The following is a 111,953-nucleotide window of genomic DNA, read 5'->3' as shown; positions in this document are numbered from 1 at the left end:
CAGCAGGCGGTGCTGCGCGGCGGGGGTGATGAACAGTACGGAGGCCAGCGCGGCGCTCAGCAGCGAGATGAAGAACAGCCAGCGCCCCTCGTCCTCAAGCTTGTGGAAACCGGCGGCGAACGGAAGCGTCAGCAGGAAGGCGAACAGGACCTGCACTCCGGTCACGGCGACCCTGAGGCCCTGAAGCAGCTCGCCCAGCTCCCGGTCCACCCGCTCCTTGCGCGTCTCGTCGGTCTCCGGTTCCTCGACGTGGTCTTGTCCGGGGTCGTTCATTCAGGACTCCTTGAGCGTGGAACCCCTATACGGACGATTCCCAGCCGGCCGCCGACCTCCTCGGCGGACGGCCGACGGCGAAGCGGTTCGTAGGGGTAAGGCTTAAGAGGGCGCTTTACCCTGGACCAGGTTTGCTATGCCTATCTGGGGATTCATGGGGTACCCGGGGGATATGGGAAGTCACGGCCACGAGGTGACCGACGCCATCCTGGAAACGCTGAAGCGAGCCAGCAGCGGTCTCAAGGACGCGGGCGTCAGGTTCGCGCTGGCGGGGGGATGCGCCGCCTACGCGCGTGGCGCCGCTCCCTCGTTGCACGACGTGGATTTCGTCCTGCCCCAGCAGGATGTGCCCGCCGCTCTGGAGGCCCTGGGAGGCCTGGGGTTCGAGACGGCCAAGCCCCCGGAGGACTGGCTGGTCAAGGCCTATGACGAGGGCAGGCTGGTGGACCTGATCTTCAGCGTCTGCGACCACCCTGTCACCTCCCGGCTGCTGGAGCGCGCGGAGCCGATGAAGGCCTCCGCCGTGATCGTGCCCGTCCTTGAGGCGACCGACCTGGTCATCACCTGGCTGCTTCCGCTGTCGGAGCACGGCTGTGACTACGGTTCGCTGCTGCCCCAGGTCAGGGCGTTGCGCGAGCAGGTCGACTGGGGACGTGTGGCGGCCGTCACGGGGAACTCGCCGTACGCGCTCACCTTCCTGACCCTCCTGGAACGGCTCGGCGTACTGGAGGGTCCCGTCAGCCCGGCGGGAGACCCCTCCTGGCCCTGACCTTCGGGGTTCCTGGAGACCGGGTTCTGAGGACGGCTCTTTCTGAGGACGGCTCCCGAGGCGTTCTCAGAAGGCCGGGATCGGTCACCGCCCCCGGAACGCGGCGAGGGCCCCGCCTCGAAGCGGGGCCCTCGCCGTGCGTGACGTCGCGGAAGGGGTCAGTAGACGCCCGTCCCGCCGTAGGGGAAGCGGCCGTAGTACTCACCGACCGTGTCGCGGTAGACCGGCTCCTTGAAGTTCGCCTCGTCGAACTCGGGAGCGTTCTTGATCTCTTCCTTGGTGCGCGAGACGTGGACCCGGCGCTCCTGAGGGTCGATCCGGGTCACCGTACCGGCGGGAAGCAGGACCTTCTTTCCGAAGATCCACGGTCCGGTGTCGACGACGATGTAGCTCTCACCGACCTCGTAGGTCGCCTCGTCGACCGAGCCGATCTTCCCGTCGGTGGCCTCCACGTGATAGCCCGCGATGTCGAGACTCTGGTTGACGTCGTAGGCGTCAGCGCGATAGCTCCACAGTTCAGGCTGCATGTTTCTCTCCTTTGGTGTGGTTCGTCGGCCTCCTCCCGCTACCCCGGCTGAGATCTCCAAACGGTCACGACCCCCACGCATTCCACGATCAAGGCCATGGCCTGGGGCTGAGCGACGAAAAATTATGAAATGGCTGTCATCTCATGGCATGGGATGACAGTTGGGTTGTGTCGCTCCGTGTCCCAAGCACGGTCTCTCGTCCGGTAGTCTTGTCGAAGCCAAGCGCCGCTAGCTCAGTTGGTTAGAGCAGCTGACTCTTAATCAGCGGGTCCGGGGTTCGAGTCCCTGGCGGCGCACAGCGGAGGAAACCCCAGGTCGGCACGCCCGGCCTGGGGTTTTCTCGTCCGGTGACCACCGAGGGGGGACCGCCCGTGGAGCTCCGGCCCGTCGTCGAGGCCGATCTGGACGCCTTCGACCTGGCCTTCCAGAGCGAGGAGGGGGCGACGCCGTACCAGTGGTTCGGGTTCACCCCGACGGTCGCACTGCGGGAGGCCCTGCGCACCCGAGGGCTCCTGGCCGGGGCGGACAACATGCTCGCCGTCACCGTGAACGGCGAGCTGGCCGGGCGGGTCGAGTGGCTGGAGCGCCGCTGGGGGCGCCGCGACACCTCGCTGTGCTGGGAGATCGCCATCGGCCTGCTGCCGTCCTGGCGGGGGCGCGGCATCGGAACCCTGGCCCAGCGGGAGCTCGTCCGCTACCTGTTCACCCACACCAGGGTCGAGCGCGTCCAGGCGACGACCGACCCGGAGAACCTGGCCGAGATCCGCTGCCTGGAGAAGATCGGCTTCCAGCAGGAGGGCCGCGTACGGCGAGCCCAGTGGCGAGGCGGCCGCTGGCACGACCAACTCCTCTTCTCCCTCCTCCGCGACGAACTCCACACGGAGCCTCGTGACGAGGCCGACCGGACGATCGGCGGCTGAGCGAAGTCGTCCTCAGACCGGCAGGCTTCGCCAGGGTGGGGTGGGCAGGCTGGGCTCGTACTCGGCGTCCCACAGGTGCGCGAGCACCAGCATCCCGACCTGCAGGTCACCCGCGTCCAGCATCGGCAGATGCTTGCGCATGATCTGCTGGACCGGCCGGTGACGAACCTGTTCCTCCAGGGAGGAGTGGAACTGCTCGGCGTCCCCCTGGGAGCGGTGGGCGACGATCGGCAGGACGTCGGTCAGGTGCCCCGCCCGGTACAGCGCGATCTGGATCTCCCAGTCCTCGGACGCGGGGAAGCGCCGGTCGTATCCGCCGACCCCCTGTAACACCTCCTTGCGGTACATGCCCGTCGCCCTGCCGTGCGTGTGCATGAACAGGCTCAGCTCAGGGATGAACCCGGCGGGGGCGTAGGTGCTGTGGAGCAGGCCGGTGTACTGGGTGTAACCGACGACGTAGGCCAGGTCGGGATTGCCGTCGAGAGCTCTGCGCGCCGCGTCGAGGAAACCGGGCCTGATCGTGTCGTCGGCGTCGAGCGGCACCACGTAGTCGCCGCGGCCGTGCCGGATCCCGGCGTTGCGGGCGGCGCTGAGTCCCTGACCCTCCTGGCTGACCTTGACCACGCCGTTCAGCCCGTCGAACAACCTGCTCGTCGCCAGGTCCGCAGAACCGTCGTTCACCACCACGATCTCGGCCTCCGGCAGGTCGCGGCGGACCGAGGCGACGGCCTCGTGAACCCGCTGTTCGTGGTCGAACAGCGGGATGACCACGGAGACACGTCCCCGGGGAGCGTCCCCGGTTCGCAGGACGGTCCCGGCGTACCGGCGTACGTATCCGGCGGCCCAGCGGGCGAAGACCTCCGAGGGCGTCCCCGCGACGGTCCCGGTGAGCGGCTCCAGGTCGACCGTCTCGATCGTGGCGTCCTGGAACAGCCCCAGGAGCCTGCGGGCCCGCACGACCGTCAGGGCCAGCGCGGCGCAGCCGACGAAGGTCAGCGTGACGGGCTGCGACTGCCAGTCGTGGGCGAGCAGGGTCTCGAAGACGCGGTCGGCGTCGGCCTGCTCCCGGCACAGGTAACGGTGGCCGGGGTTGGGGTCGACGAGCTCGGCGATCCGCACCCCGGGGTCGATCCCGACGGTGTCCGGAATCAGCCACGGGTCGAGCAGCAGGCGGAGCCGTCTGCCCGCCGCCGCCCGCCGGTTGGCCAGCCGTACGGCCCTGCGCACGCCGGACAGCCCGGCGGCGCCGGTCGAGCACACGATGACCTGGAGAGGTTCACCGCCGGGCATGACGCCTCCCCGGTGCGCTCCCCGCAGGACGCGACCGGTCGTTCCCCGGCCCCGTGTCGCCGATGGACACGGCCGCCCCCCGGCGACCACCTCCGCCCGGAAAACGCTCAGGAAACTCCAAGGAACGTCCCCGAACCTCCGGGGAGCGACTCGTCCCGCGAGAAACCTGTTTTCCCGGCGGCCCCGGCCTTCTTCCAGTGCCTTTGTCGTCTCGGCTGAACCGAGTTTCCCCCACACCGGCCTCCCACGCCTGGTCGTCTAAGGGAATGAAGCCCCGAAGCACAGTCGAACGCAGTCTTGCAGCACGCTCGCCAAAGCGGAAGTGTTCGGTGTCAGGCCTTTCATCTTCGGCGCTCCAGGCATCCGGCGGGCGGGGCCGGGCGCCCCTCGCGGATCTCGCCATTCGGCGTATTCACCGAGCGGCAACGCTGTGAACTGGGAATTCTCCGGGCATCCAAAGCCGCTTCCCGGAGCGGAAGCGGACAGGGCACGTCCTGTCACCGAGAGAAAGCAGGAATGGTGGAAAGTTCTCACCGGTGCCGTACGGTGCTTCCCGTATGAATTTCGCCCGGCCTTTTCCCGCCTTTCTCCGCCTGGGCGGGGGAACTTCCCGACAACCGCCGACGCCGTACGGCCGGGTCTGGACCGGTGTTCAAACGAAGCGGCCGCAGGGCATTTCGGAGGACCGTGACCGGACGCGGTCGCGGGCATTCTCGCGACGCGTCGTCACCGCTTTGCGCGGAGAAAGCCCAGGGGAGACCGCGCTCCGGCCGGAGATCCCCTGGTTCCCACCCGTCACCTGCGGCCCACGAGTAGTCTGTCCGTGACCATTCGCGTACTCTCCGTGTCCATTGTGCGGCGGTGCGCCAACCCGTCGCAGGAAACGGCCAAGCAGGCCGTCGGGCCCAGCCGAGGGAGGCTGCGCGTGAGAATCGAAGGCTCCGCGGTGCTCACCACCACGCCGGGAGAGGCGCTGAGCGACGAGGCGATCGACCACGTCCTGCACGCCCTGACCGAGGCGGCCTGTCAGGTCGAGGCCGACTACGTGGCGGCCGTGCGGCTCAGGCAGGAGCTGTACGAGAGCGACGAGCGCGGTTCGCGGCTGCGCGCCACCCAGACGTGGCCCCCGGCGGGTCTCAGGATCGACCCGCTTGAGTCACTGGGCGCCCGGCGGACGCTCCTCGCCGAGGAGACGGCGGAGAAACTGGAGGACGCGGTGACCGTCTTCGCCGCGTGGTACGCCGACGTGGCCGCCTGCGCCGTGGTCGCCCAGCTGGTGGGGACGGGCCTGACCCCCGTCCGCGTCGCGGCGGCCGACCCCTACACCCACATGGACGAACGGCAGCTGGCGCTGCTGCCCGCCATCTCCGAGACGGACCGCGAGCTCGCCGAACTGGCCGTGTGGATGGACGAGGGCCTGACCGACGTACGGCCGGGCGACCGCGGTCCGGCACCGGTCGGCGGTCGTGACTTCGCCGCGGAGCTGGGCATGGTCGTCCGGCGAACCCCCGACGGCAGGCCCGTGCTCGTCCAGGACGGGTGGACGGAGGCACGACGGCGGCGTCTGTGGGGCCGGATGTGGCTCGACCACCAGATGCCCCTCCTGCCGCCCACCGGCGAGCTCGTCCACGCTCTGGACAGGGCCGGAGCCGCCCCCGGCACGGTCGAGGAGATCAGGCAGGCCTCCCAGGCCGTGGACGCGGCCCTCGGCGCCAGGATGCGCGCCCACGAACTGAACGCGCGGATGGAATCCGTCCCCCTGGGGGAGGGGCTGGCCGACAGCGTCGCCGAACTCGACGCCGAGGCGGTGCTGCTGTGGAGACAGGCCGACGAGCTTCCCCACCTGCTCATCGCCTACGCCCGGGTCCTGACCGGCAACCTCCCCCGGCTACGCCTGCTCAGGCGAGCCTAGGGCTCGAAGCCCGGATCAGCGCCTCACCGGCCTTTCGCCGCCCAAGCCGCGTTCCGGCTTCATAAGAGACGCCTGCGTCGCCTCCCGGGTTCTGGGAGAGGATCAGCGAGGTCCGGCCGCCCGATGTGCTGGACGAAGAACCGTTCGACATATGCTCAGGGCTTTCCTGACAGGGGGGAACCGGAGGCCGCGGCGGACCGAACCGTTCGCGATCCACCCTGCCGGTCTCTCGCCAGGGGACGGGGAGCGGCGGGGCCGCTTGGGCTCCCCGGTTCTGTCGGTGCGGTGGAATATGGTCCATGGCATGTGCCGGAGCATCAAAACCCTTCGGGAGCCCTACGCCAGTGACGTGACCGACGAGGACGTGCGGGCAGCCGCGCTCCAGTACGTCCGCAAGGTCTCCGGGTTCCGATCCCCGTCCGCCCGTAACGCCGAGGCCTTCGACAGGGCGGTCGAGGCCGTCGCCGCCGCGACGCAGGCCCTTCTCGAAGACCTGCAACTGGGGCGTCTTCCTCGGACCTGACTCCGTCGTGCGTCAGGTGATCTCGTGGTTCAGCGTCTCCAGGTGTTCCACGTCCGTGCGGAGGTCGTCCTTCCTCGCGGAGGCACGCCCGGAGAGCACGATCACCGCGTCGTCGGCTTCGAAGACGACCTTCCTGCTCTTCGGCGGGTTCAGGACGACGCCGCCGTCGCCGCGAGCCGTACGGTCTCCTCGGTAGCCGATCGCGATCTCGCCGTACGCACGGGCGGCGGCGACCACGGTGGCGTAGTCGACCGGGACCGACAGCCGCACGTAGTCACCCGCGGGCCTGAGAGAGACCTCCTGGCCCCCGGCGGCGAACAGGTCGGTGAACACGTCGTGGCGCCGGGGATGCTCGGCGATCTGGATCATCAGCAGGCCGGTCACCCGGGTGGGAACGATCAGGTCGTCGACCTCGGTGACCTCGGCCAGACGCCGGTCGCACTCCCTGGCCATCTCCGTCACCAGGCTGTGCCGCCAGCCGTTGCTCCTGGTCATCTCCCTGACGTGCAGAAGGGTCAGGAGCGTGCGCGAGTCGGCGACGTGTGCGCCGAGCCGGTCGTCGGCCAGGATCAGGACGTGGTCGTAGGTCCCGACGCCCAGCGCCTCAAGGGTGCCGTAACGAGTGATGTCGCCACTCTCGTGGGCGAGGGTCACGTTGGCCAGGGATCCCGCGAGGGCGTCCATCCGCGAGGCCATCCGGGAGTCGTGCGCGACGACCCTCACCTGTGACCCCGGCGGCATGCGGCGGTCGAACTCGGTCACGATCGCGGCGCCGCGGCCGTTCCAGCCGAGGATCAGGACGCGGTGCGCCGTGGGGGTGTGCTCCCCGGAGGCGATGATCTCGTGGCTGTCGGGTTCGGCCGAGGTGCGGAACTGCTTGGCGCCGCCGTCGCCCATGATCAGGACAAGCCGGTCGTTCGCGTCGATCCGGGTCTCCCCGGAGGGGTTGAGCATGATCCGGCCCCGGCGCTCCAGGCCGATGAGGGAGCCGTTCTCCAGGGCGGGCAGGGCGTCCCCGAAGTTCTCTCCGACGAGGTCGCAGGGCTGCCGGAAGCAGATTTCGCTTCCTCCCGACCCGAGCAGGTCGCCGTAGACCACCGACAGGCCGGGGTTCAGGCAGCTCTGGACCACGACGCGGGCGGAGATCTCGTCGACGTCGACGATCAGGGCGCCGCTCCCGCCCGCCAGCCGGGCGGCGACCAGGTTGTCCGGGTCACGGACGCCGGCGACCAGCTGCACCCTCGGCCGGACCCCGGCGGCGTCGAGCGCGAGCAGGCTCTTGATGGTCCTGGCGTCGGAGTCGGTGTCCTCGGAACCGAGCACGATGACCGCCCGTGCCCGCTCCGGGCTGACGATGGCCACGTCCGCCGGATCCGTCGGGTTGCCCGTACGGCACACGACACGCAGGTTGCGCAGCGCGGCCCTGCCCCCGATGGCCTCCTCCATGGCGGTCCGGTCCATGTCGGCGAGGATCGCCACACAGGTCGTCCCGCCTCTGCCCTCGCCTGCGGCGGCCAGCTCGGACAGGATCAGGAAGACCTGCTCCGACCAGCCGAGCACCACGGTGTGGCCGCGCTCGACCACCGGCGAGCGGCCCTTGCGGAGTCCGGCCAGCCTGCGGTCGAGCCCCGTCTTGACGAGGCCGACGAGCGCGCTGAAGATCACGATTCCGGTCAAAGCGACCACCGGGGTGCCTCGGGGGAGTGGTGGCGGCCCCTCCTCGGGTGTCGCCGTCACCGGGGACAGTGTGCGTGTCAACCCCGACCAGAGCGCGAGGGGCAGGTCGGTGGCGTCCGGGACCAGGACGACGAGGGCCGTCGCCCCGGCGACCGAGACGGCGAGCGCCACGAGGACGAGCAGGCCGAGCACGGCCCAGCCTCCCCGGATGACGAGGTTGTCGAAGCGGTAGCGCAGACGCCTCACGACGAACCCTCCGTTGTCTGACGTTAAGTTACTTGGCAGACACCGAAAGTGATTATGGCCTGTCGTCGGTGGAGGGGGAAGGCGGGGAAGAGCCTGGGGCTCCCGCCGGACCGCCGGTGCTTCGGGGCCGGCGGTCCGGCGGGAGGGCGATCAGCTGACGTTGGCGCAGATCACGTAGACGCTGATGCCGACGTCGCTGTAGCCGTCCTGACGGCCGATGCCGTACCAGCCGGCGCCGTCCTCGGTCGGGAAGGAGCCGACGAGGATCGCGCGGTTGCCCTGGGCCTCCGCGCCGCCGCCGATGGCGTGCTTGCCCGCCGGGCACCTGACCGCGCGCCGGGTGAAGTTGGGCACGTTGGCGTTGGGCAGCTTGACGATCTGGTAGCCGGTGAAGTCGGCGGCCGTGGAGGAGGCCGTGACGGGCGTGGTGCCCGCCGTGGCCGGGAGGGCGGTCGCCGCCGTCAGGCCCGCGCAGCCGACGAGGGCGGCGAGGGCGACGGTCGTGAGCGTGTTGAGTCGCATGCTTTCTCCTGTGACGGATGGTGCTACTGCGGTCACGAGAAGTAAACAATCCGCTACGTATGGTGTCCAGCCTGGGTTTTGTGGCCTGGGGGCCACATGTGTCGCCTTCCTGGGCTCCATGTCGTGCCACGTCATACCACGTCGTCTCTGGGCGTTACGTACATGTCTCCCATGGGCCGCCCGGCTGTGCGAGGGTGGGGGTATACCGTGTGATCGGGCCGGGCCGCGTCACCGGTGCCGGGAGGGGCAGGGGTGGGTGTGAGCAGGCAGCTGGTCGTCCGTGTCACCCACCACGAGGAGGCGCGCTGCGCCGTGCTCACCGTCGAGGGCGACATCGACCGGACGTCGAGCCCGCTGCTGCGAGAGGCCATCAGGGGGCTGGTCCAGGAGAGTCGTCCCAGGATCGTCCTCGACGCGGGAGGCATCACCTTCTGTGACTCGAACGGCCTGCGCACCCTTCTCGGCGGGATGGCCATGACCTGCGAGGCGGGCGGGTGGATGCGCCTGGCGGGTGTGCACGGCCCCTTCGAGCGGCTGCTGCGGATGACCGACCTCTACGGCTTCTTCGCCGTCGACTCCGACGTGGTCGGCGCGCTGCGGCAGGCATCCGAGGGGAGCGCCCCGAACCCGGAGTGAGGGGTTGACGGGGCCGGTGCGGGCCGTACTATGACGTAGGGTAATCGTCGATTGACGCACCGTTTCCGGATGTGGGCGCCTCCGGTCGTCCATGGCGTTTCGCCGGTCTCCGGGATGAGAGGCCGCTCCGCTCGCGGGTCGTCGAGAGCCCGAAGAACGCTCAACCAGGTGTCTCCCCGGCTCTGCCATGCCGCCTCACGCTGACCCATGTCACGGCCGCGGTCATGCCTGGCCGTACGTCCCCCTCGGCCGATGGAGAGCGGTATGCGTCGGTTGCGAAAGGTCATCACGTCGATCCTCTGCGTCCTCGGCGTGCTCACAGGTGACCTCACCGTCCCCGCGGCGGGAGCGGGAACGGCTGTCCCCGACCGCTGGGGGTTCGCCTTCGTCAACACGCCGAACGGCGTCCCCACCCTCGCCCGCCAGGCGGGAAGCTGGCCGCCCGGCCCGGTCGTCTCGATCCTCACCCCGGCCGGAGGCCCGACGTACGTCAGGTTCCCCCGGCTGGCGACCACGGGCGGCGTCGCGCACGTCACGGCCGTCTCCCCCCGCCCCGAGTGGTGCCAGATCCTGTGGTGGGGCCCCTCGGGCGCCGACCTGCTCGTGGCCGTACGGTGCCACCGGTACGGCGGCGCCCCGGTGACCGTCCCGTTCACCGTCCTGTTCGAGGAGAGCGTCCCGCAGGTGGAGGTCGTGGAAGGGAAGGCTTTCGGCTACGTCCACCACGACGGCGTGGCGGTCGTCTCACGCGCCAACTCCGCAGCGGGTGAGAACACCGTCACCGCCGGGCCTGCGGGCACCTGGGACGTCCTCATGCCCGGCCTCGGCACGGCGCGGAGGACGGGCGGCCTGCAGGTGACCGCGGTCGATCCCGAGCGGCCCGCGCGCTGCAAGGTCGCCGCCTGGACGTCCACGGTGGCAGGGCAGAGCGTCCGGGTGCGCTGTCACGACGCGGCCGACACCCCCGTCGGCACCGGCTGGACGCTCACCTACCAGCGTGAGCGGGCCATCACCGGGGCGGCGCTCCCGTCGGAGAACTTCGCCTACACCTTCGACAACCTCCCGGACGACGCCGGGCCGTACTCCCCGCGGCCCGGCGGGATCAGCCACAACTCCCGCGGGGCCGTCAACACCGTGCGCTCCGCGGGAGCGGGGCTGCGTCTGGTGACGTTCCCGCAGGTCGGCGGGCTCCTCGACCACGTGCAGGTCACCGCGTACGGACCCGGCCCCGAATACTGCAACCTGCCGGCACCGTGGAACACCGGCGCGCTCGCGGTGACCGTCCGGGGCGTGGCCTGCTACAACGGTCTCGTCAGGACGGCCCAGGCCTTCATGGTCACCTACGCCTCCGCCGGGTAGGGACCGGTCCCCGGCGCCCCTCACATGTTGATCATGTGTCCGGCCAGGCCGTGGATCGCCTCCTTGACCGCCTCGCCGAGTGTGGGGTGGGCGTGCACGTTGCGGGCGACCTCGGTGACGGTCAGGTCCCACTTCTGGGCCAGTGTCAGCTCGGGAAGCAGCTCGGTGACCTCGGGGCCGATCAGGTGGGCGCCGATCAGCTCGCCGTGCTCACCGTCGCTGATGATCTTCACGAAGCCGACCGCGTCCCCGAGGCCGTGGGCCTTGCCGTTGGCGCTGAAGGGGAACTTGGCCACCTGGACGTCGTAGCCGAGGTCGCGGGCCTGGGCCTCGGTGTAGCCGAAGCTGGCGATCTGCGGCTGACAGTACGTCGCCCTGGGGATCATGACGTAGTCGAGCTCCATGGTCTCGGCGTCCGCGATGGTCTCGGCCGCGATGATCCCCATGGACTCGGCCGCGTGCGCGAGCATCAGCTTGGCGGTCACGTCGCCGATGGCGAAGATGTGCGGCACGTTCGTACGGCAGCGCCCGTCCACGGCGATGGCGCCCCTGTCGGTCAGGGCGACCCCGGTGCGTTCGAGGCCGTAGCCCTCGACGCGGGCCTTGAAGCCGATGGCCTGCAGCACCTTGTCGGCTTCGAGGACCTCCTGCCGCCCGTCGCGCGAGACGGTCACCCGCACCTTGTCGCCGGACTCGTCGATGGACTCCACCCGCGTCGAGGTCAGTACCTCGATGCCGAGCCGCCGGTAGTGACGTGCCAGCTCGGCGGAGACCTCCTCGTCCTCAAGCGGGACGAGCCGGTCGAGGAACTCGACGATCGTCACCTTGACGCCGTAGTTGTGCAGGACGTAGGCGAACTCGACGCCGATGGCGCCCGCCCCGGCGATGACCACGCTGCCGGGGAGTTCCTCGCTGAGGATCTGCTCCTCGTAGGTGACGACCCGGTCGGTGACCGACGTCCCCGGCAGCAGCCTCGTGGTGGCGCCCGCCGCGATGATGCAGTGGTCGAACGTCACCGTCTGCTCGCCGCCGTCGGCCCCGGTCACCCGCAGCGTGTTCGCGTCGGTGAACTCGCCCCGGCCCTCGTACTCGGTGATGCCGTTCTTCTTCATCAGGTAGTGCACGCCCTTGACGTGCCGGTCGGCGACCCTGCGGCTGCGCCTGAACGCCTCGCCGTAGTCGAAGGTGACCGTGCCCTCGACCCGGATGCCGAAGGTCTTGGCCTCGTGGTTGAACAGGTGGGCGAGTTCCGCGTTGCGCAGCAGCGCCTTCGACGGGATGCACCCCACGTTGAGGCACACCCCGCCCCAGTAACGTTCTTCGACGATCGCCGTGCTCAGGCCCAGCTGGGCGGCGCGGATCGCCGCCACGTACCCTCCGGGGCCCGCGCCGAGGACCACGACGTCATAGTGAGTGCTCATGGATCGGACACTATTGAACGGCGGGCCGCTCCGCTCACAGGGGGTGGCGTTCCCGTGAGGTGAGGGGGGCCGGTCGCCACCCCCGCCGGATTCCGCGCGCGGGTTCGCTTTTCAGGCGGTTCGCGATCTCGTCGTGTACCGGCCGGTAGGCCGCGGCGGCGGTCAGGGCGGCGGACTGGAAACGCCCTCGCGCCTCCCGCAACTCGGCGGCGATCCTGCGGCGCCCACCGGGCAGCAGCTGTACGGGGCGCAGCCTGGCCCGTTCGTGCTCGGCGCGCAGCGCGGCGCCCGCCTCGCGCAGGGTCGTCACGTACTCGACCGCGGCCTGCCGCCACCGCCGGACCTCCTCGCCGGTGCACGGCACCAGGTGGCCGGTGCCGCGGTGGTGCAACGTGTAGAGGGAGGACATGCCGGGCGGCATGGGGGCGCCCTCAAGACCGCAGCGGCTCACGCCGACCCGGCCCCCGACGGGGGCGGGCGGCTGCGCCTCGGCCCTGTTCTTCAGGCCGACGTCGTAGAAGTAGGGGTAGACGGCGTTGTCGCGACGGCAACGGCGCAGGCGGCGGGTACGGGCGTTCCTGGTGCGGATGTCCGAGACCAGTTCGGACAGCGACGTGCCCTCGACGAGGATCACCATGCTCACGAGAGCGACGAACAGACCGAGCACGAGCAGAATGGTCTGGAGCATCGGAGCTTCCCTCCGGCGTTCGCGAGGATCGCGAACGCTTCGATGACTGGCTTTCCGGACAGTCACTTAAGCGTCAGATTCACGTGCTCGCACTATGGTCAGGCGATTACTCAAGCACGCCTCGTGCTTTCCCCGGCCATTATGCTTTTCCGGATTGTAGTCCCCGCCTCCCTTCATCACACAAGGACACCCTTGTTCGGATGTCGTGACATATCGCGCGGCCACGGATGGGCCTGGACGGGAGCCGCCGGGCGCGGGCCGGTTCACCCGGCCACGTACGCCTACACCCCGGTCTCGCCTTTCGTCCGGTCACGCGCCTACGCCCCGGCCCGCCTTTCGCCCGGCCACGCTTTCGTCCCGGCCAGGCCGGGGACATTCCCCGCCGCGAATCACCGGGTCTTTCACCGGGATGGGCGTCCCGGAATACGGGTGGTTCCTCAGGCGGGCCCGTGACAACCGCTTCGGCGCCGTTTTCCCGTACCGGATGAGGCGGCGACGTCCTCGGCCGCTTAAGGCAAGGGCGCTTTCCGGATAACCGGCGGGGCTTCTTCACGGCGGGCCCTCCACAAAGGGAAACACGTGGGGTTCGCCACTCGCGGGCCGACGCCTTTCCCGGCGCGGCTCACCCCTGTGCCCGCAGGTCGCCGGGGCGGGGTTCTGGTATGACGACGGGGTCGGTGGGGAGACCACGGACACGACCGAAAGCCGCGAACCGCCCACGGGAGCACGTCATGACCGGAGCATCCACCGTCCTCTCCGCCGAGTCCCTGGGACGGGACGTCGGGGCGGTCGCGCTGGTGGACCACCACGTGCACGGAGCCCTGGCCACGGACCTGTCCAGGCGGGGGTTCGAGGAGCTGATCACCGAGTCCGACCGGCCGACGCCGTCCTGGATGACCCAGTTCGACTCCCAGCTCGGCTTCGCCGTCCTGCGGCACTGCGCGCCCGTCCTCGATCTCGAAGCGCACACTGACCCGGAGACCTACCTCGCCCGCCGTACCGAACTGGGCGTCGAGGAGGTCAACCGGCGGCTGCTGACCGCGAGCGGGGTGGGCCACTTCCTGGTGGAGACCGGCTACCGGGGAGAGGAACTCCTCGGCCCGGCCGGGATGACCGAGGCCACCGGACGCCCCGCCGAAGAGATCGTCCGCCTGGAGACGGTCGCCGAACACGTCGTGACCGAGGGGACCGACGCGGCCGGCTTCTCCGCCCGCTTCGAGGCGGCCCTGTGGGAGCGCAGCCGTACGGCACGCGGGGTGAAGACGGTCGTCGCCTACCGGCACGGTCTCGACGTGGACCCGGAGCCGCCGACCCTCGGCGAGGTGACGGCCGCGGCGGGCAGGTGGCTGCGGGAGGCCGAGCGGACGGGAAGAGTCCGTGTCGACGACCCGGTGCTGCTGCGCCACCTGATCTGGAAGGGGGTCGAGCGCGGCCTGCCGCTGCAGTTCCACACCGGCTACGGCGACCCCGACCTGGACCTGCGCCGCTGCGACCCGCTGCTGCTGCGCGGCCTCATCGAACGGGCGCAACCGAGCGGCGTCCCGCTGATGCTGCTGCACTGCTACCCGTTCCACCGCAACGCGGGCTTCCTCGCCCAGGTCTACCCGAACGTCTACTTCGACGTGGGGCTCGCCGTGAACCACACCGGGGCGCGCAGCGCGACCGTCGTCGCGGAGAGCCTGGAACTCGCCCCCTTCGCCAAGATCCTCTTCTCCTCCGACGCCTGGGGACCCGCCGAACTGCACCACCTGGGCGCCCTGCTGTGGCGGCGTGCGATGACCCGCGTCCTGTCCGGCTTCGTCGCCGACGGGGAGTGGAGCAGGACGCAGGCCGTACGGGTGGCCACGATGATCGGCGCGGAGAACGCCCGCCGCGTCTACCGGCTGGAGGGGGAGCCGGGGGTCACGGTTCCGCGGTGACCAGCACCGGGCCGCCCCGCGGGTCCACGGCGGACAGCATGTCCGTAGGGACGCGGAACACCCGGCCCGGGGCCACCGGCCACCACATCCGCCTGCGCGCCACGACCCGGTCGCCCTGCCACAGCACCACGTGCGGGAGGCGGATGTGGCGATCACCCCACAGCAACAGCCGGCGCCGGGCGGGCACCGGGTCACCGGGACGCAGGATCTCCGGCGCAACCCACCGGAAGGGCTCCCCGGCCAGCAGCCGTACCCCCTCGCCGACCGGCCACGACCCGCCGTCCAGCCAGGTCGTGACGGGACGCGCCACATGGGCGCCGTCGATCGCCGCGACGTCGGCGGTGTCCACCGGGTGGAGCAGGTTGCCCACGGCGAACACACCCGGCCGGTCCGTGCGCAGCGCGCTGTCGACCAGCGGCCCCCGGGTGCCGGGGTCGATGGCGATCCCGGCGGCGCGTGCCAGCTCGTGGTCGGGAATCCAGTCACCGGTGAGGACGAGCGTGTCGCACTCGACGACCCGCCTGCGTCCCGTGTCGAGGTTCTCGATCTCGACCGCGCGCAGGTCAGGCCTGCCGATGATCCGGCTCACCCGGGTGCGGGTGGCGACCTCCGTCCCGAACAGCACCTTTCCCGGGCCGCTGAACACGGCGTAGGAGTCCGGCCTCGGATACTCGGTGGTCATCAGCACCGTACGGCAGCCCGCCTCCCGCAGCGTCAGCGCCGCCGACCAGCTGACCAGCTCCGCGCCCACGACGACGGCCCGCTCACCGACCCTGCCGTGCCGGAGATGGACGAGGTTCTGCAGGTGCCCGGTCGTGTAGACGCCACGGGGCCGGTCGCCGGGGATGAGCCGGGCCGGACGGGGACGTTCCCGGGCGCCGGTGGCCAGGATCACCGCCCCGGCCTCGACGCGGAGACGACCCTCGGGGCTGGTCACCTCGATCGCGCGCTCCCCGGACCACCCGGTCACGGTGGCGTTCGTCCGGATCGTCGCCCCGGCCTCCTCCGCCTGCCGGACGAGCTTGCGGGCGTAGGCGGGGCCGCCCATGAAACGCCCCATGTCCCTGACGCCGTAGCCGGGGTGGTCGCTGTGGCGGGGGATGCCGCCGGCCGTACTCTCGCGGTCGAGGACCAGGACCTCACCGCCGACCCGGGGGGCGAGCACCCGCGCGGCGCTCAGCCCGGACGGCCCCGCGCCGACGACGACCACGTCCGGGGTGAGGGTGGTGACGGTGTCGCTCATCGGTCGGCCTCCAGCAGGTTTCCGATCTCGGCGCCGCAGAAGAACCCCTGGCAGCGCCCGTTCATCGCCCTCGTACGGCGCCGCAACCCCTCAAGCCCGGCGGGCGGGATCGGTGAGGTGAGGGCGTCACGGATCTCCCCCTCGGTCACCCGCTCGCAGAAACAGACCACCTTGCCGTAGGCGGGGTCGGCGGCGATCCGCTCGGCGTCCTGGTAGGGACGCAGGAAGGCCTCCCCGAGGTTGGGCATGCGGGGAGGTTCGGGCAGATCGGTCCTCGGCACGAGCGGCAGCCCGGCCTTGCCCGCCAGTTCGGTGACGTACCGGGCGATGGCCATGCCTGCGGTGAGCCCGGTCGAGCGGATACCGCCGACGAGGACGTAACGGTGCTCCGCGTCGGCCTCGATCAGATAGTCCTGGCGGTCGCTCGCCGCGCGCAGTCCCGCGTAGGTCGCGGTGACCTCCTCCCGCAGCAGCTCGGGCATGATCTTGCGCCCCTTCTCCAGCAGGAACTCAAGGCCCCGCTCCGAGGTCCCGGTGTCGGTCCGGTCGAGGAGGTCCTCGGCGGTCGGCCCGAGCAGGACGTTCCCGTAGACGGTCGGGCTGACCAGCACGCCCTTGCCGCGTGAGGACGGCACCGGCAGGATGATCCGGTCGGCCAGCGGGCGGGCGAGCTTGTCGTAGACCAGCAGCTCACCGCGGCGCGGCGTGACGGTGAAACGGTCGTAGCCGAACAGCCGGTCCACGACGTCGGCGCCGAGCCCGGCCGCGTTGACGACCCAGCGGGCGGTGACGTCCCCGCCCGAGGTGCGCAGCGTCGTCGACTCCCAGTGCTCCTCGACGGTCAGGACCCGGTGGTTCAGCAGCAGCGTCACCCCCCGCAGGACCGCCTCGGTGGCCAGCGCCAGATTGGTCGTCCAGGTGCAGATGATGGACTCGTCGGGCACGGTCAGCCCGCCGAGGGCCCCCTCACCCAGGTGCGGCGCCAGCCGGTAGACCTCCTCCGCGTCGACGATCTCCGTCTTGTCGTAGCCGTTGAGCCCGGCCTTCTCCTTCAGGCCCGGCAGCGCGTCGAGCTCCTCGGCGGTCCAGGCGACCAGCAGGGCCCCGGTGTGCTCGACCGGGATGCCCGTACGGGCCGCGTAGCCGTACAGGAGGTGATAGCCCTCGCGCACCAGACGGGATTCGAGGGTGCCGGGTTTGGCGTCGAAACCGGTGTGCAGGATCGCGGTGTTCGCCTTACTGGTGCCGTCGCCGACGTCGTCACGCGCTTCGAGCAGCGCCACACTCAGCTCGTGCCCCGCCAGCTCCCTGGCGATGGCGGAGCCGACGATGCCTGCTCCGATCACCGCCACGTCGAACGTGCCCACCCCCGTGGTGCTCACCGTTCCCCCTCCTGCTCCTGTCTCGTTGTGGTCGTCCGTACGGCCTCGTGCCAGCGGGCGCGGAACTCGGCCGCCCGCTCCGCCGACCAGTGCGGCTCGTACATCGTGGCCGGTTTCCACCCGCCGACCGCCTCCCGCAGCGGCAGGGCGGGGTCGAGCGCCGCGCGGGCCAGCGCGGCGGCGCCCAGCGGGGTCGCGTGCTCCGACGGGTAGACCTCGATCGTGACCTGCGCCAGGTCGGCGACCGCCTGCATGAGCACCCGGCTGCGGGTGAGCCCGCCGTCCACCCTGAGGGCGCTCAACGGCCGCCCGAGATCGGCGGCGACGAGGTCGCCCAGCTCGGCGACCTGCGCCGCGACGCCCTGCAGTACGGCCAGCACCAGGTGCCCCCGGCCGGTGGAGAGCGTCATCCCGGTGAAGGAGGCCCTGGCGTCCGGCCGCCACCACGGGGCGGCGAGCCCAGCCAGCGCGGGGACGCACAGCACGCCCTCGCTGTCGTCGGCCGCCACGACGTCGAGGTCGGCCGCCGAGCCGATCATGCCCAGGTCCTGCAGCCACCGTACGGCCGAGGCCGCCGTGTAGACCTGCCCGTCGAAGCAGTAGGACGTCTCCCCCCTGACCCGCCAGGCGACGGAGGCGGCCAGGCCCGCCGTCGAACGCGTGGCCGAGGTGCCGGTGTTGGCCAGCAGGAACGCCCCGGTGCCGAAGGTGCACTTCGCCTCGCCCGCGGTGAGGCAGTTCTCGGCGAGCAACGCCGCCTGCTGGTCGACGACCAGCCCGCACACCGGCAGGTCCCCGCCGAACGCGGAGGTCGAGCCGACCACCTCGTCGTTGGCGGCGACCCGGGGCAGCCGCTCCCCGCCGAGCCCGAACAGTTCGAGCAGCCCGTCGTCCCAGTCCGCGTCGTCGAGCCGGGTGACCAGCGACCGGCTCGCGGTCGAGACGTCGGTGACGAACTCCCCGGTCAGCCGGTGCACCAGCCACGAGTCCGAGGTGGTGACCACACCCTCCCCGGTCACGTTCTCCCGCAGCCAGGCCATCTTGGGCGCGGAGAAGTACGGGTCCAGGACCAGCCCGGTGGCCTGCGCGATCCGGTCGGCGTGTTCGCGCAGCCGTACGCAGATCTCCTCGGAACGGCGGTCCTGCCACACGATCGCGGTGGACAGCGGCTCGCCCGTCGTGGGGTCCCAGGCCAGTACGGTCTCACCCTGGTTGGCCAGCGCCACGGCGTCGACGGGGACACCGGCCTGCGCGACGGCCCGCCGCCCGGCCTCAAGGACCGAGTCGAGCAGTTCCCTCGGGTCCTGCTCGACCCCGCCACCCGGCAGGTAGACGGGGCGCACCGGGTGCTCGGCCAGGCCGAGCACCCTCCCCTCACCGTCGGTCACGACCGCCTTGGTCCCCGAGGTGCCCTGGTCTATCGCCAGTACGGTCGTCATCGCCGGTTCACGTCCCCCCGATCCTGGGAGACGTCGTGCCCGGCGGCGGCGTCGGCGTCCAGCTCGGCGTCGATGGAGCGCATCTCCGGCATGGCCAGGCCACGCGCCCCGCCCCTGGTGGCGAGCAGGTAGACCAGGTAGGCGGCGCCGATCACCAGCATGATCAGCACATAGGTCCACGGGTCGGCGAACGAGGCGTCGCGGAACAGCAGCAGCTCGAACACCAGCCAGACCACCGCGACCGTGACCACCGGGATCTCCCAGCGGCCCAGGTCGAAGCCCCTGCTGGGCGGCAGCGAACGGCGCTTGACCACGTACAGGGCGACGGTCGAGGCGTAGATGATCGCGGGCAGCAGCGTCGCCGCGGCGAACAGCCCGAACAGCGCGTCCGTCCTGGTCGAGAAGATCGCCAGGATCAGCTGGCCGATGACGCACATGAGCACGGTCGCGTTCAGCGGCGTGCCGAACCTCGGCGAGATCTTCTGCCAGGCCTGCCAGCCGGGGAAGCGCTCGTCACGGGACATCGCCCAGACCAGGCGCACCCCGCTCATGAGGATCACCATGCCACAGGCGAAGATCGCGATGACCACCAGCACCAGCAGGGCCGTACCCACGACCGGGCCGAGGGTCCGGGTGATCACGTCCGCGATCGGCGTGTCCGACTTCGCCAGCTCGACCGGGTCCCCGGCGAGCAGGGTGACGGCGATGAGGAACAGGAAGCCCAGCACACCGGAGGCGAGGACCGCCTGCCACATGGCGCGGGGCACGACGCGGGCCGGGTCCTTGGTCTCCTCGGCCAGGTTGGCCGCCGACTCGAAGCCGACGATCGTGAACGCGCCGAGCAGGAAGCCCAGCATCCACGGGCCCGCCGAGGTGAGCGTGCCGAAGGACAGGTAGCCCTCGGCGGGGACGGCGCCGGTGCTGAAGAGGTTCGCGAAGTTGGCCTCCTTGGCGACGAACCCCACCCCGAGCAGCAGCAGGACCAGGGCGATCATGCCGGCCAGCTCGGCGGAGACGGCGAAGTTGTTGACCCGTTCGGTCCACTTCGTGGACAACCCGACCAGGAACGCCTGGGCGAGGATGACCACCCCGGTGATCACCCACGCGTTCAGCGCCGTCCCCTGGTAGTTCAGCAGCGCCGGAAGCACGGTCGAGGCGATGGTGTAGTCGACCGCGACCACCACGATCGCCAGGAACGTGAACGAGATCCAGCCGATGATCCAGCCCAGGACGGGATTGGCCAGGCGGGAGGTCCACTGGTAGGAGTAGCCGGTCACCGGGATGCGCGCGGCCAGGGAACCGAAGATGAACGCGACCGCGAGCTGACCGACGATCACGATCGGCCAGGTCCAGATGCCCGCGGGCCCCGAACTGTTCAGCACGGAGCCGTAGGTGGTGAAGATTCCCGTGGCGATCGAGACGAAGGCGAAGGCGACCGCGAACGACGCGAAACGCCCGGTTCCTCGCTTCATCGCCTGCTTGTAGCCGAACTCCTCGACGCTCGCCGTGGCCTGATCCGGGGACTCGTGTGGTGAATACTGGGGCATGGGTCCCAACTCCTGTGTTTCCTGTCAGATGGTGCATCGGCTGGGGATCCGAGCCGGGTGGCGTTGCCGCGCCTCCCGGCTCCTCGAACTCTCCGGCTCCTTGGTTTTTTGAGGCTTCGGGCCCTTTGGGGCCCGGCCTTCGTTCTTGGGCCCGGCTTTCTGGGCCTGGCCTTTTCGGTCTTGAGCTCCTTCGGCATGGGACCCGTTTTGTGGATCTCTATGCCTACTGTGGTCGCCCATACTTCGTTATGGGCTCCTTCTCCGCCTCGCGGCGCGTCCACCTGGGCGATCCGTGCTACGGCGAAGGCCCGCAAAGCAGGCCCAGGGCTCTCCGGGACTCGGACTTTCCTGGGTCTCAGGCTTTCCGGGTCTCAGGTTTTTCTGGGTCTTTCAGGTTTTTCTGGGTCTCAGGTCGCGGGACCTGACGTCTGGGCCGTTTTGGCGTCTTGCCGTACGGCCTCAGGCCTTCTTGGTTCGCGGTCTCGCGGTTCTCGGGGCTCTCGGGGCTCTCGAAGGTCCCGCGGGTCTTGTGGCTCTCACGGCAGGACGACCACCCCGCCTCCGCGGGTGACGGCGTCTCGAATGCTCGGTGGTGGCTCGGTCTCCGTGACAAGTCCGGCGAACTCCTCGATCCCCGCGACACGATGCCGGGCGATCCTGCCGAACTTGCTCGAATCGGCCAGCACGAAGGAGCGGGCGGCGTTGCCGTGGATCGTCCGGCGCACGGCGATCTCGTCCAGGTAGTAGTCGGTCAGCCCGGCGACGGCGTCCACGCCTCCCGAGCCGAGGAAGGCGACATCCGGGTTCAGGTCGGCGAAGAAGGCCTGCGCCAGGGAGTTCGACAGTGCGAGGTCACCACTCCTGAGCTTGCCCCCGGAGACGAGGACCTCGACGCCGGGGCGCTCGGAGAGCTCGGCGGCGACCAGGAGGGAACATGTGGCCACGGTCCCGGTGAAGTCGAGCGGCAGGGCACGGGCCACGTCCACGGCGGTGGTCCCCACGTCGATCACGATCGTCTGGCCCGGCCGTACGAGCGCCGCCGCGGCCCGGCCGATGTGCCGCTTTGCCTCGGCGGCGGTCCCGGTCCGCTCGGTGAAGGGCGCCTCCTCCCCGGAGGAGCGCCCCGAGGCGACCGTCGCCCCGCCGTGCACCCGCGCCAGCCTGCCCTGACGTTCCAGCAGGACGAGGTCGCGTCGGATCGTCTCCACGGAGACCTTCAGCTCACGCGCCAGCTCCTCGGTGCTGACGACCCGGGAGGCCCGCAACGCCTCTCCGATCCGCGAGTGCCGCTCAGCGGGCAGCATGGCTGCCCGTTTCTGTGGATTTCTGTGCCTCCATGACGGGAAGTATGGTTCGCTGTGGTTTAAAGGTCAATGCAGAAGATTGAGACAAAAGAACTTTTTGTCCAAATCTTCACCAATGTGGGGTGGTTCGTAGGCTGTGGGGTGTGTGTGACCGGTGATGCCGCTGGCTTGCTGACACCTCGATGGGGCTCGGGGCCTGCCTGTGACCTTTCGGGACACGGCGCTGTCGAGGTGCCTGAGGGCGGTCAGATGCTCGGGGCCTTCCTGTGGCCTCTCGGGGCCGCGGACACCCCCGGCCCGCCGGGGTTCAGGGCTCGGGCCTTCCTGTGGGCCTTCATCGGGCTTCCCGGGGCCCGCGTGCCCGCCGGGCTTGAGTCTTCGCTGTGGGTTTTCGCGGACCTTTGGGTCCTAGTCACCTGAGTCCCGGGGCCTTCGCGGGCCTGGGCTACGGGCCTCCCATGAGGCTCCTGCCGTGTGGCCCTCTGTGGGGCTTATGCGGGGATTTGTGGGGGTTTTGATGGTTTGCCTCCAGGGTTGTGGTCAGGCGGGCTGCTTCGGCCACACGACGATGTCGACCGGAACCCCTTCCTCCCCCTCCGGCCCCGAGACCCGCACGAAGGCCACGTTGTCGACGTTCGTCCACATGCAGAAGGCCGTCCCCGGAGTCGTGTGCCCGAAGACGTGTCCAGCGGGCAGGTCTGCTCCCAGAGCCTCCTCGCACTGAGCCCGGGAGGGCGCCTTGGGCGCGGACCACACAACGGAGACAAGAGACGGACCGGCCATGATCCCGCGGCCGGGCCGCTTCTCGTACCGCAGGTCCTCCCGGCTGGGGTCCGGAGGAACGTGATCCAGGTCAAGCCCGCTTTCGGTCAGCATCCGGGTGCCCTGGTACTGCGCTGTCCGGTCTTTCGGGATGGCGGACGGCGTCACCGGTTTCCCGGTCACGGCAGGACCCTCGGTGGAGGAGACCTGTGTCGAGGGGGTGGTCGCCTCCGAAGGGGTGGCCTCTCTTGAGAGGACGGCCCCTCCTGGGGAGGTGGCCTCTCCTGAGGGGGCGGCGGGCCCTCCGCTCCCGCCGGACTGTGGCCCGAGCAGGACCGCCGAGACCCCGATGACGGCGGCGACGACCGCCCCGCCCGCGCCGATCAACGCCGTCGTGATGGCCGTCCTGCGGCCTGTGTCCCCACCGTCTGAAGTCGTCTGGGTCTTGGATTCGTCGCCGTCCGCCACGGTCGGATGTCCTTTCCAAACCTGAGCCGTCTGTCGTCCACGGCCGGCGGACCTCCACCGGTGCCGCAGGACCGACCGGATCAAGGAACAGGGATCGAGGCGACTCTAATGTGACAAAAGGCAGACGTCATTAAGGATTCCAGGCTGTAACCAAACCTGTCTGTGATAGCTGGTTTTATTGCGTTTTATGCGGACTTTTCGTCTTTCTGGCTATTTGGCGTGCTGGGGGTGATCAACTTTTCCGGCGGACGTCACCTTGACGCCTTCACGGGACAGCCGGACGATGTGCTCCATCGGGTCGCGCGGCGCGAATTGATGAGTATTCACCGGTGAGGCCGCTCTCGGCGCGGGTCTGGTGCGCCTTCTCACGCTCGCCGTACCGATGCCAGGATGGCTTCGAATGCGACGGGGAAAGCGGTCGTCGCGTCGGCGTGCGAAGGCCGTGATGCTCCTTCACCTTGTTGTCGTCACGCCGGTCGGACGGGCGGCGGCCGGTTTGCCGGTCTTGTGCGTCAGTATTGGGCGGCGGAAGGTGAGACCTTCTCTGGAACGGCGCGGAGCTCGTCCTCAAGTGTGTCGAGGAGTGCCCTGGCGGCCTGGCGGAGCCGTGTGCGGCGGGCGGTGAGATCCTCGGCGAACGTCCGGGCCTTCGGCCCCGTCCACACCGGCTGACCGGTGAACTGCCCATGGGCGGGGTCGAGTGCGGCCTCCAGAATGGCGATCCGTGCCCTGACCTCAACCAATGTCTGTTCCAACACCTGACGCCGCGGGTTGGGCACCAGATCTGTCATGTATCCCTCTTCGGATGCCGATACACCGGACGGATCTATTGGACATTATTGGATCTACAACACATCGGCCAGCCCCGGAGGAATTTCATGGGACGTTCTGTACGGCTCGGCGTCGCGGTCTGCGCGGTGACGTTGCTGACGGTGGCCGGATGCGGCGACAGCGGCCCTACAGCGGCCGAGGCGGGCGAGACGCTGAAGGCGCATATCACTGAGCTGATGAAGGAAAGCCATGTTTTGGATGTCCGAATCACCGATCCGGGCGGACGTGACGTCCCGTGTGGGGAGGGTAGAGCCAAACGAACCTTTGCGGCCACAGCCAGAGACGCCGCACCTCAGCGCGGACCGGACACCCTTAATGACTTTCTGCTGGGTGCGCTCTCCCGAGTGGCCAACTATCGGATCGCCGAGGATCCCGGGAGAGGTCCTATCCGGCTTGCCAACGATAAATACAAGACAGTGATCATCCTGGAGTCTCCGTCAAACGGGAAGTATGGGGTCAGGGGTGAGACGGAGTGCCTCCCAGCCTCGTAAGCAGGGGCTATGGGAAACTGTACTAACTGTCGAAGGCAAGCCCACGCTCTCTGCCCCGCTTGTTACGGCTCTCGAACGCGTTCGCCATCTTGTCGGACAGGCTCCCAATCGATAGCGCGTCATCTCCACCCATGCCGTTGACGGTGACCCACTTCTCGAAGGCCTCAAGTCCTTTGTTTCCCTGCTTGACCAGCTCGGAGAACGGTTTGAGGTTGCCGTTCGCGTCGGCGACGGCCACGCCGGGCGGACAGGCGGCTTGAAACTCGGTGGGTGTCACCTCCGGCTTGAAACCGTTGACCATGAGGATCTGGGCGTAGGTGTGCTGGCGGCCGAGTGTCGCGAGGTCGTCTTCCTTGTCGGCCCGATCCATCCGCGTCTCGTCGTCCCCGCCGAAGGCTCCCTCGGCGGACAGGCCGGTGCTCAGCGCCAGCCAGGCCAGGCTCACGGGCATGGTCGTCGCCGTGAGTGTGCTCGTCACCCCGATGCCCGTATCACGGAGGAACACCAGCAGGTCGTCTCGCTGTTTGTCGATCTTGTCCAGGTTGCCCTGTACCTTCTCGACGGCTGCCAACTCGAAACCGCGGACGTTACCCAGGGCGGTGAACACCCGGTCCACGTGCTCGACGTCCCCGGTCCGCCGCGTCTTCGCCGAGGCGTCGGCGATCACCTTCTCGGAGAACCGTCCCATCCCCTCGTCGAACGGAGCGAGGTTCTCGGTCGAGTCGGCGAAGGTTTTCAGGAAACGGTAGGTGTCCTTCGGGCTCAGGGTGAACGTCGACGTCGTGCCGAACGTCGAGGTCGAGGGCTTCAGCGTGCTGTCCTCGGTCATGTTCGCGTCACCGATGTTCGCGCCCTCGGTGATCTCCGTGGCGTACGCGCCGGCGATCTCGGCCAGGTGCTTACGGACCCCCTCGCCGAGTTTGAGGTCGTCGAAGGTCGTCATCACGGTGAAGGCGAGCGCCGCTGACTCCTCGCTGTGCTTACCGTCCTCCTCGTCGTAGACCCCGGCGGCCGCGGCGAGCATCCGGCCGAAGGCGTCGGAGTCGGCCGCCGAAGAGACGTACTTGCCTCCGGCGTGGTCGTTGAGGTTCTTCAGGAGCGTCTTCAGCTTCGACTGGTCCTTGGCGTACGGCCCGACCAGCGCTGTGATCGTCTGACGTGCGGCGGCAGGGTTGTTTCCCAGAGCGTAGAGAAGCCCGGGGTTCGCCTTGCCGGTCGCCGACAGGCCGTGGGCCAGTACCGTGCCGGACAGCCATTCGGCGGGAAACCTGCCCGAGCTCAGCAGGAGGCTCGCTCCGAATCGGTCCTCGCCTGACTGGCCTGGATTCCGTACCGCGTCCTTGATCTTCGCGAACCCGGGGACCTGTGAGCCTCCTGAGACGGCGGTACCGAAGGCTTGGCTCACCGTACGGAGTACCTCGTCGTCGGAACGGGGTGGGCCAAGGGTCGCCTGGAAGTGGGGAGTGTCGATGTTCTTGCGCAGCAGGACCGGGAGTCCCAGAGTCCCCTTCACGCCGAGGGCGGCGAAGAAGGCGGCGGTGTAATCGGAGTCGTTCTTGTGGGCCTCCAGCTGTTTGATGATCTTCTCGTACTCCTCGGACGAGGTGCGCCCGAACCAGGGGACGTCGACCGGTTCGACGGCCAGTAGCTGTTTGGCCAGGTCCGTTCCCTGTTTACGGGCCTCCGCGGGGGAGAGGAGCTTCCCCTCGTCATAGGAGGCGAGCCGGGAACCCGGCAGCCATGACAGCTTGTCGGCGGCCTGGATCGTCTCCAGGCGCTTACGCAGCCCTGGCAGCTCGCCGTCGATCCAGCCCTCGATCTCCTTGATCGGCCGCAGTCCCACCGCCGACACCTCGGCCCTCGCCAGCAACTGCCGGATCCGCTCGGACTGCTCGCCGATCACGTCGCGGCCACGTTCCAACGCGCCGATGAAGCCCCGCATCAGCTCGGGGTCGATCCCGCTGAAGTCCGGTGACAGAGGCCCCGATCCCGACGTCATCGGCTCCACCGCATCCTTTCGTCCTATATGTAGTTATTTCACTCTAGCCATGTAGTAGGGATATCAAGTGCTGAATATGGGATCTGTGCGACATTGGGGTAATTGTCGATTTAGTAGGTGCTCCTATCGGGATTCACCATCCCAAACGCGGTATGGCGGGCACTCTCGGGAGAGGTAGACCCGCCCTGCGGCACCATGAGACGGCTCTCGACTCCGCTACTCGCCCAGCCGGGCGAGCCCTTCCTCAAGTCTCCGCAGTTGAGAACGTGTGGCGACGATCCGCTTTCGGAATTCCTCCACACGGCCTGCGATAGAGGGCGGTGTCCTCGCCGAAGCGGGTGAAAACCTCGACACCGGTCCGATGGTGGCCGAGCTCATCAAGGTGACAAAACATGATCAGATCAGGGCAGACGGAGGTAACGTCAGGCACGTCGAGGTCTTCCAGACAGACGGTTTGAGAGTTTTTCACCGAAAACCCCGACCCCTGTCCGGCCGCCGCGCGCACCGTCCACGTACCCAACTGCGAAGAACCACTTCAGGAGCCGACGATGGATGACGACATTCAGCTGATCAGTGACGGTGATGGCCTTGCGGTCATCGGAAGTCCGACGGCTGTCGAACGCTTCCTCGTCTCCGAAGGACTGCCGTCGAAGGACCTCGGACTGCCAAGGCTCGGCTCCACCTTCGGCGCCGTGGCCGGGGCCGCGCAGCTGGGTTCCGAGGTCGCGGCCAACTCGGGCCGTTGGGTGAAGTTGACCAAGGAGTCCGCGCGAGCTCTCAAGAAGTACGAGCTGATGAAAGGTTCGACCGCGGATGCCAGTCGTGCTGTCTTGACGGAGAAGGGCAAGATCAAGGGAATCCTCCAACTGACGAGGACACCCGGATCACTCCTGACCAACCCGGCGATTCTGGCCGGTGCCGCGGGGCTCATGGCGCAGCTCGCGATGCAGCAGACCATGGACGAGATCACCGACTATCTCGCCGCGATCGATGAGAAGGTCGACGATGTGCTCCGTGCCCAGAAGGACGCGGTGGTGGCGGACATGATCGGAGCAGGTCTCGTCATCGAGGAGGCCATGACCGTCCGGGAGCAGGTGGGCCGGGTCTCCGAGGTCACGTGGTCGAAGGTCCAGGCCACGCCGATGACGATCGCGCGAACCCAGGCCTACGCGCTGCGTCAACTCGACGCGCTCGCCGAGAAACTGGAGAGCAAGACCAAGATCGTTGATCTCGCCAAGGCGTCCAAGGACGCGGAGTCCACCGTTCGGGAGTGGCTCGCCGTTCTGGCTCGTTGCTTCCAACTGCACGACGCGATCGCCGTGCTCGAACTCGACCGTGTGCTGGACGCGTCTCCGGATGAGCTGGACCGGCATCGCCTCGCACTGCGGGTCGCCCGGCGGAACCGGATGGAACTCATCTCCCGGAGCACCGAGCGTCTGATGGCCCGCGTCGTCGCCGCTGCCGGTGCGGCCAACACGAAGGTGCTGCTGCACCCGGCCGCGTCCCCGGCCGTGGTGCATGCGGGCAACCATGTCGCGATCGCCGTCGTCGACTTTCACGAGCGGCTCGGGATCGAGCACGGTCGGCAGTCGTTGGACGCGAGACGATGGGGGGACGCGGCCGCGGAGGCGAGGGACAAGATGCTCGAAACGGGAGCAGAGGGGGTCGATGCCGCCAGGCGCCTCGGCAACGAGACCCTCGACCGAGCCAGATCGGTGACGGGCAGGCTCTCCAGCGGGATCGCCGGGCGAGTGCTCCGTCGGCGCGGGGACGACGAGGAGCCTGAGAGGCCGGTATGAACGCGCCGGTCGTTACGGGAGGCCGACGCGTTCGGCCCCACCTGCGCCCTTGATCGCGATGAGTGGATCACTGATGGAGCGGGCGGGGGGGGAAGCGGTCAGGAACATGAGGCACGGCCGGCCCGCCGTCAGCGGCCGGGCAGAGGGGCGAAAGCCCGCCCCTGACCTGCTGTTCGAGGTCAGGGGTGGCGCATCGGGGTCGGGCCTGGGTGTTGTCCTTCGAGGTGCAGCGCAACACCTTCCGCCTGCGGCGTTTCGACGTGCGTCAGGCCTGGGCGTTGTCCTTCAGGGTGCCCCAGCCGTGCCAGCGGTCTATCTCTATCAAGGCGCTCACCCGGCCGCGGTCCCGGCGGGGGTACTTCTCTCCGGTGTAGTGCTCGGAGACCCGGTCGATGTCGGTCAGGTCCTTGTCGTCGCGGATCTCGGTGACGCGGCCGATGACGCTGATGTGGGTGTACCAGTCGCCCTCGTCGAGCACGGTGAGGGTGACGCGGGGGTCGTTGCGGAGATGGTCGAGACGTTTGCGGCCCTCGTCCATGTTGACCAGGATCCGGCCGTCGTCCCAGAGGTACCAGGTGGCCGTGGAGACCGGCTGACCGTCGGGCTGGAGCGTGGCGATGACGGCGGGGTTCGCCTTCCTGAGTACGGCGACGGCCTCTTCGGGAAGTGGCGGCTTCGACATGAGCTCTCCAGTCCTTGATCATCCGGTGTGTGCGTCCACGGTGCCACATCCCCCGTGGGGGCGGCTTCGCGGCCCTATGCGAAGGACGTTTTCTCGGAGATGGGGAAGTGTTGGTGACCCAGGACCGCCAGGAGGCGGAGCTTCTCGTGGGCCTCGGTGTGCGGGGGAGCGGTGAGCACGAGCAGAGCCTGGGACTGGTCCTCGGTGAACAGGACCTGACAGTCCAGCTCGATCGGGCCGAGTTCGGGGTGGATCAAGGTCTTGTGATCCTCGAAACGCCTGGCGACCTCGTGCCGGTCCCACAGTTCGGCGAACTCGGCGCTCGTCTTCCGCAGCGCCCGGACCAGCTCGCCCGCCCTGGAGCGGGGGCCCATCGATCCGTAGGCGGCCCGCAGGTTCGCGACCTGGGTACGGCTGTGCCTGTCGTGGTCCTCCTCGGGGTAGCGCGACCGCGCCGAGGGGTCGGTGAACCAGCGGTAGGTCTCGCTGCGGGCCAGGCCCGTGTGGTGGGACCTGTCGCCGAGCAGGGCGTCGGCCATCCGGTTCTGCACCAGCGGTTCGGCCAGGTTGGACATGATGAGCGCCGGGGTGTCGTCGAGACGGTCGAGCACCCGCAGCAGGGCCGGAGCCACGTGCGCCGCGACCGAGACCGGCGCCGGAGGGTTGTGCCCCGCCATCTGGAACAGGTAGTCACGTTCGTCGGCCGTCAGCCGCAGCGCGCGGGCGAGCGAGGCGAGCATCTGCTCACTCGGCTGCGGGCCGCGCCGCTGTTCGAGTCGCGTGTAGTAGTCGGCCGACATCGCGGCGAGGGCCGCCACCTCCTCACGCCGTAGCCCCGGGGCCCGGCGGCGCGCGCCGGTCGGCAGGCCCACGTCCTGCGGCTGGAGCGCCTCACGACGGCGGCGCAGGAAGTCGGCGAGTGCGCTGCGATCCATGGGTTCAGTATCCGCTCCACACTCCCGTGCCGAGGGCCGTGAACCAGGGATCGCCGATCCCCCGATGGGGGGTTCCCTGCACACGAGGGAGGCCCCGGAGCAGGCTGGACGTATGAACATCTCAGGGAACACCGTCTTCATCCCCGGCTCGACGAGCGGCATCGGCCTGGCTCTCGCCCTCGAACTGGAGGCCAGGGGGAACAAGGTCATCGTCGGTGGCAGGCGCGTGGACGTGCTCGAACGGATCGCCGCCGAGCATCCGGGCGTCGACACCGTACGGATCGACACGGCAGACCCCGCGAGCATCGAGTCCGCCGCCAAGGAGGTGCTGGCCAGGCACCCGGATCTCAACGTCCTGATCACCATGGCCGGGATCATGCGCGTCGAGGACTGGCACCGGCCCGAGACGTTCCTCGCCTCGGCGGAGGAGATCATCACCACCAACGTGCTCGGCCCGATCCGTCTCATCGCCGCCTTCGTCGAGCACCTGAGGGAGCAGCCGGACGCCACCATCGTCACCGTCTCCTCGGGCCTGGCGTTCGCGCCGCTTCGGGCCACACCCAGCTACAACGCCTCGAAGGCCGCGATCCACATGCTCAGCGAGTCGATCAGGCTGCAGTTGGCCGACACGAACGTGAAGGTCGTGGAGCTCGAACCCCCGGCCGTCCGTACGGCCCTGCTGCCCGGCCAGGAGGACAGCGACTTCGCGATGCCGCTCGACGAGTTCGTGACGGAGGTCGTCACCCTGTTCAGGGACCAGCCGGACGCCAGGGAGATCCAGGTCGAGCGGGTGAAGTTCCTGCGCTACGGCGAGGCGCGCGGCGACTACGACCAGGTCGTCGAGACGCTCAACGCCTCCGACCCACAAGGCAGGTAGCCAACAGCCGAACGTGTCAGGCCCGTACGGCGAGCGGCCGAGCGCGCGTAGGGCCCGTACGGCAGGTGGTGAACAGCCGGACGCGCATCAGATCCGTACGGCGAGCGGTCGAACGCGCGTAGGGCCCGTACGGTGGACGGGCCGCCTCAGGCGTCGCCGACCCGTTCCAGAGGGTCGAGGAGAATCCAGAAGCCGTCCTGACCGGCTTCCGCCAGGACCGTCCGCCGGCCGGTGTCCGTCTCGTGAGAGCGGAACTCCAGAGGGATCGGCGTGTCCTCGGACTCGATCCACAGGCGCGCCCGGCCCAGCATGCGCCAGCGGAACTCCAGGGTCTCCGCGCCGAAGGCCACCGAACGGGTGTGGAGCACGCCCGTGCCGTCCGGGGCGAACACCACCTCCTCGCCGACCAGCACGGCCGCCGTACCGCAGGCCGTACGCCAGCGACCGATCGGCCCTCGCTCCAGGACGTCGTCCACGTCAGGGGCTCCCTTTCTCACGCGTCGCATGATCCCAGAGGTCGTCACGGTCGAGACGCGAGGGGATCAGCGGTCGGCATGAGGCTGTTCCTCACCCTCGAACACCTCGATCAGCTTTTCGTGGAACCTCTCGTGTTCCCTGTTCTCCCTCGACCAGGACGGGCTGGTCACCACTGACGTTTTGGCGTCCCCGAGGGAGAGGGAGAGCACTTTGGAGACGAGGTATATGGACTCCACCATCGAGCGGCCGTCTCTCTTGAGGGCGGCGATCAGATCGGCCGGTCCTCTTTCTCCGGCGCCTTGTTCGATCAGACTCACCGACAGCAGCTCAAGCTCGTCCCGGTCCATCTAGGAGCCGGACACCGGGGAGCAGCTGTAGGTCATGAGGTAGATCTCCATGGAGATCGATCCGGGAGGGGCGGCGAGGTCGTGGAAGTTGCGGGTCACGGCGGCGCCGAAGATGCGCGGGTAGGTCTCGCGGATGGCCGTGTTGACCCGGGTGGCCAGCCGGACGCCGTTGTCCGCGCCGCCGTCGGCGCCGAAGGTCAGCACCATGCCGGCGTGCCGTCCGGCCAGCTGGTCGCGGTGCCGCAGCAACTCCTGCCTGACCTGTACGGCGAGCGCCTCGTCACGCATGCCCGGGGAGAGCTGGAAGGAGATCGTGATCGGCTTCGCCTGGACGTCCCCGAGGCGGCTGACACAGGGGGACGGAGTGGGTTTGCGGGGGGAGCGAGGCTTGGCGGTGGGCACGGTGGCGTCCGGTGAGGGCCGGTCGGGCGTGGGGGTGGGGGTCGGCAGGGCCCGGACGGTGTCCCGCAGGGGACGGGTGGTGCCCGTGGCCGTGGGACTCGCCCCCTCGGAAGGCCGAGGCGCCGTGGAGGACGGAGCCTCCGTGGAGGGCTGTGATTCCGTGGTGGGCTGGGGCTCCGTGGTGCCCTGAGGCTTCTCGTCGTCCTGAGAACCGGTGCCGGTGTCCTGGGGTCCGGCGGTCTCGGGCTTCCCCGCGCTCTGGGAGGCGGCCGAAGCCTGAGTGCCCGCCGACGCCTGAGTCCCTGCCGTGGGGCGGGTCTCCGCGGCGGCCTGGGACGGAGCGGCGGGGGACTGGGCGCCCAGCATGATGATCGTGACGCCGAGCAGCAGGTCGGCGAAGAGCCAGCCCGCCAGCAACGTCGAGGTCGAGGTCCTGCGGCGGGGGGTCACCGGACCCGCCGGACGTCCTGGTCGCCCTCGGCACCGCTCACCCGGGAGCCCTCGGCACCGCCCGTGCGGGAGCCGTCGGTACCGCCGACACGAGAGCCGTCGCGGTAGTCGTCATCCGAACGAGCGTCCGAACGAGCGCCCGCGCGGGCGGCCAGGCGTTCGACGCGGGACAGACGGGTCTCGGTGGTGGCCGACCAGCCTTCGAGGGCCTCCCTGATCTCGGCGCCGGTGCCGCCGAAGGTGCGGCGGAACTCCTCGGTCGTGCCGAGGAGGGTGTCGTTGACCCGCTCCCCGAGGAGGTCGACGGCCTTCTCCGTCGAGGAGCCGACCGCGTCGATCGACAGGGCGGCGCGGTCGACCGCGTAGCCGATGCTCTTGGTGGCGTCGACCAGCTTGTCGATCCGGCTGTCCAGGCCCGAGACGGTTCCCTGCACCGAACGCATGGAGCGGACGAGCTCGTCGTTGAACGAGCGCCGCATGTCGAGGGTGGTCTGCGAGATGGTCGTCGAGAGCTGGTTGCCCGCCTTGGCCACGGCCTGGCCGGTCTTGGTGCCCGCGCTGTCGATCATGGCCGAAGCCCGCGCGACGACCGTGGTGAGGTCGTCGCAGGTGCTGTTGACGGCCGCCAGCTGCCTGCCGAGGAGTTCGACGCCGTCGCGCACGTCGAGCGCGCTCGCGGTCAGCGCGTCGGTGGTCTTCCTGGTGGCCTCCAGGGTCAGGGTGAGCGCCTCGACCAGTTCGGTGTGCACCTTGCGTGCCATCGTGCCGACGGAGCCGATGTCGGCCGCCGTCCTGCTCAGTTCGGTGCCGAAGCGGGCGGGGGAGGACAGCCGTACGGCGCCGAGCAGGAGGCTCGCCCGGGTCAGCGCGGCGCGCAGCCGTACGCGCAGGGCGGCCAGGTCGCGTTCCGCGTTCTCCTCCTTCCTGTTCTTCGTGACGTTCTCCAGGACCGTCCAGAGGATGAGGCAGAAGATCGCCGCGAGGGTGCACAGCGCGATGTTGTCGAACTTGAAGAACTCGGGCAGCCTGCCGTCGAAGCCCTGCTGCCACATCTCAAGGAAGGGGCGGCGGGCCGCCTCCGGGCCTCCCTCGTCGAGGACGTCGCCGTAGGCGCCCGTGGCCATCATCAGTCCGAGCCAGGTGATGAAGATCGGCACGAAGACCAGGGCGGGGCCGACCGCGGCGCCCAGCCCGAACCGCCGTCCGCGCTCCTGCCCGGCGTCGGTGAGGATGGTGTCTTCGGGGGAGAAGGCGGCGAACAGGTCGATCTCACACCAGCGTTCCGCCTCGCCGGGGTCGACGACCGCCTCGGCGAGGTCGTACAGCTGGTCCTGGCGGGCCGCCAGGTGGGGGTGATCGGCAAGCTCGCGAAGCTCGGCGGCAAGCTCCTGGTCCGTCACGGACACTCGACGTCCCCTCCTCGATGACGCTGGGCGCCGCCCGCCGGTCCGATGGACCCGGTGCACGCCGCCGAAAAGCGTGATCATTTCGGCATACGGCGGATCTGTCAAAGGAAGAAAGGCGTGATCGTTACGGTGACACGGAGAATCGCCGTAATGACGGGTTGTGTCCTTCGTGCCGGATGTTCAGACGTCATCCGGTCGCGCGCGGGGCGCCCTGAGACGCCGTACGGCGGAGGCCACGGCGGCCAGCAGCGCGAGGAACAGCAGCCCGCCCCGTACGGCACGGGCGTCCGGGCGACGCCGGGGAAGCCGGGGGAACCGGGAAGGCCGTCTGGGAGGCTCGGGGCGGCGGGCGGCCGGGGCGGGGACCGTACGGTAGACCTCGTCGAGGATGCGGTTGAAACGTCGTTCCCTGCGGGTGCCCGCGCTCACCAGGCGGCGTCTCCTGGCGTCGGTCCAGAACCGCCACCCCATGGGGCCGGCCAGCACGACCGCCGCGACCGACCGTAGGTGCGCCTCGGTGATGGCGCGCAGTTCCCACATCATCAGCCAGTGGTTGACGATCATGTTGACGTACATGTGGGCGCGCTGCTCGTCCGCGTCCTGGGAGGTGAAGAACGTCCCCCAGCAGGCCCGGTAGAGCGGGTCGTCCATGGCCATCCGCATGAGGTCGGTGTGCAGGGCGCGCAGTGTCTGCTCGCGGCCCGCCTTGGCCTCGCGGGCCTGCAGGATCAGCGAGGCCGTCACCCCCATGAGGGCGAAGACGGCCAGGACGGCCGAGGCCGCCCCGTAGGTCTGGCCGATGTCGCTCAGCCTGCTCCAGTCGGCGCCCTGGTCGTTGAGCAGGGTGAGGAAGAAAGGAGATATCACCACGAAACCGGGTACCGCCAGAACCAGAAGGAAGAGCAGTGCGACGAGAAGGAAGCGGCGCCCGCCTCCGGCGAGTCGGTTGAACAGGGGGCCGCCGCGCACTACCCGAGCTTTCTGCCCGTGGTCGGTAACAGGGGAGGAAGCGCCTGACGCTCCCGGTCGAGGAAGGGCAGCAGGTCCTCGCCGCGCGCGTAGAGGTCCTCAAGTTCGCACGTGCAGGCCTCGATCAGACCGGGGTCGGCGATCTTACGGGCGCCGCTGAGCGTACCGCCCTCGTCGTAGACGACCTCGTACATGACCGAGGATCCCAGGATGACCAGCTCGGGCAGGTCGCGGCCCTCGCCCAGCTCCCCGGCGTCCAGGACGCGGATGAGTTCTCCCGCCTGTGCCCTCAGCCGGATGAAGTACAGCTCCCAGCGCAGATAGGGCGTGTACGGCCGCCGCACGACACGCAGGCGGCGCATCGGGAACCCGGGCGCGTCGAGGACGGGACCCTGGATCTCGTCACGGGTCTCGTCGATGATGCGCAGCGCCTCGTCCCAGTCTCCCCGGTCCAGGGCCTGCCAGCTGGGGTTGCGTGGCTCCCGGAACGACTGGCGGTATTCGAGCTTCCAGAAAACCCCTTCGATCTCCTGAAAATATGGCCAGAAATCCGAAATATAATCTTCTGCGCTCAGTGTCTCCGCTTTATATGTGCTTATATCATCAATCATCTGGTATATCCCGTTTTGCGGAGATGAGCTGGTTCCGGGGAATCACCACGAGGCGCTCGTCACGCGAGAGGCTCACCCCTTCGGGGAGCCGGTTCAGGTAGGCCTCGGTGAGGTCGCGGCCGATCACGGCGATGTCCCCGTTGGAGAGTTCCCAGATGTCCGGGCAGTCCGGGCTCGCGGTCGTGTTGCCGAGTTCCAGCGGTGAACTGCCGAGGCGCCTGCGTAGGTCGGCGCGCGGATCGGCCTCCCAAGGACGAGACATGATGCCCTCGATTCGTCGATCTCCCCAACGTCCCCCGAGTTTCACATGATCCATTCGGGCTCGCAATGGACCTCGCCGATGGCTTTTCCTGACGGCCCGGCAGAAATCCCGCCGGATGGGTAAGATGGATGGCTTTTTTCGGGTGACCCTCTCAGTCGAGGGGATACCGCTCCGCCCAGGAGTCGTTCATCGGGGGCTCCCCGGCCGTCCAGGCCGCGAAGTCGTCGGCGATTTCGGTGATGGTCCCGCGGCCTTCGAGGTCGGCGAGCCAGTCGGCGGGCAGGGCCCGCTGCCCGTGCAGGGCGCCCAGGAGGTTTCCGCAGACGGCGCCGGTCGAGTCGCTGTCGCCGGAGTGGTTGACCGCGAGCAGCAGCGCCTGCCGCAGTTCGCCCGGCCAGGGGTGGGCCAGTGCGCAGTAGACCGCGATGGCCAGCGCCTCCTCGGCGACCCAGGCCCCGCCGAGCGACTCGACCCGTTCCGGGCTCGGGTCACCCTGGGCGGCGAGGCGGACGGCGGCGCGCAGGGCCAGGCTCGTCTCCTCGTGGGAGGGGTAGTCCGTCAGCAGTTCGGCGGCCCCCCATACGGCCTGGGCCAGCGGCTCACCGGCCAGCACGAGATGGATCATGGCGGCGAAGGCGCCCGCCGCGAGATAGCCGGTCGGATGGCCGTGGGTGATCTGCGCGCACCGGGCCGCGAGTTCGAAGGCGTGCCGGGCGTCCGGCGCGCCGTACCCGAAGGGGGCCGAGCGCATGACCGTGCCGCAGCCCTTCGAGCCGGGGTTGACCGGCCCCGGCTCGCCGAAGGGCGCCGGGGTCGCGGGGCCGTACGCGAGGCCGGACAGGCACGCGTTGCCCGGGGCCCGCCGCGCGTAGAGCCAGCCCTGCTCCCGCAGCCGGCCCGTTCCGTGTGGCCGGTCCCGCTGGGGCGCCGGGTACCGCTGGGTGTCCAGCCAGCGCAGGTAGGCGTGCCGTACGGCGGGGACGTCTCCGCCGCGGATCAGGCCCTCGACGGTGAACAGCGTCATCTGCGTGTCGTCGGTGACCAGGCCGATCCTGCCGCGGTGGTCGGGGACCAGGCCGGTCACCCCCGCGAAGCCGTACCGGCCCCGGATGTCGGTGATCGAGTCGAACTCGACGGGCGCGCCGAGCGCGTCACCCAGGGCACCGCCGAGCAGGCTGCCCCGCACGCGGCTGCGGTGGTCGGCGAGGTCGTCGGTGGAACGTCGCACGGTCATGATCCTCCTGCTCCCATGGGCCCGTAACTCTACGGGCTCTCCGCTGACCTCGGCCGATGCCTCCGGCCCGGCGGGAGCGTGGCTTCCCATGATGTGGCCTCCGCGCCTTGATGATCGAGATCCTGGCATCAGGAGGCTGGAAGTCATGACATTTCCGATCCCATGATGTGGGATACGGGTTGACGTGGATTAAACCTACCTGAAATATAGGAAATGTGTCGCGAGTACCCCTGACCCTCCGGCGGGTCGTCGATCTCATGCGCCTGGACAGCAGCCTCTGTCCGTGACGCGCTCCGTCCTCCACGTTGAGCCTGTCGACCTCTCCTCCTCCCGTCTCCGTGCGCCCGCGCCCGTATGTCCGAGGGCCGCCGTTCCCGTGCGCCGGACACGTGTGTCTCCCATATCCCGACCTTTCTCGTCTTCTCGACCTTCCAAAGGGGCCAGTCATCATGCGGACATCTCCTCCACGGACGCGCGCCGCGCTCGTGCTCGCGGCGCTGTCACTCACCGCCCTCACCGCCGCCTGCGGGGGAACCGGCTCGGGAGGTACGGCGGTCGCGGCCGCCGGGAACCCGGCGGGCAAGGACGGCGGAGCCGTACTCAGGATCAAGGACCCGGGCAACGCGGGACCGCTGGCGGTGGCCAAGAAGGAGGGAATCCTGGAGAGGCGGCTGGCCGAGGTCGGGGCGAAGGTGGAGTGGGGCGGCTCCTACGCCTCCTTCACGGCCACCGTGGACGCCGTCCGCTCCGGCTCGATCAACGTGCTCGAAGGGGCGATCTCCCCGGTCCTCGGCTACCTCGTCAGCAGCAAGGACATCAAGATCTTCGCCTTCACCGACCCGGAGACCGACGCCGCCGCGCCGCAGACCGACGGCCTCGTCGTCAGGCCGGACAGCCCCATCAGGACCGTCAAGGACCTGGTCGGCAAGCAGGTCGCCGTCAACAAGGGCGGACGCGGGGAGTATCTCCTGCTGCTCGCCCTCTAGGAGGCCGGGATCCCCGCCGACCAGGTCAAACGGGTCTACCTCAACCCCGACCAGGGCGCCTCCGCCTTCGCCACCGGCAAGGTCGACGCCTGGTGGGCGATCGTGCGGGCCTACCCCGAGGCGGTCGCCAAGGGGGCGCGGGTCGTCGTGCACGGCCGTGACCTGCCGGACAAGGACCTGAACATGCAGGCCGCCAGGACCGAACTGCTCACCGAGCACCCCGAGGTCGTCCGGGTCTACCTCAAGGTCCTGCAGGAGCTCACCGAGGAGGCCAGGCGCGACCCGGGCAAATTCCAGAACGTCTTCCTCACCCAGGGACCGACCGCCCTGTCCGGCGCCCGCCTTGAGGAGGAGAACGCCAAGTCCCGGTACGCCAACGTGCCGCGCTTCGCCACCCCCGCCGACGCCTCCTACGTGGCCGACGTGGCCTCGGTCTTCCAGAGGTACGGCGTGCTGCCGGGCGCGATCGACCCCAAAGCCGTGATCTTCGACCTCAAGCCCGCGTCATGACGCTGGAGAAGATCCCCACGGCCACACGGCTGTCCCCGCTCGAACCGCCCCGCTACCTGGGCTCCCGCAGGCGCGCCCCCGGGCTGTCCGTCCCGCTGCGCCTGCTGGTCCCGCTGGTGCTGCTGGCCGCCTGGTGGTACGGCACGGCCGGTGGCCTCATCTCCCCGGAGATCCTCGCCGGACCGGGAGCCGTCGTCGGGGCGCTCGGCGAGCTGGCCGCCACCGGGCAGCTCGGCGACTACCTGCTCGCCTCCGCACGGCGGGCCGGGCTCGGCGTGCTGGCCGGTGGGGGCGTCGGCCTCCTGCTCGGCGTGGTCGCCGGACTGTCCGTCCTGGGGGAGGAACTGGTCGATCCGACCATGCAGATGAAGCGGGCCGTGCCGTTCCTGGCCCTGGTCCCGCTGTTCATCTCCTGGTTCGGCGTCGAGGAGACGTTCAAGGTGGTCCTGATCGCGGTCGCCGCGGCCGGCCCCATGTACGCATACACCTATCTCGGCGTCCGCGGCGTGGACCGGAAGGTCGTCGAGGCCGCCAGGGGCTTCGGGCTCACCGGGGCGGGGCTCGCCTTCGGCGTGATCATCCCGACCGCCCTGCCCAGCGTCCTGATGGCCCTGCGCGTGTGCCTCTCGGTCTCGCTCACCGGCCTGATCGCGGCCGAGCAGATCGGCGCGACCGAGGGGATCGGCTACCTCGTCACGCTCGCCCAGCAGTACTACCGCACCGACTACATGGTCCTGTGCGTCGTGATCTACGCCGTGCTGGGCCTGCTGATCGACCTGGTCATCCGGGCCGTCGAACGGGTCGCCATGCCCTGGCGCGGGCAGGTGACGGCCCGATGAGCACCACCGCCGTGGACATCAGGGGGCTGCGCAAGGCCTTCGGCGCCAAGACCGTCCTGGACGGGATCGACCTGGAGATCGGGCGGGGGGAGTTCTTCGTCCTGCTCGGGCCGAGCGGCACGGGAAAGACCACGCTGCTGCGCATCCTGGCCGGTCTCGAACTCCCCGACTCGGGAACCGTCCTGGCGCCGCGGCGCCGTACGACCGTCTACCAGGAGCCGCGCCTGGTCCAGGCCCGCAGGGTGCTCGCCAACGTCGTCCTCGGGCTGCCCAGGTCGGCGCGCGAGGCCGGGCTCGCCGCGCTTGAGGAGGTCGGCCTCGCCGGGTACGGCGGGGCGTGGCCCGCGACCCTGTCCGGCGGGGAGGCGCAGCGGGTCGCCCTGGCCAGGGCCCTGGTCCGCGACCCGGAGCTGCTGCTGCTCGACGAGCCGTTCGCCGCGCTCGACGCGCTGACCCGCCTGCAGATGCAGGAGCTGGTCGCCGAGCTGTGCGAACGGCACCGGCCCGCCGTTGTGCTCGTCACCCACGACGTCGACGAGGCCGTACGGCTGGCGGACCGGGTCGTGGTGCTGCGGGACGGCGCCTTCGCGGTCGAGCAGCCGATCGACCTGCCCCATCCGCGTGACCGCAACGACCCGGCGTTCATCGCCCACCGGCGGCTGTTCCTGTCCCATCTCGGCGTCGCCGCCGCCGCGCACTGACCACCCGAAGAACAGTACGGAGGACTCGCATGTCCGCGATCGACAAGATCTGGTTCACCCGTTGCCCGGTTCCCACCGCGAGCGGGCTGGCCTACAACCTGGGCTGGCTCGACGAGGAGTTCGGCGAGGTCGGCGTCCTGCAGGACGCGGGCCCCGAGCTGTCGGAACACCACTTCGACCACCGGCTCCTCGGACTGTTCCGGGAGGGCGGGAACGTTCCCGCGCTGGCCGCCCGCTCGGAGGGGGCCCCGACCCGCCTGATCGGGCTGACCTGGATCGAGGAGTGGCAGTCGATCCTGGTCCGCCCCGACTCGGGGATCACCGACGCGGCCGGGCTGCGCGGTGCCCGCGTCGCGCTGCCGAGGTGGGCCGAGACGCGCGCCAGGAGTTTCCCCAGGGCGATGGCGCTGCACGGGTTCAAGGGGGCGCTGTCCCAGGCCGGGCTCGGCTTCGACGACGTGACGTTCGTCGAGGTCGGCCAGCCGAGGTCCGACGTCGGGCGGGGTGCCGCGGAACGGGCCTGGTCCTGGCCGGGCATCGAGGAACTGGCCGCGGGCGAGGTCGACGCGATCTACGTCAAGGGCGCCCGCTCCGCCGACCAGGCCAGGGAGATCGGCGCCGTCGTCGCCGTCGACCTGGACGCCGCGGAGGACCGCCGTACCCGCGTCAACAACGGCACCCCCAGGCCCATCACCGTGCACGAGGACCTGCTCGCCGAGCACCCGGACCTGGTCGTCGCCTTCCTGGCCCAGACGCTGCGGGCCGCGGACTGGGCGGCGGACAACCTGGAGGCCGTACGCGGCATCCTGGCCGCGGAGACCCGCTCGGAGGCGGACGGCGTCGCCACCGCCTACCGGGGCGACTTCCACCGTGACCTCCACCCGGACCTGTCGCCGGAGCGGCTCACGCTGCTGGGGCGGCAGAAGGACTTCCTGCTGCTGCACGGCTTCCTCGCCGCCGACGTCGACCTCGACGCCTGGACGGCCCACGAGCCGCTGGCCGCGGCGCGGGAACTGCTCGCCGGGCGGCGCTCCGACGGCCTTTGGACGGACGCGCCCGGCGAGGTGACGGCCCGGTTCGGCGGCGCGTTCATCGGGGAACGGCTGGCGGTCCGATGACCACGTTCCTGATCACACTGCCGACCCGCGACAACGGCGGGCGCGGGGCCAGGGCCGACCTGCCGGGCTTCGTCACCGACCCCAGGGCGCCCTTCGGCCCGTTCGACCACCTGCTGCAGGCGGGCAGGGCCGCGGAGCTGGCGGCCTTCGACGGCGCGCTGCTGCCCTTCGACCCCCAAGGCGAGGAGTCGCTGGTCGCCGCGGGGAGCCTGCTCAGGCAGAGCCGCTGGCTGCGGGTCGCCGCCGGGTTCCACCCCGGCGTCGCGACCCCCGTCTACGCCGCCAAGGTCTCGGCCTCGCTGCAGCGCTTCTCCGGCGACCGGCTCGACTGGCGGGTCGTCGTCGACCTCGACCCCGAGGTCGCCAGGGCGCAGGGCGACTTCCTCGAAGGGGCGGACCGCTACGCGCGGGCCGAGGAGTTCCTCACCGTCGCCAAGGGGGTCTGGACGCAGGAGGGCTACGGCTACGAGGGACGCTTCTACCAGGTGCTCGCCGGAGGCTTCCTGTCGCCGCTCGCCGGCAGGGCCTTCCCCAGGGTCCACCTGTCGGGGACCTCTCCGCAGGCCCTCGAACTGTCCGCGCGCCACGCCGACGTGCACGTCTTCGACCCCGGCGACGACTTCGAGGCCTCCGGCCTCCAGGGCGTCACCTACGGCCTGCGCCTCCCGGTGCTGGCCCGCGACGACGACGCCGAGGCCTGGCGGGCGGCACGCCGCCTGTGGCTGCGCGGCGGCGGCACCGAGGACACCCTGCCCGAACCCGACCCGCAGACCCGGCTGTGGAACGGCTTCCCCGGCCCCGGCCTCGTCGGCTCCTACGAGAGCGTGGCGGCCGGGATCAGGGACTACGCGGACCGGGGGATCGGCGCCTTCGTCCTTGAGGCGACGCCGTACGTCGAGGAGACCTATCGGCTCGGGGAGCGGCTGCTGCCGCTGCTGGTCAAGGAGAACAGCCATGTCCGTTGACATCTACTGGCGGGTCGGCACGCACGGCGACCAGCCCTCGCTGCGCAGGAGGGTCGCCAGCCGGGGGGAGTGGGCCCCGGTCGTGCCGGGCAGCCTGGCCCCGGGAGTGCGGGACGGGCGGCGTGACGGCTACAGCTACGTCGAGCACATGGGGGACGTCGCCAGGGCCTCCGAGGTCTCCGGCTTCGTCGGCGGGCTGCTGCCCTCCTTCCCCAACACCGACGACCCGTGGGCGACGGCGGCGACGCTGGCCAGGGAGACGACGACCTACCGGTTCATGATCGCCTTCCAGCCGGGCTTCCTCCACCCGGTGCAGGCCGCGCGCATGTCGGCGAGCCTCCAGCGCGCGACGGGCGGGCGGGTCGTCTACAACGTCATCTCCGGTGGCGGCGGCCCCGACCAGCTCTGGTGGGGTGACAAGGTCGCCCACGACGACCGCTACGCGCGGACCTCGGAGTTCCTCGACGTGCTCAGGGGCGTCTGGGACGGCGGGCCGTACGACTTCGAGGGGCGTTTCTACCGGGTCAGGGGCGCCGGGCTGCCCGAGGAGCTGACCGGGCAGCCGTTCCCCGAGATCTACTTCTCCGGGTCGTCGAAGGCGGCCATCGACGCCGCCGGGCGGCACGCGGACTACTACCTGTCGTGGCTGGAGCCCTTCCACGCGTTGCGCGAGAAGTTCGACCAGGTCAGGGCCAACAGCGACCGCACACCCAAGTTCGCCGTCCGCATCGACGTGCTCGCCCGCGAGACCGAGGAGGAGGCCTGGGAGGAGATCCGCAGAGGCTGGGACAACATCGACCCGTCGGTGCTCCGCGGCGCGACCGGCGACTCCATCGGCTGGCAGCGCAGCCAGTCGTTCGTCACCGGCGCGGTCAACGGCCACCGCGACCTTGAGGTCACCCCCAACGTGTGGGGCGGTTTCCACCTGCTGCGGGGCGGGCCCGCCTTCGGGCTCGTCGGCAGCTACGAGCAGGTCGCGGAACGGCTCGACGAACTGATCAACCTTGGCGCCGGCGCGTTCATCCTCGCCGGCGTGCCCCATCTGGAGGAGGCCTACCGCGTCGGCGAGAACGTTCTGCCGCTGCTGCGTGGCCGTGACCTCCGCGTCGCATCACCCCTACTGGAAGGAACACCCTCATGAGCGTCCGCGTCGGCTACTTCCCGCACAACAACTCGCTGTGGGTCCTGCGTCACCGGGGCATCCTGGAGCGCGCGATCCCCGACGTCGAGTGGGTCGACCTGCGCGACCTCCCGGCCGGTGACAGGACGGACCCGACCAAGGGTCTGCCCTCGGTCCACGGCGACCACCTCTTCGACGGCGGCTACGACTTCATCGGCACCGGTTCGACGCCGCCGGTCACCGCCCAGGGCAAGGGCCACGACGTGGTCTACGTGGCCGTCTCCGGCTCCCGCCACGAGAACGGCAGGCTGGTGGTGAAGGAGGACTCCCCGATCAGCTCCCTTGCGGACCTGAAGGGTAAGAGGGTCGCGCTCGGGCACGGCTCCTGGCAGACGACGTTGCTGCTGTTCGCCCTCGACAAGGCCGGGCTGACCTGGAAGGACATCGTCCCCGTCGACGCCGGGGTGGACGCGGGCGAGTTGTTCCTCAACGGGGAGGTCGACGCCTGGGTCGGCTCCTACCCCTCGCTCAGCAAGGTCGAGGCGCAGGCGCCGGTCCGTGAGCTGGTCGCCACCGACGGGCTGTTCAGCCACCGTTCGCTCTGGTTCACCCGGCGTGACTTCGCCGACAAGCACCCCGAGCAGCTCGCCGCGATCGTCGCCGCCCTGCAGGAGTCCGACGCCTGGATCACCGAGAACCATCGTGAGGCGGCCGGGCTGTTCGCCGCCGACGACGGCGGTGACCTCGACCACTGGGAGAACGCCCTGCGCAAGCGTCCCTTCGGGCTGCACCCGGTGACCGAGGAGTTCGTCGCCGAGCAGCAGCGCGCCGCCGACCTCTTCCACGCCAACGGCCTCATCGACCGGAAGATCACCGTCGCGGACGCCGTCGACCCGGAGATCGCCAAGCTGCTCCGGTGACAGCTGGGGAAAGGCCCCTCCGAGAACTCGGAGGGGCTTTCCCTGAATGGTTCTGTCAGGATTTTTCCGTCTTCCCGAGTGTCGTCGCTTTGAGCACCCGAACAGGGGTATGGCGTACCGCCACCGGGTCTCCGCGGCCCGACCGGCGCCCGGTCCTCACCCGAGGAACCGCCACCGCAGCTCAAGGAGAGAACGATGGAGAAGTCCAACCCGGTCAAGGGTGTCATTGACAAGATCGCTGACAAACTGTCAGACAATTCTGCGGAGGTTCCCGGCCGCCCGGGAAGCGAGCCGCCGTCGGTCGACGAGCCGACCGAGCCCAGGGGGCCGCTCAGGCCCAAGCCCGACCAGCGCGGCCCCGACCCGTACAGCCCCACCGGACAGGAAGAGGACGTGACGCCCGAGGAGCGGGCACAGGGCGGTGACCGCCTCACCACGGCCCAGGGGCTGCGCCTGGCCGACACCGACCACTCGCTCAAGGCCGGTCCCCGAGGGCCGGTGCTGCTGCAGGACCACCACCTGCGCGAGAAGGTCATGCACTTCGACCACGAGCGCATCCCCGAGCGCGTCGTGCACGCCCGCGGCGCCGCCGCGCACGGCGTCTTCCGGTCGTACGGCACCGCGGCCTCGGTGACCAGGGCAGCCTTCCTCGCCAAGGACGTCGAGACGCCGGTCTTCGTGCGGTTCTCCACGGTTCTCGGATCGCGGGGCTCGGCCGACACGGTGCGCGACACCCGGGGCTTCGCCACGAAGTTCTACACCGACGAGGGCGTCTTCGACCTGGTCGGCAACAACATCCCGGTGTTCTTCATCCAGGACGCGATCAAGTTCCCCGACGTCATCCACGCGGCCAAGCCGCATCCGGACCGGGAGATCCCCCAGGCGCAGAGCGCGCACGACACGTTCTGGGACTTCGTCTCCCTGCACACCGAGGCCACCCACCACACGCTGTGGAACATGTCCGACCGTGGCATCCCCCGCTCCTACCGGACCATGGAGGGTTTCGGCGTCCACACCTTCCGGCTGGTCGACGCGGAGGGGGCGACGACGCTGGTGAAGTTCCACTGGAAGCCCAAGGCCGGAGTGCACTCCCTGGTGTGGGAGGAGGCGCAGCTGATCGGTGGCGCCGACCCGGACTTCCACCGGCGTGACCTCGCCGACGCGATCGAGGCCGGTGCCCACCCGCAGTGGGAGCTGGGCATCCAGGTCTTCCCCGACACCCCGGAGCAGACGTTCGAGGGCATCGACCTGCTGGACCCGACGAAGATCGTCCCTGAGGAACTGGCGCCGGTCCAGCCGATCGGCCTGCTCACCCTCAACGCCAACCCGGTGAACTACTTCGCCGAGACCGAACAGGTCGCCTTCCACGTCGGTCACCTGGTGCCCGGCATCGACGTCACCGACGACCCGCTGCTCGCCGGGCGGCTGTTCTCCTACCTGGACACGCAGATCACCCGGCTGGGCGGTCCCAACTTCGGGCAGATCCCGATCAACCGCACGCACGCCCCCGTCAACGACATGCTGCGCGACGGCTTCCACCAGGACGCCGTGCACGCGGGCGTGGCGCCGTACAAGCCGAACTCGCTGGACGGCGGCTGCCCCTTCTTCGCGGGGGCGCACGAGGGGGGATACGTGGAGACGCCCGTTCGGGTGGCCGCGGCACGGAAGGTGCGTGAGGCTCCGGCGTCGTTCGCCGACCACTTCAGCCAGCCTCGCCTGTTCTGGCTGAGCCTGAGCCCGGTCGAACGCGAGCACGTCATCGCCGCCTACACCTTCGAACTCGGCAAGGTCTACGAGCAGGCGATCAAGGAGCGCAACCTGCGTGTTCTCGCCGAGATCGACCCCTACCTGTGCGAGCAGGTGGCGCAGGGCCTCGGCCTGCCCGTTCCGAAACCGGTCAACTCCCTGCCGGCCGTCGATCCGAGCCCGGCCCTGTCCCAGGTGGGCAGGACCTGGCCGACCACCGGCCGGATCATCGGCATCGTCGCCGACGGCCACGGCGACCTGGCGACGGTCGAGGCCGTCCGCCAGGCGGTTCTGGACGGCGGCATGGTGCCGCTGGTCATCGCCCCGGCCGGTGGCGTGCTCGGCGCGGACGGCGACGGCCCCGTAACGGTGCAGCGCACGTTCGTCACCGCCAGGTCCGTCGAGTTCGACGCCCTGCTGCTGGCCGGAACCCCGGCGCGGGGCAAGGACGCGGACGGCGCCAGGGACGCCAAGGCCGGGAACGGCACCGCGGGGGCGCCCACCGACCCGCGGGTGCTGCTCATGCTCGGTGAGGCGTTCCGGCACGCCAAGCCGATCGGCGGCTGGGCGGACGCCGTACAGGCGCTCACCGCCGCCGGGATCGATCCGGCGGCGCCCGGCGTGGTCGTCGGGGACGGCGGCGAGGCGGTGCTGGCGGAGGTCGTCCGCCTGCTGGGCGGGCACCGGGTCTGGGAACGCTTCCCCGTCCCGGTCGAACCCGTCTGATCCGCGAAACCACCGCTGTTTTCCCAGGTCAAAGAGGGGGCAGCCTCTAGGCGAGGGAACGGGGGTCCCATGGCGCAGATGTTCGATCCGTCCGCGTACGGCCGTGCCGTCGCCGACGTCTACGACGGCGTCTACGGGACGACCATTCCCGACACCGAGTCCGCGGTGAACCGGCTGGCGGAACTCGCCGACGGGGGGCCGGTCCTGGAGTTCGGCGTCGGCACGGGACGGCTGGCGCTGCCGCTCGCGGCGCGAGGACTGGTCGTCGCGGGCGTGGACGGCTCGGCGGAGATGGTGCGGCGGTTACGTGCCAAGCCCGGCGGCGACCGTGTCCCGGTGACGCTGGGAGACTTCGCCACGACCCGGGTCGAGGGCGAGTTCGGCCTGGTCGTCCTGGCGATCAACACGATCTTCGCGTTGCCCTCGCAGGAGGCGCAGGTCGCCTGCTTCCGCAACGCGGCCGCCCACCTGCGCCCGGGGGGCCGGTTCGTGGTCGAGGCGTGGGTCCCCGATCCCGGGGCGTTCAGGGACGGCACGGCGTTGCGTCTGCTGTCGTTGAGCGAGGAGAGGGTGCTGGTCGAGGCGGCGCGGCTGTCGGCCGCCGACCAGATGATGTACACGACGAAGGTCAACCTGACCTCCGACGGACTGAGGTTGCTGCCCGCCAACCACCGCTACGCCTGGCCCGCAGAGCTCGACCTGATGGGGCTGCTCGCCGGCCTGGAACGTGAGCACCGCTGGGCCGGCTGGGACGGCTCTCCCTACACCGACGACAGCCGCTCGCACGTCTCGGTCTACCGCTCGTCCCCGGGGAGGCCGTGATGCGTCTGCCCGCGCCGCGGGGCCCCGTCACCACGGTGCTCCTCGAACGGCTCACCCGCCCGCCCCACCCGTTCGATCCGCCGTCCCTCGATGTGGAGGACGACGAGGACCTGCAGCTCGCGCTCTTCACCTGTTACGAGCTGCACTACCAGGGGTTCGAGGAGGTCGACGACGCCTGGGAGTGGGAGCCGTCGCTGCTGGCGGTCAGGCGGACGCTGGAACGGCGCTTCGAGGAGTGGCTCGCGCGGGCCGTACCGCCCCCCACGGCAGGGGAGCCGGAACGGGTCTGCCGTGCCCTGACCGATCTGGTCGCCGAGGCGGAGGGGCCGCCGCTCGCGGCGTTCCTGGAGAGGAAGGCCGGTCCGGACCAGTTCAGGGAGTTCGTCGTCCACCGCTCGATCTACCACCTGAAGGAGGCCGACCCGCACACCTGGGCGTTGCCCCGGCTGTGCGGCCGCGCCAAGGCGGCCCTGGCGGAGATCCAGGCCGACGAGTACGGCGGAGGCCGCCGGGAGCGGATGCACTCGGAGCTGTTCCGGGCCACGATGCGCGGGCTGGACCTGGACGACTCCTACGGCGCCTACCTCGACCGGGTGCCGGCGATCACGCTGGCGACCGTCAACCTCATGTCGCTGTTCGGCCTGCACCGCGCGCGCCGGGGAGCCCTGCTCGGGCACCTGGCGGTCTTCGAGATGACCTCCTCGCTGCCCAACCTCAGGTACGGCCGGGGCCTGCGGAGACTGGGCGGCGACGCGACGGCCTGCCGCTTCTACGACGAGCACGTGCTGGCCGACGCCGTACACGAGCAGATCGCCGCGCACGACATGTGCGGCGGGCTGGCCGCCACCGAACCCGCCCTGACCGGCGACATACTGTACGGCGCCGCCTGCGCCCTGACCCTCGACCGCCTCTTCGCCGAGCACGTCCTGGACCGCTGGACCCGGGGGACCACGTCGCTGCGCGAGGCGAGCCTGGCGGTGGGGAGCCCGTGACGGACCTGGACTACGTGCTGCCGCTGCGCTGGGAGGACGACTCGGGCCTGACGGAGCTGACCGGCTACCTGCGGTGGCTGGGGCGCAGGGTCCGCGTCATCGTCGTCGACGGCTCCCCGCCCGCGCTCTTCGACCGGCACGCCGCCCGCTGGAACGGCCTCGTCCTGCACGTGCGGCCCGACGCCGACCTCCGCTTCGCCAACGGCAAGGTCAACGGGGTGATCACCGGGATGCGCCTGGCCCGCGCCGAGCACGTGGTCATCGCCGACGACGACGTCCGTTACGGCGCGGCCGAACTGGCCAGGATGGACACCCTGCTGGAGACGGCCGACCTGGTCAGGCCGCAGAACCACTTCGACCCGCTGCCCTGGCACGCCCGCTGGGACACCGCCCGCATGCTGCTCAACCGTGGCTTCGGCGCCGACTACCCGGGCACCTTCGGGGTGCGCCGGTCGGCCTTCCTGAAGATGGGCGGCTACGACGGGGACGTGCTGTTCGAGAATCTGGAGCTCATCCGCACGGTCCGCGCCAACGGCGGGCGCGAACACCGCGCGCACGACCTCTACGTCCGCCGTCTGCCGCCCTCCGCCGGGAGGTTCTGGTCCCAGCGCCTACGGCAGGCCTACGACGACCTGGCGCAACCGCCCCGGATGCTGTTCTTCCTGGCCGTGCTGCCGGTGTCGGCCGTCGCCCTGCTGCGACGCAGGTACGGGGCGGTGCTGACAGGAGCCGCCGTCTGCGTGGGGGTGGCGGAGATCGGCCGCCGCCGGGCGGGTGGCCGGCGGGTCTTCCCCTTCACCGCCTCGTTGTTCGCCCCGGTGTGGGTGCTGGAGCGGGCCGTCTGCAGCTGGCCCGCTCTGGTGGCCCGGTTCCTCTGCGGCGGGATCCCCTACGCGGGGCACCGGATGCTGACCGCCGCGCATCCGGTTCGCGGGCTCGGGGAACGCGCTCAGAGGTCGGGTTCGCTCGTGGCCCGGAACCCGGTGGACTTGTGCGAGCCGTCGCAGAACGGCTTGGCCGAGGAACGCCCGCAGCGGCACAGCGCCACCGTCGCCCGGCCGGGGTCGATGACCTCTCCATCCTGAGTCGTCAGCGTGAACGTCCCCCGGAGCAGCAGCGGCCCGTCCTCACATGGAGTGATTATGGCGGGATAGTCCGTTTTGTGACTCATGGTGGGTTTGTGCCCGGCGAGGCGGGTGGAAAACGCCGCCCTCCGGCGGTGGAAGCGGGTGAGAAGGGGAAGGGGTGTGGCGTGAAGGTGGTCGTCCTCGCTGACACGCACGCGCCCCGGCGCTGGAAGTCCTGCCCGCCACGGGTGGCGGAGCACTTGCGCGGCGCGGACCTGATCCTGCACGCGGGAGACGTCTGTGTCCCCGGGGTCCTGGACGAGCTGGCCGCCTACGCCCCGGTCCACGTGGTCAAGGGCAACAACGACGGGCCGGACGTACGGGCGCCGGAGACGCTCGAACTCGACCTCGGCGGACTGCGGGTCGCGATGATCCACGACAGCGGCGCGGCCAAGGGGCGGATCGCCCGGATGCGCCGCCGGTTTCCCACCGCCGACCTCGTCGTCTTCGGTCACTCCCATATCCCGTTCGACGAGAGCGAGGGCGGCTTCCGCGTCTTCAACCCCGGCTCGCCCACCGACCGGCGGCGCCAGCCCCACGGCACCGTGGGCCTCCTGCGGATCGAGGACGGCCGTCTCGTCGAGGCCGAGATCGCCCCCGTCACCTGAGAGCCACGGTCCCCGGGGGCCGCGGCACCCGGCCTGCGGGGTCATGGGCCGTGATCGCGGAGTCAGTCCGGGTGGTGCTGATGTTGCAGGTAGGCGGCCGTCTCCGGGTTGGCGGGGAAGTAGGCCTCGATGGCCAGCTCGGCGACCGTGATGTCGAGCGGCGTGCCGAAGGTGGCCATCGTGCTGAAGAAGGCGAGTTCGCGGTAGCCCCTGCGGATCCTGAGCGGGATCACGATGTGACCGGGGCCCGGCCGGTCGATCTCGGGCACCGGCTGGTCGCAGGGGTAGTCGTCCAGCTCCCGCCAGAGGGCGCCGAGCTCCGGGTCGGCGGTGAGGCTGATCTGACGGCGTAACCGGTGCAGCAGGTGGGCCCGCCACTCGCCCAGGTTGATGATCCGCTGGGACATCCCCTTGGGATGCAGGCTCAGTCGCAGCACGTTGACCGGCGGGACGAGCAGCTCCGGGGCCACGCCGCGCAGCAGCAGCCCGGTCGCGGAGTTGCGGTCGACCACGTTCCAGCGCTGGTCGACGACCACCGCGGGGTACGGCTCGTGCCCGCTCAGCACCTGGCCGAGGGCCTCGCGCACCGAGGCCATCTCCGGAGAGCTGAGCGGTGTCTCCGAGTAGACCGGCGCGAACCCCCCGGACAGCAGCAGGTGGTTGCGCTCGCGCAGCGGCAGGTCGAGCTCCTCGGCCAGGCGCAGGATCATCTCCCGGCTCGGTTTCGAGCGGCCGGTCTCCACGAAGCTCAGGTGCCTGGTGGAGATCTCGGCCTGGAGGGCGAGGTCCATCTGGCTCATCCGCCGTCGTTCCCGCCACTGGCGCAGCAGTTCACCGACTGGGCGGGACACGCTGGTGGTGGTCACAATTAACACGATATCGGGGGCATGTTGGCAAAACCATTACCCACTGCCCCCGGGGGAGAAGCGTGTCAGCGGCGGCGGACCTTGGTGACCAGACGGTTGAGGATGCGCTCCCACTCGGTGCCGAAGGGGTTCTCCTGGACGAGGTAGGTCCAGGTGGCGGTCGGCCGTTTGATGCCCGCCTCCTCGTGGTCGAGACCGTCGGCGGTGATCGTGGCCGCCTCGAACGTCTCGATCGAACGCGACTCGACCTCGGCGAGCATCCGCTCGTAGGCGGGCTTGGCCTCCTTGTTGAACTCGTCGATCGGGCTGAGGCGGCCGAGCGCGCGCAGGTGGATGCCCTCGCGCAGCTCGGCGAGGTAGGCCAGGTGGTCGGCCCACGAACGGTCGAGGTGGAAGAGGACGATCTGCCTGGCGGCCTCCTTCAGCACCTCCTCCCCGACCGTCTCCTCAAGGGAGGACCATCGCTCGGCGGCGGCGGAGGCCAGCGCCTGGGCCGCGGAGTCGCCGTGCAGGACCTTGCCGCGGAGTTCGAGCACCTGGCCCCGGTGCTGTTCGAGCAACCGGGTGTAGCGCCAGGTGTTGCGGTGGATCTCCATGTCCACCCCCTCGGCGACCCGCTGGGCGTGGCCGACGAGACTGTGGTCGGGCACGCCCCTGGCGTACTCGTCGGCCACGTAGTGGGTGATCAGTTCGTCCTCGCCGCTGACGAAGAAGACCGAGCCGCCGGGGTCGCCCTGCCGCCCGGCCCGGCCGCGGAGCTGGTCGTCCAGGCGGCTGCTGGTCTGCCGCCCGGAACCGATGACGTACAGCCCGCCGAGCTCCTCGACGCCCTCACCGAGGCGGATGTCGGTGCCGCGCCCGGCCATCTGGGTGGAGACCGTGATGGAGCCGCGCTCACCGGCCTTCGCGATGATCGAGGCCTCCTCGGCGTCGTTCTTCGCGTTGAGGACCACGCACTCCAGGCCACGGCCGCTCAGGGTCAGCGAGAGGCGCTCGGACTCGGCGACGTCCAGGGTGCCGATCAGGATCGGCCGCCCGGTCGCGTGCACCTCGACGATCTCCTCGACCAGGGCGCGGTCCTTGTCCATCCGGTACTCGAAGAGCCGGTCGGGGGCGTCGGTCCGCACGCAGGGCCGGTTGGGGGGAACCACGGCGACCTTGAGGTCGTAGAACTCACGGAGCTGGTCGCCGACCGCGACCGCGGTCCCGGTCATGCCGCACCGCTGCGGGTAGCGGGTGATCAGGCCCTGCACGGTGATCGAGTCGAGGATCTCGCCGGTCGCCGAGGGCGGCAGCGCCTCCTTGGCCTCGACCGCCGCCTGCAGGCCGTCCGGCCAGCGCTGCAGCAGCGCGACCCGGCCCCGGGACGGGTTGATCAGGTGCACCTTGCCGTCGCGGATGATGTAGTCGACGTCCTTGGCCAGCAGGGCGTGCGCGTGCAGGGCGAGGTTGACCTCGGTCAGCGTGGCCGGGGTGTCGTAGAGGTCGATCCCGAGCGCCTGCTCGACGGTGTCGATGCCCTTGCTCGTCAGGTGCACGTTGCGCGCCTGGTCGTCGAGCTCGTAGTGGTAACCCCTGACGAGCTGGCGGACCAGCGCCGCCATCTCCGGGACCACGTTGCCCGGGTCGGTGGCCCCGGCGAGAACCAGCGGCACCCTGGCCTCGTCGACCAGCACCGAGTCGGCCTCGTCGACCAGCGCGACCTCGGGTTCGGGCATGATCAGGTCGGCCGCGTCGACGCGGGTACGGTCGCGCAGCACGTCGAAGCCGATCTCACTGACCGGGCCGTAGGTCACGTCCTTGGCGTAGGCGTCCCTGCGCTCCTCGTGCGTCGAGGTCTGGCCGATCCAGCCGACCGAGACGCCCAGCGTCTCGTACAGCGGGCCCATCCATTCGGCGTCGCGCTGGGCCAGGTAGTCGTTGACCGAGATCACGTGGACGCGCTTGCCCTGCAGGGCGTATCCGGCGGCGGCCATCGCCCCCGACAGGGTCTTGCCCTCGCCGGTGGCCATCTCGGCGACGTTGCCGGAGAGCATGGCGAGCATGCCGACCAGCTGCACGTCGTACGGCCGCAGCCCCAGGGTCCGCCGTGCGGCCTCCCGGACGATGGCGCAGAACTCGGTCAGGTCGTCGAGCGAGGGCTCGGGCAGCTCGTCGAGTTCGCGAACCCGATCCTCCCTTTTTCCCGCCGCGGCGACGATCCGCTCGAAGGGGGCCAGGTCGATCGACCCGGGACGTTCGAGGAGCCGTCTGATGCGCTGAGTTATCGAGGCCACGTCTCCTCCAACGCCCGTCCCCGGGTTCACGTTCCAACGAGGTTCACAACGAGCCTCACCGTACCGACCGAACGGATCATCGTGTAGCCCGAGGGCGGAACGGCGCGTTCGGGAAAGGATTTCGCAATCCTGACATGAGCTGACAGGTATGGGCGTGACGATGGGCTGCATGACAACGATCGCTCAGCTCATCGCCGTGAACATCGACTGCGCGGAGCCCAGGAAGCTCGCGGAGTTCTACGCGGCGGTCTTCGGTTGCGAGGTCCAGTACGCCGAGGACGACTACGCCGCCGTCGGCGACGGCACGATGACCATCTACTTCCAGCGCAACCCCGACCGCACGCCCGCCGTCTGGCCGGGTCCGGACAAGCAGTTCCATCTGGACGTACGGGTCCCCGACGTGGAACAGGCCGTCAAGGACTACCTGGAGCTCGGGGCGACCAGGCCGGACTTCCAGCCGGGAGGGCACTGGGTCGTCCTGGCAGACCCGGAGGGCCACCTGTTCTGCGTCTGCCCGCCCCAGCAGTAGGTCCGGTGGGCGGTCCGCTCCGGAGCCTTCGCGGAGGAGGGGCCCGGGGCGGGCGCCGTACCGGAGGGGCGGGGACAAGGCGGTGCAGGACCGAAAAAATCCGCAGAAAAGCTGACTAGGGCGGATTTTTGTGGCCAAAATCGCTCTTGGCGCACGAGAGAGGCCCCTTACCCGCCCTTGGCGCGCTTTAAGCTTGCGGGATGACCCAAGAATCGCTTCTTTACTCATGTCTGGTCGCTTCCGGTGGGTGGCGATGACCTGGGTCGGTATGTCGATCGCTTTGATCGGCGCGCTCGGCTACGCCCTCGGAGCGGCGCTCCAGCAGTTCGAGGCGGTCTCGGAAGGGGCCTCGCTCAAGCTGATGAGACGGCCCCGCTGGTGGCTCGGCGGAGTGATCGGTTTCACCGGCGCCTGCCTGCACGCGGTCGCGCTGAGCCTCGCGCCGCTGGTCGTGGTGCAGCCGATCAGCGTGGCGACGCTGGTCTTCGCGGTGCCGCTGGCGGCGGTGCTGCACGGCAGGCGCCCGCGCAGGCAGGAGATCCTCGGGTCGATCGCGGTCGCCGTCGGACTGCTCGGCCTGATGCTGCTGGTCCCCGCGCACGCCGGGACGCCCCACATGACCAACGGCCAGGCGTTCGGCTTCCTCGCCTGCGTCGGGCTGATCGTGCTGGTCACCCACCTGACCGCGCGCAAGGCCAACGGATCGCTCAAGGCGCTGTTGCTCTCGGTCGGGGCGGGGGCGGTCACCGCCAGCGTCTCCACCTTCGTGCGGGTGGTCGGCGGCGGTCTCGAAGGTGATCTGAGCAGGTTGCTGACCTGGTTCACCGTGGCGATCCCGGTGCTGCTCGTCTGCGCCGTGGTGCTGCTGCAGAAGTCCTACGAGGTGGGTTACTTCGGCATCGCCTACGCCGCGGTCCAGGTCGTCGACCCGATCACCTCGATCCTCGCCGGGGCCATCCTGCTGAAGGAGCCCATGCCGACCGGAGCGGCCAACGTGATCCCCGCCCTGCTGGCCGCCGCGGTGCTCATCTGGGGGACCGTCACCCTGGGACGGCTCTCCCCCGACCACGGCGGCAGCCGTACGGCCGTGCGCGAACCCGCGACGGTCTCCTCCTAGCCTTGGTCGTGCGGGGGCCGCCACCCGAGGACGTCGTCCATCGCGGCGGTCATCCGCCCGGAGGCGAACCGCCAGGTGAGCGCCGTCGCGGTGTCGCGCAGCCGTACGGCCAGCGGCCCGCGCAGCCGGGTTGCCCGGCAGATCGAGGCGGACCTGGCGGTGATGCGCGCGGTCCGCGCCAGCCTCGCCGAGGTGTAGGCGGACAGATCCCCGCCCGTGCTCACGACGTGGGCCAGCACGACGGCGTCCTCGATCGCCTGGCAGGCCCCCTGGCCGAGGTTGGGGGTCATCGGGTGGGCGGCGTCGCCGATCAGCGCGATCCTGCCCCGGTGCATCGCGGGCAGCGGGGCCGTCAGGTGGTACACGTCGTTCCTGAGCACGTCCCCGGGCTCGGCGGCGGCGAGCAGTTCGGGGATCGGGGAGTGCCAGCGGCCGAACAGGCGCAGCAGCTCGGCGCGCTGGTCGCCGTCGCCGGTGCCGGCGGGGACCGTGTCGGTCGCGTAGCAGTAGGTCAGTCCGCCCGCCAGCGGCATCACCCCGAAGACCCTGCCCGCGCCCCAGGTCTCCGAGGCCTGGACGGCCCCGCCGCCCGGCACCAGCACCCGCCAGCTGGTGACCCCGGCGTAGCGCGGTGCCGGGTGGCCGGGGAACAGCGTGGCCCTGACGGGGGAGGAGACGCCGTCCGCGGCGACCACCAGGTCCGCGCGCAGGGTCTCCGCCTCGGTGCGCACCTCCCCGCCGGGATCGGCCGCCAGGACCGTGGTGCCCAGCCGTAGGGTGCCGGGGGCGAGGGCGGCGTGCAGCGCGCCGACGAGATCAGCGCGGCGCAGCAGCACCACGGAGTCGCCGTAGCGCGCCGAGGCCTCCTCCTCGGTCGTGCGCGCCAGCCAGCTTCCGTCGGGGCGCCGCAGGCCCAGCTCACCCCTGACCGCCGACAGGCCGCGGACCGTGTCGCCGACGCCGATCGTGTCCAGCGCGCGCAGGGCGTTCGCCGCGACCGCGAGCCCGGAACCGACCGGTTCGAGGGCGGGCGCGCGCTCGCACACCGTCACGTCCCAGCCCCGCCCCTGGAGCGCCGCCGCCGCCGTCAGGCCGCCGATCCCCGCTCCGATCACCACAGCGCGCGCCACGTCGCACTCCTTCACTACAGGTGTAGTAACTACAGGCGTAGTGAAGGTTACTCCTCTTCCCGGGGTAACTACAACCGTAGTATTGGACGGTGAAGTCCCAACGCGCCGAGTTGATCGCGGAGACCGCCATCGCCCTGCTGGCCGAACGTGGGATGCGCGGCCTGACCCACCGGGCGGTCGACGAGGAGGCGGGGTTGCCGCCGGGGTCGACCTCCAACCTCGCCCGTACCCGCCTCGCGCTGCTCGAACTGACCCTGGAACGGCTCACCGAGCTGGAGGCCGCCACCTTCGCCGCCCTCCTCGACGCCGCCGGTCCCGGCTCGCCCGAGACGCTCGTCGAGCTGGCCGCCAGGACGCTGTGGGAGCAGCTCACCGCGGGCCGCCACCGGACGATCGCCCGATACGAACTCGCCCTGGAGGCCACCCGGCGTCCCGAACTGCGTGAGGTCTACGACCGGGCGGGCAGCCGTTTCCGCGACCCGGCCGTCGCGGTCCTCGCCGCCGCCGGGTCCCCCGACCCGGTACGGCACGGCCGCCAGGTCGTCGCGTTCGGGGAGGGCCTGATGTTCGACACCGTCGCCGGAGCGGGAAGCGAGCCGACCCTCGACGACCTCCGCCTCGGCCTCGCCGAACTGCTACGGGGAATGCTGCCCGGCGAGGGCGGCGGTGAAGTACCTGCACCAGGACTCGAACCTGGGGCCCGTCAAAGGGGCGCGTTATGAGTGCGGCGCTCTCACCGACTGAGCCATGCAGGCGTGTGTGCCGTACAAGGAGGGTAGCGAGGGCACAGGCGGGGATTCACCCGGTTTTCCCGGCGTACCGGGATGTGGGATTCCTCCCCCGCCGGGACGATCGGCCCGTGCGTACGCGCGGTGAGATGCGGCTCCACGTCAACGCTGTGGAAGGCGTGATCGGCCCGTGTGTACGCGCGCGGTGACGCGTCGCGGCCGGGCCGCGTCGAGTGACCGGCCGTGCGGTCTTCGGGTCACCTCACCGCGAAGGAGCACAACCTGCTGCGGTGCGCGGGCCACTCGTCGTCCAGGATGCTGAAGTAGGCGGTGTCACGCCAGGAGCCGTCGGGCCTGCGGCGGTGGCGGCGCAGAACCCCCTCCTGGACGCCGCCGAGCCTGCGGATCGCCGCCTGCGAACGGAGATTGAGGATGTCGGTCTTGAGCTGGACGCGGTTCAGGCCGAGCTCTCCGAAGGCGTGGTCGAGCAGCAGGACCTTGCAGGCGGTGTTCACCTCGGAGCGCCACACGGCCCTGCCGTACCAGGTCCAGCCGATCTCGATGCTCTCGTCGAAGCCCTGGGTGTCGATGTAGGAGGTCCAGCCGACCGCGCGGCCGGTCGCCTTGAGGATCACCGCGAACGGCACGTGGCGCCGGTCGTGGACGAGCTGCGTCACGATCGCGGCCAGTTCCATCTCGGTGCGCGGGGTGATGGCCGGGAGCCAGCGCCACACCTCGTCGTCGCCCCCTCCGGCGAGGAACAGGTCGGGGACGTGGGCCTCGCTCAGCGGTTCGAGCCGTACGGCTTCACCTTCGAGGGTCACGGGGGACGGCATGGTCGCGGTCATGAGACGACCTTATGGCCGGTCGTGACCTGCGGGAAGGTCCACTTCCTGCGTGTCCTGGGCGACGGGTGGACCGGGCCTGCGGGGTGCCAGGCCGTACAGGAGGGTGTCGATGATCAGGGTGGCGAGGGCGTCGGGGTCGTCGGGGGCCTGAGCCCGCATGCCGGCGGGGGAGTGGTGCACCGCCTCGCTGATCAGCGCGAGGTAGACCTGCCGGGCCCAGAGCGGGTCGGTGCCGGGGCGCAGCAGCCCGGCTTCGAGCGCGCGCGCGAACACCGCGTCGCACTTGGCCATCACCTCGTTGTGGATGCGGGCGGCCTCCTCGCCGGGCGGGGGTAGGGTGCCGAGGGCGAAGCGCCAGCCGGACTTGATCTGGACCACGTTGGCGGTCGCCTGGTGCATGGCGACCAGCGGCGGCGCGGTGTACGGCCTGGCCGCGTCGACGGCGTCGCTGATCTCCTGCCAGGCGGAGGTCGCCATGGTCTCGACGAGGGCCTCGCGGCTGGAGAAGCGCCGGTGGACGGTGGTCCTGGCGACTCCGGCGGCCTCGGCGATCTGTTCCATGGTGGCGCCGGGGTTCTCGCTGAGCAGTCGCTCGGCCGCCTCCAGGATCGTCCTGATGCTGCGTTCCGCGTCAGCCCGTAGCCGTCGACCTGTCGTTGCCATGCTCAGAGGCTACAGCACCGCACCATTTCGAAAGTTAACTGCAACATAGATGTTGCGGATAACTCCATAGCTGCTACTTTGATGGCCCAGGAAACCAAGTTGAGGGAGTTTCGCGATGAACAGCACCGCTCTCGTGACCGGCGCCTCCTCGGGGATCGGCGCCGAGTTCGCCCGTCAGCTCGCCGCGCGCGGACACGACCTCGTGCTCGTCGCCCGTTCGGTGGAGAAGCTGGAGAGCCTGGCCGGGGAACTGCGCGGGGCGCACGGCGTGCGGGCCGAGGTCGTCGTCCAGGACCTCGCCGCACCCGACGCCGCCTCACGGGTGGCCGAGGAGGTCGCCGCCAGGGGGATGACCGTCGACCTGCTGGTCAACAACGCGGGCTTCGGCACCGCGGGCCGCTTCGAGGAGATCCCGGCAGAGCGCGAGCACGAGGAACTCATGGTCAACGTCGTGTCCCTGGTCGGCCTGACCCACGCGTTCGTTCCCGGCATGGTCGCCCGCGGTGGCGGTGCCGTCGTCAACGTGGGATCGACCGCGGGCTTCCATGTCGCGCCCTACTTCGCGACCTACGGCGCGTCCAAGTCGTTCGTGCTCAACTTCAGCCTGGCGCTGTGGAGTGAGTACAGGGGCCGGGGGGTCAAGGTGCTCGCCGTCACCCCGGGGCCGGTGGAGACCGCGTTCTTCGACGTGATCGGCACCAGGGCCGCGGCGATCGGAGCGCGCATGATGACGCCGGACCGGGTGGTTCGCGGCGCGCTGCGCGCGCTCGACCGAGACCGGGGCTACGTCGTGCCGGGGGTGGGCAACCTCTTCATGGCCCACATCGTGCCCGACCGTCCGCGCAGGCTCTCCGCCCTGATCGGACGGCTGGTCACCAGGAAGGTCGTGGAGACCTCCTCACCCGTCGCCGCGAAGACGGCGTGACCCCGGTGGGGCCCGAAGGCTATCCGGCTTGTGTTAGTTCCATCACCTTTGGACGGTCCGGGGTGCCCCCAACCCTCCGCCGGGTATTTGATGACCAAGGATCTTCAACGCCGCAGATCCACGTGTCTTCCTGACCGTTCGACTCTCGGGAGTTCGCTGTGCCCGGCGGATCGATCTACGTGACGAGCGACGACCCGGTCCACGGGTTGTCCCCCCAGGTCATGTACGAGCAGTTCTGGCGCAAGGAGGCGGACCAGCGCTGGAAAATGCGCGGGCTCAAGGCCGCCGGAGGGCTGGCCGTGGGGCTGGTCATCGCCTACCGGTTCGCCATCCCCTCGCCCGCTTTCTTCGGGCTCGTGTGCGGACTGCTGGTCGGCGCGGGCGACCTGTTCTGGGCCTGGCGCTCCTACGAGGCGACCGCGGTCTGGCGGGGCAGGCGCCGGGGCGAGACCATCACGGGAAGGCGGCTGCGCCGCAGCCTCCGCAGGCGCGGCTACCGTGTCCTGGACGGCCGGGCCGTACCCGGAGAGGCCTCGATCGACCACCTGGTCATCGGGCCCGGCGGCGTCTGGGTGGTCGACAACGAGGCCTGGTCCCCGGACACCGAGATCGCCAAGTACGGCGAGCGGCTGTTCCTCGGCGAGAAGTACGGCACGTCGGTCGCCAAGGCGCTCGTCAAGGCCGCCGACTCCCTGGCCGAGGTGCTCTCCCGCGAGACGAACATCCCCGTGACGATCGAGCCGCTGCTGGCCGTACACGGCGGCGAACTCAGGCGGACGGTCAGCGCCGAGGGGCTCACCCTGCTCAAGCCGCGCCTGGTCGCCCGCTGGATCCTGGCCGGGCCACGCATGGATCTCGACGCGGAGCAGGTCGAGGTGCTCGCCAGGACCGCGGCCCGCGTCCTGCGCAGGATGAACTGACGCCTCACCCCGTCAGCCGTGAGAGCGCGGACGGCACTTCCCGGCTTGTCACGCGGGATGAACTGACTCCCGCCGGATTACGGGCCTGTGGCCGAAGTGCGCTATCCTTCAAGGGCTTCAAGCGCCGCTAGCTCAGTTGGTTAGAGCAGCTGACTCTTAATCAGCGGGTCCGGGGTTCGAGTCCCTGGCGGCGCACAGCGAGGTCACCGGCACGTTCACGATTCCGATCGTGGGCGTGCCGGTGTCGTTTTACAGGGTGGTTAGTCCCCCACATCGGCTCCATGCGAATGGCCGCTCATCGCTGATCCCGTTCATGTCTCAGCCCCCTGTTCGGGGCGCGCGTCAGCCCTATGGCCGCTCTCGTCTGCACATGGACTCCTGTTCGGCATCCCCGAGGTCGGCTGAGATCCTCTGCTCGCCGACGGCTCGCTTGACCTTCCGGCGAGGGGAGCCCCTAGCCTCGCAGCGCATTGCTTGACATCGATGACTTCGTCATACAGGAGGGGCATGTCTGCCAGACGAGGTGAAGCCTGGAGCCACGTCCTGATCAACGCTGAGCGGGCGCTGGCCGTCTCGTCGCTTGGCGAACTGGTAGCCCTGCTCCCCGATGAGCACGCCGTGACCGAGGTTCTCAACGAACACCTGGCCCAAGGGTCCGCGGTCCTGGTCCCGGAAAAGGGCTGCTGGCGGCTACGCTACGAGTCCTCCAGCGTGTCGGCGCAAGCCGCTTTCACCTTGGCGAAGCTGGTGATCCTGGACGACGGGTTCGCAAGAGTCAAACAATGTGCCCGATGTCGGCGGCCGTTCGTCGATCAGACCTCGGCCAGGACCGGCAAGAGGTGCGCCGAACACCTACGCTCACCCGGTGAGAACAGGAGGTACCCGTGACCCGCTGCCCCGAATGCGGAGCACCCACTCGGCCTCACTCGTGTCAGGAACTCTTCGAGATCGTGCTCGCACTCGACCACTCTCGGCTCCCACCCTGGGGTTCTCTGCACGGTGTCACGGTGTCCTGTTTCCTGCTCCAACATCCCAGCCGCCTGCTCGGGGCCGCTCCAACCCGTCCCTGGACGATCCTGCACACCTACCTCGACGGAGGGCTCACCGCCGTCACCCGGCTCACCGAACACACCCGCCGCGCCAACAGCCACCGCGACACCCGACCCTCTGAAGCCGTCTTCGGTGCACCGGTCACCCTCATCCCGCCGCCCACAGCCTTCAGCGTCACCATCCACGACGTTGCCCAGGACGGCACGTTCCCCGCCGAAGGCTTTCCAGAACGCCTCACCGCCTGGGCAAAGGACTGCATCACCGGCTGGAGCTCTCTCAGCACCTGATGACGCGGCGGCCCTGCACCAACGATGAAGGCCGAGACCCCTCCGATCTTCCTTAGGACTTGCTTTGCGGATCCTCGCCGTGGTGAAGATCCATAAAACAGGCCCTGGCCGCCTTTCGGTTATCTGCGGCGGATGGTTCGTACCGGTTGGCCGGGGCGCCAGAGGCGGATGACGAGTTCGTCGCCTTCGACCGAGGTGAGGACGGCCTCGTGGAGGTCGAGGCGGAAGGCGTGGAAGTCGCCGGGGGGCTCGTCGCCCGTGGTGTAGGCGAGCTTCTCGCCGGGATCGGTGATCTCGACCGCGACCCCGGCGACCTTGGCGTCACCGTCGTCGTGCGGGTGGGCGTGGATCGCGCACCGGCCGTCGCGCCGCAGGTCGAGGGCCTTGACCGCGCCGAGCATCGAGCCGAACGACAGGTCGGGCCCCTGGAAGTCGACCTCGCTGCCGCTCACCCTGGGGGAGCCGTCCCTGCGCAGGGTCGCGAGCACGTGGCTCTTGCTCGCCTCGAACCGGGCCCTCACCACCGAGGCCAGCTCACCGGCCTCACGCTCGAACTGTTGCCATGTCGCCATCCCCGCAGTGTGGCAGCCGCCCCCGACAAAAAGCCCCGACGAAAAGCTCCGGCGGCACAGCCCCGGTGAAGTGGTCCTGACGAACAGGGGGTCCCGTTGAGACGGTCTCGACGGGACAGCCCGCACAGGACGGTCAGAGGATCGTGGGGCGCAGTCGTACCCAGGCGAGCAGGAGCCAGCGTCGCCACTCGGGCAGCAGGACGCGGGTGAGGATCGCCTCCCTGACCGTACGGCGGCCGGGTCCCGCGGCGGCCCAGGAACGGACCACGTCCGTCAGGAGCTGGCGGGAGGCCGGGCTGGGGTGGGCGGCGTCGGTGAGAGCCGAGACCAGAGCGGTACGCAGATCCTCGCGGGCGGCCGCGGTGTCCAGCCAGACACGCAGGGCCTCACCGAAGTGGGGGAACTCCCGGGTGGCGGCGAAGGCGGCCCGCCAGGCGAGGGTGCAGGACATCGGGTCGACGGGACCGGACATCTCCAGCACCGACGAGTGCTCCTCGAAGTCCAGGGAGACGGTCAGGGTCAGGAAGAGATCGGTGCCGAAGGTCGTCCGCTGCCGGACGGAGGGGATGTCGTTCCTGGTGAGGGACAGCGCCAGGATGAGGACGTGGACCGGGTAGCCAGCGGCCAGTTCCCTGGCCCATCCCAGCAGGCGGGAGCGGAGCTGGGGGGTGCCGTTCGTGACCAGGTGGTCGACGGTCTCCAGGACCTGACGGAGTTCGGGGCCGCCGAAGGAGGGGAGCAGGTCGAGCAGGAGACGCATGGCGACGTCGAGCCTGCCGATCATGTCCGCGCCGGTGCCCTGGGCCGTGCTCGCGGCCCACTTCAGCGCCGTGGAGAAGACCGCCGCCGGGTCGAGGTCGGCCAGGGCGCGGGCCACGTCGAGGACCTCAAGCCTGACCCGCTCGTCACCGTGGGTCGCCAGGTGCTTGAGCCGGGTCATGGCGATCGACAGGTGGGTCTGGCCGAGGACCTCGCAGACCTGCACGACGGTGAGCTTCAGGCTCTGGGGGGCCTGGCGTTCCCGCGACCACTCGTAGAGCTTGGTCCGCACCCGGCCGCCGACGAGGGGATGCAGGCAGGTCTGGGTGAGCGCGATGTAGGCCAGGTCGGCGGCCGATCCGGTGGCCCAGGCCCGCGCCATCTGGGTGATCTTCTCGTACTTGTTGTATCTGGCCGCGAGGTCGGCGAACGTCCTGACGAGCCGGTGGCCGAGCGTTCTTTCCAGCGCGAGGACGGTGTCGGTCGGCAGTTTGGCAAGCCAGGAGAGCAGTTCCATCCTGGCCAGGGGATACTCGGCGAAGACGTGGGGCAGGAGCGACTCGGCGTAGCCGTACCGGCGGAAGACGATCTGGTCCTCGTCGCGTTCGGCGTCGAGCAGTTCGCTCAGGCCGGTGGTCGGGGTCCAGGCGAGGCCGCCCCCCGCCAGGGTGATCTCCAGGTGCCTGGCCAGGGACGACGCGGCGCCGTACACCTGGGTCTCGTCGGCGGGGGTGATCGTCGCCGCGGCGATCATCAGGGTCTGGTCCAGCAGGCCGGGGTGGGAGCCGAACCACTTGCGCAGCTCCTCGGCCCAGCCGAGGTAGGCGCGCTCGACCTCGTGCTCGTCGCCGCCCCTGCGGCTCACCTCGTAGACGATCCTGGCCAGGCGGGCGGCGTCGCCGGGGGAGGCGCCCCACAGCAGCCGTGTCCCTCCGGGCCAGTCCTGCCAGGGGGAGTCGAACAGACCCCGGCGGGCGAGGTGGCTGCGGTAGACGGTGTTGGCGGGCGGTGGTTCGACGGTGACCGAGGTCAGGAACTCGGTGAGGTGCCGCTGTTCGGCCGCCGTGCCGACGACGACGGCGAACGCGTTCGACGCGCGCACCGCGGCCAGGAAGGATCGCAGCCGCGAGGGCTCCTCGTCGCGGGCGCGGATCAGGTATCCGCAGGGCGTGGACGCCGCGGCGGCCTCCTCGACGTCGTCCTCCCCGGTGGAGAAGAACCGGATGCGCAGGGCCGGGTGCAGTCGCCGCAGCGCCGCGATGGCCGTGGTGACCACGCCCGCCCCCTCCGGGCCCGCCAGCGCGATGACGTGGTCCGCCGCGAGGATCTCGACGATCCGGCCGTGGTTGAAGGCGGGGATGTAGGCCCTGACCCGTTCGGCGATCTCGTCCTCGGACAGCACCATCGCGGGACGGCCCCGCACGATGGTGAGCTGGTTGAGGATGAGGTCCCGCGCGACGGTGTTCCCGAAGACGTTCTGGGAGCCGTCCCCGGTGATCGTGACGTCCTCGATCGTGGTCATGCTCAGCCCATCCTGAAGTCGCCGTTCACCGTGTTGCCGAAGGCGTTTCTTGATCCCCGCCCGTTGATCGTCACCCCGCTGATCGAGGTTCCGTCGCTCCGGGCGGGAGCGCCTGTCCCGGGGAGCGGCGCGGCGACGGCGGACGGTACGGGAACGCGCAGATAGGCGGTCTCGGAGAACTGTTTGTCGTCCATCCGGACCCGGACCTCCGTGAACTGGCTCTCCCGCAACGCCGTACGGCCTCCGGCGACGTAGTCGCGGAAGACCTGGTCCGACAGCAGGAACGCGGCGAAGGTGACGTCGGGGTCGCTCCCCCCGATGGCGTCCCGGAGGGGTTCGCTGTCGCAGAGACGGCAGACGGTGACGGTGGCGGCCGAGACGCCGGGGGCCTCCTCCCGTTCGTCGTCCACGAGGCCCGCGTGCAGGGCGGCGCGCAGCCGTAACCTCAGCCCTCTGGCCCGCAGCTCCGGCGCGGCGGCGGCCAGGGCCTCCTGGAGCCGGGCGGGGAAGGGATCGACGAGCGTGGGGATCGCCTCACCGGGCAGGACGGCGAGGACTCCGTCCCCGGTGCTCTCCTTGAACCGGGCGGACTCCCAGGTCTCGGCCAGGCCGCAGGCCGTACAGGCGGCGGAGAGGGCGCGGCGGATCTCCATGTGGAGGTGGGGCAGGTCGACGTCCCGGTGTCTGCTGAACTTCTCGGCGTCGACGGTGAGCAGCGCGCCGTACTTCTCCATGGCGAACCTCCTGTGGGGCCTCGGCTCTGCCAACGATGCAGGGGAACCGCCAGGTGTGTTGTCGTAAATCAGACATCCTCCTGTCCTGAAGCGGACAGGGCACCCGGCTTGGTTCGTACGGGGCAGGCCGGTCGCCGGTACGGCTTGGCCTCTCTACCTGGGGGTATATCCAGAAAAAGGGGAGTTTGGGGCAAATGGGGTGCGCCGGGCCCGGGATGCGTGACCCATGATCCTCACCGGCGGTTGGCGAGGTGCACGTCCTTGAGCACACGACCGATCAGTGACCACGCCATGCTGTCCGACTGCCGTTCGGCGGCCCTCGTCACCTCGGACGGCTCGATCGACTGGCTGTGCCTGCCCCGGTTCGACAGCCCGGCTCTCTTCGCCAGGCTCCTCGACGAGGACGCGGGACACTGGTCCGTACGGCCCGCCTGCCCCGTCGGGGTCGAGCGGGGATACCTGGAACACAGCCTGGTGCTTGAGACCACCTTCCGCGGCCGGGACGGGACCGTGGTCCTGCGCGACGCGCTCGCCCTCGGCCAGGGGGAACGCGGGCACGCGCTGGGCACCGGGTCGCCGGGCCTGCTGCTGCGCGAGGCGACGTGCGTCGAGGGACGGATGACGCTTGAGGTGGAGTACGCGCCCCGCCCCGAGTTCGGGCTCGTCCAGCCGTTGATGGAGTCCGTGCCCGGCGGCCTGGTCGCGCGGGGCGGCGCGAACGTCCTGACGCTGTCGGTCCCGGTGCCGCTGCGGGTGAGCGGATCGACCGCGCACGGCACCGTGACGCTTGAGGCGGGCGAGCGCCTGGGCATGGCGCTGCAGGCCAGTTCGGGCTGGGCGCCGGACCCGCCGCGCAGGAGCCAGGAGCGGATCCACCGCCGTATCACGGACACCGTCGCCGGATGGCGCTCCTGGTCGGACACGCACCTGGGCTACCGGGGGCCGTGGGAGCGGGAGGTGGACCGGAGCGGGCGGGTGCTGCGCGCCCTGACCTTCGCCCCGACCGGCGCCATCGTCGCCGCGGCGACCACCTCCCTGCCGGAGAGCATCGGCGGGGAGCGTAACTGGGACTACCGCTACACCTGGGTCCGTGACACCAGCTTCACCCTCCAGGCGCTGGCGACCGCGACGTGCGACGTCGAGGAGGCGGAGTTCTTCACCTTCCTCGCCCGCGCCTCGGCCACCCAGCTTGACCAGGGCGCCGACCTGCAGATCATGTACGGCGTCGGCGGCGAACGCGACCTGAGCGAACGGTCGCTGCCCCACCTGACCGGCTGGCGCGGCAGCGCCCCGGTGCGGGTCGGCAACGACGCCTGGCGGCAGCGCCAGATCGACGTCTACGGCGAACTGCTCGACGCGGCCGGTCTGCTCCACCGGAACGCGCACCGGCCCGACCCGCTGACCCGCGCCTTCCTCGTCGGCGTCGCGGAGACGGCGGCCCGCCGCTGGCAGGAGCCCGACCAGGGACTGTGGGAGGTGCGCGGCCCCGAGCGGCACTACCTGCACTCCAAGCTGATGTGCTGGGTCGCCATGGACAGGGCCGTGTCCCTGGCCCCGCTCCTGGGGGCGGACGGACGCGTCGCCGCCTGGAAGGAGACCGGGGAGCGCATCCGTGAGGCGATCCTGACGCACGGCTGGAACCCGGAGGTGGGCGCCTTCACCCAGGCCTTCGGTTCACGGGACCTGGACGCCGCCGCGCTCATGCTGCCCATGGTCGGCTTCCTGCCCGGTGACGACCCCAGGGTGTGCGCGACCGTCGACGCCGTCGCCACACGGCTGACCGACGGGCACGGCCTGGTGCGCCGCTACCAGGCGGCCGACGGGCTGCCCGGGGACGAGGGCACATTCCTGCTGTGCACGTTCTGGCTGGCCCACGCCCAGGCCATGGCGGGCAGGAGCGGCCCGGCCAGGCGGACGTTCGAGACCGCTGCGTCGTACGCCAACGACGTCGGTCTGCTCGCCGAGGAGGTCGACTCGGTGACCGGGGAGCCCATCGGCAACTTCCCCCAGGCCTTCAGCCACATCGGCCTGATCAACGCCGCGGAGGCCGTACGACGCGCGGAGGGATGACCCGGGGCGGCATGTCCGTCGCGCGGGAACGGCGCCGGGGCGACACGCCGTCGTCATCTGGGGGCTCCGCCCCGTGCCGGGCCCGGGCGCCGGTGAAGGCACCCGGGAGGGCGTCCGGACAGATGTCCGGGAAGAGCCCGGAAGGCATCCGGAGGGGCGGCCCAGTGGTCACGCGGGACGGCACCCGGTAGGCGCCGGGAAGGGCCTGGGAAGCCCCTCCTGGACAGGACAGGTGTCAGAAGGCGGTGATGTTCGACGGGGCGCGTTCGGCGCGGCTGAGGGCGCGCAGGACGGCGGTCGGGCCGTGCCGTCGCGCGGCCACCTTGGACAGCAGGACGATCACCCTGTCCACGACGCTCTCCGGCAGCGGCGGCGTCGGGACGCCCACGCTGACCGCCAGGTCGTCGGAGTGGACGACCAGTTCGACCGTCCTGGTGACCAGGGCGTCGTCGAACGTCAGCGACCACGGCCCCCACCACGGGAAGCGCACCGGCCGCTCCGGTGCGGAGGGCAGCCGTACGGCCAGCTCCTCGACGACCGAGTCGACGTGTTCCGCCAGCGCCCGCGGGCCCTCGGCCGCGATCTGCTCACCGCCCAGGCGGATGGTGACGTTGACCTCGTCGTCGAGGCCGGCGTCCACCCACAGGGAGCGGCCGTAGTGATCGACGAGGGAGACGACCGGCTCCTCGGGCACGGGGTCCTCAAGGAGCCGGGGGACGAGCAGGATCTGGTTGACCATGTGCCCGGCCAGGGCACCGACGCCGAACTCCGGCAGCGCGCTCGGCTCCTCCCACGCCGCGGTGACCGCGGGGTCACGCAGCAGGGCGGCGGCGGAACGCGCCGCGGACAGGAAGTCGTCTCTGATGCCGCTCATTCACGTCCTCCAGATCGGATCTTGTTCGCGTGCCAAGCGTCCCACGGAACCGTCGGCGGGTCAGGGGGCGGGCGCCTCGGACGGTCAGCGGCTGACGGCGTCCGAGGGGGAGAGCAGGGAGAGGTCGCGGCGGCGGGGGAGGCTCTCCCAGTCGCCCTCCGAGGTGACCGCGAACGCCCCGGCCGCGCAGGCGGTGGCCAGGCGCCGTTCCGGGTCGGCCTCCTCCATGGTCTCGGCGAGCCAGGCCGCGGCGAAGGCGTCGCCCGCCCCGACCGGGTCGAGCTCGGTCACCCGGTACGGCTCGGCGTGCCGCAGCACCCCGTCGGACAGTTCGACGGCGCCGAGCGCGCCGCGTTTGACGAGCACGTGGCGGGGGCCGAGGGCGGACAGGGACTTGGCCAGGCGGACCGGGTCGTCGCCCTCGGCGAGGAGGCCGCCCTCGGCCTCGGTGGCGAACAGGACGTCGGTGGAGGCCACGACGTCCCGCAGGGCGGCCGAGGCCTCGGCGGGGCTCCACAGGGCGCGGCGGTAGTTGACGTCGAGAGAGACCGTCACCCCGGCGGCGCGGGCCTCGGCGACCGCGGCGCGCACGGTCTCGGCGGCGGAGGCGGAGATCGCGAGGGTGATGCCGGTGACGTGCAGCACCCGGGCGGAGCGCAACGTCGGCAGGTCGAGGTCGCCAGGGCGGAGCCGGGACCCGGCGCTGCCCGAGCGGTAGTAGCGCACGTCGACCAGTTCGGCGGTCCGCCTGCTCTTGACCATCAGGCCCGTCGGCGCCTCGGGGTCGACGATCATTCCCCGGACGTCCACCCCCTCGCCGGCCAGTGTCGAGCGCAGCAGCTCTCCGAACTCGTCGGCTCCCACCCGGCCGAACCAGGCCGCGCGGCGGCCCATGCGACTGACGCCGATCGCCAGGTTCGACTCGGCGCCACCCACACCGAGGCCGAAGTCGCGGGCGTGCCGGAGCAGCCCGGTACGGCGTGCGGTGAACAGCGCCATGCTCTCCCCGAGCGTCACCAGGTCGATCATCAAAGGTTGGTCCTTTTGGTCTCGTCGGACATGCGGGTGGAGGCGGTCCCCTGCCTCCACGGGCCCGGCGTCCCCCCCCGACGCCGGACCCCGTCTGTGAACGGTCAGCGGGTCGAGCCCAGCTTCCTGGAGATGCGCAGCGCCGTCTCCGCGACCAACGGTCCCAGATCGCGAACCCGGACGGCGGTGATCCGTGAGGTGAGCCCGGAGATGGAGATGGCCGAGGTCACGCTGTCGGCGTGGTTGAAGATCGGCGCCGCGACGCAGCGCACCTCGGGCTCGTTCTCGCGGTCGTCGACGGCGTAGCCCCGCTGCCGGATGCGGCCGAGTTCGGTGCGCAGGCGGTCGGCGTCCACGATGGTGTGGCGGGTCATCCGCGGCATCCCGGCGGCCACGACCCGTTCGACGTCCTCGTCCTGCTGCCAGGCGAGGATGGCCTTGCCGACGGCGGTGCGGTAGACGGGCGCCCTGCTGCCGATCCGCGAGGCCATCCGCACGGTGGCCTCGTTCTCGACCTTGTCGATGTAGACCACCTCGGGAGGGTCGTAGACCACGAGGTGGACGGTCTCCTTGACCTCGGTCATCAGCCGGTGCGACTCCTCGGCGGCGACGGTCCGCAGGTCGAGCGTGGACAGGTAGGCCTGGCCCAGGTGGAGCGAGCCGTGCCCGAGCCGGTAGGCCCCGGTCTTGCGGTCCCGGTCGAGCAGCCTGGTCTCGATGAGCGGGAGGGTCAGCCGGAGCACGGTGCTCTTGGACAGGCCGGTGGCCTCGGCGAGCCGGGTGAGTGAGAGTCCCTGGCCCGCCCCCGCGTGGTCACGGACGTGTTCCAGTACCGCCAGGGCTCGCCGCAGCGAGGCTGACTGGTTGCGTTCCGGCGCAGGTTCGTTCATCACGCCCTCACGTGTGGTCATCAGGCTGAGTCGGGCACGAACCACAAACTATGGGAATTGGAAGTCTTCTTTCCAGTTTGCGACACAAGGTTCTGCAGTGCAGAACAAAGGACATTCCCCCCTTCCGGTGACAGGCGCCCCCTTCTTAGGGTCTGCCGCCAACGGGAGGAGAGACCTGTGAAGATCCTGAACTGGGCCGCCGCGGGTGTGGCCCTGCTGGCCCTGGCCGCGTGCGCGCCGTCGACCGCCCCGGCCGCGAGCGGGGGTGACGAGAAGTCCGGGACCCTGAGGGTGTGGCTGTTCGACGAGCCCAACCGCGCCCCCAAGGAGAAGGTCGTCGGTGAGGCGATCAAGGAGTTCACCGCCGCCAACGCGGGCGTGAAGGTCGAGGTCGCCTACATCCCGACGACCCCCGCCAGACACGAGAAGTTCAAGGGCGCATTCAACGACCCGGCGAGTGCGCCCGACGTCGCCGAGTACGGCAACACCGACCTGGCCGAGTACGCCGCCGCCGGCGGCTTCTCCGACCTGGGCCCCGACCTGTCGGCCTGGTCCGAGGGCAAGGACGTCGGCGCCGACCTGCTGAAGTCCGCGACCGTGGACGGCAAGGTCTACGGCCTGCCGTGGTACATCGGCATCCGCGCCCTCTACTACCGCACCGACGTCTTCGAGGAGCTGGGCCTCAAGCCCCCGGCCACCCTGGGCGAGCTGACCGAGACCGCCCGCGAGATCCGCAAGAAGAAGCCGGACCTGTACGGCATCGCCGTCGGCGGCGAGTACACCTTCGGCGCCATGCCGTTCGTCTGGGACGCCGGCGGCGACATCGAGAACCTCGCAGGCCCCGAGTCCCGCGCGGGCGTCAAGGCCTACACCGACCTGCTCAGCGACGACGTCTGCCCGCCGCAGGCCTGCGCGAGCCTGACCGGAGGCAAGACCGTCGAGCTGTTCGCCAGCGGCAAGGCGGCCATGGGCATCCTCGGCAACTTCAACCGCGCCGCGGTCGACGCGGGCGCCGCGGCGGGCAAGTACGCCGTGATCCCGCTGCCCGGCTCGAAGGCGGGCACCCCCGCCCCGGCCTTCTCCGGCGGCAACAACCTCGGCGTCATGAAGAACAGCCGGCACCGCACGCTGGCGGTGAAGTTCCTGCAGCTGCTCGGCGGCAAGACCTACCAGACCAAGATGTACGAGGCCATGGGCAACCTGCCCACCCTGACCTCGGCGCGTGACGAACTGGCGGCCAAGGACTCCTTCCTCAAGCCGTTCCTCGACACCGTCGCCGCGGGCACCCGTTTCGTGCCGATCGACCCGGCCTGGGTGAAGATCGACAACCAGAAGGTCATCCCGACCATGCTCCAGAAGATCGCCACCAAGCAGGCCACCGTCGAGCAGGCGACCGACGAGGCCGCGGCGGCGGTGAAGACCGCCTTCGGCCGGTCATGACCTCGGCGACCACCGCGACCGTGGCACCGGGGGCGTCCAAGACGCCGAAGGTACCCGCGGGCCCGGGACTCCGGGCCCGCGGGGGTGGCCGCCTGCGGCCGTGGCTCTACCTGCTGCCGTCCGCCGCGGTGCTGGTGCCGCTGTTCGGCTACCCGCTCTACATGCTCGGCCTGCTGTCGGTCTTCGACTACCGGCAGGCCCAGGTCAGCGGTGGGCAGCCGACCCGGTTCGTGGGGCTGGGCAACTACGCCCTCCTGGCCGCCGACGGCCGTTTCTGGTCGGTGCTCGGGCAGACGCTGGTGTTCGCCGCGGCGCTGGTGGTCTCGACGCTCGCGGTCGGCGCGGCGCTGGCCGTGGTGCTCACCAGGGCGGGCAGGGTGCCCCGTCTGCTGCTCTCGCTGGCCGCGATGGCCGCGTGGGCGGCGCCCGCGATGACCGGCTCGACCGTCTGGATGTTCCTGTTCGACGCCGACCTGGGGCTGGTCAACCAGGTCCTCGGCATCGAGGGCTTCAACTGGTTCTACGACCGGTGGGTCACCTTCGGCGTCGTCGGCGTCACCGTGGTCTGGCACTCCTTCCCCTTCGTCATGGTGACCCTCTACGCGGGCATCCAGGCCATTCCCGGCTCGGTGCTCGAAGCGGCCTCACTCGACGGAGCCTCGGTCTGGCAGTCCTTCTGGCGGATCATCGTGCCGATGCTGCGGCCGCTGATCACGATCGTCGTCATCCAGTCGATCATCTGGGACTTCAAGATCTTCACGCAGATCTACGTGATGACCAACGGGGGCGGCATCGCGGGCCAGAACTCGGTGCTCAACGTCTACGCCTACCAGACGGCCTTCGGCTCCTCCGAGTACGGCCTCGGCTCGGCGATCGGCGTGGTCATGACGCTGATCCTGCTGGTGGTCACCCTGTTCTACATCCGCGCCATCCACCGCAACGGGGAGAAGCTGTGAGCAGGTCCCGCCTGGTCGCCAACGTCGTGGCGGTGGTCGCGGCGTTCGTCACCTTCTTCCCGATCTACTGGATGGTCCTGTCCGCGGTGAAGCCGGCGGGGGAGATCCAGTCGCTCCAGGTGCGTCCGTGGACCCTGGCGCCGACCCTGGAGAACTTCCAGCGGGTGCTCGGCGGGGAGAACTTCGGCCGCTACTTCCTCAACAGTCTCGTCGTCGCCATGTCCGTCGTCGTGCTCTCCGGCGTGGTGGCCTTCCTGGCCGCCGTCGCGGTGACCCGGTTCCGCTTCAGGTTCCGCACCACGGTGCTGATCATGTTCCTGATCGCGCAGATGGTGCCCGTCGAGGCGTTGACCATCCCGCTGTTCTTCCTGATCCGCGACCTGGGTACGGCGGTGCCCGGTGTCGGCCTCAACACACTGGGCTCACTCGTCCTGGTACACCTGGCCTTCAGCCTGCCGTTCGCGGTCTGGATGATGCGGGGCTTCGTCGCCGCGGTCCCCGAGTCTCTTGAGGAGGCCGCGATGATCGACGGGGCGAGCAGGCCCGTCGTGCTGTGGCGCATCCTGTTCCCGCTGGTCGCGCCGGGTCTGGTGGCGACCAGTGTGTTCTCCTTCATCGCGGCCTGGAACGACTTCGTCTTCGCCAGGACCTTCATCATCTCGGCCACGGGCAACCAGACCCTGCCCGCGGCCCTGCTGGTCTTCTTCAAACCCGACGAGAACGACTGGGGGGGAATCATGGCGGCCTCGACGCTGATGACAATTCCCGTGCTGATCTTCTTCGTGGCCGTCCAGCGCAGGCTGGTGGCCGGGCTCGGCGGGGCGGTGAAGGATTGAACGCCCACGGCCTGCTTCCGCGACCGTCCACGGTCAGGCCGGGCCCGGGTGTCTTCACCCTGGTCCCGGAGACCGCGCTCGACGCCCCTCGGGAGCTGGCGTCGGTCGCCGCCTGGCTGCGCGCCACGCTCGGCCCGCCGACCGGCTGCGCGCTGCTGCCGCCGCAGGGGCCCGAGCAGGGGCGCCTCACCCTGGCCCTCGACCCGGACCTGGGGGCCGAGGCGTACCGGCTGCGGGTCACCTCCTCCGGCGTGTGGATCACCGGGGGCGACGCGGCGGGGGTCTTCAACGGCGCCCAGGTGTTCCGGCAGCTGCTGCCGCCCGCCGCGCTTCGGCGCGCCCCCGTCGCGGGCGCGCCGATGACCGCCCCCGCCGTCGAGATCGAGGACCGTCCGGCGTACGGCTGGCGCGGCTGCATGCTGGACGTCGCCAGGCACTTCATGCCCAAGGCCGACCTGCTGCGCTTCGTCGACCTGCTGGCCCTGCACCGGCTGAACGTGCTCCACCTGCACCTGACCGACGACCAGGGATGGCGTCTTGAGATCGCCAAGTATCCCCGCCTGACCTCGGTCGGCGGCTGGCGCCCGGCGAGCATGCTCGGCTCCCGCCAGCACGAGACCGTCGTCGGACGCCCGCACGGCGGCTTCTACACCGCCGACGACGTGCGGGAGATCGTCGCCTACGCGGCCGAGAGGTTCGTCACCGTCGTCCCCGAGATCGACCTGCCCGGCCACACCCAGGCCGTCGTCGCGGCCTATCCGGAGCTGGGGCTGCGGCCCACGGAGGTCCGTACCGGATGGGGGGTCTCCGAGGACATCCTCGACCTCACCTCGCCGGCGGCCCTGGAGTTCTGCCGTGACGTCCTGGACGAGGTCATGGAGCTCTTCCCCTCCTCCCACATCGGCATCGGCGGGGACGAGTGCCCGGGGGACCCGGCCGTGCGCGCCGTCTTCATCGGGGCCGTCGCGGAGCACGTCGCCGCCGCCGGGCGCACGCCGTACGCGTGGGACGAGATCCTGGAGGGCGGTGCGACGCCGGGGACGACGGTGGCGGCCTGGCGCGGGCCCAAGGCGACGACGGTGGCGGCGCGGGCCGGTCACCGGGTGGTCGCCTGTCCTGACATGTCGGTCTATCTGGATTATCGGCAGTCGGAGTCGCCCGACGAGCCCATCCCGATCGGGCCGCCGCTCACCCTGCGGGACGTCCACGCCTTCGACCCCGTCCCCGCCGACATGGACGAGCGGGACCGCCCCCTGGTGATCGGCGCCCAGTGCAACGTCTGGACCGAGCACATGGAGGACGCCAGGGCCGTCGACTACATGGTCTTCCCCAGGCTGTGCGCGTTCGCCGAGGTCGTGTGGGCGGCGGAGCGCACGCCGTACGAGGAGTTCGCCGGGCGGCTGGAGGTCCACACGGCCAGGCTCGACGCGCTGGGGGTCGAGTACCGGCCGAAGGAGGGGCCGAAACCGTGGCAGAGCCGCCCCGACGCGCCCGGCTGGCCGATGAGCAGGGCCGACCGTGAGGCGGTGATCGCCGGGTTCGGCGTCGGCGAGGGGCCCGCCCACCCGTAACGCTTTCCTGTCCGTCACGCGCCCCGCCCTCTTTCGTCACGCGCAGGCGCCTGCGCGAGGGGGCGGGGCGCCCGTCCTATGAGCCCTGTACTGGGCGTTTACCGTCGGTGAGGGGGATAACTGTCGCTCGGCACGCCTGACGCGCCAAAATTGGTCCGTGGTCAGGATCGGATCGGTGGGGATGAGCGATTGCGAGCGTGGGCAACTTCCGCCGCTGCTGGGCCAGCTGTTCGCCGACGGCGGGCAGGGACGCAGCATCGCGGCCGAGTTGCCCCCGGGAGACTTGGTGTGGCCCGACCCCGACTACTCGCAGTTCTCGCTGGACCATCTCCCGGCCTTCTGGCTCAGTGACGAGGCGGTCTCCGCCGACCTGTGGACCAGGCTGCGGGCCGAACACGAGCACTCGGGGCTGTGGCCGGTGCTCCTTGAGGACTCCGTACAGCCGTGGTCGGCCGGGCAGATCGCCCCCGACGCCGCGGCCGAGATCGACAACTACCGCGCGGACGCGTTCATGGCCGAGGTGTGGTCGGACTGGGTGGAACGGGCCCGCGCCGACCAGCTGGACCTGCTGGCCCCCTACGGCCCGCAGTGCCCGGGACCCGCCCCCGCGGGCAGTCTCGTCGCCGATCCCGACGTGGTCGCCGACTGGTACGCCGGGCTGGTCGCCGAGCGCAGGGCCCCGCTCGGCCTGGTGGCCGCGGAGCGGGGCGCGGACGTGCTGGCCGTCATGGGCTGGCAGGGCGCGCTCAACCACAACGAGTGGATGGTCCCGCTGGCCGCCGTCCTGCGCAGCTGGGAGGACAGGTTCGGGGCCAGGGTCGTCGGCCTGGGGTTCAACACCCTGGACCTCAGCGTCGCCGCGCCCCCCGTCACCCCCGAGCACGCCCTGCACGTCGCCGCGGAGCACTGGACGTTCTGCCCGGACAGCGTCACCTACAGCTCGGGCACGCTGATCGACTACGCCGAGCGGATCACGGGGAGGAACGCCTGGTCGTTCTGGTGGGACTGACCGTCCGGGGCGCCCGGGTCACTTCGGAGGCTGCGCCGAGGAGTGGTCGGGCAGCGCGAGCGGCCGGTCGAGCAGGAAGTCCAGCAGCAGCGAGCGGTACACCTTCGGCTGCCCCCGCTCGACGGCGTGACCCGCCCTCCGTACGTAGACCAGCCTCGACTCCGGCAGCGTGCGCCGGTAGTCGCGGGTCACCGGCCAGGCGACGTAGTCGCACTCGCCCCGCATGATGAGCGAGGGCACCCGCACCTGGCGCAGCGCGGGCCTGGGGTCGGTGATCCCGGCGAAGTCGGCGTTGGTGACCTGGTTGACGTAGAAGCCCTGCGGGTTGTCGTGCGGCTTGGTCGGCGGGCCCGCCGTGCACCCGGTCCCGTCCTTGCCGGCGAGCGCGAGCCGGTGCAGGTGGGAGTCGGCCTCGGCGTCGGGGACCAGCGCGTGCGCCGCCTCAGGGTTGATCCCCATCAGCGTGAACAGGGCCAGCACCCTCGGCTCCTCGTTCAGCTCGTCGAAACGGGCGCGGTCCTGCGGGGCGACCCGGTCCCAGGGGCTGCCGTAGTTCCCGCCGGGGAAGGCGCCCTCCCAGATCGGTCCCGGCGAGACGAAGACCGCCTTGGCCACGTTGTCCGGGTGGGCGGCCATGTACTGGGCGGTGAGCGAGCCGCCCCACGACTCCCCGACCAGGATCACCCGTTCCGCGCCGATGGTCTTCCTGATCGCGTCGAGGTCGGCGACGTGCCGGGCGACGGTGTAGCCGGAGACGTCGGCGAGCCGGGTCGACCTGCCCGCCCCGAGCTGGTCGTAGGAGTAGACGTCGAAGCCCAGCGCGGCCAGCTCCGCGCCGCTGTCGGGAAGTCCCTCGTCCGGGGTGCCGGGACCGCCGTGCAGGAAGATCACCGGGGTGGGGCGGGGCTTGGCGGCCTTGAGGGAGACGTAGGCGATCCTGGAGCCGGTGGGCAGGTCCCAGAACCCGACACCGGCGGGGGCGGGACCGTGGGCGATCACCGGCAGCGGCCGGAACACCGTGACGGTGGCCGTCCCCGCGACCACGACGGCGACCACGGCCGCGAACACGGCGGAGGCGACCGTACGGCGGCGCGCGCCGTACAGGGCGAGGCAGGGCAGGCCGAGCAGGAACGCGACGATCACGAGCGTGACCAGGCCCGCCGCGCACAGCGCCGGGACCGACGCGGTTGCGGCGGCCGTGCCGAGGAAGGCGGCCACACCGGCGGCGGAGGCGGCCAGGGCGGTGACCACGAGCAGCAGGCCCCCGGCCAGGCGCCGTACGAGCGGCGCCCTGGAGGCGGGCAGGGAAGGGGATGGTTCTGTCATGGAACTCACGCTAGGAACGTCACTCCCGGTGATCGTCCTGCCGGAGAACCGTTTCCCACCCCGCCGCGCGGCGGGGGGTCACCGCGCCCCGGGACGGACCAGACCGGCCTCGTAGGCCGCGATGGTGGCCTGCACCCGGTCGCGGACCCCGAGTTCGGCGAGGATCCGCGCGACGTGGTCCTTGACGGTCGCCGGGCTGATGCCCAGCGCCGCCGCGATCTCGGCGTTCGACAGGCCGCGGGCCACGTGGAGGAGGACCTCCGTCTCACGGGGGGTCAGGCCGGAGAGCCTGGCGGCCTCCTCAGGGCCGGGCCTGCCGGTGAAACGGTCGATCAGCCTGCGGGTCACCCCGGGGTCGAGCAGCGCGTCGCCCCCGGCGACCACCCGGACCGCGTCGATGATCCGCCCGGGGTCGGCGTCCTTCAGCATGAACCCCGCGGCCCCCGCGCGCAGCGCCGCGAACACGTACTCGTCCAGGCCGAAGGTGGTCAGGACCACCACCCGCGTCGCCGGGACCTCGGCGGTGATCCTGGCCGTCGCGGCCAGCCCGTCGAGCCCGGGCATCCGGATGTCCAGCACCGCCACGTCCGGGCGCAGGGCCGTGGCCTGCGCGACCGCGGTCTCGCCGTCGGCGGCCTGGCCGACGACCGTCATGTCCGGCTCGGCGTCGAGCACCGCGGTGATGCCGATCCTGACCACCGCCTGGTCGTCGGCGACCGTCACCCGGATCACGCTGGGAACACCTCCGGCAGCCATACCCGAATCCCGTCCTTCGTCTCGGTGACCGTACCGCCCGCGGCGTCCACCATGGCACGCACCTTCCTGGCCTCCCCGGGACCGGAGAGCACCAGGCCGTCGTCGCGGTAGGTCACCGTCACCGTCACGCCGTCGGCCAGCAGCGCCTCGGCCAGACGGTAGGCGGCCACCTCGACCGTCGCGGGCAGCGGACGGCGCCGTCCCTCGTGCTCGACGAAGGCCCCGCGCCTGACGGCCAGTGCCGCGATCCCGGCGACGACCGGGGGAGGTGTGTCGTCCGCCGGGTCGCAGCCGCCGCGAAGCTCGTCGAGGAGCTCCCTGAGCGCGGTGAGCCCGGCCCTGGACTCGGTGAGGACCAGGTCGAGCCGTCCCTGTTCCGACGCCTCGACCACGGCCCGCGCCCGTGCCCCCGCCGTACGGCGCAGCCCCGCGGCGATCCGGTTCCGCTCGGCGCCCGCGGCCTCGGCCGTGCGGCGGTCGAGGCGTTCCCGGTCGAGGGCTTCGGCCCGCCACCGTCTGCGCCTGCGCCCGCCGACCAGCAGCCCCGACCCCCACGCCAGCCCCGTCGGTACGGCCATCCCCGCGCTCAGCGTGGCCCAGACGGCAAGGGGAGGGCCCGTCATGCCCGGGACGAGGGGAAAGGCGGCGAGCCCGGCGACCACGAGCGGGGCGGGCCAGCCGCGGGAGCCGTACGCGCCGACGGTGTACAGCAGCGTCAGCTCGACCCACCAGCACACGAGGACCAGCTGGGCGGAGTGCGGCACGGTCAGCCCCGCCGCGTCGCACGCCAGCCAGGCCAGTAACGTCCCCTGCGCCACGGCCAGGCTCAGCTTCGGCGCCAGCCTGCGCCCGCGCAGCGGCAGGGCGTGCAGGACGAGCAGGACCAGCAGCAGCGTGCCCGAGGCGGGGGAGACGAACGGCCGCGGCGCCTCCGTGGCCAGCAGCCCGAATCCCGCGGGCAGCGCGACCGCCAGCACCACGAGGGCCCAGTCGAGCGCGGCGGCGCCCCGCCAGCCCGCCGTACGGCGTGACCACAGGGGCCGCGGGGGCTCAGGGGACGTAGAAGACGCGGTGGGCGCGGTGGGCGCAGCGGGCCCGGTGGCCGGGGAGGGCAGCGGGAGCGCCGCTCTGACGGCCCATCCGGCCCCCTCGGGGCCCGCGCTCAGCGTCCCTCCCACGGCGCGTACGGCCCTGCCGAGGGAGGCCAGGCCGGTTCCGGTGCCGAGCCCTCCGGCGGCGGGACCGCCCCCGTCGGTGACCGTGACCACCAGGTGTCCCGCGTTCTCCTCGACCCGGACGCGTACGGCGGCGCCGGTGGCGTAACGCATCGCGTTTGTCAGGCTCTCCCTGACGATGCGCAGGGCGAGCGCCGCGGTCCCGGGTGGCGCGGAGGCGGCCGTGCGCCGGTAGTCGGCCCCGGGGTGATGGCCCGCCAGGGCGTCGACGTCGGCCAGCGTCGTCTCGCCGCCGCGCCGGTCGATGCGGGCCAGGCGGTCGAGTTCGGCGACGGCCAGACGGCCCGCCTCTGCGGCGTGGGCGGTCGCCTCCGCGGTCATGACGGGGTCGGCGAGCCGCAGGGCCGCGGCCGAGGCGACCGCGATGCCGGTCAGCCGGTGCGCGGCCACGTCGTGGAGTTCGGCGGCCAGCCGGTCGCGCTCGGTGGTCGCGGCCAGCCTGGGGATGGCGGCCGAGGCGGCGCGGTAGGCGGCGAGCGAGGCCCGGCCCGTCCTGCGCCGCCGGTGGGAGCGGCCGAGGGACCACACGACGGCGGCGGCGCCCGCGGCGAGCGTGCCGAAGCCTGCGGCGTCCCTGAGGCTTCCGTTCACGACGCCGATCGTGATCGCCACCACGAGGGTGACGGCGACGGCCCCGGCCGCCGCGGTTCCCGCCGTGCCGTACAGGGCCAGCGCGTAGAGCGCCGCGACGGTCACCAGCGCGGCCAGGCAACAGCCGAGGGTCAGTGACACGCGCTCACGCTACCGGGTTCGCCCGTGATGTCCGGAAGAACGAGCCTCCCACCGGCCCCGCGCCCGGGAGCCGATGGGAGGGGTTCGCGTGCCCTACGGCCTCACGGCCCGTACGGCGGGTACCGGGTCACACGCGCTGCCAGAGCGCGGGGACGTTGGCGGGCTCCCAGCCGGGCAGGGAGGTGTGCGCCTGCAGGCACCGGTAGGCGGAGCCGCCGTAGGTCACCACGCTCCCGGCGTAGTAGGAGACACCGGCGGCCCAGGGCTGCGCGGGCGGCGTCGCGGTCGTCGTCAGCGTGGGCGTCGAGGAGGGGGAGACGGTCGGGGTGGGGGTCGGGGTGAGCGTCGGCGTCACCGTGGGCGTCGCCGTCGCGGTCGCCGTGGCGGTCGGGGTCGGGGATGGGGTCGACACGTTGCCGAAGGTCACGTCGGAGCAGGTGTAGAACGCCTCGGCGCTGTCCGAGCGCTGCCAGATCGAGTAGATGATGTGGCGGCCGGTCTTCGGGGGCAGCTGACCCTGGATGACGTACTCGCCGTTGACCTTGGACGGGTTCCTGACCTTCGCCAGCAGGGTGGAGTCCAGGTCCGACCACTTCAGCGGCTGGAGCGGGTCGAAGCCGTCCTTCGTGATGTAGATCTCGAAGGTGCCGGGGTGGTCGGCGGTGTAGGGGTAGCGGAAGGTGTAGGCGCCGCCGCCGGTCGGCATGGCCGTGGAGGGCCAGTCGGTGCGGGCCGCGTCGTAGGCCCGGTACTTGGCGCGTCCGGCGCTGCACAGCTGCCCGTCAGGGATGATCTCCCTGTGCTTTCCGTTGGCGGTGCCGATGTTCAACTCGTCCCAGTCGTAGAGCGGCTGGGTGTCCCATTTGCCGACGGCGGCCTTGCAGGCCGGGGTGTCGGGCGACTCCGGGTTCTCCAGATAGCAGGCGTAGACCCGGCTGACGGGTGTTCCCATCGATCCATGGGCGGACGCAGAACCGGCCATGACCGTCGAGAGCAGGACGGGTACGGCCGCCGCGGCGGCGATCGCACCAAGCTTCCGATTGTTCATGAAGGGCTTCTCCTGGGGGGTGTAAGGGCGGAGAACGTGCAGGTCAGGCCCATGATTATGGGTTAATTATTAGGTAAGTTTCCTAACAGTTTCACCGAACTTAACGCCATGGGCGGAGTGGGGTCAAGACCTGGCCAATGTCCCTTTCTTGGGGGTTGAAGGTAGATCTTCTGGGGTTTTCATGGCTTTTGCTTTGCTTTGTCCGTTTGTGGTGGGTAGTGTCCTAGTTGTTCTCGACCGGTGACTTGCCCCTCACGAGAAGGAGCGGTCGGTCGACGTCGAATCCCGAAGCCTCCCGAGGGCGACGGGAACCGGGGACCCACCTTTTGGGGTGAATCCGCCGCGACAACGCGGCGGTAGGGCAACTCCACCGCCCGAACCCGTCAGCTAACCCGGTAGACGAGATGGAGAGGAGATCCCCTCATGGATCACGTCGTCGCCTACCCACCGGCACGCACCGCCTTCGCGCGGATCGACTGAGACTTCCGCCGCGCCTGACCGCGGCACCCCCGCTTCGCACCGCGCTCCGTGTGCGCCCGCCTGTTTCCTGGTGCGGCCTCTCTTCCCTGTGAGCGCTCACGCCCCGTGCCCCACTGGTCGCCGAACGTCTTCGGCCCGGCACGAGCGGCTGTCCTGTTCCCTCGTGAAAGAGCCCTGTCTTCATGCGTTTCTCCGCTGCCCTGCGCCATCGTCTGCTCGCCGCCACCCTCCTGAGCGCGAGCGTCCTGACCTCCGCGGGTGTCGTCTCCGCGCTGCCCGCCGCAGCCGACACCGGCACCGGAACCACCGCCACCTCCGCCCCGGCCGCCGCTGAGCCCGTCCTGCTCAAGGGCTCGACCAAGGCCTCCTACTTCTGGGACGACTCCTCCGGCCGCGCCGGTGACACCGGTCTGCCCGCGAGCGGCAAGCCCATGCAGAAGGGCATGATCGCCAGCCCGAGCTGGCCGCTGTTCACCGAGGGCTACGTCCTCTACAACGGCAAGAAGGCCAAGTTCTTCGTCGGCGACCGCGGCCCCGGCGTGCCGTCGAGCAGCGGCGTCATGATCGACCTCGACGCCAAGACCTTCGCCGACCTGACCGGTGGCAGCTTCAACTCCGACACGCTGGGCGTGGACGGTGTCGACGGCCAGGGGCACATCAAGGTCGAGTACGTCATCACCAAGTGGGGCGACGGCGTCGGCAAGAAGAACTACCCCGTGGCCTTCTCCAGCGGAGCCTGGAAGCTCATGGACCACAACCCGGCCACGCCGCCGCAGACCGCCCTGGCCGACGCGCCGCGGCCGTAACCCCTCATCGCGAAATATCCCCCAACCCCCTGAAATATCCCCCAGCCCCGAAGACCCCCGACCCCCTTCGGATCCCCGCTTCCTGAGATCCCCGAAGGTCCCGCTCCTCTCCCGGGACCCCTCCTCCGATCCCCCTCGGAGTCCGAGACCCCCTCAGGAAGGACGAGGGCGGGCACCCCGCACAGGTGCCCGCCCTCGTTCCGTGTTCACCGGCCGTGCCGTACGGCCCGCGGGCCGGACCCTCGGTCTCTCCTCGGCGTCGCGTGGTCCCTCGCGGCCGTCCTCGCCGCTCCGGTCACCGGGGCGTCCGGGCGCGGGAGGTGATGGCGGCCAGGTTCTCCGCCGTCCTGCGTCCCTCAAGCCGCAGCAATCCGAGGTTGGACCCCGGGCGGGCGAGGATCGTGAGGACGATCTTCGGGCCCGCGGTGTAGAGGAGCGCGTAGCCGCCGGCCGCGGAGACCAGCGTCTCCTCGAAGGTTCCCCTGCCCGTCATGTCCGCCATCCGGCGGCTGAGGGCCAGCAGCGCCGAGGAGAGGGCGCCGGTCTGCTCGGCGAAACCGCCGTCCAGGTCACTGGCTATCGTCAGGCCGTCCGCGCCGCACACGACGCTTCCGTCCACATCGGGTGTCCGCTCACGTAGCCGGGTCATCTCCTGGCGTACCTCGTCGCGGATTTCCACCGGCACCCTCCTTCTGGTCCGCTTCAGCGTCCGCGGTTTCACGGGCGTCCTCGAAGGCGTCGGACCGGGCTCAGGCGAGTGCCCTCAGCGCGTTCCTCAGCCGGATGAGCAGGTCGACGTCGGCGGGGTCGCCCGCCGTCACGGTCCCCCCGGGAGCCCCGGCGGGAGGCCCGGTCGCGGGCGGGCACGGTGGCCCGGCCGTGTCGAAGCACCCTCGCGGGCCGGGCCGGTGCCGTTCCTCACGCGGGAACGGCGGGGCGGTGAGACCCCCGGCACGGGCGGTCAGGTGACCCGACAGGGACTGGAGACGATGCCGGGCCAGGGCCAGATCGGCGTGATGTACATCAAGACGGACATAAATCACGAGCAGGCCGTCGAACACCGTTTCCAATGGTTTTAATAAATGGTATCCGTCGTCGGTGGTTATGATCACTTCACGGATTCCAGTGGGCTCGCCGGGGAGGCTCACGGCGAGGCCGTCGAGCATCGCCCGTAAGGTCTCGCCGAGCCCCGCGACGGCCCTGCCCGCGCCGGTTTCGCGGACCGCGCCGCCGCCCGCCACGGCCGTCCCGCCGGTCTGGTCGATCAGCACCGCGTCCAGCGCGCCGGGGATGGCCATGGCCTCGGCCAGGCAGCCTTCGATTCCGAGCACGGGGTCCCCCTCGCCAACGACTCCACAACGCCGCCCGGTCAGCGTAGGGAAACCGCTCCGAACCCGGAGCTATTCATGAAAAGTCAGATATGGCGAGGAAAAGAATTCCGCCGGGCGGTAGAAGGTTTGTCAACCGACGAGGGGAACGTTTACTACTCGTCGGGGAGGAGGGCTTTCTCGTCGGGTTTGTGGACAAGAACATTCTTCACATATGACTCGGTCGAGGCGGGCAGCCCGACGTCCTGCCCGGCTTTCTCGGAGATGAACCAGCGGTGGTCGAGCACCTCGTGGAAGAGCTGGGCCGGCTCCAGTTTGCGCCGCATGTTCGCCGGTACGGCCTCGATCGTCGGCTGGAACACCTCGGCCAGCCACCGGTGGGCCACGACCGCCTCGTCCTCGTGGCGCAGGCCGCGCGCGACCCGGAAGGCGTCGAGGTCGTTGAGCAGCCGCCTGGCCTGGTTCTCCTCGACGTCCAGACCGGTGAGCCTGAACAGCCTGTGCTGGTGGTGTCCCGCGTCGACCACCTTGGGGCGCACGACCAGCCGTCCCGTGCCCGCCTTGCGGCGGACCATCATCTCGGCGACGTCGAAACCGAGGTCGTTCAGCTTGCGGATCCGCTGGTCGATCCGGTGCCAGTCCACCTCCTCGATGATCTCGTCGGAGGTGAGCTCGCCCCAGAGCCTGTGGTAGCGCGCGCAGACCGAGTCGGCGACCTCCTCGGGGTCGATCGAGGAGTGCAGCAGCTCGCCCGCCTGCAGGTCGAGCATCTCGCCGAACAGGTTGACGTGCGCGACGTCGATGTCGTGCAGCCGCTGCCCCTCGCTGATCATGGGGTGCAGCTCCCCGGTCTCCGCGTCGACCAGGTAGGCGGCGAAGGAGTCGGCGTCCCTGCGGAACAGCACGTTCGACAGCGAGCAGTCACCCCAGTAGAAACCGGTCAGGTGCAGCCGCACCAGCAGTACGGCCAGCGCGTCGAGCAGCCGGGTGAGCGTCTCGGGGCGGATGGTGCCCGACATGACCGCGCGGTAGGGCAGGGAGAACTGCAGGTGCTCGGTGACCAGCGCGGAGTCGAGCGGCTCACCGTCGGCGTCGGTCCTGCCGGTCACCACGGCGACCGGCTCGACCGCCGGGGCGTCAAGCCGGTTCAGGTCCCACAGCAGGCGGTACTCGCGTTTGGCGTAGTGCTCGCTGATCTCCTTGATCGCGTAGACCTTCCCGGAGAGCCTGGCGAAGCGCACCACGTGCCGGGAGATGCCCCGGGGCAGGGCGACCAGATGGTGGTCGGGCCAGTTCTCAAGAGGGATGTCCCAGGGCAGCCGGATCAGGTCCGGGTCGCTCGGGGTGCCGGTGAGCTGCAGGGGCATCGCGTCGATCCTCACGTCGACAGGGCGGGGACGTCGTCCCCGCGGGGGGCCTGGTGGGAGGCTCGCGGGAGGGTCAGTCCTCGCCGAGGGGGAAGGCGGGAGCCCGGCGGCGCCGTACGACGGCGGAGAGCTGGTCCTCGGTGAGCGTCCTCGGCTCGCCGAGGGCCCTGGCCCGCACGTAGACCTCGCAGAGCCATTCGAGCAGTCTGGCCGCCTCGAAGGCCTGCGGGAGTTCGTCGCCGAGGGTCACCCCGCCGTGGTTGGCCAGCAGTACCGCCTGCCGGTCGCCGAGGGCGGTCATGACGTTCCCGGCCAGCTCGGCGGTGCCGTACGTGGCGTAGTCCGCCACCTTGACCACGCCGCCGAGCAGTGTCGTGTTGTAGTGGACCGGAGGCAGCTCGGTCATGACCGCCGAGACCACGGTGGCGAAGGTCGAGTGGGTGTGCACCACGGCCGTCGTCCCCGTCGCCGCGTAGATCGCCAGGTGCATGGGGGTCTCGGAGGAGGGCGACAGGTCTCCCTCGACGAGGTCGCCCCCGACGCCGACGACCGGGCAGGCCTCGGGTTCGAGCCGGTCCAGGGCCAGACCGCCCGGGGTCACCGCGACCAGGTCGCCGAGACGGACGCTGAGATTGCCCGACGTCCCGAGAACGAGCCCGGTCTCCACGATCCGGCGACCGTGTTCACACAGCAGCCGACGCTGCTCCGCCAGCAACATGCCCCAAAAGTAGGGTCTTGCGGCGGTATGCGGCAAACCGTCATTATCTGGTCTAGACCGGCTCTTCCCAAAGGGTTGCTTCAGGACCTAGATTCTTTACCCACACGCATGTCGCGAGTCAATGGCGATGTGCGAAGTATCGGGTACTGTGTGCAAATCTGCCAAGGTCAGGATTGCTTTGCTGTCTCGTTGCTACCGGATTTGTCGCAGAGACATCACGGCTCGGTCTAGACCGGCTGCGAACCCTTGACGCTGTAGTCCGGGGCTACGTACCTTCAGGCAAACGTTTAGGAAACTTTCCTAATTGATCCCCCGCCCAGGAGGGTTACAATGTCCTACTCGGCCGGTACGCCCGGAGATATCACCCGGCGGCAGATGCTCCGCCGGATCGGCCTGACCGCCCTCGTCGCAGGCCCCGCCGCAGGACTGCTCAGCGCGTGCGCGACCGGGGGCAGCAACGCTCCCGCCGCCACCACCTCCGCGGCCCCCTCCTCGGGCGGTGCGGTCTCCCCGGCCAACCCGTTCGGTGTCGCCGCCAACGCCCCCCTCGAAGTCGTCATCTTCAAGGGTGGTCTCGGTGACAGTTACGCCACCGACGTCCACGAGCCGATGTACAAGAAGGCCTTCCCGCAGGCCACCGTCAAGCACGTCGCCACCCAGCAGATCGCGCAGACCCTGCAGCCGCGCTTCGCCAGCGGCGAGGTGCCCGACGTCATCGCCAACTCCGGCACCGACCTCATGGACACCGGCGCCCTGCAGCAGGAGGGCCAGCTCCTGGACCTCACCGAGCTGTGGGACGCCCCCTCGATGGACGACCCCGCCAAGAAGGTGCGCGACACCGTCGCCCCGGGCACCATCGAGTCGGGTCTCATCGACAACAAGCCGTTCCTGATGAACTACGTGTTCTCGGCCTACGGCCTGTGGTACGACTCGGCCCTGTTCGAGAAGAACGGCTGGACCGCGCCGAAGACCTTCGACGAGTTCAAGGCCCTCTGCGAGAAGATCAAGACCGCGGGCATCACCCCGTTCGCCTACGCGGGCAAGAACGCCTCCTACTACGCGTACTGGATGATCCTCATCTCCGCCGCGAAGATCGAGGGCAACCAGGTCCTGATCGACATCGACAACCTTGAGGACGGCGTCTGGAAGCGCGACTCGGTCAAGCAGGCCGCCGCCGCCTGGGCCGAGATCGGCAAGTACATGGACAAGTCCTTCGAGGGCCTGATCCACACCGAGGTGCAGACCCGCCAGAACCAGGGCAAGGTCGCCCTCTACCCGTCGGGCTCCTGGCTGGAGAACGAGCAGAAGAGCCAGACCCCCGAGGGGTTCAAGTACGCCCTGACGCCCACCCCCAGCGTCACCGCCGCGGACAAGATGCCCTTCGAGGCCATCCGCGCCGCCGCCGGCGAGGCCTACATCGTCCCCGCCAAGGCCAAGAACCCCAAGGGCGGCCTTGAGTACCTGCGCATCATGCTCTCCAAGGAGGGCGCGCGCGGCTTCACCGAGAAGTCCGGCAACATCACCGTCGTGACCGGTGCCGCCGACGGCCTGGACCTGTCGCCCGGTAACGCGAGCCTCAGCGCCGCGCAGACCGCCGCGGGCCAGAACATCGTCACCTTCAGCGCCTTCGAGAACTGGTACAAGGAGCTGGAGACCGAGCTGCGCAAGCAGACCAACGCCCTCATGTTCGGTCGTATCTCCGCCGACGAGTTCTGCGACAAGATGCAGAAGGCCGCCGACAAGTCGAAGTCCGACTCTTCGATCACCAAGCAGAAGCGGACGGTGTAGTCCCCCATGCGGCATGGCAGGTACCGGTTCATCTTCGGCTTTCTCGCCGCGCCGGTGATCCTCTACGTGGTCTTCGTGATCAGCCCGTACCTACAGGCTTTCTACATCTCGTTGACCAACTGGAAGGGCATCTCGGCGAACCCTCAGTTCATCGGCCTGGAGAACTACACCCGGCTGCTGGACGACGAGGTCTTCTGGGCCGCGGTGCGTCACCATGGTGTTCTGTTGCTTGTCATGCCGCTGGTCACCATCGTGATCGCCCTGTTCTTCTCCTTCCTGCTCAACCTGAGCGGAGGGCAGCGGGGGGGCAAGATGAGCGGGATCTGGGGTTCGAAGGTCTATCGTGTGATCTTCTTCCTGCCCCAGGTCCTGGCGGTGGCCATCGTCGGTGTGCTCTTCCAGGCGATCTACCGTCCCGACGAGAGCGGTGTCCTCAACGGCCTGCTCGATCTGGTCGGCATCGACCCGGTCGGCTGGCTGATCGCCCCCGACCTGGCGCTGTGGTCGATCATCGGCGTGATGGTCTGGCAGGCGGTCGGCTTCTACGTGGTGCTGTTCTCCGCGGGAATGTCCTCCATCCCCAAGGACGTCTTCGAGGCCGCCGAGCTTGACGGCGCGAACCGCGCCACCCTCTTCTTCAAGATCACGCTCCCGCTGCTGTGGGACACCATGCAGGTCGCCTGGGTCTACCTGGGCATCGCGGCCTTCGACGCCTTCGCCCTGGTACAGGTGCTCTCTGTCGACCGGGGTGGTCCGGACAACTCGACCACGGTCCTGCCGCTGGAGATCTGGCGGACCGCGTTCAACTTCTCCAAGTTCGGCTACGCGTCGGCGATGGGCGTGGTGCTCTTCTTCATGACCATCACCTTCGCCGCGCTCACCCTGCGCGTGACCAGGCGCGAGAGGATCGAGTTCTGATGGTTTCCAAGCCCGCCTCCCACGGCAGGCCGAGGCGCAGGCGCAACCCCCTCGGGGCCTTCGGCGCGCTGTCCCACGTGGCGCTGCTCGTCTGGGCGATCCTGATCATCGGCCCGATCCTGTGGACGTTCCTGGGGTCCTTCAAGACCAACGCCGAGATCTTCGGCGACCCCATCACGCTTCCCTCGTCCTACCATTGGGACGCCTGGGGCCGGGCCTTCCAGAAGGCCCACATCGGCCAGTACATGCTCAACACCGTCTTCGTGGTGACCTGCAGCACGGCGCTGACCATGCTGCTCGGCTCGATGGCGGCCTACGTGCTGGCGCGTTACAGCTTCCCCGGCAACCGGGCGATCTACTTCCTGTTCGTCTCGGGCATGACCTTCCCGGTCTTCCTCGCGCTGGTGCCGCTGTTCTTCGTGGTGCGCCAGCTCGGACTGATCGACACCCACTTCGGGGTGATCCTGGTCTACGTCGCCTACTCGCTGCCCTTCACGGTGTTCTTCCTGTCGGCGTTCTTCAAGACGCTGCCCACCTCGGTGGCCGAGGCGGCGATGATGGACGGCTGTTCGCACACCAGGACGTTCTTCCAGATCATGGTGCCGATGGCCAAGCCCGGCCTGATCAGCATCACGATCTTCAATATCCTGGGTCAGTGGAACCAGTACCTCCTGCCGATCGTGCTGCTTTCCGGCAACGTCGAGGACAAGTGGCTGATCACCCAGGGCGTGGCGAACATCTCGACGAACGCGGGCTACGAGGCCGACTGGCCGGGCCTGTTCGCCGCGCTGAGCATGGCGATCATCCCCGTCATGATCGTTTACATCATCTTCCAGCGTCAGATCCAGTCGGGCCTGACCTCGGGCGCCGTCAAGTAACGAACAACAGGCGTGTCCCGCGGACCTCTCCGCGGGACACGCCTTCGGCGTTCTCTCGGCGCGCCGAAGCGCCGTGCGGGCTTGGCGCCGTGACGACCGGCGTGATCTCCTGGACCGATGGACCTGCTTGACGACTCCGCGATCGACCGGAGACTGGCCGACCTGCCCGGCTGGCGGCGCGAGGGTGACGAGATCCGCCGGACGATCACCGCGAAGGACTTCCCCTCGGCCATCCGCATCGTGGACGAGGTCGCCGTGGAGGCCGAGCGGATGAACCACCATCCCGACATCGACATCCGCTGGCGCACTCTCCACCTGGCGCTGTCCACCCACGACGCCGGCGGCCTGACCGACCTGGACCTCACCCTCGCCGCCCGGATCGACGAGATCGCCACGCCGTACAGCTGAGCCGCGGGGGGCGCGGGATGTCGGGCCGCGGGGGCCGCGCCGTCCCCGCGGCGGCTCATGACGGGGCGGCGGAGGCCATCCGTTCCTGCTCCGTGAGAAGCTCGTCCAGCGCCTCGGCGTCGTCCGCGTGGACGGTCATGGAGAGGTTCGCGTCCAGCTGGACCCTGGAAAGGGCCCTGGTCAGCCGGGTCGCGTACCACCGGCCGGTGTCGCTGCGCCAGATGGACCACGTTCCGGCGTAGCGTCCGAGGACGCGCTCGACGTCCGTCTCTTTCACGGGTTCTTCCACAGAGGACCGCACTCTGTCACCACCTTCGTGCTTGCCTGTCGCATCCCATGATGGGTTCGCGTCAGGTGGGCCGGTAGTGAGAGGCGCTCTCCGGGAGACTGAGAGGCGCTTTCCTGCGAGCGGCTCTCAGGGCGTCTCGGGGATGCGGGACATCATCCGCTCCATGCCGTTGACCCAGTTGTCCCGCAGGGCCGTGGCGGCCCCTTCGAGGTCGCCGGCGATCAGGCACTCGGCGATCCGGCAGTGCTCCTCGGCGGCGCGTTCCATCGGGGTGCTCTCCCCGGCGACCAGGTGTGAGTAGCGGCGCATCCCCGCCTTGACGCTGGTGATCAGGTCGAGCAGCCGCTCGTTGCCGCAGCCGCCGAGCAGCAGGTCGTGCCACTCGTCGTCGTGCCGTTCGATGTCCTGCTGTTCGGCGACGTCGTCGGAGAACCCCTGGGCGAGCCTGAGCAGTTCGGGGGCGGTCCGTCCGAGGTAGGCGGGGTCGGAGCTGTCCAGCGCCAGCGCCTCAAGGGCCGCCACGATGGCGCACAGCTCGCGGAACTCCTTACGGCTCACCGGGGCGAACCGAAAACCCCTGCCCTGGTTGCTCTCCAGCACGCCCTCGCCGGCGAGCGTGATCAGCGCCTCGCGCAGCGGCGTACGGCTGACGCCCAGTTCGGCGGCCAGCGCGGCCTCGTTGATGTCCGTTCCGGCCGCGAAGTCCCCTCGGTCGAGCCTGAGCATGAGCTCGTCGCGGATCTGTTCGCGGAGGGGGCGCCGCTCGATCGGCATGGCTCTCCTCGGGATTGATCTTGACCGAAACCTACCACTTGACGCAGTACAAAATACTGCACTATGAATTCTGCATACAAAATAGTACATGGCACAGATTGGAGTTTCGGGTGGGCCTGACCAGGGTTTCCGGTCTGCTGTTCGGCGGGGACTACAACCCCGAACAGTGGCCGGAGCACGTCTGGGACGAGGACGTCCGGCTGATGGCCGAGGCGGGGGTGAACATGGCGACCGTCGCGGTCTTCTCCTGGTCACGCCTGGAACCCCGCCCCGGCGAGTACGACTTCGGCTGGCTCGACCGCGTCATGGACCTGCTCCACGCCAACGGCGTCGCCGCCGACCTGGCCACCGCCACCGCGACCCCGCCGCCCTGGCTGGTCCGCGAGCATCCCCAGGTGCTCCCCGTGGACGCCACCGGCACCCGCCTCGACTTCGGCTCCCGGCAGAGCTACTGCCCGAGCTCCCCGGTCTTCCGCACCGCGACCGTACGGCTGGCCCGCGCCATGGCCGAACGCTACGGCGACCACCCGGCGCTGGCCATGTGGCACATCAGCAACGAGTACGCCGACCACACGCTCGAATGCTTCTGCGAGGAGTCGGCCAGGCACTTCCGCCGCTGGCTGCGCGAACGCCACGGATCGGTCGACGGCCTCAACGCCGCCTGGGGCACCTCCTGCTGGGGACAGCACTACACCGCGTTCGACCAGGTCAACCCGCCCAGGAAGGCGCCGGGGCCGGTCAACCCCGCGCAACTGCTCGACTGGCGCCGCTTCTGCTCCGACGCGCTGCTCGAATGCTTCGAACTGGAGCGGGAGGTGCTGCGGGAGGTCACCCCGGAGATCCCGGTGACCACCAACTTCATGAGCGTCCTGCACGGCCTGGACTACTGGAAGTGGGCCGGGGCCGAGGACGTCGTCAGCGACGACGCCTACCCCGACCCCGCCGACCCCACCTCGCACGTGACCGTCGCGCTCAGCTACGACCTCATGCGCTCGCTGCGGCGGCAGCCGTGGATCCTGCTCGAACAGGCCGCGAGCGCGGTGAGCTGGCGCGAGGTCAACGCGCCCAAGCCGCCGGGGATGATGCGCCTGCACAGCCTGCAGGCCGTGGCGCACGGCGCCGACGGCGCCATGTTCTTCCAGTGGCGGCAGGCGAAGTACGGGCCGGAGAAGTTCCACTCGGCGCTGCTGCCGCACGGCGGCGTCGCCTCCCGGGGCTGGCGGGACACCCTCGCCCTCGGCGCCGACCTCAAACGGCTCGCCGAGGTCGCCGGAACCCCGACCACGGCGCACGTCGCCCTGGTCCTCGGCTGGGACAGCTGGTGGGGTCTTGAGGCCCCGGAGTCGATGCCGTCCAACCGGCTCAGGCTCAAGGAACTCCTGCAGGCGTGGTACGGACCGCTGCACGCCGCGGGCGTCGCGGTCGACCTGGTCCCGCCGCTGGGCGACCTGTCCGGCTACCGCGTGGTGATCGCGCCCAACCTCTACATGTGCACCGGGGAACAGGCCGCCTGGCTCGAAGCCTTCCCCGGCCACCTCGTCGTCGGCCCGTTCAGCGGCGTCGTCGACTCCGACGACCAGGTCCACGAGGGCGGCGCCCCCGGCCCGTTGCGCGCCCTGCTCGGTGTGACGGTCGACGAGTTCTGGCCGCTGCCCGAGGGAACGGTCCAACCCCTGCGGCTGGCCGGGCGGGTCGTACCGGCGCGGACCTGGGCCGAGTGGCTGCGCGTCGAGGACGCCTCCGGGGACACCCTCGGGGACGCCTTCGGGGGCACCGAGGTGCTCGCCCGCTACGAGGGCGGTGACCTGGACGGACAGGTCGCGATCACCCGGCGCGGCAAGGCCGTCTACCTCGGTTGCCTGCCTGAGGACGTCACCCCGGTCCTGACGGAGGTCCTGGCCGCCGCGGGAGTCGAGCCGGTGGCCGTGGTGCCCGAGGGCGTCGAGGCCACCCGCAGAGGCGACCACCTCTTCCTGCTCAACCACACGACAGACCCGGTGAAGGTGGACCTCGCCGAGCCGGGAACCGACCTGCTCACCGGCCGTGACCTCGCGGGCCCGATCGAGATCCCGGGCCGCGACGCCGTCGTGCTGCGCCTGGCGAACTCCGGCGCCCGCCGTACGGACACGGAGAGCCCGCTGACGAACGAAGGAGAACGGTGACACACCCCTACATCCCGAACGCCGAGCCCGGCGTACGGGCCGAGATGCTCGCCGCCGTCGGCGCCGCGAGCGTCGAGGACCTCTACGCGGACATCCCGGAGGGGCTGCGCCTGCGCAGGCCGCTCGACCTGCCCGCGCCGCTGGCCTCGGAACAGGAGCTGGTCGCCCACATGCGCGCCCTGCTGGCGCGCAACGTCGACACCACCCAGGTGCTCAGCTTCCTGGGGCACGGCTGCTACCCGCACCACGTGCCGGCCGTCTGCGACGAGGTCAACGGCAGGAGCGAGTTCCTCACCGCCTACGCGGGCGAGCCGTACGAGGACCACGGGCGTTTCCAGGCGATCTTCGAGTACGTCAGCATGATGGCCGAGCTGCTGGAGATGGACGTCGTCAACGTCCCCACCTACGACGGCCACCAGGCGGCCGGGACCGCGATCAGGATGGCGGCCCGCTACACGGGTCGGTCCAGGGCGCTGGTCAGCGGGGCCGTCTCCGCCGACAGGATGAGCAAGCTGCGCGACTTCCTCGGACACGACATCGACCTGGTCGTCGCCCCCGTCGGGCCGGACGGCGAGATCGGCGAGGTCGAGATCGACGAGACCTACGCCGCGATCTACCTGGAGACCCCCAACGTCTACGGCGTCGTGGAGACCAGGGGCCGGGAACTGGCCGACCTCGCGCACGCGGCGGGCGCCCTCCTGGTCGTCTCCGCCGACCCGATCTCGCTGGGCGTGCTCGCCCCGCCCGCCTCCTACGGCGCCGACATCGCCTGCGGCGACATCCAGTCGCTCGGCATGCACCAGAACTACGGCGGCGGCCAGGCGGGATACATCGCGACCCGCGACGAGGAGCGCCTGGTCGCGGAGTTCCCCTCGCGCCTGTTCGGCATCGCGCCGACCACGGTCCCCGGCGAGTACGGCTTCGGCGATGTCTTCTACGACCGGACCTCCTTCGCCCTGCGCGAGGAGGGCAAGGAGTGGGTGGGCACCGCGGCCGCCCTGTGGGGCATCACCGCGGGCGTCTACCTCGCGCTGATGGGCCCGCAGGGCATGCGCGAGATCGGCGAGACCATCCTGGCCCGCACCCGCTACGCCATGGACCGCCTGGCGGAGGCCGGGGCCACGGTGCCGCACTCCGGCTCCGTGCACTTCCGCGAGTTCACGATCGAGGTGCCGTCCTGCGACGCGCTCCTGGCCGTGCTCCGGGAGCACGGCATCCTCGGCGGCGTCCGCCTGGACGACCGCACGCTGCTGGTCTGCGTGACCGAACTGCACTCGAAGGACGACATCGACCGGCTGGCGGCAGCCGTACGGGAGGGGCTGGCATGAGTGGGCACGCGGGAGAGCCGTTCGCCGAGCTGCCGGTCGCGCCGAAGCCGCCGCTGCGCCGCTTCCACCAGGCCCGCTGGGACGAGCCGATCATCTTCGAGCAGTCACGGCCGGGACGCAGGGGCGTGGCCGTACCGGCCGCCGGGGTGCCCGCGGTCGAGCTGCCCGCCTCGGTACGGCGTGCCGAGCCGCCGAGGCTGCCGGAGATGTCGCAGCTGCACGTGCTGCGGCACTACGTCAGGCTCTCCCAGGAGAACCTGGGCGTCGACCAGGCCATCGCCGTCGGCCAGGGGACCTGCACGATGAAGTACAGCCCCAAGGTCAACGACCGGTTCGTCAACGACCCCAGGATCGCCGAGCTGCACCCCCTCCAGCCGGAGGACACCGTGCAGGGCGTCCTGGAGATCTACTGGCGCCTCGAACGGATGCTCGCCGAGATCTCCGGCATGCACCGGGTCTCGCTCCAGCCCGCCTCAGGGTCGGCCGCGATCTACGCCAACGTCGCGATGATCCGCGCCTACCACGCCTCCCGGGGCGAGGCGGAACAGCGCGACCAGGTCATCACCACGATGTTCTCCCACCCGTCGAACGCCGCCTGCGCCAAGGCCGCCGGGTACGAGGTCATCACGCTGCTGCCCGACGAGAACGGCTACCCGGACATCGAGGCGCTGCGCGCCGCCGCCGGGCCCAGGACCGCGGCCCTGCTGATCACCAACCCCGAGGACACGGGCATCTTCAACCCGCGTATCGAGGAGTTCGTCAGGATCGTGCACGAGGCCGGTGGCCTGGCCTGCTACGACCAGGCCAACGCCAACGGGCTGCTGGGCGTCACCCGCGCGGCCGACGCCGGGTTCGACCTGTGCCACTTCAACCTGCACAAGACCTTCTCGACCCCGCACGCCTGCGGTGGCCCGGCGGCGGGGGCCAGCTGCGTCTCCGAGGCGCTGGCGCCCTTCCTGCCGTCCCCGACCGTCGAGTTCGACGGCGAGGGCTACCGCCTCGACGACGACCGGCCGCTGTCCGTCGGCAAGATGCGGCCCTTCCTGGGCGTCACCCCCAACGTGGTGCGCGCCTACGCCTGGATCATGGCGCTGGGCGCCGACGGGCTGCGCGAGGTCGCCGAGACCGCGGTGCTCAACAACAACTACCTCATGCGCAAGGTGCTGGACATTCCCGGCGCGGGCGCTCACTGGGACAGGAACCGCCTCGAACAGGTCCGCTACTCCTGGCAGGGGCTGTTCGAGGAGACGGGCGTGCACTCGGAGGAGATCGGCGTGCGCGCCGCCGACTTCGGCGTGCACTACTGGACCAGCCACCACCCCTTCCTGGTCCCCGAGCCCTTCACCCTCGAACCCACCGAGTCCTACTCCAAGGAGGACCTCGACGAGTACGCCGCGATCCTCGCCCACGTCGCCGACGAGGCCCGCCGCGACCCGGAGTTCGTCAAGGGAGCCCCCTACAACCAGACGATCCACAAGATCGACCCCGCCTCGCTCGACGACCCCAAGCAGTGGTCGCCGACCTGGCGCGCCTACACCCGCAAGCATCTGACATGACGTCCGTACGGCCCGGCGCCCCCGGCTTCACGGTCGGCCTGCTCGTCAACCCGGTCGCCGGGATCGGCGGCCCGGCCGGGCTCAAGGGCAGCGACGGCGAGCGGGCCCAGCGGCTCGCGCTGGCCAGGGGCTCCTCCCCGAAGGCGGGGGAGCGGGCGGCGCAGGCCGTACGGGCGCTGCTGGCCAGGCGGCCCGGCACGCCGATCCTGACCGTCGCGGGGCCGATGGGGGAGGACAGCGCGCGGGCCGCGGGAGCCGACCCCCGGCTGGTGCCGTTCGTTCCCGGCGCCCCCTCCGGGGGCCGGGACACCACGGCGGCCGTCGAGGCCATGCGGGAGGCGGTCGACCTGCTGCTGTTCGCCGGAGGAGACGGCACCGCGCGGGACGTGCTCGACGGGGCGCCGTCGTGCCCGGTGCTGGGCGTCCCGGCCGGGGTGAAGGTCTACTCCGGCTGCTTCGCGCTCAGCCCGGCCACCGCGGGGGCCATGGCCGCCGAGTTCGCCGACGCCCGCGAAACGGCCGAGGCCGAGGTCGTCGACCTCGACGAGGACGCCTACCGGCGGGGCGAGGTCGGCCCCAGGCTGTACGGGGTCCTGCGCGTGCCCGTGGCCAGGGAACGCCTGTCCGGCCGCAAGCTGGGATCGGCCGCCTCCCCGGGCACGACGGAGGCCGTCGCGGCCGAGGTCGTCGCCCGCATGCGGCCCGGCGTCCGCTACGTGCTGGGCCCCGGCGCCACCACCATGGCCGTCGGCGGGCGGCTCGGTCTGGCCACCACCCTGCTGGGCGTGGACGTGGTCCAGGACGGCGCGCTGGTCGCCGCCGACGTGACAGAAGGGCAACTCCTCGACCTCGTGGACGGGCGGGAGACCCACGCCGTCGTCTCGGTGATCGGGGGGCAGGGATTCGTGCTCGGCCGGGGAAACCAGCAGATCAGCCCGGCCGTACTGAGAAAGGTCATGGCCTCCGGCGGGCTCGTCGTCCTGGCGACCCAGCGCAAGCTCGCCGGGCTCGGCGGACGACCGCTGCTGGCCGACACCGGAGACCCCGCGACGGACGCCCTCGTCGAGGGCTACGTCCCCGTCATCACCGGGCACCGCGAGAGCGCGCTGTACCGGATTCGATCCGCCACCGAGGAGTTCCGATGACCATCATGACCAACGCGCTGAGCGGCAAGGTCGCCATCGTCACCGGCGGCGCGTCCGGCATCGGCGCGGCCACCGCGCTGCTGTTCGGCCGCCAGGGCGCGGCCGTCGTCGTGGCCGACATCGACGGCCAGGGCGCGGAGCGGGTCGCGCGCGAGATCGAGGCCGCGGGTGGCAGGGCCGTCGCCGTCGAGACGGACGTGGCCGCCGAGGCCGACTGCGAGCGGGCCGTACGGACCGCCGTCGAGACCTTCGGCGGGCTGCACGTGGTGTTCAACAACGCCGGGATCATCCGCCGCGCCACCGCGCTCGAACTGACCGCCGACGAGTGGGACCGCGTCATGGCGGTCAACGTCCGCTCGGTCTTCCTCATGTGCAAGCACGCCATCCCCGCGATGAGGGACGGCGGCTCGATCGTCAACACCGGCTCGGGCTGGGGCCTCAAGGGCGGCGGCGACGCCCTGTCCTACTGCGCCTCCAAGGCCGCCGTGGTCAACATGACCCGCGCCCTGGCCATCGACCACGCCAAGGCCGGAATCCGCGTCAACTCCGTCAACCCCGGCGACACCGACACCCCGATGCTCCGCGAGGAGGCCAGGCAGCTGTCCGAGGACTGGACGGCCTTCGCCGCCGACGCCGCCGACCGCCCGATGGGCCGTGCGGGAACCCCCGACGAGATCGCCCAGGCCGTCCTGTTCCTGGCGAGCGACGCCGCCAGCTACGTCACCGGCGCGGCGCTGGTCGTCGACGGTGGCGGCCTCGCGTGACCTTCCGCAGGGCCCTTCGCGAGGCCTGATCGCCCACAAAGCCTGATTTTTCGTGAGAAAAGCACCCCCACCCCCCGCAAGGAAAGCTCCAGGAGGCACACCGTGTCCTTTTCCCCGTCCAAGAAGTTCCTGGCCGCGGCGGCCCTCGTCGCGACCGCCGCGACCGCGGCGTGCAGCGGCAGCGGTGGCGGTGGTGGCGGCGGGGCCGCGACCGGCGGCGCCGCGGAGGGAGGGAAGGTCACCATCAGATGGTCGACCTGGGGCTCGGCCGAGGACGTCGCCCTCTTCAAGGGCTTCAACGACGACTTCATGAAGCGCCACCCGAACATCGTGCTGAAGATGGAGACCGTCCCCAAGTACGAGGACTACCACCCCAAGCTGCTGACCCAGCTCACCTCGAAGACCGCCCCCGACGTCTTCTTCGTCGGCGACGACAACGTGGGCAAGTTCGTCGCCGCCGGGGTGCTCGCCCCGCTCAACGACAAACTCGTCGGCCCCGACAGCAAGAGCAAGCCGGAGGACTTCTTCGAGGGCATCTACGGCGGCGCCAGGAAGGACGGCCAGGTCTACGGCGTCCCCAACGACACCAACCCCGAGGTCCTCTGGTACGGCAAGAAGGCCCTCAAGGACGCCGGCATCACCGAGGACCCCGCCGAGCTCAACGCCGCGGGCAAGTGGACCATGGCCAAGTACCTGGAGATGAACGCCAAGCTCAAGGCGGCGGGCAAGGCCGGGTCCATCTTCTGGAACTGGTACGGCTCCACCTACAGCGTCATCGGCGGCTTCGGCGGCAAGGTCTGGGACGGCGGGAAGTTCGTCGCCACCACCGACCCCAAGTCCCGCCAGGCCCTGGAGACCCTCGCCAAGGGCTACGCCGACAAGACCTTCCTTTCGGCCGACGTGCTGCCCGCGAGCAACGGCGCCAGCACCCAGTTCCTCAAGGGGACCGCGGGCTTCTACGCGGGCGGACGCTGGATGATCGACTCCCTGCGCAAGGGCGGTGACCTGCCCAACTACGACATCGTGCCGTTCCCGTCCGAGACGGGCCAGCCGATGCCCGGCGCGGTCGCCGCCTCCTACCTGTCGCTGAACAAGGACTCCGCCAACCCCAAGGAGGCCTTCACCTTCCTGAGCGAGTTCGTCAGCAAGGAGGGCCAGCTCCTGCGGCTCAAGGGCGGCGGCGCCGTACCTTCCGTGAAGGGGGCCGAGCAGGTCGTGCTCGAAGGCGGCTACCCCGCGCACGCCCAGACCTTCCTCGACGTCCGCGACACCGGCTTCGCCAACTACCCGGAGGAGGTGGCGATCCCCGGCCTCACCAAGGACATCAACGACCACCTGCTGAAGGTCTGGACGGGCAAGGTCCCCTTCGAGCAGGGCATGACCGAGCTGCAGGCACTCGTCGACGGCAAGATCGGCTAGCGGTGGCAGGCGTCGTCACCGAGACGCGCCCCACCGCGAAACCCGGCTCCGCGCGCGCGGCGGCGCGCGTGCGGAGCCGGGACGGCTGGTGGGCCGCGTTCTTCCTCGCCCCGCAGGTCGTCGGCCTGCTCGTCTTCCTGGTCCTTCCCCTCGGCTTCGCCGTCGTGCTCGCCTTCATGAAGTGGGACGGGCTCGGCGAGAAGTCCTGGGTCGGCTTCGACAACTTCGCCGCGCAGCTGTCCGACCCCGCCTTCGGCACGGCCGTCTGGAACACCGTCGAACTCGCCTTCCTGACCGTCCCGTTCGGTCTCGGCCTCGCACTGCTCATCGCCGTCGCGCTCAACCACGTCAGGGGCAAGACCCTCTACCGGGTCGTCTACTTCATGCCGGTCGTCACCAGCTCGGTGGCGGTCGCGGTGATGTGGCAGATCATCCTGGCCGGAGGCGACTACGGCGTGCTGAACAGGACCGTCCAGGACTGGTTCGGGATCACGCCGCCCGACTGGCTCGAAGACCCGAACTGGGTGATCGTCGCCATCGCGGTCGTGACCATCTGGTCCTCACTCGGCCTCAACGTCGTGATCTTCCTGGCCGGGCTGCAGACCATCCCGCCCTCGCTGACCGAGGCCGCCCGCATCGACGGGGCAGGGCCGATCAGGGTCTTCCGCTCGGTGACCCTGCCCATGATCTCCCCGACCCTCTTCTTCTCGACCGTGGTCGCGGTGATCAGCTCCTTCCAGGCGTTCGACCAGATCTACGTGCTGGTCGACCCCGACCACAACGACGGCGCCCGCACGATCGTCTACCAGGTCTACGACCTGGGCTTCAAACGGTTCGAGTTCGGGATGAGCAGCGCCGCCGCGCTGATCCTGCTCGCGCTGACGCTGCTGGTCACCCTCGTCCAGTTCGGAGTGCAACGGCGCTTCGTCCACTACGACTCGTGAAAGGGGGACGTCCATGTCCGTGATCCCCACGGGTGTCTCCCTGCCCCGCCGCCTGGGCGGGATCGCCCTGCACGTCGCACTCGCCGTCGGCGGGCTCGTCATGCTGTTCCCGTTCGTCTGGATGCTGCTGACGTCGTTCAAGGGCACGCACCAGATGCTCAACTCGCCCCTGGACTGGCTGCCCAACCCCTGGCGGGCGCAGAACTACCCCGACGCCTTCGGCGCGCTGCCCTTCGCCCAGGCCTACTGGAACAGCTTCTACATCGCGGTCCTCAACGTGGCGCTGACCCTGCTGACCTCGGCGATGGCCGCCTACGCCTTCGCCAGGATCCGCTTCAGGGGCTCGGGGCTGCTGTTCGGACTCTTCCTGGCGACCCAGATGGTGCCGGCGCAGGTGACGATCGTGCCGCTGTACCTGATGCTCTCCAAGCTCGGCTGGATCGACTCCCACCTGGCGCTGATCGTGCCCGGCTACGTCAACCCGTTCGCGGTCTTCCTGCTGCGCCAGTTCATCAGGGCGGTCCCGATCGAGCTTGAGGAGGCCGCCCGTCTCGACGGGGCGGGCCGCTGGACGATCTTCTGGCGGATCGTGCTGCCCAACGTCAGGCCCGGCATGGGCGCGCTCGGCATCATCGTCTTCCTCGCGAGCTGGAACAGCTTCTTCTTCCCGCTCATCTTCCTCAACTCGCCCGAACTGGCCACCGTCCCGCTGCTGGTCAGCCAGTTCGCCGGACAGCACGGCGCGACCGAGTACGGGCTCACCCTCGCCGCCTCGGCCATCTCGGTCGTCCCGATGATGATCGCCTTCCTGATCGGCCAGCGGCGCATCCTCAACAGCATGGCCATGTCCGGCCTGGGAGGACGCTGATGATGTTCGAACTACGCGACCTGGGGCGGACCCCCTTCACCGACCGGGGTTCCCGGCTGCTGGTGATGCCCGCCGACGACGGCTCCCTGTGGATCGCCCGCGCCGAGTACGAGACCCGGCTGGCGGACACGACCGTGCTGACCGGTCTGCGGCTGTTCTCCGGCGCCGTCGAACTGCCCGTACGGGGGGCCCACGCCGACCGTCTCACCTTCGAGGGCGGCGTCGAGCTGGTGTTCGCCGACGCGGAGACGCTGGTGCTGACCGGCTTCGGCGCACGGGCCGTCTGGGACGGCGGCGGGGGAGCGGTCGAGGGGACGCTGGTCCTGACCGGAGCCTCCACACTCGACGGCCCCACCCTGCTCGAACGGGCCGCGTCACGGTGGCGGGAGTGGTTCGGGCGGATGCCCGCCGTACCCGATGACCTGCGGGAACGGGCCGAACAGGCGTGGTGGACGCTCGGGGTGAACCTGCTGCCCATCGCTCAGGCGCGGGGCAGGCTGGGCGTCGTCCCCTCCAAGTTCGGCTACGTCGGCGTCTGGAACTGGGACGCCTGCTTCCACGCGGTCGGCCTGCGCCACGGCGCCCCCGAGCTGGCCCGTGACCAGATCCGCATCCTGCTCGGTCACCAGCGCCCCGACGGGCTCGTCCCCGACGTGGTGCACGACCTGGGCGTGCTCGCAGAGACCACCGACCTGCCCCGCTCCGACCACACCCGTCTGGCCCAGCACGTCGGTACGGCGGTCGGCGGGCCGGACCCGGGTGAGGCCGGGCAGCCGATCGGCGGCGTCGTGCCGGTCACCAAACCACCGCTGCTTGCCTGGGCCGTCTGGAAGATCCACGAGGTGGCGCCTGACCCGGGCTTCCTCGCCGAGGTCTACGAGCCGATCGCCCGCTCCCACGAGTGGTGGCTGACCGTCTCCGACCCCGACGGGGACGGGCTGGCCGAGTATCTCCACCCCTACTCGTCCGGCCTGGACGACAGCCCGATCTGGGACCACGGCCCCAGGGCCGAACCCCCCGACCTCAACTCCTACCTCGCCCTGCAGGCGGACCGGCTCGGCGACATCGCCGAGGCGCTCGGCCGTACGGCGGAGGCGGCCGGGTGGCGGGAGCGGGCCGCCGGGCACGTCGAACTGCTCGTCGCCAGGCGCTGGAACGGCGAGCGCTTCACCACCCTGGCCAAGACCTCCCGGGAGGTCGAGGTGGCCTGCCGTACCCCGCTTGAGCTGATGCCGCTGTTCACCGGCCGCCTGCCCGCGGCGATCGCGGAGAGGCTCCTCGCCGACCTGCTCTCGCCGAGCTTCTGGGCCGAACGCCCGGTGCCGACGGTCGCCTTCGACGACCCGGACTTCGACCCCGACGCGATGTGGCGCGGGCCGGTGTGGCTCAACGTCAACCACCTGCTCGTCGAGGGGCTGCGCCGCTCCGGCTTCGCCGAGGCCGCCGACGAGCTGGCCGTACGGACGCTGCGGATGGTGAACGACGGCGGCGGCCTGTACGAGTACTGGAACCCCCTCACCGGCGGCCGGGCCTGCCGGGCCACCCAGGGCTTCGGCTGGTCCAGCGCCCTCTTCCTCGACCTGGCCACCACTCACGGCACCTCGGCGACGTGAAGGCCGTGGCTACTCCGGCAGGACGCCGGTCAGGAGGTCGTCGAGTCCCGCCTGGACGCCGTCGAGGGTGAGGTCTCGCCGGTAGGCGAGCAGGTTCGCGGCCAGCGGGGCGAGCAGGGCGTCGGCCAGGAAGGACGGGTCGCGGTCGGGCCGGGCGTCGGCGATCAGGACCGCCAGGTGGCGGTGGTAGGCGTGGTAGGCCCCGCCGAAGCGGGCGAACGGTCCGGTGGTCTCCGCCACGAGCAGCAGGTCGAGCTGGTCGACCGTACGGCGGGCCAGCGCGCGCAGGAAGGCACGGATCCGTTCGGCGGCGGGCGCGCCGGGACCGAGCGGGGGCGGGCCGCTCAGATAGGACGTCTGGAACTCCCGCTCCCGCCGGTCGATGAGCGCGTGGGCGAGGCCGGACCTGTCGCCGAAGCGGCGGTAGAGCGTGCCGACGCCGACACCCGCCGCGGCGGCCACATCCGCCATCGCCAGTGCCTCGACGCCCCGGGTCGCCACGATCTCCTCGGCGGCGGCGAGGATCTTCGCACGGTTGCGCGCCGCGTCCGCGCGCCTGTCGCCCGGCCGGTCACCCGTGACCGGCCTGCCCACGGCCGAGCCGCCCGCGGACGGGGTGTCCGCAGCCGAACCACCGGCGGACGGGGTGTCGGCGGTTGAAGCGTCCGCGGCCGGGGGATCCCCGGCTGGGGGGTCCGCTGCTTGAGGTCGTCGGCTCCGAGGCACCCCCCAACCCTATCGACTTGCGATCCGGAATCGATTCCGCCTAGTCTCTGAAACGGAATCAATTCCGCATTGAGGGGGCAATGTCATGCTCAACGGACGGGTGGCGCTCGTCACCGGAGGCAGCCGCGGCATCGGTGCGGCGATCGCACGCAGGCTGGCGGCCGAGGGCGCGGACGTCGCGATCACCTACGCCCGCGCCGGGGAGAAGGCGCGGGAGGTGGTGCGGGAGATCGAGGCGGCCGGTGGCCGGGGCCTCGCCGTACCCGCCGAGGCGACCGACGCGACGGCGCTGGCGGAGGCGGTCGAGCGCACCGTCTCCACACTGGGCGGGCTGGACATCCTGGTGAACAACGCCGGGATCGCCCCCTACGGCCCGATCGAGGACTTCACCCTGGAGGAGGTGGACCGGACGCTGGCCGTCCACGCGAGGGCGTCGTTCCTGCTGGCCCAGGCGGCGGTCCGGCACATGGGGGACGGCGGGCGGATCATCAGCATCGGCAGCAGCCTGGTCGAGCGGGTGACCTCGCCCGGCTGGACGCTGTACTCGATGAGCAAGTCCGCGCTCATCGGGTTCACCAAGGGGCTGGCCCGTGACCTCGGGCCCCGGGGCATCACCGTCAACCTCGTCCACCCCGGCTCGACCGACACCGACATGAACCCGGCGGACGGGCCGGACGCGGAGGAGGAGCGCTCCTACACGGCGCTCGGCCGCTACTGCGATCCCGACGACATCGCCGCGACCGTGGCGCACCTGGCCGGGCCCGGCGCGCGCAACATCACCGGAACCTCCGTCACCGTGGACGCCGGGACCACGGCCTGACCGCGGCCCCGGCGACGGGCTACCTGGACCCGACCAGGGAGAAGGAGCCCTTGATGAGGGAGATCATCTGGGGGGCGACCCGCTCCTCGGAGAGGGCCTTCCTCTTGTCGTAGGCCAGCGCGGTGACGACGTAGGTCTTCCCCGAGGCCGAACGCCCGAGGTAGGCCAGGTCCAGCAGGCCGGGCTCCGAGCCGCCCTTGAACCAGACGGTCGGCCACTTCTTGGCGTCGAGGCCCAGGCCGTCGAAGCCGGACAGCGTCTCGTTCAGGGTCTTGGAGTTCAGCCTGCTCAGGCCCACGTAGGCGCGGCAGATGTCACGCGGGGAGCCGAACCACTCGATCGTGTCGACCTCGCGGGGCGTGGTCCACGGCTTCATGCCGGAGCCGTCCTGCTTGGCGACGACGTCACGCAGGTACTTCCGCTTCTTGGCGGTGCTGAGGCCCAGGTAGGTCCTGGCCTGCCGGGGGTGGTCGATCCCCTTGAGCAGGAAGAGCTCCCTGGTGGTCAGGAAGGGGATGTTCAGCTTGGGGTGGTCGGACCACTGGCGGACCTTGGCCTCGACGGCCCTGCGGCCGACGGTGTGGATGAGGATGTCGGCCGCGGTGTTGTCGCTGATCGAGATCATCAGCTTGGCGGCCTCGCGCACGGTGACCTTGCTGTTGTCCGGGCGCTCCCACAGGCCGCCCTCGCTGGGGCTCTTCCACTCCGGCTTGATCGTGAGCTCGGTGTCCCAGCTGAGCTTGCCGTCGCGGACCTTCTCGGCCACCGCGCCCAGCACGTAGAGCTTGAAGATCGAGCCGAGCGGCCTGGGCTTGTCCACGTTCACGCCGTGCACGACCTGGCACCGTCCCCGGGAGTCGATCTCCGCGGCGAGGAAGCCGACGTTCGGTGCGACCGAACGCATCCGGGCGTCCAGCTCCCGCCAGTTCTTCGGGCCGGGCGGCAGGGGCTGCGGCTGTTGGACCCGCAGGCTGTTGATCTTCCCGTCGTCGTCCACGGAGAGCGTGACGACGTAGTCCTCGCCGCCGAGCTTCGCCGTGCCGTACAGCGACGTGGGGTCGGCCTCGTTCAGGGTCTGCAGCGTCAGCCCCTTGAGTGCGGCGACGAACTTGTTGATCTCGGCGGGGGGGACCTCCTGCAGGAAGCCGGCCGCGAAGTGCTCCCGCAGCTCGCTCTCGGGCAGGGGGGTGCGGGACAGCGCGTCGAGGAGCCAGGTCAGCTGCCTGCCCGCCGGGGTGTCCGGGATCCGGGGGGCGGCGGCGACCGTCAGAGCGGTCCCGGAAAGGGTTACGGAAGAGGTGGCGGCCACGCTCTGCCCTCCGGCGGCCACGGTGCTCACCGGAACGACGGTCGCGGCGAGGGCGAGAGCGAGCATGCGCGTCGATCTGAACGGCGGTCTCACGAGGATCTCCTTGGTGGGAGGCGGGTTCTTCCGGCCGCACCCTCGGCGGCCTCGATTCGAAGGTAGGGACGGCGGGACCTGCGGGAACACCCGGCCGTCCTCCGTTTCCCGAGGTGAGGCAGACTGCATCGGATGTGTGGACAACCTCATGGACGGCGCCCCGTCCCGGGCGGCAGGCTGCGGTCATGACCCGTGTGATTCCGCCCGCCGCCCTCGCCGGGGCGATGGCCGCCGTGGCCGCGGGTGGCATCGTCGCCGGCGGGGCGCTGGAGACCGGCTTCCCCGTGCCGCTGAGCGTGTGGGCGTTCGTCGCCGTATGCCTGATCACGCCCACGGTCGGCTGGCTCATCGCGGCCAGACGGCCGGACAACGTCTACGGCTGGCTGCTGCTCGCCGCCGCCGACTGCCTGGGGCTCGGCGCGTTCGGGGCGGGCCTGCTGATCAGTGACCCCACGCTGCGGGGACCACTGGCCGTCGTAGCCGTCGTGCTGAGCTCGCTCTTCACCGTCTTCTACGGGCTGACCTGGGTCTTCGTCCCACTGCTCTTCCCCGACGGCCGCCTGCCCTCACGCCGCTGGCGGGTCGGGGCGTGGATCGCGGCGGTGGCGATCACGGTCCACTGGGCGGGTCTTCTGCTGGGCGCGGACGCGGTCTACGAGTCCATTTTCGCCAGGGGCAACCCGATCGGTCTCAAGGGCACCCCCGGCCTGGTCGCCGCCCTGGCGGGCGCGGTGGGGCAGGGGGTGGTCTACCTGGTCGCGCTGGCCGTACTGGTCTCCCTGGTACTGCGCTGGTGGCGTGCCGACGTCGCGGGGCGCCGCGTGCTCCGCTGGATGATCGCCGGGCTCACGGGCACCCTGGGTGGGTTCCTGCTGATCACGTTCTTCGGGCCCAGCGATTACGGCGCCGGCCTGGGGCTGGGGCTGTTCACCTCCATCGCCGCGCTGCCCATCGTGATCACCATGACCGTGTTCAGGCACCAGCTCCTCGACATCAGGATCGGCATCAGGGGACACCGGATCTTCCTGGTCTTCGACCTCAGGCCGACGGTCGACGAGCTGCTGACCGAACTCGGCCCGTCGCTTGAGGAGACCGAGCCGGTCGAGCAGCTGGGCAGGTTGGCGGAGGCCGTACGGGCGGGGCTGGAGACCAGCTGGGCGGCCGTGGAGCTGGCGGACGGCACGCGGGTCGTCGCGGGCGAGGAGGACGGCGAGGCCGCGCTCACGGTTCCCGCCGGGCTCGGGCGCATCGTGTGCGGCCCGAAGACGGTGGGGCGGCTGACCTCGGAGGACCGCAGGCTGCTCGGGGCGCTGGCGGTGCCGGTCGGCCTGGCGATCCAGAGCGTGGGGCTGGCCGCCAGGCTGGTCAACGCCCAGGAGGCCGAGCGGCGGCGGATCGAGCGCAACATCCACGACGGGGTGCAGCAGCAGCTCGTCGCGCTGATCGCGGGCCTGGAGCTGGCGCGGGCGACGGGTGGGGACGCGCGGACCATGACCCTGCTGCGCGAGGAGGCCAGGCAGACCCTGACCGACCTGCGGGAGCTGGCGGCGGGCATCCATCCGTCCGTGCTCAGCCAGGGCGGGCTGGTCGAGGCGGTCGAGGAGCGCTGCTCACGGCTGCCGACGACCACCACGGTGATCGCGGACCCCGGGCTGCGCGCGCGCCGCTTCCCCGACGAGGTCGAGGGCGCGCTGTACTTCACGGTGAGCGAGTCCATCGCCAACGCGCTCAAACACGCCTCCGCCTCCAGGATCGAGGTACGGCTGTCGCTGGAGGAGGGGAGGCTGCAGGCCGTGGTCTCCGACGACGGCAGAGGGTTCGAACCGGCCACGGCGGACCGCGGGGGACTGGCCGCGCTCGCGGACCGGATGAACGCCCTCGGCGGTGGGCTGAGGCTGGTCAGCGCCCCGGGGGAGGGCACGGCGGTACGGGCCTGGGTGCCCGCCTGAGCCCTCCGGCCGAAGGCCCCGGCCGACGGTCTCAGCCGAAGACCTCGGGCGGCGGCACCGGCACGACCACCGGGTCGCCGTCACGCAACGGCCTCGCCCCGGCGACGAACCTGGTCAGCTCCTCCCCGGACAGGCAGCGGGCCACGGTCAGGCCGCTCGCGGCCCTGCGGGTCAGGTCGGCGTACGGCAGCGCGACGCGGGAGGCGGCGACGATGAGGTTGCCGAAACGCCGCCCCCGCATGATGCCGGGCTCACCGAGCAGGGCGACATGGCCGAAGGAACCGCCGATCGTGGCCAGCACCCTGCGCGCGAAGGCGAGCCCCTTGCCGTCGGCGACGTTGACGACCAGCGTCCCCGCGGGCCGCAGGACGCGCGCGACCTCGGCCATGTACTCGACGCTCGCCAGGTCGAGCGGCATCGTGGCGCCGCTGAACGCGTCGAGCACGAGCAGGTCGGCCGAGGCGTCGGGCAGGGCGGCGGTGGCCGTACGGCCGTCGAGGATCCTGACCTTGAGCCGGGGCACCGACTTGAGCCTGAGCTGGTCCCTGACCAGCTGGACCAGACCGGCGTCCGGCTCCACGACGATCTGCCGGGACCCGGGCCTGGTCGCCGCCACGTAGCGGGGCAGGGTGCACGCGCAACCTCCCACGTGCACGGCGTCGAGAGGTCCCTCGGGAAGCAGGTCGACCACGACGGCCATCAGCTGGACGTACTCGAAGTCGAGGTAGGTGGGGTCCTCCAGGTCGACGTAGGACTGGGGCACGCCCTCCTTGGAGACGACCCACCCCGAGGGCCTGTCCAGGTCCTCCAGCAGGTCGACCTCGCCGAAGCTCACCGGATAGCGGCCGGGCATCGGCCCCTCCGGTTTCCGCCTGATCACTTTTGCCCCACTTTCCACTTCTGTTCCTGTACAACCGAGAGGACACATCTGGGAGAAACCGTATGCGTACTCGACCGGTCCTCGTGCTCGTCGCCGTCGTGCTCATCATGATCGGCGCGGGCGTCTACGTGCTGCTGCGGCCGACCGGCGCGCAGGTGCGCGCCGTGGGCCCGGGGCCCGAGGAGACGGGCCGCGCCTACCTGGCCTCCTGGCAGGACGGCGACCTCAGCGAGATGGGCCGGATGGTCGTCTCGCCGCCCGCCGACTTCGCCCAGCGGCACCTGGACTTCGCCCAGGACCTGGACATCGAGTCGGTGAGACTCGTCCCGGGCACGCTGGTGCGCGGGGACGGCCTGCACGCGGAGTTACCCTTCCGCGGCGTCAGGAAGGTCAGGAACCTCGGCGACTGGCCGTTCGAGTCGACGCTGCGGATGGTCCTGCGTGAGGGCCGCTGGAGGGTGGTGTGGCTGCCGGAGACGCTCCACCCGGCGCTGGCGGGCGGCGGCAGGATCGCCTTCAAGGAGATCCCCGCGCCGGAGACCGAACCGGTCACCGGTTCGGGGGCGCCGCTGCCGCAAGACAGCGGGGCGGAGGGTTACCGCGGGCTGTTCGGCGCGGGAGCCGAGGAGACCACCGGCTACGCCCTTGAGGCGACGGGGGCGGACGGGAGCAAGAGGGAACTGGCCGTCTTCCGGCCGCCGCACGTCAAAAAGCTCAGGACGAGCCTGTCCCGCCCCGTCCAGGCCGCCGCGGCGCGGGCGCTCGACGGTGTCGGCCACCCCGCCGCCATCGTCGCGGTACGGCCAGGCACCGGGGAGGTCCTGGCGGTGGCCGACCGGCTGGGCGAGGGCAACGGCGGACAGAGCGCCTTCCGCGGACTGTATCCCCCCGGCCCCGCGTTCAAGGTGGTCACCGCGACCGCCCTGCTCTCCGAGGGGCTCACCCCGGCGACACGGGTCGGCTGCCCGCGGACCTACACGCCCCCCAAGGGCAGGATCTTCCGCAACGCCGCCGACCACCCGGCCTCGGAGGCGGTCACCCTGACGACGGCCTTCGCGCTGTCGTGCGACACGGCCTTCGTCGAGCAGGCGGCGGCCCACCTGCCCTCGAACGGCCGGGGCCTGGTGCGGGCGGCCGAGCTGTTCGGCTTCAACGCGGAGGTGCCCGGCCTCGGCGAGTCCTGCGGCAGGATCACGCCGCCCGGCGACGTCGACGAACTGGCCTCGGACGCCATCGGGCAGGGCTCGGTCGTGGCGAGCCCGCTGTGCATGGCGCTGGTCGCGGCGGCCGTACAGGACGGTTCCTGGCACGGGCCGGTGCTGGTCCCCAGCCGGTCGTCGCGGGTGCGGCAGGTCTCCCGGCGGGCCTCGTTACCGGAGGCCACGGTCACCGCCCTGCGGTCCATGATGCGGGCGGCCGTCGCCGACACCACCGGGACCTCCGACGGCGCCGTGTCCGCCGACGGAACCCGCGGCCTCCCTCCGGGTACGGCGGGCAAGGCGGGCACCGCGCGGGCGGCGGACGGGCGGGAACACGCCTGGTTCGTCGGCTACCGGGGCGACCTGGCCTTCGCCGTCCTCGTCGAGAGCGGCGGGGAGGCGGCGGTCCCCGTCGCGGCCAGGTTCCTCAGAGCCCTGTGACGATGTCGGGCAGATCACAACCTACGGAGACGTAACCTACGCTAGCGTAGGTTCATGGTCACGACCACCGCCGAGGGCCTCGCTCTCCCCGGGGCCGCCAAGCCCCGCCTGCGGGGCTGGTTGCACGCCGGAGCCCTGCCCGTCTCCCTCATCGCCGGATTCGTTCTCGTCGCCCTGGGGCCGACCCTCCAGGCCCGGCTGGCGGCGGCCGTCTACGCCGTCACCTCCGGCCTGCTCTTCGGCGTCTCGGCCACCTACCACCGGAGCACCCTCTCCCCGCGTCTGGCCGGGGTGCTGCGCCGCCTCGACCACGCCAACATCTTCCTGATCATCGCGGGCACCCACACGCCCTTCGCGATGCTCGCCCTCGACGGCCCGGCCAGGACCGCGGTCCTGGCCGTGGTCTGGACGGGAGCCCTCGCGGGCGTGCTGTTCAAGGTGCTGTGGACCTCGGCCCCCCGCTGGCTGTCCACGGCGCTCTACATCGCCCTCGGCTGGACGGCCGCCCTCGTCCTCCCCCAGCTGATCGCGGGAGCCGGGGCCGTCGCGGTCGCCCTCGTCCTGACCGGCGGCCTGCTCTACACCGCGGGCGGAGTCGTGTACGGCACACGCCGCCCCGACCCCTCGCCCCGCTGGTTCGGCTTCCACGAGGTCTTCCACGCCCTCACCGTCGCCGCCTACCTCGTGCAGTACGCCGCGGTCTTCCTGGTGGTCTACACGGCGGCGTAGGGTGCCGTACATGACGACGATCAAGGAGCTCGCGGCCGAGCGCTATGTCTCCGTGACGACCTTCAGGAGGAACGGGGCCGCGGTTCCCACCCCCGTGTGGGTCGCGCCGGACGGTGAGGGGCTGGTCGTCTGGACGGTCGCCTCCTCGGGCAAGGTCAGACGCCTGAACGCCGATCCGCGCGTCGTCCTGGCGGCCTGCGACGTGCGGGGCAACACGCGGGGCGAGCAGGTCGAGGGACGGGCCTCGGTGCTGCCCGCGGAGGAGACCGAGCGGGTGCGCCGGCTGATCCTGCGGAAGTACGGCCTGTTCGCCAGGGTCCTGATGATCGTCAGCAGGTTCCGCAGGGGCGAGCACGGAACGGTCGGTGTCCGGATCGTCGGCGAGGCCTGAACCGGTCACAAGAAGGCGACCGGTCCAGGCCACTGTTTGAGCCGCTACTCAGACCGTGGCACCGGCCAGGCGGCGCGCCGCGAGTTCGGCGTAGAGCGCGGCCCCGTCGGGCAGCACCGCGTCGTCGAACTCCGCGTCCGGGGCGTGGTTGTAGGCGGCCCGCTCCGGATCACGGTCGGCCGGGCACGCGCCGAGCGCGACGAACGCCGAGGGGATCTGGTCGCAGACGTAGGAGAAGTCCTCGGAGCCGGTGAACGGGTTCGCCGCCTGCCGGAAGCGCTGCTCGCCGTAGACCTCCCTGACGGTCTCGGCGACGAAGCAGGCCTCGCCGGCGTCGTTGACCGTGACCGGATAGATCCCCTGGTAGTCGGCCTCGACGTCCAGCCCGTGGGCCGCGGCGATGCCCCTGACCAGAGTGACCGTCCGTTCCTGGAGCCGCTCCCGCGCGGACGGGGAGAACGACCTGATCGTCACCGCGAAGCGGGCCTCCTCGGGAATCACGTTGCTGACCGTGCCCGCGTGGAAGCTGCCGACGGTGACCACCACCGGGTCGAAGACGTCGAAGCTCCGCGTCACCATGGACTGCAGCGCCAGGACCATCTCGCACGCGGCGGGGACGGGATCCTTGGCGCGGTGCGGCGTCGAGCCGTGACCGCCCGCGCCGCGCACGGTCACCGTCAGCTCGTCGATGGCCGACATCATCGGGCCACCCTTGGTGAGGAACGTCCCCTGCGGAAGCATCGCGCTGGTCACGTGCAGGGCGTAGGCCGCGACAGGACGTTCGCCCGCCGCGTCGAGCGTTCCCTCCTCGATCATGAGTTTGGCCCCGTCGTGCCCCTCCTCGCCGGGCTGGAACATGAAGACCACGTTCCCGGCGAGCCGGTCGCGCCCCGCGGACAGCAGGTGCGCGGCCCCGGCCAGCATGGTGGTGTGCAGGTCGTGACCGCAGGCGTGCATCCTGCCCTCGAACCGCGAGGCCGTCACCCCGTCCGCCCCGGGGCGTTCGGAGACCGGCAGGGCGTCCATGTCACCCCGCAGCAGGACGGTCGGGCCGGGAAGGGCTCCGCGCAGCACCGCGGTGACGGAGCTGAGCCGTTCGCCGAGCCGTACCTCCAGAGGGAGACCGGAGATCGCCTCCAGCACCTTCTCCTGGGTGCGCGGCAGGTCGAGGCCCAGCTCGGGCTCCCGGTGCAGGGAGTGCCTGAGGCGGACCAGCTCGTCCCGCATGTCGGCGGCGGATTCACGAAACGACATCGATCATTCCTTCTGGCGGCTCGACGAATTGATCGCACGATAACCCGATTTAACCGGCCGGTGGTCTCGTCTTGTCCTGTTGCCGGATAGGAATCCCCGAGGAACGGGGAGGTCACATGGAAGAGCTGGCAC

The 111,953-nt window shown here is 70.4% G+C and carries 105 protein-coding genes, 3 tRNA genes, 1 pseudogene and 1 riboswitch (2 of these 110 only partly in view); of the genes and pseudogenes, 57 read left to right on the top strand and 52 right to left on the bottom strand.

Annotated features, from left to right (window positions below):
• On the bottom strand, positions 1–273 hold the 5' portion of the coding sequence (locus tag ABZ470_RS01590) for a DUF6328 family protein (protein WP_352010378.1). The gene continues 228 nt to the left of window position 1, outside the view; the window shows 273 of its 501 coding nt (coding positions 1–273); it begins with the start codon at positions 271–273; its stop codon lies beyond the left edge, outside the window.
• Between the two features lie 172 nt (positions 274–445).
• Here ABZ470_RS01590 and ABZ470_RS01585 point away from each other — a divergent pair, with 172 nt between their 5' ends.
• Entirely contained in the window at positions 446–1,042 is a 597-nt protein-coding gene (locus ABZ470_RS01585; RefSeq protein ID WP_362773967.1) for a hypothetical protein, read from the top strand.
• 158 nt (positions 1,043–1,200) lie between these two features.
• On the opposite strand, the gene ABZ470_RS01580 is transcribed toward ABZ470_RS01585, so the two are convergent.
• The gene (locus tag ABZ470_RS01580) at positions 1,201–1,569 is read right to left on the bottom strand and encodes a PRC-barrel domain-containing protein (protein ID WP_352010380.1); all 369 of its coding nucleotides are present in this window, start codon (positions 1,567–1,569) and stop codon (positions 1,201–1,203) included.
• A 222-nt stretch (positions 1,570–1,791) separates the two neighbouring features.
• Between ABZ470_RS01580 and ABZ470_RS01575 the strand changes: the two genes are divergently transcribed.
• A tRNA-Lys gene (locus ABZ470_RS01575) sits at positions 1,792–1,865 on the top strand.
• Positions 1,866–1,940: 75 nt separating this feature from the next.
• On the top strand, positions 1,941–2,489 hold the full coding sequence (locus ABZ470_RS01570; protein WP_362909297.1) for a GNAT family protein: 549 nt from the start codon (positions 1,941–1,943) through the stop codon (positions 2,487–2,489).
• Between the two features lie 12 nt (positions 2,490–2,501).
• Here the strand turns inward: ABZ470_RS01570 and ABZ470_RS01565 are convergent, their stop codons facing one another.
• Entirely contained in the window at positions 2,502–3,779 is a 1,278-nt protein-coding gene (locus ABZ470_RS01565) for a glycosyltransferase family A protein (RefSeq protein WP_362909295.1), read from the bottom strand.
• Positions 3,780–4,704: 925 nt separating this feature from the next.
• On the opposite strand from ABZ470_RS01565, the gene ABZ470_RS01560 reads away from it, so the two are divergent.
• A complete protein-coding gene (locus tag ABZ470_RS01560; RefSeq protein WP_362909293.1) occupies positions 4,705–5,691 on the top strand; it encodes a hypothetical protein in 987 nt (328 codons plus the stop codon).
• Positions 5,692–5,995: 304 nt separating this feature from the next.
• Entirely contained in the window at positions 5,996–6,214 is a 219-nt protein-coding gene (locus tag ABZ470_RS01555; protein WP_352010387.1) for a DUF2277 domain-containing protein, read from the top strand.
• 12 nt (positions 6,215–6,226) lie between these two features.
• On the opposite strand, the gene ABZ470_RS01550 is transcribed toward ABZ470_RS01555, so the two are convergent.
• Both ABZ470_RS01550 and ABZ470_RS01545 read right to left on the bottom strand, forming a co-directional pair.
• Positions 6,227–8,137, bottom strand: a complete 1,911-nt coding sequence (locus ABZ470_RS01550; RefSeq protein WP_352010388.1) for a potassium transporter TrkA — start codon at positions 8,135–8,137, stop codon at positions 6,227–6,229.
• Between the two features lie 150 nt (positions 8,138–8,287).
• Positions 8,288–8,659 (bottom strand): hypothetical protein, encoded by a 372-nt coding sequence (locus tag ABZ470_RS01545; RefSeq protein WP_352010389.1) that lies wholly within the window; start codon positions 8,657–8,659, stop codon positions 8,288–8,290.
• A gap of 258 nt (positions 8,660–8,917) precedes the next feature.
• On the opposite strand from ABZ470_RS01545, the gene ABZ470_RS01540 reads away from it, so the two are divergent.
• Positions 8,918–9,295, top strand: a complete 378-nt coding sequence (locus tag ABZ470_RS01540) for an STAS domain-containing protein (RefSeq protein ID WP_362909290.1) — start codon at positions 8,918–8,920, stop codon at positions 9,293–9,295.
• Positions 9,296–9,559: 264 nt separating this feature from the next.
• Positions 9,560–10,654, top strand: coding sequence for a hypothetical protein (locus tag ABZ470_RS01535; protein WP_362909288.1), 1,095 nt, complete (start codon positions 9,560–9,562; stop codon positions 10,652–10,654).
• A gap of 20 nt (positions 10,655–10,674) precedes the next feature.
• Here ABZ470_RS01535 and lpdA read toward each other — a convergent pair whose 3' ends face one another.
• Together lpdA and ABZ470_RS01525 are read right to left on the bottom strand one after the other, a co-directional pair.
• On the bottom strand, positions 10,675–12,075 hold the full coding sequence (lpdA, locus tag ABZ470_RS01530) for a dihydrolipoyl dehydrogenase (RefSeq protein ID WP_362773948.1): 1,401 nt from the start codon (positions 12,073–12,075) through the stop codon (positions 10,675–10,677).
• 34 nt (positions 12,076–12,109) lie between these two features.
• A complete protein-coding gene (locus tag ABZ470_RS01525) occupies positions 12,110–12,763 on the bottom strand; it encodes a hypothetical protein (protein ID WP_362909286.1) in 654 nt (217 codons plus the stop codon).
• Positions 12,764–13,494: 731 nt separating this feature from the next.
• Here ABZ470_RS01525 and ABZ470_RS01520 point away from each other — a divergent pair.
• Entirely contained in the window at positions 13,495–14,682 is a 1,188-nt protein-coding gene (locus ABZ470_RS01520) for an amidohydrolase family protein (RefSeq protein WP_362909284.1), read from the top strand.
• On the opposite strand, the gene ABZ470_RS01515 is transcribed toward ABZ470_RS01520, so the two are convergent.
• From ABZ470_RS01515 to ABZ470_RS01480, 8 genes are all read right to left on the bottom strand, one after another.
• Positions 14,666–15,925, bottom strand: a complete 1,260-nt coding sequence (locus ABZ470_RS01515; protein ID WP_362909282.1) for an NAD(P)/FAD-dependent oxidoreductase — start codon at positions 15,923–15,925, stop codon at positions 14,666–14,668. The two genes, ABZ470_RS01520 and ABZ470_RS01515, sit on opposite strands and share 17 nt — an antisense overlap.
• Positions 15,922–17,307: an NAD(P)/FAD-dependent oxidoreductase gene (locus ABZ470_RS01510; protein ID WP_362909280.1), complete on the bottom strand. Its 1,386-nt coding sequence runs from the start codon at positions 17,305–17,307 to the stop codon at positions 15,922–15,924. The genes ABZ470_RS01515 and ABZ470_RS01510 overlap by 4 nt, the downstream gene beginning before the upstream one ends.
• Positions 17,304–18,746 (bottom strand): FGGY family carbohydrate kinase, encoded by a 1,443-nt coding sequence (locus tag ABZ470_RS01505; protein WP_362909278.1) that lies wholly within the window; start codon positions 18,744–18,746, stop codon positions 17,304–17,306. Before ABZ470_RS01505 ends, ABZ470_RS01510 begins: the two co-directional genes overlap by 4 nt.
• Positions 18,743–20,293, bottom strand: coding sequence for an amino acid permease (locus tag ABZ470_RS01500; RefSeq protein ID WP_352010398.1), 1,551 nt, complete (start codon positions 20,291–20,293; stop codon positions 18,743–18,745). Before ABZ470_RS01500 ends, ABZ470_RS01505 begins: the two co-directional genes overlap by 4 nt.
• A 536-nt stretch (positions 20,294–20,829) precedes the next feature.
• Positions 20,830–21,597, bottom strand: a complete 768-nt coding sequence (locus ABZ470_RS01495; RefSeq protein ID WP_362909275.1) for a DeoR/GlpR family DNA-binding transcription regulator — start codon at positions 21,595–21,597, stop codon at positions 20,830–20,832.
• Positions 21,598–22,137: 540 nt separating this feature from the next.
• Positions 22,138–22,827 (bottom strand): hypothetical protein, encoded by a 690-nt coding sequence (locus ABZ470_RS01490; RefSeq protein WP_362909273.1) that lies wholly within the window; start codon positions 22,825–22,827, stop codon positions 22,138–22,140.
• A gap of 512 nt (positions 22,828–23,339) precedes the next feature.
• Positions 23,340–23,618: a hypothetical protein gene (locus tag ABZ470_RS01485; protein WP_362909271.1), complete on the bottom strand. Its 279-nt coding sequence runs from the start codon at positions 23,616–23,618 to the stop codon at positions 23,340–23,342.
• A gap of 553 nt (positions 23,619–24,171) precedes the next feature.
• Positions 24,172–26,148, bottom strand: a complete 1,977-nt coding sequence (locus ABZ470_RS01480) for a DUF6571 family protein (protein WP_362909269.1) — start codon at positions 26,146–26,148, stop codon at positions 24,172–24,174.
• A 548-nt stretch (positions 26,149–26,696) separates the two neighbouring features.
• Here ABZ470_RS01480 and ABZ470_RS01475 point away from each other — a divergent pair.
• A complete protein-coding gene (locus ABZ470_RS01475) occupies positions 26,697–27,947 on the top strand; it encodes a hypothetical protein (protein ID WP_362909267.1) in 1,251 nt (416 codons plus the stop codon).
• 265 nt (positions 27,948–28,212) lie between these two features.
• On the opposite strand, the gene ABZ470_RS01470 is transcribed toward ABZ470_RS01475, so the two are convergent.
• The gene (locus ABZ470_RS01470) at positions 28,213–28,629 is read right to left on the bottom strand and encodes a PPOX class F420-dependent oxidoreductase (RefSeq protein ID WP_362773894.1); all 417 of its coding nucleotides are present in this window, start codon (positions 28,627–28,629) and stop codon (positions 28,213–28,215) included.
• 74 nt (positions 28,630–28,703) lie between these two features.
• Entirely contained in the window at positions 28,704–29,564 is an 861-nt protein-coding gene (locus ABZ470_RS01465) for a helix-turn-helix transcriptional regulator (RefSeq protein WP_352010436.1), read from the bottom strand.
• Positions 29,565–29,676: 112 nt separating this feature from the next.
• Between ABZ470_RS01465 and ABZ470_RS01460 the strand changes: the two genes are divergently transcribed.
• Positions 29,677–30,441, top strand: coding sequence for an SDR family NAD(P)-dependent oxidoreductase (locus tag ABZ470_RS01460; RefSeq protein ID WP_362909265.1), 765 nt, complete (start codon positions 29,677–29,679; stop codon positions 30,439–30,441).
• Positions 30,442–30,587: 146 nt separating this feature from the next.
• Here ABZ470_RS01460 and ABZ470_RS01455 read toward each other — a convergent pair whose 3' ends face one another.
• The 8 genes from ABZ470_RS01455 to ABZ470_RS01420 form a co-directional block, all read right to left on the bottom strand.
• Positions 30,588–30,938, bottom strand: a complete 351-nt coding sequence (locus tag ABZ470_RS01455) for a hypothetical protein (RefSeq protein ID WP_362909263.1) — start codon at positions 30,936–30,938, stop codon at positions 30,588–30,590.
• A gap of 45 nt (positions 30,939–30,983) precedes the next feature.
• Complete coding sequence (locus ABZ470_RS01450) at positions 30,984–31,265, bottom strand: hypothetical protein (RefSeq protein ID WP_362909261.1); 282 nt, start codon at positions 31,263–31,265, stop codon at positions 30,984–30,986.
• Positions 31,266–32,117, bottom strand: coding sequence for a hypothetical protein (locus tag ABZ470_RS01445; protein WP_362909259.1), 852 nt, complete (start codon positions 32,115–32,117; stop codon positions 31,266–31,268).
• Complete coding sequence (locus ABZ470_RS01440; RefSeq protein ID WP_362909257.1) at positions 32,114–33,523, bottom strand: hypothetical protein; 1,410 nt, start codon at positions 33,521–33,523, stop codon at positions 32,114–32,116. The genes ABZ470_RS01445 and ABZ470_RS01440 overlap by 4 nt, the downstream gene beginning before the upstream one ends.
• Before the next feature lie 180 nt (positions 33,524–33,703).
• Complete coding sequence (locus ABZ470_RS01435) at positions 33,704–34,492, bottom strand: DUF6082 family protein (RefSeq protein WP_362909255.1); 789 nt, start codon at positions 34,490–34,492, stop codon at positions 33,704–33,706.
• Positions 34,492–35,103, bottom strand: coding sequence for a DUF6879 family protein (locus ABZ470_RS01430; protein WP_362909253.1), 612 nt, complete (start codon positions 35,101–35,103; stop codon positions 34,492–34,494). Before ABZ470_RS01430 ends, ABZ470_RS01435 begins: the two co-directional genes overlap by 1 nt.
• Positions 35,096–35,365, bottom strand: coding sequence for a hypothetical protein (locus ABZ470_RS01425; protein WP_362909251.1), 270 nt, complete (start codon positions 35,363–35,365; stop codon positions 35,096–35,098). The genes ABZ470_RS01430 and ABZ470_RS01425 overlap by 8 nt, the downstream gene beginning before the upstream one ends.
• 151 nt (positions 35,366–35,516) lie before the next feature.
• Positions 35,517–36,599 carry an ADP-ribosylglycohydrolase family protein gene (locus ABZ470_RS01420; RefSeq protein WP_362909249.1) on the bottom strand — a complete coding sequence of 361 codons (1,083 nt, stop codon included), beginning with the start codon at positions 36,597–36,599 and terminating at the stop codon, positions 35,517–35,519.
• Between the two features lie 449 nt (positions 36,600–37,048).
• Here ABZ470_RS01420 and ABZ470_RS01415 point away from each other — a divergent pair, with 449 nt between their 5' ends.
• From ABZ470_RS01415 to ABZ470_RS01360, 12 genes are all read left to right on the top strand, one after another.
• Positions 37,049–37,585: a hypothetical protein gene (locus ABZ470_RS01415; RefSeq protein ID WP_362909247.1), complete on the top strand. Its 537-nt coding sequence runs from the start codon at positions 37,049–37,051 to the stop codon at positions 37,583–37,585.
• A gap of 102 nt (positions 37,586–37,687) precedes the next feature.
• Positions 37,688–38,095: a hypothetical protein gene (locus ABZ470_RS01410; RefSeq protein WP_362909245.1), complete on the top strand. Its 408-nt coding sequence runs from the start codon at positions 37,688–37,690 to the stop codon at positions 38,093–38,095.
• Positions 38,092–38,934: an ABC transporter permease gene (locus tag ABZ470_RS01405; RefSeq protein WP_352010447.1), complete on the top strand. Its 843-nt coding sequence runs from the start codon at positions 38,092–38,094 to the stop codon at positions 38,932–38,934. The genes ABZ470_RS01410 and ABZ470_RS01405 overlap by 4 nt, the downstream gene beginning before the upstream one ends.
• Positions 38,931–39,635 (top strand): ABC transporter ATP-binding protein, encoded by a 705-nt coding sequence (locus tag ABZ470_RS01400; RefSeq protein ID WP_362773864.1) that lies wholly within the window; start codon positions 38,931–38,933, stop codon positions 39,633–39,635. Before ABZ470_RS01405 ends, ABZ470_RS01400 begins: the two co-directional genes overlap by 4 nt.
• Positions 39,636–39,664: 29 nt before the next feature.
• Positions 39,665–40,753, top strand: coding sequence for an ABC transporter substrate-binding protein (locus ABZ470_RS01395; protein WP_362909242.1), 1,089 nt, complete (start codon positions 39,665–39,667; stop codon positions 40,751–40,753).
• Entirely contained in the window at positions 40,750–41,718 is a 969-nt protein-coding gene (locus tag ABZ470_RS01390; protein ID WP_362909240.1) for an LLM class flavin-dependent oxidoreductase, read from the top strand. The genes ABZ470_RS01395 and ABZ470_RS01390 overlap by 4 nt, the downstream gene beginning before the upstream one ends.
• Complete coding sequence (locus ABZ470_RS01385; protein ID WP_362909238.1) at positions 41,708–42,859, top strand: LLM class flavin-dependent oxidoreductase; 1,152 nt, start codon at positions 41,708–41,710, stop codon at positions 42,857–42,859. Before ABZ470_RS01390 ends, ABZ470_RS01385 begins: the two co-directional genes overlap by 11 nt.
• The gene (locus tag ABZ470_RS01380; protein WP_362909236.1) at positions 42,856–43,758 is read left to right on the top strand and encodes an aliphatic sulfonate ABC transporter substrate-binding protein; all 903 of its coding nucleotides are present in this window, start codon (positions 42,856–42,858) and stop codon (positions 43,756–43,758) included. Before ABZ470_RS01385 ends, ABZ470_RS01380 begins: the two co-directional genes overlap by 4 nt.
• Before the next feature lie 195 nt (positions 43,759–43,953).
• On the top strand, positions 43,954–46,230 hold the full coding sequence (locus ABZ470_RS01375; protein ID WP_362909234.1) for a catalase: 2,277 nt from the start codon (positions 43,954–43,956) through the stop codon (positions 46,228–46,230).
• Between the two features lie 78 nt (positions 46,231–46,308).
• Positions 46,309–47,052 (top strand): class I SAM-dependent methyltransferase, encoded by a 744-nt coding sequence (locus ABZ470_RS01370; RefSeq protein ID WP_352010454.1) that lies wholly within the window; start codon positions 46,309–46,311, stop codon positions 47,050–47,052.
• Positions 47,052–48,044, top strand: a complete 993-nt coding sequence (locus ABZ470_RS01365; RefSeq protein WP_362909231.1) for an iron-containing redox enzyme family protein — start codon at positions 47,052–47,054, stop codon at positions 48,042–48,044. The genes ABZ470_RS01370 and ABZ470_RS01365 overlap by 1 nt, the downstream gene beginning before the upstream one ends.
• Positions 48,041–49,129, top strand: coding sequence for a glycosyltransferase family 2 protein (locus ABZ470_RS01360; RefSeq protein WP_362909229.1), 1,089 nt, complete (start codon positions 48,041–48,043; stop codon positions 49,127–49,129). Before ABZ470_RS01365 ends, ABZ470_RS01360 begins: the two co-directional genes overlap by 4 nt.
• Here the strand turns inward: ABZ470_RS01360 and ABZ470_RS01355 are convergent.
• Positions 49,093–49,215, bottom strand: a pseudogene (locus ABZ470_RS01355) (hypothetical protein); the annotation flags it as partial. The gene ABZ470_RS01360 and the pseudogene ABZ470_RS01355 overlap by 37 nt on opposite strands.
• 81 nt (positions 49,216–49,296) lie before the next feature.
• On the opposite strand from ABZ470_RS01355, the gene ABZ470_RS01350 reads away from it, so the two are divergent.
• Complete coding sequence (locus ABZ470_RS01350; protein WP_352010457.1) at positions 49,297–49,779, top strand: metallophosphoesterase family protein; 483 nt, start codon at positions 49,297–49,299, stop codon at positions 49,777–49,779.
• A 62-nt stretch (positions 49,780–49,841) separates the two neighbouring features.
• On the opposite strand, the gene ABZ470_RS01345 is transcribed toward ABZ470_RS01350, so the two are convergent.
• Positions 49,842–50,645: a helix-turn-helix transcriptional regulator gene (locus ABZ470_RS01345; RefSeq protein WP_352010458.1), complete on the bottom strand. Its 804-nt coding sequence runs from the start codon at positions 50,643–50,645 to the stop codon at positions 49,842–49,844.
• A gap of 65 nt (positions 50,646–50,710) precedes the next feature.
• Positions 50,711–52,912, bottom strand: coding sequence for an accessory Sec system translocase SecA2 (secA2, locus tag ABZ470_RS01340; protein WP_362909644.1), 2,202 nt, complete (start codon positions 52,910–52,912; stop codon positions 50,711–50,713).
• A gap of 178 nt (positions 52,913–53,090) precedes the next feature.
• Between secA2 and ABZ470_RS01335 the strand changes: the two genes are divergently transcribed.
• Positions 53,091–53,450 (top strand): VOC family protein, encoded by a 360-nt coding sequence (locus tag ABZ470_RS01335; protein WP_352010459.1) that lies wholly within the window; start codon positions 53,091–53,093, stop codon positions 53,448–53,450.
• 253 nt (positions 53,451–53,703) lie between these two features.
• Positions 53,704–54,567 (top strand): DMT family transporter, encoded by an 864-nt coding sequence (locus tag ABZ470_RS01330; protein WP_352010460.1) that lies wholly within the window; start codon positions 53,704–53,706, stop codon positions 54,565–54,567.
• On the opposite strand, the gene ABZ470_RS01325 is transcribed toward ABZ470_RS01330, so the two are convergent.
• Entirely contained in the window at positions 54,564–55,697 is a 1,134-nt protein-coding gene (locus ABZ470_RS01325; protein WP_362909227.1) for an FAD-dependent monooxygenase, read from the bottom strand. The genes ABZ470_RS01330 and ABZ470_RS01325 overlap by 4 nt on opposite strands.
• 152 nt (positions 55,698–55,849) lie before the next feature.
• Here ABZ470_RS01325 and ABZ470_RS01320 point away from each other — a divergent pair, with 152 nt between their 5' ends.
• Complete coding sequence (locus tag ABZ470_RS01320) at positions 55,850–56,419, top strand: TetR/AcrR family transcriptional regulator (protein ID WP_362909642.1); 570 nt, start codon at positions 55,850–55,852, stop codon at positions 56,417–56,419.
• Here the strand turns inward: ABZ470_RS01320 and ABZ470_RS01315 are convergent.
• From ABZ470_RS01315 to ABZ470_RS01305, 3 genes are all read right to left on the bottom strand, one after another.
• Positions 56,370–56,452: transfer RNA gene (locus tag ABZ470_RS01315), tRNA-Met, on the bottom strand. The genes ABZ470_RS01320 and ABZ470_RS01315 overlap by 50 nt on opposite strands.
• A 230-nt stretch (positions 56,453–56,682) precedes the next feature.
• Positions 56,683–57,273, bottom strand: a complete 591-nt coding sequence (locus ABZ470_RS01310; RefSeq protein WP_352010463.1) for a GNAT family protein — start codon at positions 57,271–57,273, stop codon at positions 56,683–56,685.
• A 9-nt stretch (positions 57,274–57,282) separates the two neighbouring features.
• Entirely contained in the window at positions 57,283–57,936 is a 654-nt protein-coding gene (locus tag ABZ470_RS01305; protein WP_352010464.1) for a helix-turn-helix domain-containing protein, read from the bottom strand.
• Positions 57,937–58,051: 115 nt separating this feature from the next.
• On the opposite strand from ABZ470_RS01305, the gene ABZ470_RS01300 reads away from it, so the two are divergent.
• From ABZ470_RS01300 to ABZ470_RS01280, 5 genes are all read left to right on the top strand, one after another.
• Positions 58,052–58,861 (top strand): SDR family oxidoreductase, encoded by an 810-nt coding sequence (locus ABZ470_RS01300; RefSeq protein ID WP_352010465.1) that lies wholly within the window; start codon positions 58,052–58,054, stop codon positions 58,859–58,861.
• 158 nt (positions 58,862–59,019) lie between these two features.
• Positions 59,020–59,781 carry a nuclease-related domain-containing protein gene (locus ABZ470_RS01295; protein WP_352010466.1) on the top strand — a complete coding sequence of 254 codons (762 nt, stop codon included), beginning with the start codon at positions 59,020–59,022 and terminating at the stop codon, positions 59,779–59,781.
• Between the two features lie 121 nt (positions 59,782–59,902).
• Positions 59,903–59,976 (top strand) — tRNA-Lys (locus ABZ470_RS01290).
• A gap of 312 nt (positions 59,977–60,288) precedes the next feature.
• Positions 60,289–60,669, top strand: coding sequence for a hypothetical protein (locus ABZ470_RS01285; protein WP_362909224.1), 381 nt, complete (start codon positions 60,289–60,291; stop codon positions 60,667–60,669).
• Positions 60,666–61,118, top strand: coding sequence for a DUF5946 family protein (locus tag ABZ470_RS01280; protein WP_362909222.1), 453 nt, complete (start codon positions 60,666–60,668; stop codon positions 61,116–61,118). The genes ABZ470_RS01285 and ABZ470_RS01280 overlap by 4 nt, the downstream gene beginning before the upstream one ends.
• Before the next feature lie 119 nt (positions 61,119–61,237).
• Here ABZ470_RS01280 and ABZ470_RS01275 read toward each other — a convergent pair whose 3' ends face one another.
• The 3 genes from ABZ470_RS01275 to ABZ470_RS01265 form a co-directional block, all read right to left on the bottom strand.
• Positions 61,238–61,690 carry a pyridoxamine 5'-phosphate oxidase family protein gene (locus ABZ470_RS01275; RefSeq protein ID WP_362909220.1) on the bottom strand — a complete coding sequence of 151 codons (453 nt, stop codon included), beginning with the start codon at positions 61,688–61,690 and terminating at the stop codon, positions 61,238–61,240.
• Positions 61,691–61,823: 133 nt separating this feature from the next.
• Complete coding sequence (locus ABZ470_RS01270) at positions 61,824–63,971, bottom strand: hypothetical protein (RefSeq protein WP_362909218.1); 2,148 nt, start codon at positions 63,969–63,971, stop codon at positions 61,824–61,826.
• A 2-nt stretch (positions 63,972–63,973) separates the two neighbouring features.
• Complete coding sequence (locus ABZ470_RS01265) at positions 63,974–64,705, bottom strand: hypothetical protein (RefSeq protein WP_362909216.1); 732 nt, start codon at positions 64,703–64,705, stop codon at positions 63,974–63,976.
• Positions 64,706–64,966: 261 nt separating this feature from the next.
• Here ABZ470_RS01265 and ABZ470_RS01260 point away from each other — a divergent pair, with 261 nt between their 5' ends.
• Entirely contained in the window at positions 64,967–66,775 is a 1,809-nt protein-coding gene (locus tag ABZ470_RS01260; protein ID WP_362909215.1) for a glycoside hydrolase family 15 protein, read from the top strand.
• 235 nt (positions 66,776–67,010) lie between these two features.
• Here ABZ470_RS01260 and ABZ470_RS01255 read toward each other — a convergent pair whose 3' ends face one another.
• The 3 genes from ABZ470_RS01255 to ABZ470_RS01245 form a co-directional block, all read right to left on the bottom strand.
• On the bottom strand, positions 67,011–67,649 hold the full coding sequence (locus ABZ470_RS01255) for a maleylpyruvate isomerase N-terminal domain-containing protein (protein ID WP_352010474.1): 639 nt from the start codon (positions 67,647–67,649) through the stop codon (positions 67,011–67,013).
• 84 nt (positions 67,650–67,733) lie between these two features.
• Positions 67,734–68,678 carry a sugar kinase gene (locus ABZ470_RS01250; RefSeq protein WP_352010475.1) on the bottom strand — a complete coding sequence of 315 codons (945 nt, stop codon included), beginning with the start codon at positions 68,676–68,678 and terminating at the stop codon, positions 67,734–67,736.
• 104 nt (positions 68,679–68,782) lie between these two features.
• Entirely contained in the window at positions 68,783–69,589 is an 807-nt protein-coding gene (locus ABZ470_RS01245; RefSeq protein WP_352010476.1) for an IclR family transcriptional regulator, read from the bottom strand.
• Positions 69,590–69,745: 156 nt separating this feature from the next.
• Here ABZ470_RS01245 and ABZ470_RS01240 point away from each other — a divergent pair, with 156 nt between their 5' ends.
• The 5 genes from ABZ470_RS01240 to ABZ470_RS01220 all read left to right on the top strand — a co-directional run bounded on the left by ABZ470_RS01240 (position 69,746) and on the right by ABZ470_RS01220 (position 75,380).
• The gene (locus ABZ470_RS01240) at positions 69,746–71,008 is read left to right on the top strand and encodes an extracellular solute-binding protein (RefSeq protein ID WP_352010477.1); all 1,263 of its coding nucleotides are present in this window, start codon (positions 69,746–69,748) and stop codon (positions 71,006–71,008) included.
• Complete coding sequence (locus ABZ470_RS01235) at positions 71,005–71,964, top strand: sugar ABC transporter permease (protein WP_362909213.1); 960 nt, start codon at positions 71,005–71,007, stop codon at positions 71,962–71,964. Before ABZ470_RS01240 ends, ABZ470_RS01235 begins: the two co-directional genes overlap by 4 nt.
• Positions 71,961–72,800 (top strand): carbohydrate ABC transporter permease, encoded by an 840-nt coding sequence (locus ABZ470_RS01230; RefSeq protein ID WP_352010479.1) that lies wholly within the window; start codon positions 71,961–71,963, stop codon positions 72,798–72,800. The genes ABZ470_RS01235 and ABZ470_RS01230 overlap by 4 nt, the downstream gene beginning before the upstream one ends.
• A complete protein-coding gene (locus tag ABZ470_RS01225; RefSeq protein ID WP_362909210.1) occupies positions 72,797–74,371 on the top strand; it encodes a beta-N-acetylhexosaminidase in 1,575 nt (524 codons plus the stop codon). The genes ABZ470_RS01230 and ABZ470_RS01225 overlap by 4 nt, the downstream gene beginning before the upstream one ends.
• Positions 74,372–74,552: 181 nt before the next feature.
• Positions 74,553–75,380 carry a DUF4253 domain-containing protein gene (locus ABZ470_RS01220; protein WP_352010735.1) on the top strand — a complete coding sequence of 276 codons (828 nt, stop codon included), beginning with the start codon at positions 74,553–74,555 and terminating at the stop codon, positions 75,378–75,380.
• Between the two features lie 18 nt (positions 75,381–75,398).
• Here ABZ470_RS01220 and ABZ470_RS01215 read toward each other — a convergent pair whose 3' ends face one another.
• The 4 genes from ABZ470_RS01215 to ABZ470_RS01200 form a co-directional block, all read right to left on the bottom strand.
• Positions 75,399–76,706, bottom strand: a complete 1,308-nt coding sequence (locus ABZ470_RS01215; protein WP_362909208.1) for an alpha/beta fold hydrolase — start codon at positions 76,704–76,706, stop codon at positions 75,399–75,401.
• Positions 76,707–76,784: 78 nt separating this feature from the next.
• Entirely contained in the window at positions 76,785–77,438 is a 654-nt protein-coding gene (locus tag ABZ470_RS01210; RefSeq protein ID WP_352010482.1) for a response regulator transcription factor, read from the bottom strand.
• Positions 77,435–79,429 carry an ATP-binding protein gene (locus ABZ470_RS01205; protein ID WP_362773796.1) on the bottom strand — a complete coding sequence of 665 codons (1,995 nt, stop codon included), beginning with the start codon at positions 79,427–79,429 and terminating at the stop codon, positions 77,435–77,437. Before ABZ470_RS01205 ends, ABZ470_RS01210 begins: the two co-directional genes overlap by 4 nt.
• A 127-nt stretch (positions 79,430–79,556) precedes the next feature.
• Positions 79,557–80,477 carry a lytic polysaccharide monooxygenase gene (locus ABZ470_RS01200; RefSeq protein WP_352010484.1) on the bottom strand — a complete coding sequence of 307 codons (921 nt, stop codon included), beginning with the start codon at positions 80,475–80,477 and terminating at the stop codon, positions 79,557–79,559.
• 266 nt (positions 80,478–80,743) lie between these two features.
• Positions 80,744–80,894: riboswitch (cyclic di-AMP (ydaO/yuaA leader) on the top strand.
• A 245-nt stretch (positions 80,895–81,139) separates the two neighbouring features.
• On the opposite strand from ABZ470_RS01200, the gene ABZ470_RS01195 reads away from it, so the two are divergent.
• On the top strand, positions 81,140–81,763 hold the full coding sequence (locus tag ABZ470_RS01195; RefSeq protein WP_362909205.1) for a hypothetical protein: 624 nt from the start codon (positions 81,140–81,142) through the stop codon (positions 81,761–81,763).
• 295 nt (positions 81,764–82,058) lie between these two features.
• On the opposite strand, the gene ABZ470_RS01190 is transcribed toward ABZ470_RS01195, so the two are convergent.
• From ABZ470_RS01190 to ABZ470_RS01175, 4 genes are all read right to left on the bottom strand, one after another.
• Complete coding sequence (locus tag ABZ470_RS01190) at positions 82,059–82,442, bottom strand: roadblock/LC7 domain-containing protein (RefSeq protein WP_362909203.1); 384 nt, start codon at positions 82,440–82,442, stop codon at positions 82,059–82,061.
• Positions 82,443–82,512: 70 nt separating this feature from the next.
• Entirely contained in the window at positions 82,513–83,094 is a 582-nt protein-coding gene (locus tag ABZ470_RS01185; protein ID WP_362909201.1) for a hypothetical protein, read from the bottom strand.
• 152 nt (positions 83,095–83,246) lie between these two features.
• On the bottom strand, positions 83,247–84,458 hold the full coding sequence (locus ABZ470_RS01180) for a DUF4032 domain-containing protein (protein ID WP_362773784.1): 1,212 nt from the start codon (positions 84,456–84,458) through the stop codon (positions 83,247–83,249).
• A gap of 73 nt (positions 84,459–84,531) precedes the next feature.
• Positions 84,532–85,176, bottom strand: a complete 645-nt coding sequence (locus ABZ470_RS01175; protein WP_362909199.1) for a class II aldolase/adducin family protein — start codon at positions 85,174–85,176, stop codon at positions 84,532–84,534.
• Positions 85,177–85,506: 330 nt separating this feature from the next.
• Here ABZ470_RS01175 and ngcE point away from each other — a divergent pair, with 330 nt between their 5' ends.
• The 4 genes from ngcE to ABZ470_RS01155 all read left to right on the top strand — a co-directional run bounded on the left by ngcE (position 85,507) and on the right by ABZ470_RS01155 (position 89,168).
• Positions 85,507–86,964, top strand: coding sequence for an N-acetylglucosamine/diacetylchitobiose ABC transporter substrate-binding protein (ngcE, locus tag ABZ470_RS01170; RefSeq protein ID WP_362909197.1), 1,458 nt, complete (start codon positions 85,507–85,509; stop codon positions 86,962–86,964).
• A 6-nt stretch (positions 86,965–86,970) separates the two neighbouring features.
• Positions 86,971–87,882 carry a sugar ABC transporter permease gene (locus ABZ470_RS01165; RefSeq protein ID WP_362773780.1) on the top strand — a complete coding sequence of 304 codons (912 nt, stop codon included), beginning with the start codon at positions 86,971–86,973 and terminating at the stop codon, positions 87,880–87,882.
• Positions 87,882–88,760 carry a carbohydrate ABC transporter permease gene (locus tag ABZ470_RS01160; RefSeq protein ID WP_362773777.1) on the top strand — a complete coding sequence of 293 codons (879 nt, stop codon included), beginning with the start codon at positions 87,882–87,884 and terminating at the stop codon, positions 88,758–88,760. The genes ABZ470_RS01165 and ABZ470_RS01160 overlap by 1 nt, the downstream gene beginning before the upstream one ends.
• 117 nt (positions 88,761–88,877) lie before the next feature.
• Positions 88,878–89,168: a 4a-hydroxytetrahydrobiopterin dehydratase gene (locus tag ABZ470_RS01155; RefSeq protein ID WP_352010493.1), complete on the top strand. Its 291-nt coding sequence runs from the start codon at positions 88,878–88,880 to the stop codon at positions 89,166–89,168.
• Between the two features lie 55 nt (positions 89,169–89,223).
• Here ABZ470_RS01155 and ABZ470_RS01150 read toward each other — a convergent pair whose 3' ends face one another.
• Together ABZ470_RS01150 and ABZ470_RS01145 are read right to left on the bottom strand one after the other, a co-directional pair.
• Positions 89,224–89,445: a hypothetical protein gene (locus ABZ470_RS01150; RefSeq protein WP_352010494.1), complete on the bottom strand. Its 222-nt coding sequence runs from the start codon at positions 89,443–89,445 to the stop codon at positions 89,224–89,226.
• Positions 89,446–89,583: 138 nt separating this feature from the next.
• Complete coding sequence (locus ABZ470_RS01145) at positions 89,584–90,231, bottom strand: GntR family transcriptional regulator (protein WP_352010495.1); 648 nt, start codon at positions 90,229–90,231, stop codon at positions 89,584–89,586.
• A 110-nt stretch (positions 90,232–90,341) separates the two neighbouring features.
• On the opposite strand from ABZ470_RS01145, the gene ABZ470_RS01140 reads away from it, so the two are divergent.
• From ABZ470_RS01140 to ABZ470_RS01100, 9 genes are all read left to right on the top strand, one after another.
• On the top strand, positions 90,342–92,393 hold the full coding sequence (locus ABZ470_RS01140; RefSeq protein ID WP_362909195.1) for a beta-galactosidase: 2,052 nt from the start codon (positions 90,342–90,344) through the stop codon (positions 92,391–92,393).
• Positions 92,390–93,721, top strand: coding sequence for an aminomethyl-transferring glycine dehydrogenase subunit GcvPA (gcvPA, locus tag ABZ470_RS01135; RefSeq protein ID WP_362773769.1), 1,332 nt, complete (start codon positions 92,390–92,392; stop codon positions 93,719–93,721). The genes ABZ470_RS01140 and gcvPA overlap by 4 nt, the downstream gene beginning before the upstream one ends.
• A complete protein-coding gene (gene gcvPB, locus ABZ470_RS01130) occupies positions 93,718–95,277 on the top strand; it encodes an aminomethyl-transferring glycine dehydrogenase subunit GcvPB (protein ID WP_362773766.1) in 1,560 nt (519 codons plus the stop codon). Before gcvPA ends, gcvPB begins: the two co-directional genes overlap by 4 nt.
• On the top strand, positions 95,274–96,422 hold the full coding sequence (locus ABZ470_RS01125; protein ID WP_362909193.1) for an ATP-NAD kinase family protein: 1,149 nt from the start codon (positions 95,274–95,276) through the stop codon (positions 96,420–96,422). Before gcvPB ends, ABZ470_RS01125 begins: the two co-directional genes overlap by 4 nt.
• Positions 96,419–97,186, top strand: a complete 768-nt coding sequence (locus tag ABZ470_RS01120) for an SDR family NAD(P)-dependent oxidoreductase (protein WP_352010500.1) — start codon at positions 96,419–96,421, stop codon at positions 97,184–97,186. Before ABZ470_RS01125 ends, ABZ470_RS01120 begins: the two co-directional genes overlap by 4 nt.
• 102 nt (positions 97,187–97,288) lie before the next feature.
• Complete coding sequence (locus ABZ470_RS01115; RefSeq protein ID WP_362909190.1) at positions 97,289–98,605, top strand: sugar ABC transporter substrate-binding protein; 1,317 nt, start codon at positions 97,289–97,291, stop codon at positions 98,603–98,605.
• Positions 98,606–98,607: 2 nt separating this feature from the next.
• Positions 98,608–99,549, top strand: coding sequence for a sugar ABC transporter permease (locus tag ABZ470_RS01110; protein WP_362909188.1), 942 nt, complete (start codon positions 98,608–98,610; stop codon positions 99,547–99,549).
• A 13-nt stretch (positions 99,550–99,562) separates the two neighbouring features.
• The gene (locus ABZ470_RS01105) at positions 99,563–100,417 is read left to right on the top strand and encodes a carbohydrate ABC transporter permease (protein ID WP_352010503.1); all 855 of its coding nucleotides are present in this window, start codon (positions 99,563–99,565) and stop codon (positions 100,415–100,417) included.
• Positions 100,417–102,030, top strand: coding sequence for a trehalase family glycosidase (locus ABZ470_RS01100; protein WP_362909186.1), 1,614 nt, complete (start codon positions 100,417–100,419; stop codon positions 102,028–102,030). The genes ABZ470_RS01105 and ABZ470_RS01100 overlap by 1 nt, the downstream gene beginning before the upstream one ends.
• 9 nt (positions 102,031–102,039) lie before the next feature.
• Here the strand turns inward: ABZ470_RS01100 and ABZ470_RS01095 are convergent, their stop codons facing one another.
• Complete coding sequence (locus ABZ470_RS01095) at positions 102,040–102,624, bottom strand: TetR family transcriptional regulator (protein ID WP_362909184.1); 585 nt, start codon at positions 102,622–102,624, stop codon at positions 102,040–102,042.
• Positions 102,625–102,841: 217 nt separating this feature from the next.
• Between ABZ470_RS01095 and ABZ470_RS01090 the strand changes: the two genes are divergently transcribed.
• A complete protein-coding gene (locus ABZ470_RS01090; protein ID WP_352010506.1) occupies positions 102,842–103,576 on the top strand; it encodes a 3-oxoacyl-ACP reductase family protein in 735 nt (244 codons plus the stop codon).
• 19 nt (positions 103,577–103,595) lie between these two features.
• Here the strand turns inward: ABZ470_RS01090 and ABZ470_RS01085 are convergent, their stop codons facing one another.
• A complete protein-coding gene (locus ABZ470_RS01085; protein WP_362909182.1) occupies positions 103,596–104,978 on the bottom strand; it encodes a serine hydrolase in 1,383 nt (460 codons plus the stop codon).
• A 185-nt stretch (positions 104,979–105,163) separates the two neighbouring features.
• Here ABZ470_RS01085 and ABZ470_RS01080 point away from each other — a divergent pair, with 185 nt between their 5' ends.
• Positions 105,164–106,927 (top strand): histidine kinase, encoded by a 1,764-nt coding sequence (locus ABZ470_RS01080; RefSeq protein ID WP_362909180.1) that lies wholly within the window; start codon positions 105,164–105,166, stop codon positions 106,925–106,927.
• A gap of 31 nt (positions 106,928–106,958) precedes the next feature.
• Here ABZ470_RS01080 and ABZ470_RS01075 read toward each other — a convergent pair whose 3' ends face one another.
• Positions 106,959–107,780, bottom strand: coding sequence for a fused MFS/spermidine synthase (locus ABZ470_RS01075; protein ID WP_352010509.1), 822 nt, complete (start codon positions 107,778–107,780; stop codon positions 106,959–106,961).
• Positions 107,781–107,869: 89 nt separating this feature from the next.
• Between ABZ470_RS01075 and ABZ470_RS01070 the strand changes: the two genes are divergently transcribed.
• From ABZ470_RS01070 to ABZ470_RS01060, 3 genes are read left to right on the top strand one after another with little or no spacing between them, the layout of a single operon-like run.
• Entirely contained in the window at positions 107,870–109,447 is a 1,578-nt protein-coding gene (locus tag ABZ470_RS01070) for a penicillin-binding transpeptidase domain-containing protein (RefSeq protein ID WP_362909178.1), read from the top strand.
• A 54-nt stretch (positions 109,448–109,501) separates the two neighbouring features.
• On the top strand, positions 109,502–110,176 hold the full coding sequence (locus ABZ470_RS01065) for a hemolysin III family protein (RefSeq protein ID WP_362909176.1): 675 nt from the start codon (positions 109,502–109,504) through the stop codon (positions 110,174–110,176).
• 10 nt (positions 110,177–110,186) lie between these two features.
• The gene (locus tag ABZ470_RS01060) at positions 110,187–110,567 is read left to right on the top strand and encodes a PPOX class F420-dependent oxidoreductase (RefSeq protein WP_352010512.1); all 381 of its coding nucleotides are present in this window, start codon (positions 110,187–110,189) and stop codon (positions 110,565–110,567) included.
• 48 nt (positions 110,568–110,615) lie between these two features.
• Here the strand turns inward: ABZ470_RS01060 and ABZ470_RS01055 are convergent, their stop codons facing one another.
• Positions 110,616–111,821 (bottom strand): M20 family metallopeptidase, encoded by a 1,206-nt coding sequence (locus ABZ470_RS01055; RefSeq protein ID WP_362909174.1) that lies wholly within the window; start codon positions 111,819–111,821, stop codon positions 110,616–110,618.
• Positions 111,822–111,937: 116 nt separating this feature from the next.
• On the opposite strand from ABZ470_RS01055, the gene ABZ470_RS01050 reads away from it, so the two are divergent.
• Positions 111,938–111,953, top strand: partial view of an HdeD family acid-resistance protein gene (locus ABZ470_RS01050; protein WP_362909172.1) — the 5' portion only. It continues 551 nt past the right edge of the window; the window shows 16 of its 567 coding nt (coding positions 1–16); its start codon is at positions 111,938–111,940; its stop codon lies beyond the right edge, outside the window.

Source organism: Streptosporangium sp. NPDC020072 (assembly GCF_040631445.1).
Classification (GTDB): domain Bacteria; phylum Actinomycetota; class Actinomycetes; order Streptosporangiales; family Streptosporangiaceae; genus Streptosporangium.
Note: the sequence above shows the minus strand (reverse complement) of the source record. Positions and strands in the feature narration are given on the sequence as shown.

Bases quoted from the DNA above. Each gene is read 5' to 3' on its own strand.
- ABZ470_RS01335 (WP_352010459.1), top strand. From the start codon at position 53,091: ATGACAACGATCGCTCAGCTCATCGCCGTGAACATCGACTGCGCGGAG.
- ABZ470_RS01285 (WP_362909224.1), top strand. From the start codon at position 60,289: ATGTCTGCCAGACGAGGTGAAGCCTGGAGCCACGTCCTGATCAACGCT.
- ABZ470_RS01265 (WP_362909216.1), bottom strand. From the start codon at position 64,705: ATGGAGAAGTACGGCGCGCTGCTCACCGTCGACGCCGAGAAGTTCAGC.
- ABZ470_RS01470 (WP_362773894.1), bottom strand. From the start codon at position 28,629: ATGTCGAAGCCGCCACTTCCCGAAGAGGCCGTCGCCGTACTCAGGAAG.
- ABZ470_RS01370 (WP_352010454.1), top strand. From the start codon at position 46,309: ATGTTCGATCCGTCCGCGTACGGCCGTGCCGTCGCCGACGTCTACGAC.
- ABZ470_RS01515 (WP_362909282.1), bottom strand. From the start codon at position 15,925: ATGAGCGACACCGTCACCACCCTCACCCCGGACGTGGTCGTCGTCGGC.
- lpdA (WP_362773948.1), bottom strand. From the start codon at position 12,075: ATGAGCACTCACTATGACGTCGTGGTCCTCGGCGCGGGCCCCGGAGGG.
- ABZ470_RS01405 (WP_352010447.1), top strand. From the start codon at position 38,092: ATGACGCTGGAGAAGATCCCCACGGCCACACGGCTGTCCCCGCTCGAA.
- ABZ470_RS01055 (WP_362909174.1), bottom strand. From the start codon at position 111,821: ATGTCGTTTCGTGAATCCGCCGCCGACATGCGGGACGAGCTGGTCCGC.
- ABZ470_RS01195 (WP_362909205.1), top strand. From the start codon at position 81,140: ATGCGTTTCTCCGCTGCCCTGCGCCATCGTCTGCTCGCCGCCACCCTC.
- ABZ470_RS01480 (WP_362909269.1), bottom strand. From the start codon at position 26,148: ATGACGTCGGGATCGGGGCCTCTGTCACCGGACTTCAGCGGGATCGAC.
- ABZ470_RS01255 (WP_352010474.1), bottom strand. From the start codon at position 67,649: ATGAGCGGCATCAGAGACGACTTCCTGTCCGCGGCGCGTTCCGCCGCC.
- ABZ470_RS01270 (WP_362909218.1), bottom strand. From the start codon at position 63,971: ATGACCACGATCGAGGACGTCACGATCACCGGGGACGGCTCCCAGAAC.
- ABZ470_RS01250 (WP_352010475.1), bottom strand. From the start codon at position 68,678: ATGATCGACCTGGTGACGCTCGGGGAGAGCATGGCGCTGTTCACCGCA.
- ABZ470_RS01180 (WP_362773784.1), bottom strand. From the start codon at position 84,458: ATGCCCCTGCAGCTCACCGGCACCCCGAGCGACCCGGACCTGATCCGG.
- ABZ470_RS01380 (WP_362909236.1), top strand. From the start codon at position 42,856: ATGAGCGTCCGCGTCGGCTACTTCCCGCACAACAACTCGCTGTGGGTC.
- ABZ470_RS01565 (WP_362909295.1), bottom strand. From the start codon at position 3,779: ATGCCCGGCGGTGAACCTCTCCAGGTCATCGTGTGCTCGACCGGCGCC.
- ABZ470_RS01495 (WP_362909275.1), bottom strand. From the start codon at position 21,597: ATGCTGCCCGCTGAGCGGCACTCGCGGATCGGAGAGGCGTTGCGGGCC.
- ABZ470_RS01275 (WP_362909220.1), bottom strand. From the start codon at position 61,690: ATGGCGACATGGCAACAGTTCGAGCGTGAGGCCGGTGAGCTGGCCTCG.
- ABZ470_RS01165 (WP_362773780.1), top strand. From the start codon at position 86,971: ATGCGGCATGGCAGGTACCGGTTCATCTTCGGCTTTCTCGCCGCGCCG.
- ABZ470_RS01415 (WP_362909247.1), top strand. From the start codon at position 37,049: ATGCGGACATCTCCTCCACGGACGCGCGCCGCGCTCGTGCTCGCGGCG.
- ABZ470_RS01450 (WP_362909261.1), bottom strand. From the start codon at position 31,265: ATGGACCGGGACGAGCTTGAGCTGCTGTCGGTGAGTCTGATCGAACAA.
- ABZ470_RS01145 (WP_352010495.1), bottom strand. From the start codon at position 90,231: ATGCCGATCGAGCGGCGCCCCCTCCGCGAACAGATCCGCGACGAGCTC.
- ABZ470_RS01080 (WP_362909180.1), top strand. From the start codon at position 105,164: ATGACCCGTGTGATTCCGCCCGCCGCCCTCGCCGGGGCGATGGCCGCC.
- ABZ470_RS01460 (WP_362909265.1), top strand. From the start codon at position 29,677: ATGAACATCTCAGGGAACACCGTCTTCATCCCCGGCTCGACGAGCGGC.
- ABZ470_RS01090 (WP_352010506.1), top strand. From the start codon at position 102,842: ATGCTCAACGGACGGGTGGCGCTCGTCACCGGAGGCAGCCGCGGCATC.
- ABZ470_RS01300 (WP_352010465.1), top strand. From the start codon at position 58,052: ATGAACAGCACCGCTCTCGTGACCGGCGCCTCCTCGGGGATCGGCGCC.
- ABZ470_RS01330 (WP_352010460.1), top strand. From the start codon at position 53,704: ATGACCTGGGTCGGTATGTCGATCGCTTTGATCGGCGCGCTCGGCTAC.
- ABZ470_RS01390 (WP_362909240.1), top strand. From the start codon at position 40,750: ATGACCACGTTCCTGATCACACTGCCGACCCGCGACAACGGCGGGCGC.
- ABZ470_RS01465 (WP_352010436.1), bottom strand. From the start codon at position 29,564: ATGGATCGCAGCGCACTCGCCGACTTCCTGCGCCGCCGTCGTGAGGCG.
- ABZ470_RS01400 (WP_362773864.1), top strand. From the start codon at position 38,931: ATGAGCACCACCGCCGTGGACATCAGGGGGCTGCGCAAGGCCTTCGGC.
- ABZ470_RS01175 (WP_362909199.1), bottom strand. From the start codon at position 85,176: ATGTTGCTGGCGGAGCAGCGTCGGCTGCTGTGTGAACACGGTCGCCGG.
- ABZ470_RS01245 (WP_352010476.1), bottom strand. From the start codon at position 69,589: ATGACCACACGTGAGGGCGTGATGAACGAACCTGCGCCGGAACGCAAC.
- ABZ470_RS01215 (WP_362909208.1), bottom strand. From the start codon at position 76,706: ATGACAGAACCATCCCCTTCCCTGCCCGCCTCCAGGGCGCCGCTCGTA.
- ABZ470_RS01120 (WP_352010500.1), top strand. From the start codon at position 96,419: ATGACCATCATGACCAACGCGCTGAGCGGCAAGGTCGCCATCGTCACC.
- ABZ470_RS01375 (WP_362909234.1), top strand. From the start codon at position 43,954: ATGGAGAAGTCCAACCCGGTCAAGGGTGTCATTGACAAGATCGCTGAC.
- ABZ470_RS01500 (WP_352010398.1), bottom strand. From the start codon at position 20,293: ATGCCCCAGTATTCACCACACGAGTCCCCGGATCAGGCCACGGCGAGC.
- ABZ470_RS01580 (WP_352010380.1), bottom strand. From the start codon at position 1,569: ATGCAGCCTGAACTGTGGAGCTATCGCGCTGACGCCTACGACGTCAAC.
- ABZ470_RS01060 (WP_352010512.1), top strand. From the start codon at position 110,187: ATGACGACGATCAAGGAGCTCGCGGCCGAGCGCTATGTCTCCGTGACG.
- ABZ470_RS01475 (WP_362909267.1), top strand. From the start codon at position 26,697: ATGGATGACGACATTCAGCTGATCAGTGACGGTGATGGCCTTGCGGTC.
- ABZ470_RS01425 (WP_362909251.1), bottom strand. From the start codon at position 35,365: ATGTCTCGTCCTTGGGAGGCCGATCCGCGCGCCGACCTACGCAGGCGC.
- ABZ470_RS01505 (WP_362909278.1), bottom strand. From the start codon at position 18,746: ATGACGACCGTACTGGCGATAGACCAGGGCACCTCGGGGACCAAGGCG.
- ABZ470_RS01200 (WP_352010484.1), bottom strand. From the start codon at position 80,477: ATGAACAATCGGAAGCTTGGTGCGATCGCCGCCGCGGCGGCCGTACCC.
- ABZ470_RS01520 (WP_362909284.1), top strand. From the start codon at position 13,495: ATGACCGGAGCATCCACCGTCCTCTCCGCCGAGTCCCTGGGACGGGAC.
- ABZ470_RS01555 (WP_352010387.1), top strand. From the start codon at position 5,996: ATGTGCCGGAGCATCAAAACCCTTCGGGAGCCCTACGCCAGTGACGTG.
- ngcE (WP_362909197.1), top strand. From the start codon at position 85,507: ATGTCCTACTCGGCCGGTACGCCCGGAGATATCACCCGGCGGCAGATG.
- gcvPB (WP_362773766.1), top strand. From the start codon at position 93,718: ATGAGTGGGCACGCGGGAGAGCCGTTCGCCGAGCTGCCGGTCGCGCCG.
- ABZ470_RS01075 (WP_352010509.1), bottom strand. From the start codon at position 107,780: ATGCCCGGCCGCTATCCGGTGAGCTTCGGCGAGGTCGACCTGCTGGAG.
- ABZ470_RS01125 (WP_362909193.1), top strand. From the start codon at position 95,274: ATGACGTCCGTACGGCCCGGCGCCCCCGGCTTCACGGTCGGCCTGCTC.
- ABZ470_RS01065 (WP_362909176.1), top strand. From the start codon at position 109,502: ATGGTCACGACCACCGCCGAGGGCCTCGCTCTCCCCGGGGCCGCCAAG.
- ABZ470_RS01305 (WP_352010464.1), bottom strand. From the start codon at position 57,936: ATGGCAACGACAGGTCGACGGCTACGGGCTGACGCGGAACGCAGCATC.
- ABZ470_RS01585 (WP_362773967.1), top strand. From the start codon at position 446: ATGGGAAGTCACGGCCACGAGGTGACCGACGCCATCCTGGAAACGCTG.
- ABZ470_RS01160 (WP_362773777.1), top strand. From the start codon at position 87,882: ATGGTTTCCAAGCCCGCCTCCCACGGCAGGCCGAGGCGCAGGCGCAAC.
- ABZ470_RS01395 (WP_362909242.1), top strand. From the start codon at position 39,665: ATGTCCGCGATCGACAAGATCTGGTTCACCCGTTGCCCGGTTCCCACC.
- ABZ470_RS01220 (WP_352010735.1), top strand. From the start codon at position 74,553: ATGAGCGATTGCGAGCGTGGGCAACTTCCGCCGCTGCTGGGCCAGCTG.
- ABZ470_RS01070 (WP_362909178.1), top strand. From the start codon at position 107,870: ATGCGTACTCGACCGGTCCTCGTGCTCGTCGCCGTCGTGCTCATCATG.
- ABZ470_RS01430 (WP_362909253.1), bottom strand. From the start codon at position 35,103: ATGATTGATGATATAAGCACATATAAAGCGGAGACACTGAGCGCAGAA.
- ABZ470_RS01485 (WP_362909271.1), bottom strand. From the start codon at position 23,618: ATGACAGATCTGGTGCCCAACCCGCGGCGTCAGGTGTTGGAACAGACA.
- ABZ470_RS01525 (WP_362909286.1), bottom strand. From the start codon at position 12,763: ATGCTCCAGACCATTCTGCTCGTGCTCGGTCTGTTCGTCGCTCTCGTG.
- ABZ470_RS01385 (WP_362909238.1), top strand. From the start codon at position 41,708: ATGTCCGTTGACATCTACTGGCGGGTCGGCACGCACGGCGACCAGCCC.
- ABZ470_RS01365 (WP_362909231.1), top strand. From the start codon at position 47,052: ATGCGTCTGCCCGCGCCGCGGGGCCCCGTCACCACGGTGCTCCTCGAA.
- ABZ470_RS01100 (WP_362909186.1), top strand. From the start codon at position 100,417: ATGATGTTCGAACTACGCGACCTGGGGCGGACCCCCTTCACCGACCGG.
- ABZ470_RS01155 (WP_352010493.1), top strand. From the start codon at position 88,878: ATGGACCTGCTTGACGACTCCGCGATCGACCGGAGACTGGCCGACCTG.
- ABZ470_RS01420 (WP_362909249.1), bottom strand. From the start codon at position 36,599: ATGACCGTGCGACGTTCCACCGACGACCTCGCCGACCACCGCAGCCGC.
- ABZ470_RS01320 (WP_362909642.1), top strand. From the start codon at position 55,850: ATGCGCGGCCTGACCCACCGGGCGGTCGACGAGGAGGCGGGGTTGCCG.
- ABZ470_RS01545 (WP_352010389.1), bottom strand. From the start codon at position 8,659: ATGCGACTCAACACGCTCACGACCGTCGCCCTCGCCGCCCTCGTCGGC.
- ABZ470_RS01105 (WP_352010503.1), top strand. From the start codon at position 99,563: ATGTCCGTGATCCCCACGGGTGTCTCCCTGCCCCGCCGCCTGGGCGGG.
- ABZ470_RS01310 (WP_352010463.1), bottom strand. From the start codon at position 57,273: ATGACCGCGACCATGCCGTCCCCCGTGACCCTCGAAGGTGAAGCCGTA.
- ABZ470_RS01535 (WP_362909288.1), top strand. From the start codon at position 9,560: ATGCGTCGGTTGCGAAAGGTCATCACGTCGATCCTCTGCGTCCTCGGC.
- ABZ470_RS01235 (WP_362909213.1), top strand. From the start codon at position 71,005: ATGACCTCGGCGACCACCGCGACCGTGGCACCGGGGGCGTCCAAGACG.